At 66.0% G+C, this 115,343-nt stretch carries 84 protein-coding genes, 2 other RNA genes and 1 pseudogene (2 of these 87 running past the window's edge); 23 read left to right on the forward strand and 64 right to left on the reverse strand.

Features of this window, described 5'->3' with window-relative positions; translation table 11 throughout:
• Both ACZZ0O_RS04095 and mgtE read right to left on the reverse strand, forming a co-directional pair.
• On the reverse strand, positions 1–1,490 hold the 5' portion of the coding sequence (locus ACZZ0O_RS04095; RefSeq protein ID WP_055847053.1) for a bifunctional acetate--CoA ligase family protein/GNAT family N-acetyltransferase. 1,219 nt of this gene lie to the left of the window's left edge; 1,490 of the gene's 2,709 nt are visible here — the first part of the coding sequence; its start codon is at positions 1,488–1,490; its stop codon lies beyond the left edge, outside the window.
• Between the two features lie 290 nt (positions 1,491–1,780).
• The gene (mgtE, locus tag ACZZ0O_RS04100; RefSeq protein WP_055847050.1) at positions 1,781–3,148 is read right to left on the reverse strand and encodes a magnesium transporter; all 1,368 of its coding nucleotides are present in this window, start codon (positions 3,146–3,148) and stop codon (positions 1,781–1,783) included.
• Positions 3,149–3,721: 573 nt separating this feature from the next.
• Between mgtE and ACZZ0O_RS04105 the strand changes: the two genes are divergently transcribed.
• Complete coding sequence (locus ACZZ0O_RS04105; protein WP_463592288.1) at positions 3,722–4,549, forward strand: carbonic anhydrase; 828 nt, start codon at positions 3,722–3,724, stop codon at positions 4,547–4,549.
• A 409-nt stretch (positions 4,550–4,958) separates the two neighbouring features.
• Positions 4,959–6,770, forward strand: coding sequence for a monovalent cation:proton antiporter-2 (CPA2) family protein (locus ACZZ0O_RS04110; protein WP_463592289.1), 1,812 nt, complete (start codon positions 4,959–4,961; stop codon positions 6,768–6,770).
• 190 nt (positions 6,771–6,960) lie between these two features.
• Here the strand turns inward: ACZZ0O_RS04110 and zwf are convergent, their stop codons facing one another.
• The 5 genes from zwf to ACZZ0O_RS04135 form a co-directional block, all read right to left on the reverse strand.
• A complete protein-coding gene (zwf, locus tag ACZZ0O_RS04115) occupies positions 6,961–8,784 on the reverse strand; it encodes a glucose-6-phosphate dehydrogenase (RefSeq protein WP_463592290.1) in 1,824 nt (607 codons plus the stop codon).
• Positions 8,781–10,580 carry a glycoside hydrolase family 15 protein gene (locus ACZZ0O_RS04120; protein WP_115563315.1) on the reverse strand — a complete coding sequence of 600 codons (1,800 nt, stop codon included), beginning with the start codon at positions 10,578–10,580 and terminating at the stop codon, positions 8,781–8,783. Before ACZZ0O_RS04120 ends, zwf begins: the two co-directional genes overlap by 4 nt.
• Before the next feature lie 63 nt (positions 10,581–10,643).
• A complete protein-coding gene (locus ACZZ0O_RS04125; RefSeq protein ID WP_115514228.1) occupies positions 10,644–10,973 on the reverse strand; it encodes a low molecular weight protein tyrosine phosphatase family protein in 330 nt (109 codons plus the stop codon).
• Positions 10,974–10,999: 26 nt separating this feature from the next.
• Positions 11,000–14,320, reverse strand: coding sequence for an ankyrin repeat domain-containing protein (locus tag ACZZ0O_RS04130; protein WP_463592291.1), 3,321 nt, complete (start codon positions 14,318–14,320; stop codon positions 11,000–11,002).
• A complete protein-coding gene (locus tag ACZZ0O_RS04135; protein WP_323523171.1) occupies positions 14,313–14,573 on the reverse strand; it encodes a YcgL domain-containing protein in 261 nt (86 codons plus the stop codon). The genes ACZZ0O_RS04130 and ACZZ0O_RS04135 overlap by 8 nt, the downstream gene beginning before the upstream one ends.
• A gap of 217 nt (positions 14,574–14,790) precedes the next feature.
• Here ACZZ0O_RS04135 and ACZZ0O_RS04140 point away from each other — a divergent pair, with 217 nt between their 5' ends.
• From ACZZ0O_RS04140 to ACZZ0O_RS04160, 5 genes are read left to right on the forward strand one after another with little or no spacing between them, the layout of a single operon-like run.
• Positions 14,791–15,987, forward strand: a complete 1,197-nt coding sequence (locus tag ACZZ0O_RS04140; protein WP_463592292.1) for a beta-ketoacyl-[acyl-carrier-protein] synthase family protein — start codon at positions 14,791–14,793, stop codon at positions 15,985–15,987.
• Positions 15,987–16,760 (forward strand): beta-ketoacyl synthase chain length factor, encoded by a 774-nt coding sequence (locus ACZZ0O_RS04145; RefSeq protein WP_463592293.1) that lies wholly within the window; start codon positions 15,987–15,989, stop codon positions 16,758–16,760. The genes ACZZ0O_RS04140 and ACZZ0O_RS04145 overlap by 1 nt, the downstream gene beginning before the upstream one ends.
• Positions 16,757–17,578, forward strand: a complete 822-nt coding sequence (locus ACZZ0O_RS04150) for a glycosyltransferase family 2 protein (RefSeq protein ID WP_115529213.1) — start codon at positions 16,757–16,759, stop codon at positions 17,576–17,578. The genes ACZZ0O_RS04145 and ACZZ0O_RS04150 overlap by 4 nt, the downstream gene beginning before the upstream one ends.
• Positions 17,575–19,197: an NAD(P)/FAD-dependent oxidoreductase gene (locus tag ACZZ0O_RS04155; RefSeq protein ID WP_463592294.1), complete on the forward strand. Its 1,623-nt coding sequence runs from the start codon at positions 17,575–17,577 to the stop codon at positions 19,195–19,197. Before ACZZ0O_RS04150 ends, ACZZ0O_RS04155 begins: the two co-directional genes overlap by 4 nt.
• A gap of 26 nt (positions 19,198–19,223) precedes the next feature.
• On the forward strand, positions 19,224–19,685 hold the full coding sequence (locus ACZZ0O_RS04160) for a hypothetical protein (protein WP_463592295.1): 462 nt from the start codon (positions 19,224–19,226) through the stop codon (positions 19,683–19,685).
• Here ACZZ0O_RS04160 and fabG read toward each other — a convergent pair.
• The 9 genes from fabG to xanC form a co-directional block, all read right to left on the reverse strand.
• Positions 19,682–20,419 carry a 3-oxoacyl-ACP reductase FabG gene (gene fabG / locus ACZZ0O_RS04165; RefSeq protein WP_115514233.1) on the reverse strand — a complete coding sequence of 246 codons (738 nt, stop codon included), beginning with the start codon at positions 20,417–20,419 and terminating at the stop codon, positions 19,682–19,684. The genes ACZZ0O_RS04160 and fabG overlap by 4 nt on opposite strands.
• A gap of 309 nt (positions 20,420–20,728) precedes the next feature.
• Positions 20,729–21,166, reverse strand: coding sequence for a phosphotransferase (locus tag ACZZ0O_RS04170; protein WP_463592296.1), 438 nt, complete (start codon positions 21,164–21,166; stop codon positions 20,729–20,731).
• Positions 21,153–23,519 (reverse strand): MMPL family transporter, encoded by a 2,367-nt coding sequence (locus ACZZ0O_RS04175; RefSeq protein ID WP_463592297.1) that lies wholly within the window; start codon positions 23,517–23,519, stop codon positions 21,153–21,155. Before ACZZ0O_RS04175 ends, ACZZ0O_RS04170 begins: the two co-directional genes overlap by 14 nt.
• Before the next feature lie 130 nt (positions 23,520–23,649).
• Complete coding sequence (locus tag ACZZ0O_RS04180; RefSeq protein WP_463592298.1) at positions 23,650–24,297, reverse strand: LolA-related protein; 648 nt, start codon at positions 24,295–24,297, stop codon at positions 23,650–23,652.
• A complete protein-coding gene (locus ACZZ0O_RS04185) occupies positions 24,221–25,195 on the reverse strand; it encodes an LpxL/LpxP family acyltransferase (RefSeq protein WP_463592299.1) in 975 nt (324 codons plus the stop codon). The genes ACZZ0O_RS04180 and ACZZ0O_RS04185 overlap by 77 nt, the downstream gene beginning before the upstream one ends.
• Positions 25,192–25,419, reverse strand: coding sequence for a hypothetical protein (locus ACZZ0O_RS04190; RefSeq protein WP_236699212.1), 228 nt, complete (start codon positions 25,417–25,419; stop codon positions 25,192–25,194). Before ACZZ0O_RS04190 ends, ACZZ0O_RS04185 begins: the two co-directional genes overlap by 4 nt.
• A gap of 71 nt (positions 25,420–25,490) precedes the next feature.
• On the reverse strand, positions 25,491–26,240 hold the full coding sequence (locus tag ACZZ0O_RS04195; RefSeq protein ID WP_055846997.1) for a lysophospholipid acyltransferase family protein: 750 nt from the start codon (positions 26,238–26,240) through the stop codon (positions 25,491–25,493).
• A 53-nt stretch (positions 26,241–26,293) separates the two neighbouring features.
• On the reverse strand, positions 26,294–26,977 hold the full coding sequence (locus tag ACZZ0O_RS04200) for a COG4648 family protein (protein ID WP_082473429.1): 684 nt from the start codon (positions 26,975–26,977) through the stop codon (positions 26,294–26,296).
• Between the two features lie 37 nt (positions 26,978–27,014).
• Positions 27,015–27,284 carry a xanthomonadin biosynthesis acyl carrier protein XanC gene (gene xanC / locus ACZZ0O_RS04205; RefSeq protein ID WP_011260626.1) on the reverse strand — a complete coding sequence of 90 codons (270 nt, stop codon included), beginning with the start codon at positions 27,282–27,284 and terminating at the stop codon, positions 27,015–27,017.
• Between the two features lie 588 nt (positions 27,285–27,872).
• On the opposite strand from xanC, the gene ACZZ0O_RS04210 reads away from it, so the two are divergent.
• The gene (locus ACZZ0O_RS04210) at positions 27,873–28,880 is read left to right on the forward strand and encodes a chorismate transformation FkbO/Hyg5 family protein (protein ID WP_161963162.1); all 1,008 of its coding nucleotides are present in this window, start codon (positions 27,873–27,875) and stop codon (positions 28,878–28,880) included.
• 188 nt (positions 28,881–29,068) lie between these two features.
• Complete coding sequence (locus tag ACZZ0O_RS04215) at positions 29,069–29,419, forward strand: hypothetical protein (protein WP_463592300.1); 351 nt, start codon at positions 29,069–29,071, stop codon at positions 29,417–29,419.
• Positions 29,420–29,476: 57 nt separating this feature from the next.
• Here the strand turns inward: ACZZ0O_RS04215 and ACZZ0O_RS04220 are convergent, their stop codons facing one another.
• Complete coding sequence (locus ACZZ0O_RS04220) at positions 29,477–30,820, reverse strand: AMP-binding protein (RefSeq protein WP_463592301.1); 1,344 nt, start codon at positions 30,818–30,820, stop codon at positions 29,477–29,479.
• Between the two features lie 953 nt (positions 30,821–31,773).
• On the opposite strand from ACZZ0O_RS04220, the gene ACZZ0O_RS04225 reads away from it, so the two are divergent.
• From ACZZ0O_RS04225 to hemF, 4 genes are all read left to right on the forward strand, one after another.
• Positions 31,774–34,140 (forward strand): S9 family peptidase, encoded by a 2,367-nt coding sequence (locus ACZZ0O_RS04225; RefSeq protein WP_463602929.1) that lies wholly within the window; start codon positions 31,774–31,776, stop codon positions 34,138–34,140.
• Positions 34,141–34,542: 402 nt separating this feature from the next.
• A complete protein-coding gene (locus tag ACZZ0O_RS04230) occupies positions 34,543–35,259 on the forward strand; it encodes an SH3 domain-containing protein (RefSeq protein WP_115554904.1) in 717 nt (238 codons plus the stop codon).
• Entirely contained in the window at positions 35,256–35,816 is a 561-nt protein-coding gene (locus ACZZ0O_RS04235; protein ID WP_463592302.1) for a hypothetical protein, read from the forward strand. The genes ACZZ0O_RS04230 and ACZZ0O_RS04235 overlap by 4 nt, the downstream gene beginning before the upstream one ends.
• A 735-nt stretch (positions 35,817–36,551) precedes the next feature.
• Positions 36,552–37,451 carry an oxygen-dependent coproporphyrinogen oxidase gene (hemF, locus tag ACZZ0O_RS04240; RefSeq protein ID WP_463592303.1) on the forward strand — a complete coding sequence of 300 codons (900 nt, stop codon included), beginning with the start codon at positions 36,552–36,554 and terminating at the stop codon, positions 37,449–37,451.
• Between the two features lie 626 nt (positions 37,452–38,077).
• Here hemF and polA read toward each other — a convergent pair.
• On the reverse strand, positions 38,078–40,858 hold the full coding sequence (gene polA / locus ACZZ0O_RS04245; RefSeq protein WP_463592304.1) for a DNA polymerase I: 2,781 nt from the start codon (positions 40,856–40,858) through the stop codon (positions 38,078–38,080).
• Between the two features lie 78 nt (positions 40,859–40,936).
• Here polA and ACZZ0O_RS04250 point away from each other — a divergent pair, with 78 nt between their 5' ends.
• Positions 40,937–41,227: a DUF2782 domain-containing protein gene (locus ACZZ0O_RS04250; protein ID WP_055846968.1), complete on the forward strand. Its 291-nt coding sequence runs from the start codon at positions 40,937–40,939 to the stop codon at positions 41,225–41,227.
• Between the two features lie 316 nt (positions 41,228–41,543).
• Here ACZZ0O_RS04250 and tssA read toward each other — a convergent pair whose 3' ends face one another.
• From tssA to tssK, 10 genes are read right to left on the reverse strand one after another with little or no spacing between them, the layout of a single operon-like run.
• The gene (gene tssA / locus ACZZ0O_RS04255; RefSeq protein WP_463592305.1) at positions 41,544–42,587 is read right to left on the reverse strand and encodes a type VI secretion system protein TssA; all 1,044 of its coding nucleotides are present in this window, start codon (positions 42,585–42,587) and stop codon (positions 41,544–41,546) included.
• Between the two features lie 47 nt (positions 42,588–42,634).
• Positions 42,635–50,224 (reverse strand): two-partner secretion domain-containing protein, encoded by a 7,590-nt coding sequence (locus ACZZ0O_RS04260; RefSeq protein ID WP_463602863.1) that lies wholly within the window; start codon positions 50,222–50,224, stop codon positions 42,635–42,637.
• Positions 50,225–50,235: 11 nt separating this feature from the next.
• Positions 50,236–51,915, reverse strand: a complete 1,680-nt coding sequence (locus ACZZ0O_RS04265; protein WP_463592306.1) for a ShlB/FhaC/HecB family hemolysin secretion/activation protein — start codon at positions 51,913–51,915, stop codon at positions 50,236–50,238.
• Entirely contained in the window at positions 51,912–52,349 is a 438-nt protein-coding gene (locus ACZZ0O_RS04270) for a hypothetical protein (protein WP_463592307.1), read from the reverse strand. The genes ACZZ0O_RS04265 and ACZZ0O_RS04270 overlap by 4 nt, the downstream gene beginning before the upstream one ends.
• Positions 52,346–56,029, reverse strand: a complete 3,684-nt coding sequence (locus tag ACZZ0O_RS04275) for a protein kinase domain-containing protein (RefSeq protein ID WP_463592308.1) — start codon at positions 56,027–56,029, stop codon at positions 52,346–52,348. Before ACZZ0O_RS04275 ends, ACZZ0O_RS04270 begins: the two co-directional genes overlap by 4 nt.
• 4 nt (positions 56,030–56,033) lie before the next feature.
• Entirely contained in the window at positions 56,034–56,747 is a 714-nt protein-coding gene (locus tag ACZZ0O_RS04280) for a PP2C family protein-serine/threonine phosphatase (RefSeq protein WP_463592309.1), read from the reverse strand.
• Positions 56,744–57,319, reverse strand: a complete 576-nt coding sequence (tagF, locus tag ACZZ0O_RS04285) for a type VI secretion system-associated protein TagF (RefSeq protein ID WP_463602918.1) — start codon at positions 57,317–57,319, stop codon at positions 56,744–56,746. Before tagF ends, ACZZ0O_RS04280 begins: the two co-directional genes overlap by 4 nt.
• Positions 57,316–60,846 carry a type VI secretion system membrane subunit TssM gene (gene tssM, locus ACZZ0O_RS04290; RefSeq protein ID WP_463602864.1) on the reverse strand — a complete coding sequence of 1,177 codons (3,531 nt, stop codon included), beginning with the start codon at positions 60,844–60,846 and terminating at the stop codon, positions 57,316–57,318. The genes tagF and tssM overlap by 4 nt, the downstream gene beginning before the upstream one ends.
• Positions 60,843–62,093, reverse strand: coding sequence for a type IVB secretion system protein IcmH/DotU (gene icmH, locus ACZZ0O_RS04295; protein ID WP_463592310.1), 1,251 nt, complete (start codon positions 62,091–62,093; stop codon positions 60,843–60,845). The genes tssM and icmH overlap by 4 nt, the downstream gene beginning before the upstream one ends.
• Before the next feature lie 4 nt (positions 62,094–62,097).
• Positions 62,098–63,432, reverse strand: a complete 1,335-nt coding sequence (gene tssK / locus ACZZ0O_RS04300) for a type VI secretion system baseplate subunit TssK (RefSeq protein ID WP_055850177.1) — start codon at positions 63,430–63,432, stop codon at positions 62,098–62,100.
• A 286-nt stretch (positions 63,433–63,718) separates the two neighbouring features.
• On the opposite strand from tssK, the gene ACZZ0O_RS04305 reads away from it, so the two are divergent.
• Positions 63,719–64,576, forward strand: coding sequence for a hypothetical protein (locus tag ACZZ0O_RS04305; protein WP_463592311.1), 858 nt, complete (start codon positions 63,719–63,721; stop codon positions 64,574–64,576).
• Between the two features lie 121 nt (positions 64,577–64,697).
• On the opposite strand, the gene ACZZ0O_RS04310 is transcribed toward ACZZ0O_RS04305, so the two are convergent.
• Together ACZZ0O_RS04310 and ACZZ0O_RS04315 are read right to left on the reverse strand one after the other, a co-directional pair.
• Positions 64,698–64,773, reverse strand: a non-coding RNA gene (locus tag ACZZ0O_RS04310) — sX9 sRNA.
• Positions 64,774–64,983: 210 nt separating this feature from the next.
• Positions 64,984–65,880: an aldo/keto reductase family oxidoreductase gene (locus ACZZ0O_RS04315; RefSeq protein ID WP_463592312.1), complete on the reverse strand. Its 897-nt coding sequence runs from the start codon at positions 65,878–65,880 to the stop codon at positions 64,984–64,986.
• 226 nt (positions 65,881–66,106) lie between these two features.
• Here ACZZ0O_RS04315 and ACZZ0O_RS04320 point away from each other — a divergent pair, with 226 nt between their 5' ends.
• Positions 66,107–66,988: a LysR family transcriptional regulator gene (locus ACZZ0O_RS04320; RefSeq protein ID WP_463592544.1), complete on the forward strand. Its 882-nt coding sequence runs from the start codon at positions 66,107–66,109 to the stop codon at positions 66,986–66,988.
• Between the two features lie 130 nt (positions 66,989–67,118).
• Here ACZZ0O_RS04320 and tagH read toward each other — a convergent pair whose 3' ends face one another.
• The 11 genes from tagH to ACZZ0O_RS04375 all read right to left on the reverse strand — a co-directional run bounded on the left by tagH (position 67,119) and on the right by ACZZ0O_RS04375 (position 79,447).
• Entirely contained in the window at positions 67,119–68,444 is a 1,326-nt protein-coding gene (gene tagH, locus ACZZ0O_RS04325; protein WP_463592313.1) for a type VI secretion system-associated FHA domain protein TagH, read from the reverse strand.
• A 588-nt stretch (positions 68,445–69,032) separates the two neighbouring features.
• Positions 69,033–69,581, reverse strand: a complete 549-nt coding sequence (locus ACZZ0O_RS04330; RefSeq protein WP_463592314.1) for a DUF6931 family protein — start codon at positions 69,579–69,581, stop codon at positions 69,033–69,035.
• Positions 69,578–71,542 carry a type VI secretion system Vgr family protein gene (locus tag ACZZ0O_RS04335; protein ID WP_463592315.1) on the reverse strand — a complete coding sequence of 655 codons (1,965 nt, stop codon included), beginning with the start codon at positions 71,540–71,542 and terminating at the stop codon, positions 69,578–69,580. Before ACZZ0O_RS04335 ends, ACZZ0O_RS04330 begins: the two co-directional genes overlap by 4 nt.
• Before the next feature lie 150 nt (positions 71,543–71,692).
• On the reverse strand, positions 71,693–73,045 hold the full coding sequence (locus ACZZ0O_RS04340; protein WP_463592316.1) for a class I SAM-dependent DNA methyltransferase: 1,353 nt from the start codon (positions 73,043–73,045) through the stop codon (positions 71,693–71,695).
• A gap of 317 nt (positions 73,046–73,362) precedes the next feature.
• Complete coding sequence (locus tag ACZZ0O_RS04345; RefSeq protein WP_236699248.1) at positions 73,363–73,608, reverse strand: PAAR domain-containing protein; 246 nt, start codon at positions 73,606–73,608, stop codon at positions 73,363–73,365.
• Between the two features lie 111 nt (positions 73,609–73,719).
• Complete coding sequence (locus tag ACZZ0O_RS04350; RefSeq protein WP_463592317.1) at positions 73,720–76,233, reverse strand: serine/threonine-protein kinase; 2,514 nt, start codon at positions 76,231–76,233, stop codon at positions 73,720–73,722.
• A complete protein-coding gene (gene ecfK / locus ACZZ0O_RS04355; RefSeq protein WP_311239915.1) occupies positions 76,212–76,751 on the reverse strand; it encodes an ECF-type sigma factor EcfK in 540 nt (179 codons plus the stop codon). The genes ACZZ0O_RS04350 and ecfK overlap by 22 nt, the downstream gene beginning before the upstream one ends.
• An 81-nt stretch (positions 76,752–76,832) precedes the next feature.
• A non-coding RNA gene (locus tag ACZZ0O_RS04360) (sX9 sRNA) lies at positions 76,833–76,908 on the reverse strand.
• Between the two features lie 139 nt (positions 76,909–77,047).
• The gene (locus ACZZ0O_RS04365; protein ID WP_463592318.1) at positions 77,048–77,473 is read right to left on the reverse strand and encodes a DUF2147 domain-containing protein; all 426 of its coding nucleotides are present in this window, start codon (positions 77,471–77,473) and stop codon (positions 77,048–77,050) included.
• 289 nt (positions 77,474–77,762) lie between these two features.
• Positions 77,763–78,290, reverse strand: coding sequence for a hypothetical protein (locus ACZZ0O_RS04370; protein ID WP_463592319.1), 528 nt, complete (start codon positions 78,288–78,290; stop codon positions 77,763–77,765).
• Between the two features lie 833 nt (positions 78,291–79,123).
• The gene (locus tag ACZZ0O_RS04375) at positions 79,124–79,447 is read right to left on the reverse strand and encodes a hypothetical protein (protein WP_463592320.1); all 324 of its coding nucleotides are present in this window, start codon (positions 79,445–79,447) and stop codon (positions 79,124–79,126) included.
• 77 nt (positions 79,448–79,524) lie between these two features.
• Here ACZZ0O_RS04375 and ACZZ0O_RS04380 point away from each other — a divergent pair, with 77 nt between their 5' ends.
• Positions 79,525–80,217, forward strand: coding sequence for an amidase family protein (locus ACZZ0O_RS04380; RefSeq protein ID WP_463592321.1), 693 nt, complete (start codon positions 79,525–79,527; stop codon positions 80,215–80,217).
• 648 nt (positions 80,218–80,865) lie between these two features.
• Here ACZZ0O_RS04380 and ACZZ0O_RS04385 read toward each other — a convergent pair.
• The 9 genes from ACZZ0O_RS04385 to tssB form a co-directional block, all read right to left on the reverse strand.
• On the reverse strand, positions 80,866–81,075 hold the full coding sequence (locus ACZZ0O_RS04385; protein ID WP_463602938.1) for a hypothetical protein: 210 nt from the start codon (positions 81,073–81,075) through the stop codon (positions 80,866–80,868).
• Between the two features lie 912 nt (positions 81,076–81,987).
• Positions 81,988–84,732, reverse strand: coding sequence for a type VI secretion system ATPase TssH (gene tssH, locus ACZZ0O_RS04390; RefSeq protein WP_463592322.1), 2,745 nt, complete (start codon positions 84,730–84,732; stop codon positions 81,988–81,990).
• A gap of 67 nt (positions 84,733–84,799) precedes the next feature.
• Complete coding sequence (tssG, locus tag ACZZ0O_RS04395) at positions 84,800–85,840, reverse strand: type VI secretion system baseplate subunit TssG (RefSeq protein WP_463592323.1); 1,041 nt, start codon at positions 85,838–85,840, stop codon at positions 84,800–84,802.
• A complete protein-coding gene (gene tssF, locus ACZZ0O_RS04400) occupies positions 85,804–87,687 on the reverse strand; it encodes a type VI secretion system baseplate subunit TssF (RefSeq protein WP_463592324.1) in 1,884 nt (627 codons plus the stop codon). Before tssF ends, tssG begins: the two co-directional genes overlap by 37 nt.
• A gap of 4 nt (positions 87,688–87,691) precedes the next feature.
• Positions 87,692–88,195, reverse strand: a complete 504-nt coding sequence (gene tssE, locus ACZZ0O_RS04405; RefSeq protein WP_115514269.1) for a type VI secretion system baseplate subunit TssE — start codon at positions 88,193–88,195, stop codon at positions 87,692–87,694.
• A gap of 5 nt (positions 88,196–88,200) precedes the next feature.
• Entirely contained in the window at positions 88,201–88,995 is a 795-nt protein-coding gene (locus ACZZ0O_RS04410; RefSeq protein ID WP_055846862.1) for a type VI secretion system accessory protein TagJ, read from the reverse strand.
• A 65-nt stretch (positions 88,996–89,060) separates the two neighbouring features.
• Positions 89,061–89,564, reverse strand: coding sequence for an Hcp family type VI secretion system effector (locus tag ACZZ0O_RS04415; protein ID WP_055846859.1), 504 nt, complete (start codon positions 89,562–89,564; stop codon positions 89,061–89,063).
• An 83-nt stretch (positions 89,565–89,647) separates the two neighbouring features.
• On the reverse strand, positions 89,648–91,141 hold the full coding sequence (gene tssC, locus ACZZ0O_RS04420; protein WP_463592325.1) for a type VI secretion system contractile sheath large subunit: 1,494 nt from the start codon (positions 91,139–91,141) through the stop codon (positions 89,648–89,650).
• Between the two features lie 4 nt (positions 91,142–91,145).
• Positions 91,146–91,655 carry a type VI secretion system contractile sheath small subunit gene (gene tssB / locus ACZZ0O_RS04425; protein WP_008572540.1) on the reverse strand — a complete coding sequence of 170 codons (510 nt, stop codon included), beginning with the start codon at positions 91,653–91,655 and terminating at the stop codon, positions 91,146–91,148.
• Positions 91,656–91,944: 289 nt separating this feature from the next.
• Between tssB and tagK the strand changes: the two are divergent.
• Positions 91,945–92,603: pseudogene (gene tagK / locus ACZZ0O_RS04430) on the forward strand (transcriptional regulator TagK).
• Positions 92,604–92,882: 279 nt separating this feature from the next.
• Here tagK and ACZZ0O_RS04435 read toward each other — a convergent pair.
• The 4 genes from ACZZ0O_RS04435 to ACZZ0O_RS04450 all read right to left on the reverse strand — a co-directional run bounded on the left by ACZZ0O_RS04435 (position 92,883) and on the right by ACZZ0O_RS04450 (position 98,624).
• On the reverse strand, positions 92,883–93,329 hold the full coding sequence (locus ACZZ0O_RS04435; protein ID WP_055850174.1) for a universal stress protein: 447 nt from the start codon (positions 93,327–93,329) through the stop codon (positions 92,883–92,885).
• Positions 93,330–93,519: 190 nt separating this feature from the next.
• Entirely contained in the window at positions 93,520–94,101 is a 582-nt protein-coding gene (locus ACZZ0O_RS04440; RefSeq protein ID WP_463592545.1) for a sugar O-acetyltransferase, read from the reverse strand.
• Between the two features lie 204 nt (positions 94,102–94,305).
• On the reverse strand, positions 94,306–96,492 hold the full coding sequence (gene uvrD / locus ACZZ0O_RS04445) for a DNA helicase II (RefSeq protein WP_463592326.1): 2,187 nt from the start codon (positions 96,490–96,492) through the stop codon (positions 94,306–94,308).
• A 734-nt stretch (positions 96,493–97,226) separates the two neighbouring features.
• On the reverse strand, positions 97,227–98,624 hold the full coding sequence (locus tag ACZZ0O_RS04450) for an FAD/NAD(P)-binding protein (RefSeq protein WP_463592327.1): 1,398 nt from the start codon (positions 98,622–98,624) through the stop codon (positions 97,227–97,229).
• Positions 98,625–98,793: 169 nt separating this feature from the next.
• On the opposite strand from ACZZ0O_RS04450, the gene ACZZ0O_RS04455 reads away from it, so the two are divergent.
• The gene (locus ACZZ0O_RS04455; protein ID WP_463592328.1) at positions 98,794–99,186 is read left to right on the forward strand and encodes a VOC family protein; all 393 of its coding nucleotides are present in this window, start codon (positions 98,794–98,796) and stop codon (positions 99,184–99,186) included.
• Positions 99,187–99,196: 10 nt separating this feature from the next.
• Here ACZZ0O_RS04455 and cls read toward each other — a convergent pair whose 3' ends face one another.
• Entirely contained in the window at positions 99,197–100,615 is a 1,419-nt protein-coding gene (gene cls / locus ACZZ0O_RS04460; protein ID WP_323518709.1) for a cardiolipin synthase, read from the reverse strand.
• Positions 100,616–100,628: 13 nt separating this feature from the next.
• The gene (locus tag ACZZ0O_RS04465) at positions 100,629–101,939 is read right to left on the reverse strand and encodes a LysR family transcriptional regulator (protein ID WP_463592329.1); all 1,311 of its coding nucleotides are present in this window, start codon (positions 101,937–101,939) and stop codon (positions 100,629–100,631) included.
• 101 nt (positions 101,940–102,040) lie between these two features.
• Here ACZZ0O_RS04465 and ACZZ0O_RS04470 point away from each other — a divergent pair, with 101 nt between their 5' ends.
• From ACZZ0O_RS04470 to ACZZ0O_RS04480, 3 genes are all read left to right on the forward strand, one after another.
• Positions 102,041–102,712 (forward strand): 4-carboxy-4-hydroxy-2-oxoadipate aldolase/oxaloacetate decarboxylase, encoded by a 672-nt coding sequence (locus tag ACZZ0O_RS04470; protein ID WP_463592330.1) that lies wholly within the window; start codon positions 102,041–102,043, stop codon positions 102,710–102,712.
• Positions 102,705–103,760: a 4-oxalomesaconate tautomerase gene (locus tag ACZZ0O_RS04475; RefSeq protein ID WP_463592331.1), complete on the forward strand. Its 1,056-nt coding sequence runs from the start codon at positions 102,705–102,707 to the stop codon at positions 103,758–103,760. Before ACZZ0O_RS04470 ends, ACZZ0O_RS04475 begins: the two co-directional genes overlap by 8 nt.
• A 570-nt stretch (positions 103,761–104,330) precedes the next feature.
• Positions 104,331–105,353, forward strand: a complete 1,023-nt coding sequence (locus tag ACZZ0O_RS04480; protein ID WP_463592332.1) for an amidohydrolase family protein — start codon at positions 104,331–104,333, stop codon at positions 105,351–105,353.
• Between the two features lie 340 nt (positions 105,354–105,693).
• Here the strand turns inward: ACZZ0O_RS04480 and rpmG are convergent, their stop codons facing one another.
• From rpmG to ACZZ0O_RS04500, 4 genes are all read right to left on the reverse strand, one after another.
• Positions 105,694–105,861: a 50S ribosomal protein L33 gene (rpmG, locus tag ACZZ0O_RS04485; protein WP_002809462.1), complete on the reverse strand. Its 168-nt coding sequence runs from the start codon at positions 105,859–105,861 to the stop codon at positions 105,694–105,696.
• 13 nt (positions 105,862–105,874) lie between these two features.
• Complete coding sequence (gene rpmB, locus ACZZ0O_RS04490; RefSeq protein ID WP_002809459.1) at positions 105,875–106,111, reverse strand: 50S ribosomal protein L28; 237 nt, start codon at positions 106,109–106,111, stop codon at positions 105,875–105,877.
• A gap of 259 nt (positions 106,112–106,370) precedes the next feature.
• Entirely contained in the window at positions 106,371–107,018 is a 648-nt protein-coding gene (locus tag ACZZ0O_RS04495; protein ID WP_463592333.1) for a cation diffusion facilitator family transporter, read from the reverse strand.
• On the reverse strand, positions 107,015–110,230 hold the full coding sequence (locus tag ACZZ0O_RS04500; RefSeq protein ID WP_463602865.1) for an efflux RND transporter permease subunit: 3,216 nt from the start codon (positions 110,228–110,230) through the stop codon (positions 107,015–107,017). The genes ACZZ0O_RS04495 and ACZZ0O_RS04500 overlap by 4 nt, the downstream gene beginning before the upstream one ends.
• Positions 110,231–110,373: 143 nt before the next feature.
• Here ACZZ0O_RS04500 and ACZZ0O_RS04505 point away from each other — a divergent pair, with 143 nt between their 5' ends.
• The gene (locus ACZZ0O_RS04505; protein WP_463592564.1) at positions 110,374–110,652 is read left to right on the forward strand and encodes a hypothetical protein; all 279 of its coding nucleotides are present in this window, start codon (positions 110,374–110,376) and stop codon (positions 110,650–110,652) included.
• A gap of 286 nt (positions 110,653–110,938) precedes the next feature.
• Here ACZZ0O_RS04505 and ACZZ0O_RS04510 read toward each other — a convergent pair whose 3' ends face one another.
• The 4 genes from ACZZ0O_RS04510 to ACZZ0O_RS04525 all read right to left on the reverse strand — a co-directional run.
• Entirely contained in the window at positions 110,939–112,210 is a 1,272-nt protein-coding gene (locus tag ACZZ0O_RS04510; RefSeq protein WP_463592334.1) for an efflux RND transporter periplasmic adaptor subunit, read from the reverse strand.
• Positions 112,211–112,557: 347 nt separating this feature from the next.
• Complete coding sequence (locus ACZZ0O_RS04515) at positions 112,558–113,823, reverse strand: TolC family protein (protein ID WP_463592335.1); 1,266 nt, start codon at positions 113,821–113,823, stop codon at positions 112,558–112,560.
• 56 nt (positions 113,824–113,879) lie between these two features.
• Positions 113,880–114,263 (reverse strand): hypothetical protein, encoded by a 384-nt coding sequence (locus ACZZ0O_RS04520; RefSeq protein ID WP_161961720.1) that lies wholly within the window; start codon positions 114,261–114,263, stop codon positions 113,880–113,882.
• Between the two features lie 776 nt (positions 114,264–115,039).
• Positions 115,040–115,343, reverse strand: the end of a protein-coding gene (locus tag ACZZ0O_RS04525; RefSeq protein WP_463592336.1) for a DUF885 domain-containing protein. 1,508 nt of this gene lie beyond the right edge of the window; only the last 304 of its 1,812 coding nucleotides appear in the window; its start codon lies off the right edge, out of view; its stop codon occupies positions 115,040–115,042.

Consider the following 115,343-nt stretch of genomic DNA (forward strand, 5'->3'; position numbering starts at 1 on the left):
CGATTGGTCGCCACCGGGTCCAGCCAACGCCGGCCCGCAGCCAAGGCTTCATCGACCACCGCACGCGCGATGCCGGCATCCACCACGAAGTCTTCCGGCAGGCTGGGCGGGGTTTCCATCAACGCCGCCTGCGCCTCGCGATAGCGCACCAGGTGGGTGAAGCCGCGCACCGCATCCGATTCAGTGGCGTAGGTGGGCACGCGCGCGGCGTTGAGCGCGGCGATCGCCGCATCGTCCTGGCCCAGCCACACCGCGAACACCGGCTTGTCGCGCTGATAGCGGTTGCGTTGCTCCAGCGCGCGGGTCAGCGCCTTGGCCGCGTCGGCCGAGGACGTGAATGCGGTAGGCACGTTGACCACCAGCAAGGCGTCGTTCTCGGGGTCGTCCAGCAGCGCTTCGATCGCCGCGGCATAGCGCGCGCCATCGGCGTCGACAATGATGTCCACCGGATTGCTGCGCGACCAGCCTTCCGGCAACGACTGGTCCAGCCGCTCCAGGGTCTTGGCCGACAACTCGGCCAACGTGCCGCCACGCAGCACCAACTGGTCCACCGCCAGCTGCCCTACCCCGCCTCCATTGCTCAGGATGGCCAGACGCCGGCCCGGGAAGCTGCCAAGCCGGCCCAGCGTTTCGGCCGCGGCGAACAACTCGTCCAATGCGCCGACGCGCAGCAACCCGGCACGCGCGAACGCGGCGCCATACACCGCATCCGAGCCGGCCAGCGCCTGCGCGTGGGTATCGGCATTGGGATTGATGCGGAACTGCCGGCCGGACTTGACCACCACCACTGGTTTGGCGCGCGCGGCCGCACGCGCGGCCGACATGAACTTGCGCGCATCGCCGATGCGTTCGACGTAGAGCAGGATGGCGCGGGTGCGGTAGTCGGTGGCGAAGTAATCGAGCAGGTCGCCGAAGTCCACATCCAGCGTATCGCCCAGCGACACCACCGCCGAGAACCCCACCGAACGCGCCACGCCCCACTCCACTAAAGCAGCGGCAATGGCGCTGGATTCGGAGATCAGCGCCAGATCGCCGGCCTGTGGGCAGTGCGCGGCGATGCTGGCATTGAGCCGCGCATGCGGGGCGATCACGCCCAGGCAATGCGGGCCGAGGATGCGCATGCCCTTTGCCCGTGCGGCCGCTTCCATGCGTGCGGCCGGGGAGCCGGGGCCACGGCCCAAACCAGCGGTAAGGATGATCGCTGCTGCCACCCCGCGCCGCGCGGCGATGGAGACGATGCGCGGCACGATGCGCGCCGGCGCGGTGATCACTACCAGGTCCGGCACCCACGGCAGATCGGTCAAGCGCGCCACCGTGCGCACGCCATCGATCTCGCTATAGCGCGGGCTCACCCAACCGATCTGCCCAGGAAAGCCGGCCGCGCGCAAATTGCGCACCACCGCCCGCCCGGCCGAGCGATCGCGCGGACTGCCACCCACCACCGCAACGGTGCTGGGGCGGAAGACCTGTTGCAGGTGATAGGTACTCATTGTGCGGGGGAGAACACTGCCATCGCGCTACGGTACACGCACTGATGGATCCAGGCATGGGCGCGCTGTGCAGCACGCGTGTGCCAAGCCTAGGGAGCTACCGCAACCGGGGGCGCGCTACAGGCGTTGCCACATTCGGCGATCCGCCATGCTGCTGATCTGATGCGCCAGGGACGAAGTCATCGATATCCGTGCGCGCAGCGCGCAGACATCACCCTCTCGGTCAACCTAGACACGTCCCACATAGAGACAGGCCTGGCGACTGCTCGCCAGGCCTGTATCGCCCTGTCTTACAACAACGTGCCGCTCAAGATCGCCGCGGCAATGCTGAAATAGATCACCAGCCCGGTGACATCCACCAGCGTGGCCACGAACGGTGCCGAGGCGCTGGCCGGGTCGAAGCCGAAGCGTTGCAGCACGAATGGCAGCATCGAACCGGACAGCGAGCCGAAGGTGACGATGCCGATCAGCGCCGCACCGATGGTCAACGCCACCATCTGCCAGTGCGGGCCATAGTCGTACAGGCCGGCGGTTTGCCAGATGGCGATGCGCACGATCGCCAGCACGCCCAGAATCGCGCCCAGGGTCAGCCCGGTGGGCAGCTCGCGCAGCGCCACTTTCCACCAGTCACCCAGTCGGATTTCGCGCAGCGCCAGCGAACGGATCAGCAGCGAAGTGGCCTGCGAACCGGAGTTGCCGCCCGAGCTCATGATCAACGGAATGAACAAGGTCAGCACCACCGCCTTGGACAACTCGTCCTCGAAGTGCTGCATGGCGCTGGCGGTGAGCATTTCGCCCAGAAACAGCACGCTCAACCAACCGGCGCGCTTCTTGATCATCTGGCCAAACCCAATGTGCATGTAGGGCTTGTCCAGCGCCTCCATGCCGCCGAACTTGTGCACGTCTTCGGTGGATTCGGCGATCAATGCGTCGAGCACATCGTCCACGGTGACGATGCCCAGCACATGCCCGCGCGCATCCACCACCGGGATCGCGAGCAGGTCGTGGCGGCGGATCAGGCGCGCCACTTCTTCCTGGTCCAGTGCCGGGTCCACGGTGACCGGCGGATTGACCTGCGCCACCTCCAGGATCGGTGCCTCCGGCGCGCCGGTGATAAGCCGGCGCATGGTGACCACCTGCTGCAGCACGCGGGTCTGCGGGTCGAGCAGATAGATGGCGTAAACGGTCTCGCGGCTGCGCTCCACTTCGCGGATGTGCTGCAAGGTGCGGCCCACTGTCCAGTCGGACGACACCGCCACGAATTCGGTGGTCATCAGCGCACCGGCGGTGTTGGGCGGGTAGCGCATCAGCGCCTGGATCGACAGCCGCGCTTCGGCACTGAGCAACCACAGCAGCGGCTGGCGCTGCTCGGCATCCAGGCCGTGGAAGATATCGGTGGCGCGGTCGTCGGCCATCTGCCCGAGCAGCGATGCGGCCTGCTCGGCCGGCAGCAGGGCGACCAGTGCGCTGGCATCGCGCAGCTCCGGTTGTTCGAGCAACTTCACCGCACGCGGCGGCGGCAACGCGGCCAGCACGTGTGCCGCATCGTCGCGATCGAGCGTGTTGAGATATTCCACCGCATCGGCCGTGTTGAGCTCGGCCAGGGGTGCGATCAAGGCATCGACGCCTTGGGCAAGGCGCAGGGTTTCGTTGTACATGGTGGTTCGCCTGGTGACGACCGTCGTCGATGACAGCCGGCGAACCTGAGCCTCAGGCGCGCGCCAGCTGGGTCATCGACCCGGGTCTAGGGTGACTGTCGCTGGACATGAGTAAAGGCTCCGAAAGGTGCGCACCGACCGGTGATCCGGGCGGCGGCGCGGCGCAGTCTGCGCGCCTGCGCTCGCTTGGTCAATCCTTCGCAGCCGCCCCGCTTCACCGGGCGTCCAGCATGCCGAGCCTGCACTGCACGTCGCTGGCGCACGCCATGCCGCTCACCCCGTCGACAACGCGCGACTGACGCTGCGCAAGAGGCGAGTGCGCGGAGGTGCCATCGTCGTGGCACCTCCGCGCGGGGTGCCGGCATTCGCCTGCACATCTGTCGCCGCGATGCGCCCAGCCGCGCCAAGAGGTCGTGCTGGTCGGAGCGAATCCACCGGCCGTCGCAAACCTGTGGTGTCCAGCACAGCAATAGGTACAGTCCGCTTCTTGGCACAGCCAACCCACCGCACATCTTCGTGGAAGGGCGCGCGCCATCGCGTCCCTCCGCTCCCGTCGCTGCTCAGGAATCACCAATGCCGTCTTCTATGTCGTTTTTGTTACGCCGTCTCCGCCCGGTGTGCCTGTGTGCCGCCGCGAGCTGGGTCACGGTCGGCATGGCGCAAACCACCCTGCCTGCAACTCCCCCCGTGGAGGCGCACGAGACCCCCCAACACGTCGGACATGAGTGGGGCTATACCGGTCCGGAGGGCGCCGAGCATTGGGCCGAACTGGCCAAGGAAAACGTGCTGTGCGGCAACGGCCAACAGAACAGCCCGATCGATCTGAAAGGCGCGCTCGACGCCAACCTGGGCAAGCTGGAGCTGGACTACAGCGCCGTGCCGCTGGCGGTGCGCAACACCGGTCATTCCATCCAGCTGGAGTTGCATGACGGCGGCACCATGCTGATCGGCGGCAAGCAGTACACCGCGTTGCAGTTGCACTTCCATCACCCGAGCGAGCACCTGTTGAACGGCCGGCGCTTCCCGATGGAGGCGCACATCGTGCACCAGGGCCCGGATGGAACCCTGGGCGTGCTGGCGATCTTCTTCGAAACCGGCAAGGCCAATCCTGCCTTCCAGCGGGTGCTGGATGCCATGCCCAAAGACAAGAACCAGACCCGTCAGGTCGCCAACGCCTCGGTGCGGGCCAGCGATTTCCTTCCGCCCAAGCAGCAACGCCGCTTCTATCGCTACGAAGGCTCGCTGACCACCCCGCCGTGCAGCGAAACGGTGGACTGGGTGGTGCTCGAGCAGCCGGTGCAGGTGTCCGAGGAACAGATCAACGCCTTCGAGCGTGTCTACCCATTCAACGCCCGGCCGCTGCAGCCGCTGGATCGACGCTTCCTGCTCAAGAGCCACTGAGCGCGGCCAACCGAACGCAGCGCGCGGCTACACGGCGGGAATGCATGGCGCAATGAGATGCGTCGTGCATGCCGCACAGCGCACCGGCCGCGCGCCGCTGGCGGCTGCGCAGTGGCCCTGCGCAGGCTGCTTGGCGTCCTGCTATCGCAGGCGCAGTAGCGGGGGTCTTATTCGCTTCGAGAGTGCGATCTCAGCGCGTCCAGCACACCAGCTCCGCCTGACGGATGCTGGACGCTGCGGTCGCCGCTTGGCCGCGGGTACCGGCGTGGCCGGTTGCATGGCGCTGCCGCATGTCACAGCACCGCACCGTGCGTGACATGCGGTACGCATTGGTGGCGACTCCGGCACGTTGGTGCAAGCTGGCCGGCTGCTGCGGGCGGCATAATGCGCACCTCAACGGAGAACGTGCATGCATAGCGGTGGCCTGGAACTGGCTCTGGTCCTGATGCTGGCCGCCATCGTGGCGGTACCGGTGTTCAAGCGCTTTGGCCTTGGCGCGGTGCTGGCCTATCTGGTCGCCGGCGTGGTGCTGGGCCCGGATGGTGTGGGCGTAGTGCAGGATGCCGAGCGCATCAGCGGCGCGGCCGAGATCGGCGTGGTGATGCTGCTATTCGTGATCGGCCTGGAGCTGTCGCCGGCCCGCCTGAAGGTAATGCGCCATTCGGTGTTCGGCGCCGGCGCCACCCAGGTGGTGGTGACGGCCATGATCCTGGGCGGCCTGCTGATGCTGGGGAACCTGGGCTGGAAAACATCGCTCATCGTCGGCGTGGCGCTGGCGTTGTCGTCCACTGCGGTGGGCCTGCAGCTGCTGGCCGAACGCAAGGCGCTGGGCAGCGATTACGGGCGACTGGCCTTCGCCATCCTGCTGTTTCAGGATCTGATCGCGATCCCGTTGCTGGCCGCCATCCCGCTGCTCGGTGGCAGCAAGAACGCCACTCTCGCCTGGCCCGATGTGGCCAAGGCGATGGCCGCATTGGCGCTGGTGATCCTGTGCGGGCGCTTTGTATTGCGCTATCTGTTCAACGTAGTGGCGCGCACCCGCATGCCGGAGGTGTTTACCGCCAGCGCGTTGCTGGTGGTGCTGGGTACCGCCTGGATCATGCAGGAAGCCGGGCTGAGCGCCAGCCTGGGGGCCTTCATCGCCGGCGTGCTGCTGGCCGATTCGGAATTCCGCCACGAACTCGAATCGCAGATCGAACCGTTCGAAGGCTTGCTGCTGGGCTTGTTCTTCATTTCGGTGGGCATGGGCATCGACCTCAATCGCGTGGTCGCCGAACCGGGGTTGATCGCCGCCGGCGTGGCGATCTTGCTGGTGGTGAAGTTCTCGCTGCTGGTCGGTATCGGCAGCGTCGCCAAGCTGCCGCTACGTAGCAGCCTGATGCTGGGCAGCGTGTTGTGGCTGGGCGGCGAATTCGCGTTTGTGGTGTTCAACGAGGCCGATCGCGTCGGCCTGCTGGATCCGGCCAATCACGATCGCCTGGTGGCCATCGTCGGCGTCTCGATGGCCCTGACGCCGCTGTTGCTGCTCGGTATGCAGCGCCTGCTCAACGGACCATTGCGGGTGCAGGTGCCCAAGTCCGAGCGGCCCTTCGACACCATCGATGCGCAGTCGCCGCAGGTGCTGATCGCCGGCGTGGGCCGTTTTGGCCAGGTGGTGGCCCGCCTGCTTACCTCGCGCCATGTGCCGTTTGTGGCGCTGGAGCACAACCCCGACACGGTGGAGGATATCCGTCGCTTCGGCGGCGAACTGTATTACGGCGACCCGACCCGGCCGGACCTGCTACGCGCCGCCGGCGCCGACCGCATCAAGGTGTTCGTGATTGCGGTGGACGACCCGGAAACCAACATCAAGACGGTGCGGCTGATCCGCCGCCTGTACCCGCAGGCCACCGTGCTGGCGCGCGCGCGCAACCGCCAACACGCCTGGAAACTGATGGACCTGGGCGCCGAACCATTCCGCGAGGTATTCGCCTCCAGCCTGGAACTGGGTGGACGCGTGCTGACCTCGCTCGGCGTGGGCGATGCGCTCGCGCGCGAACACATCGAGCGCTTCCGCAAGCACGACGAAGACCTGATGCGTGCGCAACACCTGGTCTACGACGACGAAGCCAAAGTGCTGCAGACCTCGCGCGATGCGCGCGAAGACCTGATGCGCCTGTTCGAAGCCGACGTCAAGGCGGATGTGGATGCTGAGCCCGCACCGACGACGCCCGATCGTTGAGCTTGTGTAGGAGCGTGCCTGCGCGCGACGAGGCGTTACCGGCAATCCCGTAGCGCGCCTCGCGCGAGATCGTGTGGGCGTACTCCGCACACGACTGCGGCAATTCTTATGTTGCATGTTTCTTATGTTGCATGTTGACGACGCACACAGCCGCTGCATGACTGCAGCGGCTGTATGTCGATCGCTTTGCTCAGCCGCGCGGTTTGCGCGCTGCAGTTTTGCCAGCCGACTTCTTCGCTGCAACCTCACTGACCGCCGCCTTGCTGACGGTTTTCGCGGCCTTCGGCACCTGCTTGCTCACGCGCTTGGCTGGCATCTTCTTTGCAGGCTTGGCAGACGCTGCTTCGGTCGCCCGCACGGGTTTTGTTGAAGATGCAGATGCGCGTTTGGCTGGCGCCTTGCTCGTCTTTTTCGCGGCCTCCTTGGCGGCTTTCTTCACCGGCGTTGCAGCACCCGCACGCACTTCCGGCGGGCGGCGCGGCGGCGGTTTGCGGCCTGGGGTGAGTGCGCGCCAGGCGTGTCCGCCGTTCATGGCCAGTAGCGCGTCGGCGGCCGAGGGGCCGGCGCTGCCGGCGGCGTAGTTGGGGAAGTCGCTGGCCGGTTGTTTCCAGGCATCCAGGATCGGCTGCACGATGCGCCACGCACCTTCCACCATCGCCGCGTCCTGGAACAGACCGGCTTCGCCGTTCATGCAGTCCTGCAGCAGACGCTCGTAACCCACGGTGTATTCCTTGGGAAACCAGTCGCGGTAGCGAAAGTCCATGCGCACCGGCGCCAGTGCCACCTGCGCGCCCGGGCGCTTGACGTCGAACTGCAACGAAATGCCTTCATCAGGTTGGATATGCAGCACCAGCCAGTCGGGGCCATAGCCGCCGACCTCGGTGCTGCGAAACGGTGCCAGCGGCGCGGGTTTGAAGCGGATGGCGATCTCGGTGGTGCGCTCGCGCAGACGCTTGCCGGTGCGCAAATAAAACGGCACGCCGGCCCAGCGCCAGGTATCGACCTGCAGCTTCATCGCCACATAGGTTTCGGTTTCCGAGTCGTCCGGCACGGTGTCTTCTTCGCGATAGCCGGGCACGGCACTGCGATTGACCGCGCCGGACGCGTATTGGCCACGCACCACGTCTTCCGGCTTGATCGGGCGCACGGCTTCGATCACTTCGGCGCGGCGGCGATGCATTGCCTCGGTGGTGAATGCGGCCGGCGGTTCCATCGCAATCATCGCCAGCAACTGGAACAGGTGATTGGGCACCATGTCGCGCAAGCAGCCTGTGGGATCGTAGAAGCGCCCGCGCCCTTCCACACCGATGGTTTCGGCGGCGGTGATCTGCACGTGATCGATGCGGTCGCGGTTCCACACCGGCTCGAACAAACCATTAGCAAAACGGAACGCAAGAATGTTCTGCACGGTTTCCTTGCCCAGGAAATGATCGATGCGGAACACCTGATCCTCATGCAGCACCTTGGCCACGGTGGCATTGAGATGCTTGGCGCTGGGCAGATCGTGGCCGAACGGTTTTTCCACGATGACGCGGCGCCAGCCCTGATTCTCGCGCTGCTTGACCAGGCCGGCTTCGCCGAGATTCAACAACACCGGCTCGAAAAAGCGCGCGGCGGTGGCGAGATAGAACAGCACATTGCCTTGCGTGCCGTAGCGCTTGTGCAGTTTCTCCAGCACGCCGTCCAGCGCCTGATACGCGCCAAGGTCGGTAAAGTCGCCGCGCAGGTAATGCATGCGCTCGCGCAGCCAGTCCCAGGTGTCGGTGTCGAATTCGTCGGTCTGGAATTCGGCGTCGCGGCTGCTCAGCAGCTGCGTCATCGACTGCCCCATGTTGCTGCGCCACGCGCGTTCGCTGATGTCGCCATGGTCCATGCCGACGATGGCGAATTCCTCGCCCAATGCACCGGCGCGGCGCAGGTTGTACAGCGCCGGCATGACCAACCGCTTGGTCAGATCGCCGCGGGCGCCAAAGACCACGATGATGCACGGCGGGGTTGTGGCTTGTTCGTTCATGGATGTGTTTCCTTTTCGCCCATGCGTCCGTGCAGGCGCAATGCCGCATTGACCAGGGCCACGTGGGAATACCCTTGCGGGAAGTTGCCAAGCATGCGTTTGCCGCGCGGGTCGTATTCTTCTGCGAGCAGGCCCACGTCGTTGCACAGCCCGAGCAAACGCTCGAGCAATGCGCGCGCCTCATCGGTGCGACCGATCAACGCAAAGTTTTCCACCAGCCAGAAACTACAGGCCAGGAAGGTGCCCTCGCCCGCCGGCAGGCCATCGGCGCTGTCGTCGGCGCGATAGCGTTCGACCAGGCCATCGATGGTGAGCTCGCGCGCGATCGCATCGGCGGTTGCGGCGATGCGCGGATCGTCCGGCGGCAGAAAGCCGACGATAGGAATCAGCAACAGCGATGCATCCAGACGATCGGAGCCGTAGCTCTGCACGAAGTGGCCATCTGGATGCACGCCTTTTTCCAGTACTTCGGCGCGGATCTCTTCAGCGAGCCGGCCCCAGTGCGCGCGCTTGTCGGCATCGGCATTGGTAATGCCATCGCGGCTGCCGCAATCGAATGCCAGCCACGCCATCACTTTGGAATGCACGAAATGGCGGCGCTCATCGCGGATTTCCCAGATGCCTTCGTCCGGTTGGCGCCACAGGGTTTCCAGCGTGTCGAGAATCTTTTCCAGCAACGACGCCGACGACCCATCGTCATCGGCAGGCGGCGCCACGCCTTTTTCGCGTGCGTAATGAAAGGCGCCGATCAGCTCGCCGTACACATCGAGCTGAAATTGATCCACCGCACCGTTACCGATGCGCACCGGAACGGAATTTTCGTAGCCGGGCAGCCAGTGCGCTTCCCATTCCTGCAATCGGCGCTCGCCGCCGATGCCGTACAGCGCCTGCAACTGATCCGGCGACCCGGCGATGGTGCGTTGGACCCAGTCGCGAAACGCCGCGGCCTCATCGCGATAGCCGGCTTGCAGCAACGCGATCAGCGTAAACACCGAATCGCGCAACCAGCAGTAGCGGTAATCCCAGTTGCGCGTGCCGCCCAGATGCTCGGGCAACGAGGCGGTGGGCGCAGCCACAATACCGCCAGTGGGCAGATAGCTGAGCCCTTTCAACACCACCAGAGAGCGACGCACCTGCTTGGTCCACGGGCCGACATCGGTGCAGCGACGTGCCCAGCCATGCCAGAACGCGGTCGTGCGTTGCAGCGCCTGCTCCGGATCGATCGCCGGCGGCGTGGGCTGATGCGAGGCGCCGTGACTGAGCAAAAACCAGGTGCTTTCGCCTTCGCGCAACGTGAAGTCGGCTTCGGTGCCCAGGTCTTCGCCATGCAGTTCCTGCGGCGAGCGCAACGCGAGCTGGTCGGGGCCGGCGATCGCGCGAATGCCGCCGTCGATGCCGGTCACCCACGGCACCGTGCGGCCGTAGTTGAAACGGAACGTCAGGCGCATATGCATGGGCATCTCGCCCTGCACGCAGCGCACGATGCGCACCAGATGCTGGTGGCTGTCGTCTTTGTCGCTGGCGACCATGAAGTCGACCAGTTCCACCGTGCCGGTGTCGGTGCTCATGCGCGTGCACAGCACCAGACTGTCGTCTTCGTAAGCGCGTTCGCTGCGGAATGCGGCGGCGGGCGACAACGCCCATTGCCCGTGTTGCTCGTCGCCCAGCAGCGATGCGAAGACCGCATCGGAATCGAAGCGTGGCAGACACAGCCAGTCGATGGTGCCGCGATGGTCGACCAGGGCCGCGCTGTGGCAGTTGCCCAGCATGGCGTGGTCCTCGATACGCACGCTCATCGTGTGGGCGTTTCCTTCCAGCGAAAGAATCCGCAGTCTTACATGCGCGGTGTCGGGATCGGGTTACGAATACGCGGGCAAACGCAGCAACGGTGGCACCGTGTGTTCCAGCCGACGGATCAGTGCCGGATCCATATAGGTGTAGTCGTCGGGAATCTGCAACGACACCACGCGGCAATGGCGCAGATGCGCGGCGAAGCGTTTGCGCAGCAACTGCAGGTGGCGGCGCTCCATCACCAGCACCAGGTCGGACTCCTGCAGCAATTCGGGCGTGACCTGCACCTCGGCGTCCGCTGCCAGCCCGGCCGATTGGGTCTGCACGCCCGGCCAGTCGGCAAACACGCGCTCGGCGGTGGGGCTGCGCAGGCGGTTGCGGCTGCATACGAACAGCACCCGCAGCGGTGTGCCGCCGCGCTGGCTCAGCGGCCTTCGCGCAGGAAGCGCGCCATCGAAGAGACGCCCGGCAACGCGGGTTCGAACTGGCCGGCCACATCGATGAAGCCGCGCATGATGGCGATCTCGCGCGGGGTGCGGTTGAGCGCATCGCGACGGTCGGCATCGGCACCGGCGCGCAGCAGGCGCTGTACCAGCAGCGGCAAGCCATGCAGTGCGGCCAGATGCAGCGGGCCGAAGCCGCGTTGATCGGCCACATCCAGCGAGACGTCTTCGTCGAGCAGACGTTCGACCCCGGCCAGCACCACCTTTTCGTCGCAGGCGGTGCCCGGTTCGGCGCGCGCACCCAGCAGCAGCAGCAGCGGGCTGACCCGCCCACCGGCGAGCGCGTCCGGGTCGGCACCGGCCAGCAGCAAGGTGTCCAGCAGCGCCAGCAGGCGGGTGGTGTCGCGCGCGGTGAAACCGTACAGCGCCGCGCAATGCAGCGGTGCCAGCCCTTGATCGTCGGTGGCGTGCACGTTGGCTGCGGCCGTGAGCAGACGCGCCACGATGTCCGGCAAGCCGAGTGCGCAAGCCAGCATCAGCACGGTCACGCCACCGGGCAGGCGATGTTCGATCTGCGCACCGGCCTGCAGCAAAGCGGCGACGATATCGGTCTGGCGCATGCTCACCGCGGCCGACAACGGCGTGGCGCCGCTGTTGGCTGCGCGCTGCGGGTCAGCACCGCGGCCGAGCAGGTGTGCGACCACGCCAAGGTGGCCGCCACCGGCCGCACGCAGCAGCGCGGTGCAGCCTTGGGCATCGACAGCATCCACCGGCAGGCCGAGGTCGATCAGGCGTCGCACCGCATCGGTATCGCCAGTCATCGCGGCCGCGGGCACGTCCGCTTCGCGCAGCGTACGGCGTGGCAGCGACCAGATCCGCCAGTCCAGCCAGTCGGCCAGATCGCGCCGGCCGATCGACAGCGCCACGCCCAGCGGGGTCTGCCCGTCGGCAGCGCGTGCTTCCGGCGAGGCGCCCTGCTTGACCAGCAATTTCAGCGAGGCATCGCGGCCCAGCGCAGTGGCCAGATGCAGCGCGGTCATGCCGTGGCTGTCGCGCGCTTCGCGGTCCACGCCGTGTTCCAGCAACCACTGCTGCAGGCGCAGCCAGCCCAGCCGCACGGCCAGCGACAACGGCGGGTCGCCGGCTGCCGACGGCGCAAACGGGTCGGCGCCGCGTTCAAGCAATTCCACTGCGAACTGTTCCAGCCCGCGCGATGCCGCATCGTGCTGCACGCAGGCGCTGAGCAGCCGGGTCAGGCCACCTGCACCGGCCGGCGACACGCCGTGACGCAGCAGCACCTGCAGCGCCGGCACCGCCTCCACGCCACGCGAGAGCAGCGCAAACATCGGCACGTCGCCGCAGGCATCGCGCACTTCGGCATCGGCGCCGTGACGCAGCAGCCAGTCCACCGCATCGGCGTTGAGCGCCAGATGCGCGTCGTGCAGCAGGCCACCGAGTTCGTCCGGGCCGCACAGTCGCGCCAGCGCGTCCAGGCCATCGCGTTGGCCGAACTGCAGGCCCTCGCGCAGCAACACCAGCGGCGGGCGATCGGGCAGCACCGCCACGCCGGGGGTATCGCCATGCGCATCGCTGACGGCGGCCGGCAAGGGATAGTTGGGGTCGAGCAATTGCACGATCGCCCAACGCCCGGCTTCGGCTGCCACGTCCACGGCGCGACGGCCATGCACATCGACGCTGTCGGCAGGCACCTGCAGATCGAGCAGGCGGCGGATCAGCGCCGGCGACACGCTGTCGGCGGCGCAGGCCAGCATCACCGCGTTGCGGCCGTCGCCGTCGATGGCCAGCACATCGGCCTTGCGGGCGACCAGGCGTTCGAGCACCGCGCTGCGCGCCTGACGCGCGGCATCCAGCCACGGCGTGCGGCCGAGCAGATCGCGCGCTTCCAGATTGGCGCCGGCCGACAACAGCGCTTCGACGATGTCGCCGTGACCGGCCAGTGCGGCTTCGTGCAGGGCACTGCGCCGCTGGCGGTCGCGCGCATCCACGCGCGCCTTGTGCTTGAGCAGCAGCTGCACGCCGGCCGGGTCGTCTTCTTCGGTGCCGGCGGCGGCCAGCAACACCGGCGCGCCACCGTCCGGTTCGGAATGGGCGCCGCGTTCCAGCAGAAATTTCGCCAGCCGCCAATTGCCGACCTGGCACGCCATCGCCAGCGGCGAGTGACCTTCGTTATTGAGCGCGTCCAGGTCGGCGGCGGCATCGCGCAGCAATGCGGCCACGCCGGGGTCGGAACTGCGCACCGCGTGATGCAGCGGCGTATTGCCGTCGTTGTCGGTGGAGCGCGGGTCGGCACCGTTGGCCAGCAGCGTCATCACCGCATCCGGGCGGCCATGCCAGCTGTCGCGGGTGGCGGCCAGCAACGGCGTCATGCCGCGATGCGGCTGGTTGACGTCCACGCGGCGCACGATCAGTTCGCGCAGCAGACGCAGATCCGGCAGCACCGCTGCCAGCGCGGGCAGGCTGCGTTGGTCGCGCCACTCCGGCAGCGGCATCGCCTGCGGGTCGGCGCCGGCCTCCAGCAATTGCAGCGCGCGATCCACCCGGCCGCTACGTGCGGCTTCGAACAGTTCGGGCACCAGTTGATGCTGGGCGACCGGCTCCAGCGGGCGCGGTTCGGCGGCCGCCTCGGAGAAGAAATCGGCAGCCTGCCGGGCCACCGGCGCATCGCTGCGCGCCGGTGCGGCGGTGCGTTGCAACAGCAGATGGGCGGCGGGCAGCAGCGCGCTGGCGGCAATCGCCAGACCCCAGCGCAGACCGCCGGACAACCAACCCGGCCAGGCCAGCGCCACCACCAGGGTGCACACCGCCAACACCAATGCGGCGGCCAGCAGACCGCGCCAGGCATGCAGTTCCTGCGTGGCCAGGGCGTGCCAGCGTGGCGCCAGCGCGCCACCGTCGCGTTCCACTTCGCCCCACAACGGCCAGGTGCGCCACAGTCCCAGCAAGGCGGCGCTGACGGCCACGCTCAAGGCCAAGGCGGCGGCCAGACTGCCGCTATCGCGCAGCGCGGTCAGCGGCCAGCTGATCAATGCCGCCAAGGCGAGCAGGCCCACACCCCAGATCGCCAGCAACGGCGGCAGCGCCTGTGCGATGGCGCGCGGCTGCGTCGCCAGCGTGCGGGTGCCACGCGCCCACGACACTGCCAATGCAAAGGCCGGCTGCGCCAGCCACAGGCTCACTGCGGCAACGGCGCCGCCAAGGCCACCGAGCAGGGCCAACACCACGCCGGCTGCACCTGCCAGCGCTGCGGCGCGCAATCGCGCGGCACGCTGCGGCTCAGTCATAGTCGCACTCGCCCGCCAGCACCACCGTCTTGGGCAGTTGCAGGTAGAAGCCGTGCTTGGCGAGCGCTTCGCGCACGGTCACCACGTCGGCCTGCGCCAGGCGGCGCTCAGGCGTCAACACCACCTCCAGCACGAATGCGAATGGCGCCAACGGCGCGTGCACGGCAGCGGGAAGACCGGAGAAATCGTCACGCTTGGCGAGGTAGACGAAGGTGTCCTGCTTGCGTTGGCTTTTATAGACGTAGGCGTGCATGCGCGCGTGATCGCGCTCGTAGAGCGGTGGGTCGCAGGATTGTGTCCCAATTGCGGCGACGGCGAAAGCGCGGCCGCTGCGAAAAATCCCAGCCACGTCAGCGACATGACCGGCGCGTTCAGTTGCGCCATCGACGGGGCTGGCGTACGCCACCGATATACTGCGAGCACTTTTTGCCAGCCAGACCATCGTGAGCCAAGCGCAGCATTCGTCCCAGATGGCCCCGGTCGCCGTCACCGCCTACACCTCCACCACCGCGCTCGGCGCCGGGCTCGCGGCCCAGGCCGCCGCGCTGCAGTCGCGCCGCAGCGGCCTGCGTTACAACGATTTCGGGCCACAACCGCTGCCATGCTGGATCGGCCGCGTCGACGGCGTGGAAGAGGTGGTCCTGCCCGCTGCGCTGCAAGGCTGGGACTGTCGTAACAACCGGCTGGCCTGGCTGGCCCTGCAGCAGGACGGCATGGCCGACGCCGTGCAGGCCGCCGCGCAGCGCTACGGCGCCGAGCGCGTGGCGGTGATCATCGGCACCTCCACCTCCAGCATCGGCGCCAGCGAAGAGGCGTATACGCGATTGGTAGAGGACGCCGATGGCGCGCGGTTTCCGGACGATCTGGACCGCCCGATCGTGCACACCCCGCATTCGTTGGGCGACTTCGTCCAGCACGCCACCGGCCTGCGCGGCCCCAGCGTGACCGTGGCCACCGCCTGTTCGTCCAGTGCCAAGGTGTTTGCCCAGGCGGCGCGGCTGATCGAGGCCGGGGTGATCGACGCGGCCCTGGTGGGCGGCGTGGACACCTTGTGCGGCAGTGTGCTGTTCGGCTTCAACTCGCTACAGGTGGTCGCCCCCGAACCGTGCCAGCCGTTCGACGCGCGCCGGGTCGGTCTGAGCCTGGGCGAAGCCGGTGGCTTTGCGCTGGTCGAACGCACCGCCGCCGCTCCGGAGGCGACGTTGTGGCTGTACGGCTATGGCGAATCCAGCGATGCGCACCACATGTCCGCCCCGCATCCGCAGGGCCTGGGCGCGCAGCTGGCGATGCGCGGCGCGCTCGAACGCGCCGGCCTGGATGCGGCAGCGGTGGGCTATCTGAACCTGCATGGCACCGCCACGCCGGCCAATGACAGCGTGGAAGCGGCAGCGGTGGCGGCGATCTTCCCCGACACCTTGCACGCCAGCTCGACCAAGGCCTGGACCGGCCACACCCTGGGCGCGGCCGGCATCGTCGAATCGGTGATCGCCCTGCTGGCGCTGCGCGACGGCGTGCTGCCGGGCACGCTCAACAGCGAAGTACCCGACCCCGCCTGCGGCCCGCAGATCCGCTTCGACAACGCCCATTCCCGGATCGATTACGCAATGAACAACTCCTTCGGTTTTGGCGGCAACAACTGTTCGCTGCTGTTCGGGCGGGCACGCTGATGCTGACTGCCACCATCGAAGGGATCGGCTTCTGGACCCAAGGCTTGCCCAACTGGGAGGCCGCACATGCCTTCATGCAGGGCGGCCCGCTGCAGGAGACGCCCGCACGTCCGGCGCCGCAGCTGCTGGCTGCCAACGAGCGCCGCCGCGCGCCGGATACGGTGGCGGTGTCGCTCGAAGCCGCACTGGCGGCCTGCACCGCCGCCGGCCGCGACCCTGCCAGCTTGCCGTCGGTGTTCACCTCCACGCACGGCGATCTGGCCATCACCGATTACATGTGCACCACGCTGGCCAGCGACCCGCTGGCGATCTCGCCGACCAAGTTCCACAACTCGGTGCACAACGCCGCGGCCGGCTACTGGACCATCGGTGCCGGCGCGATGACCCCGGCCACGGCGATCAGCGCCCACGACGCCAGTTTCGCGCAAGGCCTGCTGGAAGCATTGGTGCAACTCACCGCCGGCGTCGATGCAGTGCTGCTGGCCGGCTACGACGCGCGCTCGGTGGGGCCGCTTGGGCGCATCTCGCCCAGCCAGGGCCTGCTTGGTGGCGCGCTGGTGCTGGGCAGCGCTGGCCAGGCCGGCAAGCCGCAGCTGCAGGCGTGGCTGGACGATGGCGCGCCGTCTCCCGCTGACGGCGCGTTGGCGCGCCATGTCGCCGCCAATGCGATGGCGCCGATGCTGCCGCTGTTCGTGCTGCTGGCCGGACACGGCGACAGCGCCGCCTTGTATGCCGGCCATGGCCGGGTGCTGCGTGTGGAGCTGCAGCGATGAGCCGGGTACCGCTGACCCGCGAGGACACCGCGATTCTGGTGCCGGCCTTGAACGAGGCATTGCGTATCCGCGAAGTGGTCACCGATGCGTTGACCTACTGCTCGCATGTGATCGTGATCGACGACGGTTCCGACGATGGCACCGCCGATTGCATCGCCGACCTGCCGGTGCGCCTGATCCGCCATCCGCAGCGCATGGGCAAGGGCGCCGCGTTGCGCAGCGGCTTTGCGCAGGCGCAGCAGATGGGCATGCGCGCGGTGATGACCATGGACGGCGATGGCCAACACAAGGCCGCCGATTTCCCGCGCCTGCTGGCCGCAGCCAACCGCCACCCCGGCTGCGTGATCGTCGGCGCGCGCATGCGCAAGCGCGCCACCCAGCCCACCATCCGCCGGATCGGCAACGACTTCGGCGACTGGGGCATCGCCTGGGCCTGCGGTTTTCAACTGGTGGACAGCCAGAGCGGCCAACGGCTGTATCCGGCCTCGGTGTTCACCCTGCCCAACGTGTCCGGCGAAGGCTTCGTGTTCGAGGCGCAGCTGCTGATTTCCGCCGCACGCCAGGCCGGCGCACGGGTGGTCGCGGTGCCGATCGAAACCCGCTACGCGGGCAGCGCGCCGGGCACCTTCCGCAAGAGCCATTTCCGGCTGGTGCGCGACCTGTGGAACATCACCTCGCACGTGGTCGTGCAGGCCTGGACCTACGGGCACATCTGGCGCGAGTACCGCAACGTACGCGCCAACCCGGTGATCATTGACGATGTCGACGGCGAATTTGCTACTGTGCCCGCGGCTACCAAGAGCAACCCGTCCCCATGAATGCACAGCGTCGCGATGTCGTCATCACCGGTGGTGGTCTGGCCGGCCTGAGCCTGGCCCTGCAATTGAAGCAACGCGATCCGGAGCTTGCGATCACCGTGCTGGAGCGCCGTGCGCACCCGGTGCGCGAGGCCGCGTTCAAGGTGGGTGAATCCACGGTGGAGATCGGCGCGCATTATTTTGCCGACGTGCTGGGCCTGCGCGAGCATCTGGAGACCGAGCAGATCCGCAAGTTCGGTTTTCGCTTTTTCTTCTCCGACAAACGCGAAGACATCGACCGCTGCACCGAGCTGGGCGTCAGCCAGATCCTGCCGACACCGTCGTGGCAGATCGACCGCGGCCGCTTCGAAAATTTCCTCGGTGAGCGCGCCCGCGCGCAGGGCATCGCGTTCCTGGACAACTGCAGCGTCAAGGGCGTGGATCTGTCCGAGGACGAGACCGACCATGCGGTGCGCTACGAGCATGCCGGCGAGCAGGGCACGCTGAGCGCGCGTTGGGTGGTCGATGCCAGTGGCCGCGCCGGGCTGCTCAAGCGCAAGCTGGGCCTGGCACAGGACAACGCGCACAATGCCAATGCGGTGTGGTGGCGCGTAGAAGGCCTGATCGACCCGAACGGCTGGTCGCAGGACAGCAGCTGGCTGCAGCGCTGCACGCCACCGGATCGCTGGCGTTCCACCAATCACATGTGTGGGCCCGGTTACTGGTTTTGGCTGATCCCGCTGTCGTCCGGCGCGCATTCGTTGGGCATCGTGTGCGATGCGCAGATGCACCCGCTGGAGACCATGAACACGCACGAAAAAGCCATGGACTGGCTGCGTCTGCATCAACCGCAGGTCGCCGCCTCATTGGACAAGGCCGACTACCGCTTGCAGGACTTTCTGTTCCTGCGCAATTTTTCGTATGGCTGCAAACAGGTGTTCTCGTCGCAGCGCTGGGCGCTCACCGGCGAGGCGGGGGTGTTCCTGGACCCGTTCTATTCGCCGGGCAGCGACTTCATCGCCATCTCCAATACCTATATCTGCGAACTGATCGGCCGCGATCGCGCCGGCAGGTCGCTCAGCCCGTATACCGAGCTGTATGAGCAACTGTATTTCTCGTTCTACGAAAACACCCTGACCCTGTATCAGGATCAGTACGCGCTGTTCGGCGACGAGCAGGTCATGCCGGTCAAGGTGATCTGGGATTACACCTACTACTGGTCGTTGCTGGCGCCGCTGTTCTGTTCCGGACGCATCGCCGACCTGAGCCTGTTGTCGCGCATGAAAGCCGACTTCTTTTATGCGCGCGACATGAACCTGGCCATGCAGCGCGTGCTGCACGACTGGGGCGTGCACAACACTGCTCAAGGCATCGCTACCAGCGATGGCCGTCTGCTGGACCAGTATCTGATCGGCTGGTTCAACGAGCTCAATGGCGCCTTGCACGACACCCTGGACGACGACGCGTTTGCCGCACGCATCCACACCAACGTGGCGCAGATGGCGGTGCTGGCACGCGAGATCCTGCAGCAGGCGCGCCACCGGCACCCCTACCTACCGGACCACGGGCTGGACGCACTGACCGCCAACGCCAGCGGCGACCCGATCCTGACGGCGACGTGGTACGCGGACGCGGCGTAAGTTTTACTACGTGTAGAGATGCGCGGATGAAAATTGCCTACTTCGTGACCCTGCTTGCACTTAGTGCGCCAACGCACGCGGAGGAAATTGCCGCGTGCTCAAATCCTTCAGGCAAGGGCTATTACGCCGAAACAGGCATCATCACGGCAAAAGACAGTGGCTGGAACGATGAAAAGATCACGGGGGGTCTGACGAAGCTGTCAAAGCACGGGGATGATTACGACCTGATCTATGTAGATGTACGCAAGGAGATAGTGTCAGCTCGTGAGGAAGGAGCACAGGTCATGCTTCTGAGTCGAGGCACTAGCTCGGTGTCCGTGCTGGTTGTTTATCCAGGCAAGACTGCCGAGGTCTACACATTCCTCAAGACTTCCTCAGGGCAATTGGAATACATCCATACGCTTAGTCGTGCCGGGGACGAGGTGCTTATTACCAAGGCATCCGTGATGCATGGCGAATGCCGCTACATCAACTTCGATGCGGTCTAGCCCATACCACCATTGATGCCGATGATCTGGCCATTGATGTAACCGGCAGATTCCGAGCACAGGAAGGCGACCAGCGCGGCGACCTCGTCGGGTTTGCCGACGCGCCCCGCAGGCACCAGTTGTTTGATCACCTCGGGCGCGAAATTTTCGCCGACCATGTCGCTTTCGATCACGCCCGGCGCCACCACATTCACGGCGATGCCGCGGCTGGCCATCTCGCGCGACAACGATTTGGTCGCGCCATGCAATGCCGCCTTGGCTGCGGCGTAATTGGTCTGCCCGCGATTGCCCAGCACTGCCGACACCGACGACACGCTGACGATGCGGCCCCAGCGCGTGCGCGCCATCGGCAACAACAAGGGTTGGGTGACATTGAAAAAACCGTGCAGCGACACATCGATCACCCGATGCCACTGCTCGGCGTTCATGCCCGCCATCGGCGCGTCGTCGTGGATGCCGGCGTTGTTGACCACGATCTGGATCGGGCCGGACGCCAATAAGTTCTCCAGCGCCGCGCCGCTGGCCTGCGCATCGGCCACATCGAAGGCCACCGCTTCGGCGCTACCGCCGTCGGCCACGATGGCGGCAACCACCTCTTGCGCACGCGCCAGATTGCGATTGGCATGCACGATCACGTGCCGCCCCTGCGCCGCCAGATGGCGACAGATCGCACCGCCAAGATCGCCGCTGCCGCCGGTGACCAACGCACGACGCTGTGGAATGGATGTGCTCATGGACGTCTCGTCAAAACCAGCTGGCAGCAGGAAGCCCCCATCCTAGCGATTCGCAGCCAGCGCAGGAACAACCTGCCGCGTCCATCGCCGCAGGCATCGCGCGCAATACGCATCATCGGGCCGCCGCAGCGCACGCATGTGCGCCGCTACCAAGGGCATGGCCGCCAAGCGCTGCGACAACACGTAGCGAGCAATCGTCAGATGACGACGACGCGCTCGGAACCGGAATGCACGCGTGCCACGCCGCACCGAGCACCGGCCGCGCCCGCATGGCGATGCGCGCAATCGATGGGTTGTCTGTCGGCCGCACTACGCCTGCGCGGCGCCCAGCATCACCGTGGCACGGCCTTCGGCGAGCAGCTGCGCCTGATGGGTCAGACGGAAACTGTATTGCTGGCTGTCCTCGCCCTGCATCAGCACCTGCGCTTCGCACTCGATGGCATCGCGCAGGGCCTCCAGATGCGTCACATGCAATTCCACCGCACGCAGCGCAACCAGCATGCCCGGGCGCACCGGCTTGCCGGACGCGCGCCCCAGCAGGCCGCCATGCACGGCCATGGCCTGCGCGCCGTATTCGCACAGATGCAGCGCGCGCAGACGTCCATCGGCACGCAGCGGATGCATGTCGCTGCAATGCGCATGACTGCGCACCACAATCCGCTGCGCATCCCAGGTCACCACCTCGTCCCACAGGCACATGCTGCCCTGATGCGGGATCAAGGCGGCGATTGCGTCACGTCCCTGCATGCGATTCTCCATTGCGTGTGCGCTCCAGTGCCGGTTCGCGCGACACCAGCAACGCGAGGATGAAATTGAACAACACGCCCAGTGCCACCGTGCTGCCGATCGCGCGCAGCACCGGGATGCTGGAGGCGGCCAGTAGCGCGAACACCAGCAATGTCATCAGGCTGCAGACGATCAATGCATGCAGCGTGCGCAGCTGATCGGCGTGATCGTCGCCGGCGTGATCGAAGAACAAGGCGTAATCCAGGCCCAAGCCTGCGGCAAGAATCAGCGCGATCAAGTGGAACAGATTGAGCTCCACCCCGATGCCGCGCAGGATCGCCAGAATCAACACGGTGGTCAGCGCCATCGGCAACAGCACACGCACGATACGGCGCGGGCTGCGCAACGCGATCGCCACCGTCACCGCAAGCAACAACGCCGCCACACCCAGGGCGCCCAGCACGCGGCCGCGGTAGGCGGCCACCAGCGATTCGGACGCGTCCTTCAGATCCAGCAACTGCGCGCCGCTGCCCTGCACCGCCGCAGCCAACACCGCCGGGTCGTGCAAGCCGGTCAGCGACACCAGGGCGGTCGTGCGATCGCCGCGGCCCAGCATCAAGCCGCCCACCGAGGTGGCCAGCGGCGAGCCGGTCAGATCCTTTGGCAGCAGCGGCGGCGCGCGCTTGGCGGCATCCAGATCCTGCAGGAATGGCGCGAACGCATCGCTGCGGAATGGTGTGGCCGCCACCGCGCGCTCGGTCAGCGCGCGCGCCTGCGCTGCATCCGGCAACCCCGCCTGACGCGCCTGCTGGGTCTTGGCACTGGGCAGATAACGCGCGGCCATGTCGTAGCCGGCCAGGGCGCCGTCGCGTACCAGCGCATCCAGCCGCGGCCGCAGGGATTCGCTGGCCTGCAGCGCCGCTTCATCGTTGGCGGCAGGCAGCGCGAGCACATACCGCACATCGGGCGCGCCCAGCTCCTGACGCAAGTGGGTGTCCTGCGCCAACGCCTTGGGCGGCACCGGGGTGAGTTTGGATAGATCGTTCTGCCAGAACTGGCCGGGCGCGAACACGATCACTGCAATGCCGATCACCGCGATCACCGCCAGGCTGATGCGTGGCCGCGGCAGCCGCGCGATGCCGCGCCACAGCGTTGCCAACAGGCGCGAGTCGGCATAGTCGCGCGGGGCCGGGTCGATCAGCCACGGCAACAGCCAACGCGTGGTCACCGCCGCAGTGGCCAGACCGGCGATGGTGAACACCGCCAGCTGGCGCAGACCATCCACACCGGAGAACAGGAAGGTCACATACGCGATGCAGGTGGACACCACGCCGGTCGCCAGCGTCGGCCACAAATGCCGCGCGTTGTCGCGCGGATCCAGGCCGGGGCGTTGATGACTGAACAAGTGGATCGGGTAATCCTGCACCACGCCGATCAAGGTGAAGCCGAATGCCACGGTGATGCCATGCACGCCGTCGAACACCAGCGCCACCGCGCCCAGGCCGGCCAGCCCCGCGCTCGCCAGCGGCAACACGCCCAGCACCGGGATCTTCCAGCTGCGGTAGGCAATCATCAGCAACAGCACCAGACCCACCGTATCCAGCGTGCCGATCCACTGCGATTCGCCCTGGGTGCGTGCGGTGATCTCCACCGCGAATGCGCCCGGGCCGGTCAAGGTCAGCTGCGTCGTGGTGCCCTTACTGACTGTGGCGAACGCCGCCTGCACGGCGTCGTAGGCCAGCTGCTGGCCGGTGGGATCGAAGCCGGCCGCATGCGTCTGCACGATCAACAGCGCCGAAGTGCCGGCGCGATCGAACCACACGCCGTTGCGGGTTTGCGGTGCGGCCGCCGGCTGCAGGGTCTCGGCCAGATGCAGTACTTCCAGCGTCGGGTCGCGCGGCAGCAGCGGCTCCACCATCGCCGCTGCCGGCGAACCCAGATCCTGCACGCGTGACTGCAGCGCCGCTTCAAGCGTCGCCGCGTCCAGCGGTGCGGTATCGAAGCTATCGCTAAGCAGATAGCGATACGGCAACAAGCGCTCCGGAATCGCCTCCAACCCCGCAGTGCCGCCGTTGCCGACCAGCTCGAACAGCGCCGGCTGCGCGGCCAATGCCTGGTGCAGTTGCTGCGATTGCTCGGCCAGGGTAGCCGGGTCGCTATTGGACAAAGCCATCAGCAACAGCCGCGAGCCCGGGCCTTCGCCGAGTTCTTCGATCAGCAGTTTTTGCGCAGGCGTACGCGGGGCGGGCATGAACTTTCGAAGATCGCCAGTGACCTTGAGCGTCTCGCTCAACCAGAATCCGGCTACTACCAGCAAGGCCAGCCACAGCAAGGCAAGCCCAATGCGGCGGTTTGCGTTCAATTCAAACGACATGCGACCGCCTCACTGCAACGGATGAGGTCCGAGCCACGCACGGCATCGGGTCGCAGTGACTCGGCAATCCGGTTGAGCGCACCCGCTCTGGCGTTTCTGACAACGACCAGCAAGACCTGCCCGCGCGTGGTCACGCGCCCGGGCCGTGGCAGAGCGTGGTCAGCGCAGCAGCGTCGTTGACGCTGGCAGCCGCACGTGCCGCGCCGGCCAGCAGCGTGCGTTGTGCATCGCCCTTGGCCGGAATGCTTTCGATGCAGCGCAGCTCATCGTTGCTGCCGTACAGACGCAGCTCGCGTACCTGCTTGGCTACTGGGGCGTCCTTGGGCTGCAAGGTCAGTTGCCATGCCTGCGCTGTGCCCTGCCCGCTGAGGCGATACTGCTGCTCCAGCAGCGCGCGATCGCCCGACAGCAGCGCGCCGAAGCCGGACTTCAGCCCGGCCAGTTCGGGCACGCGGCTCAAGGCGAACTTGCGCGGCGCTTTGCCCTCGCGTTCGAGCACGCCTTCGTCGCCGCGCAAGGTGGTGGTTTCGCGATACGGCGCACTCACCTCGCGCACCAACGTCTGCGCATCCGGGCGACGGTAATGGCCCTGCACGCGCAGCGGCGTTTTCAGTAGCGCGGAGCCGCGCAGTTCGACGAACTCGGTGCTGGCAGGGACCGGGCGTGCCAGGCGCTGCAGCACCTGGCCGACATCCAGGGCCTCAGGCGGTGCGGCGCATAGCGGTGCGGCGCTGAACAGCAGTATCAGCATCCACGGCAGGGTGCGGCGCATCGGCATGGTGGGTGTTCCAGAAATCGTAGAAGTTGAACCAGTTGTACGGCGCGTAGCGTGTGTAATGTTCCAGCCTGGCCGCGTAATCGCGCATGAGCACCGCCAGCACCGGCGCACGTTGCCTGCGCGGCACATCCAGTCCTTCGCTGAAGGTCTCGAATGCCAGCTCGTAGTGATTGCCGCCGCGATACAGGCCGAACGCCAGCACCACCGGCACCTTGAGCGCGGCGGCGATCAACCACGGCGAGGTCGGAAACATCGCATTGCGGCCAAGGAACATCGCCGGCAACGCCGGGTCGCCTTCGCGCGGGCGATCGATCAGCAGCGCCACCAGCGCGCCGGCATCGGTGGCGTCCTTGATCGCCATGACGATCGAGGTCGCGTCCATGCCGGCATCGATGATGTTGGCGGCCAGCTGCGGGTTCAGTGCGCCCAGCAGGTCGGTCATCGCGCGGTTGTGGGCCTTGTCCAGCACCACCTTGACCTGCACGTCCGGGCGCTCGGTCGCCAGTACGCGCAGCGCATCGAAACTGCCCAGGTGGGAGCCGAAGATCAGCACGCCGCGGCCGCGGTCCATCTGCGTGTGCAGTTGATCCAGTCCGGTGATGTCGACGCGGAAGCGCTGCATCTGCCCGCACAACATGTACACGCGGTCCAGGATGGTCGATGCAAACGTATGGATATGCCGCGCCACATCGCGCAGCTTGGCCGGACGCCCCAGCACGCGTGCCAGATAAGCGCGCGAGGCGACGCGCTCGGGCGCGCGCACCAGCAGGAAGTACAGCGTGATGGGGTACAGCAGCGCGCGCCCCACCGAGCGCCCGGCATGCCGTGCGATCCCGCGGATCAGCCACAACGCGAAGCGCCCGCCACCTTCTGGACGCTGTTTCCAATGCTTATTCATGCCGCGGCCTCCGCCACCAGTTCGCCGCTGACCAGCACTTCGCCGGCACGCTGCACGCGGAAGCGCCAGCGCGGGCCGTCGCCTTCCAGCATGACCGACGCGGTCTGGCCGGGCAGCAACGGCTGCACAAACTTCACCTGCGGCAGCCGTGCTGCGGCACGCGGGCCATGCAGCGCTTCCACGGCCTGCAGCACATGGTCGAGCACGACCACGCCAGGCACCACGGGGCGACCCGGAAAGTGCCCGGGCAGGCAGGGATGATCATGCGGCACGACGAAATCCATAAGCGCGGAACTCAGATCCTGGGTTGAAGCATTGCAGCCACGGCCTTGTGTGCCTGCTCGGTCAATTGTTGGCGATCCGGTGCATCCGGCCCGGTGACCGCGATCGGCTCGCCGATGCGCACGCGGATGATGCCGGGACGCACCCTGAACACACCATCCACCGGCAGCACCTTGCCGCAACCGTCCAGCGCCACCGGGACAACCTGGACACCAGCATCGATAGCGGCCTGCAGTAGCCCGGCCTTGAATGGCAATAATTCGCCGCTGCGGCTACGGGTGCCTTCGGGAAACAGACACAACTGTTTGCCCTCGCGCAACAGCGCGGCCGCCTGCCGACGGACCAGCGCCCCGGCGCGGCGGCTGTCGCGGTCCAGGAACAGCATGCCGGTGGCGCGCGCATACCAGTTCACGAACGGCACCTTGAGCATTTCTTCCTTGAGCAGGAACCGCAGCGGCACCGGCAAGGCGTAGAACAAGGCGCAGATATCGATGATGGACTGGTGGTTGCTGACGAACAGATAGTTCTTGGACCAGTCGACCCGCTCGCGCCCTTCCACGATCACCTTGGCGCCCGCGCCGCGGAACAGCACCGGCGACCACATCCAGCCGCCCATGCGCAGCAGGCGATCGGCATCGCGGGTGATCGCCAGCAGCACCAACGCATACACGATCCCGCCGGCGGTAAACGTCAGCGTGAAGGCCAATTGCAGCAGATTGAATACACCCCACGCCAGGCGCGACGGCATCCTTGCCAACGGCATTTTTGTTTTGTCCCCGAAACTGTGCACGTACGTCGCTGCCCCTGGCCACGCACTCAGCGCAGCAGATCGCGCCAGAAGTCCGGCCCGAGCCGCGCCATCTGGCGCAAGAAGTCTGGCAGGTTACGATAGGGACGCTGCGGAAACCAGCGCCCGCGCAATAGATATTCCCCAACAAAGAACCCGCCAACCACGCCGTACACCAGCAAATTGGCGAACAACGAGGCGCGTTCGTCGCTGATCGGCAGCGGCGAGGCATAACCCAATTGCGCCAGCACGCCACTGGGTTCGGCGCACAGGCCCAGTACCAGGTTGAGCAGGGTCAGCCCGCACAACAGCAGCGCCCAGGCCAGCGTCAGCCCACGCGTGTAGCGCAATTGCGCCGGCGTCACTGCCATGCCGGCCCGGCCGTACAGGCCTTCCACGATGCGGGTGATCAACGGAGTGCGCCCGCGCCGCAGGCTGCGCCCGAAGAACCAGGCGACCCATCCGGTGAACACCACCGGCGGCGCCGCAAGCACCAGCATGGCGTGCGGCGAATGCCACAACGCGCCCAGGCCGGCCAGGCTCACCAGCGCCAGCGCCCAGGCCCACGCGCGCCGCGCGACCATCGGTTCGATCAACACCATCAGCACCAGCATGACGCCGGCGATCACGGCCAGGTCGGAGCGATGGCTGGCGTTGGCCCAGTGGGCAAGCGGCGAGTACGCCACCGCCAGCAGCACGCCCAGCCCCAGCACCCACGGCGGGACATCGCTGGGCGCGGCGGTCGGAACCTCAGACGGTCTTGTTGGCTTCGACATGCGCCGACAATGCGCGCAGCGACGCGAAGATGCGACGGTTCTCGTCGTTGTCCGAGCGCAGCTGGAAGCCATAGCGCTTGCTGATCGCCAGCGCCAGTTCCAGCGCATCGATCGAATCCAGCCCCAGCCCGGTGTTGAACAACGGCGCCTCCGGATCGATGTCGGCGGGTTGGACGTCTTCCAGGTTCAGACTTTCGACCAGGAGTTCGGCCAGTTCACGTTCGGCAGCGGTTTGCGAGGACATCCAGAAGTTCCAGGGTAAGGGTCGGTCAAAGTCGGAGCAGGCCACCGACAGCGTGCTGCAGGTGGCGGACGGCGCGTCGAGCCGGCAGTGTACGTGGCGTACCTGTCGATTCCGAGCGCCGGGCCCGCGTCGCGGCCGGCGATCGCCCTGTCATTGCGTTGGTCGGCATGCGTGGATCTCGGCGGCCGCACAGATGTCCGGGCCGCCGGTCAGGCTATCATGACTGCATGACGCTCGCCCGCTGCAGGTTCGTTTCAGGATGACTTCCACCGTTGTGCGCCCCACCCCGACCGCCAAGCCGGCAGCCGGGCCGGCTCCCGGACCGCAGTGTCCGGCTATTCTGATCAGGGGCGGCGGCCCGACTGGCTGTACAGCAGCGCTGACGCCTGCCTGCCTCGGTAGGGCGATGCTGCGGCACGTACAGGTGCTGCACCCTCGCCTGCCTAACGGCGAGTCTCTGCGCGCAGTCCACGCCATCCCAGCACTCACATTCCTATCGACGATGCCGTACGTGCGGCAGGTGTGGCGCCCACGTCGGCGCCTGTCCACGCACGGCTTCGACGGCACCACCTTGCAACGAGAGACTCAATGACTGTTTCCCCGGCCCAGACCGCGCAGCCGCTGCGCCATCCCCGCCTGCAAGTCGATTATGTCGACCGGACCGACCCCGCGGCGCTGCTGACCGATCCGCAGGTGCTGGCGGTGTTCGGGTTCGGCGATGCCGCGCCGCGCCTGGACGACCCGCGCTATCTGCGCGTGCCGCTGCAGCCGTATCAGGCCGATGTGCTGGAGGTGTGGCGGACCGATGCGCTGGTGCGCAGTGGCCGCGACGGCAACATCGCCTGGTCCAGCGATGGGCATTTGCAGTTCGGCGTGATCGAAATCGACGAGCAGGATGTCGATATCGAAGACGCCGCCGCCAAGGCCTATGCAGAGCTGACCGCATTCGTCAGCGGCAGCGCCACACCGCGCCTGCTGCGCATCTGGAACTACCTGGATGCCATCACCCTGGGCAGTGGCGACCGTGAGCGCTATCGCCAGTTTTGCGTGGGCCGCGCGCGTGGCCTGGGCGCTTTCGACGTCGCGCAGTTGCCGGCTGCCACTGCGGTGGGCCGCTGCGATGCCGAACGCATCATCCAGATCTACTGGCTGGCCGCCGCCGATGCCGGCACGCCGCTGGAAAATCCGCGCCAGGTCAGCGCCTACAACTACCCGCGGCAATACGGCCCGCAGCCGCCGAGTTTTGCGCGCGCCATGCTGCCGCCCGCCGGCAGCGACATGCCGCTGCTGCTGTCAGGCACCGCCGCAGTGGTGGGCCATGCCTCGATGCATACCGGCCAGTTGCTGGCGCAGTTGGAAGAAACCTTCGCCAACTTCGATGCCCTGCTCGGCGCCGCACGCACGCACGCACCGGCGCTGCCCGCGCAGTTCGGTGCCGGCACCCGCCTGAAGGTGTATGTCCGCGAGCAGGACGATCTGGCCAAGGTCGCGCAGGCCCTGGACACCCGCTTTGGCGACGCGGTACCGCGCCTGCTGCTGCACGCAGTGATCTGCCGCGATGAGCTGGCGGTGGAGATCGATGGTGTGCATGGCTGAGTGATGCCGTGGCCGCCGGTAGTTCCGTGAAAGCCGGGTGCGGCATGTATCGCGCAGATACCGCATTGCTCGCGGCCAGGCTGTTACCCATCTCGCCACTGACCATGCGGCGCATAGCCGCTGGCAGACCGTCGACATCGGTGAGATCGTGCGCTTAGTCGAGCAGACGACGCTCTCGCGGAGACAGCATGCTTGTTCTCGCAATTCTCCTGGCGGCCGCAAGCCCTGCCGGAACGCAGAAATACGCAGGACAAGCGGCGTTTCAAGCGCTGGCAGATCAGGCAGATCGGCGCTGCCCAGCCCGACGGATCAGATCGATCACGCCAGGTGATCTGGATTTTGCGCAGGACGAGTTTCAGGCACAGCTGACGCAGCGTGATCGCATGCGTTTGAGTGCGGTCAACACGGCAGATGCGCGCTGTGCTGATCAGAACGGATTGGCCTGCCAAGTGCATGCGACCCTGGAGGCGATGCAGAAAACTCAGCTACTGACGCGTTTCTCGGCCTACCTCTGCGCTCATCCAGTACCCGGCCAGTGAGCAATCCGCTCAAGCAGCCGTTGGCATCGGCCTGCAGAGGGCATTGCCCAAACCTGCTCAGCCGTTGAGCAACCCCAACACCACATCGCGCGGCAGTTTGCCGGTTTCGTTGCGTGGCAACACAGCGAGCTTGCGCAGGCGGCGCGGCAGGAATACCGGGTCGACGCTGACGCGCAATCCGGCAAGGATCTGCGCGTCGTCCAGGGTCGGGGCGACCACCAATGCGGCGATGCGGCCCACCGACTGACCTGCCTCCGGCGCCAGCTGCACGATGATGCCGTCGATCACGCCGGGGATGGCGAGCAGACGGCGGGTGAGGTCGGCCAGCGATGCGCGTTTGCCGGCGATTTCCAACAGATCGGCCTGGCGTCCGCGCACCTGGAAGGTGCCGTCGTCGGCGACGTCCATCATGTCGGCCAGCAACACCGGCGTGGCCAGATGCGGCGCATGCACCAAGGTGCCTGCGGCCTGTGTTTCAAGACGCACGCCGGGCAGCGGGGTCCATGCGGCTTCCAGTGCGGTGCGGCGCACGGCGAAGACGCAGGTTTCGGTGGAGCCGAACATCTCGCGCACTTCTCCGCCAAACCGCGCTTCGGCTGCGGCGGCAACCTCCTGTGCCAGCGGTGCAGTGGCCGAGACGATGCCGGCCAGCGGCGGCAATGCCACCCCGGATTCGACCAGAGCACGCAGATGCACGGGCGTAGTCACCAGCACGCGCGGGGCGGGAATATCGGCCAGCGCGCGTGCCACATCGTCCGGGAAGAACGGGCGGCCCGCGTGCACTGCCAACTCGGTCACCATCGGCAGCAACACCGACAATTCCATGCCGTACATGTGCTGCGGCGGCACCGTGGCCACCACGTGCGGCACTGCGTCGGTGTGCGCCCACAGGCTTTGCAGCGCGACCAGATCCTGCCGCGTGCTGGTCAGAAAACTGCCCCAGGTCTTGGGATTGGGTTGCGGGCGACCGGTACTGCCGGAGGTGAAGCCGATCGCCACCAGTGCATCGTCGGCCAGCTGCGGAATCGGGCCGTCCGCCTGCGGCAGCGTGTCCGGCAGTTGCCAGTAGCGCGGCGGCGCCAGCTCCAACGCCAGATCGCCCAGGCAGTAGGCATCGGCGTGACCGGCCTGCACTTCGCCCACCACCGCCGGCGCGCGCGACGACGGCAGCAGCGACACCTGACCGCGCAGCGCGCAGGCATAGAACGCCACCATGAAGCGGTAGCGGTCTTCGCACAGATTGACCGCATGGCGGCCCTCCGGCAGCTGCTGCGCCAGGCCATGCACATGCGCGACGAAGGTCGCCAGATCCACCGACTGCCCCGCGCGCCACGCCAACGGCCGGCCAGGCGCGCCGACGGCCATGGGATGGGACACAACGGGAGCAGGCAGGCTGGACATGTGCATCGACAATCGCAAAAGCGCGCTAGCTTGGCCGCCCCCCGGGCTGCTGGCAAGTCGGGAGGTTTCCGGCCGCTGTCCAGGGCCGCGACGCGTAGCTGGCGCAGATGGCAGGCGGGCAACCGCGGGACCTGGATGGCTGCGCCGGTAAATCCTGCAATGGGTCCGCGCCGTCTGACGTGCGCGCGCTCACGTCGGAGGTCGTACGTCGTAGATCGCAGGCTTCGATACTGATCACCAGAACCGCCACTGCATTGTTGTGTTAGCTCAATCGCGCGCCAAGCACCTTTCAACAATCGGGCGCTGAGGTGCGCAGAATCTCCGTCTAGTGTTGGCGGCCATGCATGTGTGGCCAAGCATTGCATGCGACGGTAAAGCCGCCTTCTGGCACCAGGCCCACCGCGGGTCTTCGGCTTATGCGCATGGGGACGACGCGTTCGCTCACTGCGCTCGGAACATGCCTCCGTGACAACCGCGACGCCAATTGGCGGGGCATACGCGCAGCTGTAGCGCCGTCATCGGCAACGTGCAACGTGCAACGTCCGCATCCACAACATCCACGCGCGCTTATCCGCCAGTGACCTTTCAGCCTCTCGCAACGCCTGCTGCAGACAGAGGCGGTAGACAGAGAGAACGCGTCATGACGCAACGCAGCGTACGCAGTGACCGCCGACGATGACGCTGAAGCATTTAACCCGACACAAGCGCACAGTGATGCGCGTATGCGACGCCGTGCATGCCGCAGCGTCATTCGGCGCAACGCAGCAGTGCCACGCACTACGGTTGCAATGACGTGCAGCAACACATAACAGTCGCGTCCGTCTGGCACCACCGCCATGCAACCACCCCTGCGTTACGCCGTCCGCGCATGACCTGTGGCCCAAGCCTGCCGCAGATGCGAACTGCTAGGCTTGCGCGCTCTCCTTTGCGTCCAGTTGTTTCCGATGCCCAGATTGCTGCCGTTGACCCTTCTGCTGCTGACTGCCACCGCGCATGCGCAGTCCGCCGCACCGCTCACCATCGAACAGGTGATGGCCGATCCGGACTGGATCGGGCCCTCGGTCGATCAGGCGTGGTGGCAGTGGGATGGCAAGCAGGTGCAGTACCTGCTCAAGCGCGATGGCAGCCCGGTGCGCGATACCTATCGCCAGGGCATCGACGGCGCAGCGGCAGACCGCGTGGCCGACACGGCGCGCGCCGGCCTGGATGCGGCCGACCCCAGCTACGACGCCACCCGTCAGCGCATGTTGTTCGCACGCAATGGCGATATTTTCCTGCGTGATCTGCGCTCGGGCGCGCTGACCCAGCTGACCCGCAGCAACGAGGTCGAATCGCGTCCGCAATTCGCCAGCGATGGCGGTGCGATCTGGCGCGCAGGCAACAACTGGTACCACTGGCGGGCCGATGGCGGCACCGCGCAGGTGGCGGTGGTCAAGGCCGAGCGCGATCCCAATGCCGCGCCCAAGGCCGATGTGCTGCGCGAGCAGCAACTGGCCACGCTGGCCACGCTGCGTCGCGATCGCGAACAGCGCGATGCGCTGCGCACGCAGGAAGATGCCTGGCGGCGCGCAGACGTCACGCGCGCAGCAGCGCCGGTGTATCTGGGCGATGAGGTGGAGATCGTCGACAGCGCATTGTCGCCGGACGGCCGCCACCTGCTGGTGGTGACACAGGCCAAGAACGCCGACGAAGGCCAGACCGGCAAGATGCCCAAGTACGTGACCGAATCCGGTTACGAAGAATTCCAGGAAACCCGCTCCCGCGTCGGTCGCAATGCCCCGGTGGCGCATGCGCTGTGGCTGGTCGATGTGGCCGCAGGCAGCGCGCGCCAGCTGTCCTTCGATGCGCTGCCCGGTATCGCCACCGACCCGCTGGCTGCACTGCGCAAGGCCGCCAAGCGCGACGCGCTCAAGGGCAACCGCGCGGTGCGCGTGGAAAGCGATGGCGACGGCAGCGGCCCGGCGGTGCATTGGAGCGACGATGGCCGCAACGTGGCGGTGGAAATCCGCGCGGTGGACGACAAGGACCGCTGGATCGCCAGCGTGGATCTGGACAGCGCCAAGCTGCAACCGCGTCATCGGCTGAGCGACAGCGCGTGGATCAACTGGGACTTCAACGATTTCGGCTGGTTAGCCGATAACCGCACGCTGTGGCTGCTCTCCGAAGAATCCGGCCATTCGCAGCTGTACACGGTGGAAGGCAACGGCAAGCCGCGTCAGCGCACCCGCGGCAATTGGGAAGTGTCGATGCCGGTGCCCAGCGCCGATGGCAGTGGCATGTATTTCCTGTGCAACCAGAAATGGCCGGGCGATTACGAGGTGTGCAAGCTGGATCTACGCACCGACCAGCTCACCGAAGTGACGGCCTTGAACGGCGTGGAAGGCTTCAGCCTGTCGCCGAATGGGCAGCAGTTGCTGGTGCGCTACTCCGGCGCCTATCTGCCGCCGCAACTGGCGGTGGTGCCGGCGGCGGGCGGTCAGGCCACGGTGCTCACCGACACGCGCACGCCGGCCTTCAAGGCGCAGACGTGGATCGCACCGCAGTACGTGCAGGTGCCGTCCAAACACGGCGCCGGCACGGTCTGGGGCAAGTATTACGGGCCGCAGACTCCCGAGCCGGGCAAGCAGTATCCGATCGTGATGTTCGTGCATGGCGCCGGCTACCTGCAAAACGTGTCGCAGCGCTACACGCCGTATTTCCGCGAGCAGATGTTCCACAACCTGTTGGTGCAGCAGGGCTACATCGTGCTGGATCTGGACTACCGCGCATCGGAAGGCTACGGCCGCGACTGGCGCACCGCGATCTACCGCAACATGGGGCACCCGGAGCTGGAGGATTATCTGGATGGCCTGGACTGGCTGGTCGCCACCAAACAGGGCGACCGCGCACGCGCCGGCATCTATGGCGGGTCGTACGGCGGCTTCATGACGTACATGGCGTTGTTCCGCAGCCCCGGCACCTTCAAGGCCGGCGCGGCGCTGCGGCCGGTGGGCGACTGGATGCAGTACAACCACGAGTACACCTCCAACATCCTCAACACGCCCGAGCTCGATCCACAGGCCTACAAGACCTCTTCGTCGATCAACTACGCCGACGGGCTGCAGGACCATCTGCTGATCGCGCACGGCATGATCGACGACAACGTGTTCTTCAAAGACTCGGTGGACATGACGCAGAAGTTGATCGAGTTGCACAAGGACAACTGGCAGGTAGCGCCGTATCCGCTGGAACGCCATGGATTTACCCGGGCCGATGCATGGCTGGACGAGTACAAGCGCATCCTCAAGCTGTTCAACGAGCAGGTGAAGCCACAGCGCTGACCGACGCGCTGCGCCCGTTGCAAGGCGGGCGTTGCCGGCACCGGCACCCACAGCTGGTTGCAGTGCCGGGTGCAGCGTTTCCAGGCGCCACATCGCTGGCAACGTCACAGATGCGCATTTGAAGCTTGTGGTGGGCGAAAAATGCTCGCCGCCTTGTCAGGAAGCGATCGCCGCAGCCTGCAGACGCCTGCGGCAATCGGGCCGACTGCAACGCGTCGCTCAGCCAGCACGCACGCCGGTTGCGTTGCACTCACCTCTCCCTACGCAAGTGGCTCTAAGCTTGGCGCAGGACCGGCAGAGGGTTCGTGCGTTCGCCCTCTGCGCCGGTCTGCCGCAGAACCGGTGCGCCGCCGGCGTCGCGGCAACTTCCCACTCATTGCTGGCGCACACAAGGTAGACGCGATGGGCCTGTGGGACCGTTTGTTTGGACGCAAGACCGCCGTGGCGAAGCCGCCGCGGGCAGAACCCACCGCAGCGACGGCGCCTGGCGACGATGCCGGCGAGGCAGCTGCCGAGATCGACCCCGCATTGCAGCCGGCGCTGACGGCGTTTCAGCGCGGCGATCACGTGGGCGCCTACAACGCGGCGCAAGCGCAGTTGCAGGCCGGTGCGGATGCGCAGCGCCTGTGCGCGCTGGCATTGAGCGCGCTGGACCGCTACCACGAGGCGTATCCGTATTGGCTGGCGCTGTACGAGCTGGAGCCGACCGCGCACAACGCGCTGCAGCTGGCCACCACCTCGGTGATGTGCAACGAGGTCGAGCGCGGCGAGCAATGGCTGCTGACCTTCGACGATCTGAACGCCCAGGAGCGCTCCACCTCGCCAGCCACGGCGCGGACCGGCTTCCTGACCGCACTGACCCGCGCCGGTCACGGTGCGCATGCCCTGCCGCATCTGGAGTGGCTGCGCGAAGCCTATGCCGGCATGTCGATCACCGACAGCCACTTTTTGTATGTCCGCGGCCTGCCGTTCTTCGAGGAATTTCTTGAGCGCAGCACCCCGTTGCTGCGCGCGTGTCTGCCAGCCGATGCCCTGCCCGGCTGGTACGCACAGCTGCAACCCGCGCTGGACCCACCCGGGCAGGCGGCAGTCGCGGCGCATATCGCGTCGCTGCAATGAACGCAGCGCCGCGCACATCGCCCCAATCGAACGGCGGCTTTGTCTCGCCGCTGGCATGGGTCTCGTTGTTGCTGGGCGCGGTCAGCGCACTGGCCAACCTGTTTCAGATCGTGGTGCTGTTGGCGGTACCCGACGCCACCACGCTCGCCCTGCCCCTGGGCATGACCTTGCCGCCATCGTGGCAATGGGTGATCGACCACGGCATGGCGTTGTCGGTAATCGGGGTGGTGCTGTCGGTGGCGTTTGCATGGCTGAGCTGGGCGCTGCTGCAGCGACGCGAGTGGGCGCGCATCGGGTTTGTGGCGGTGCTGATCGTCACCGGGCTGCTCAATTTTGCCGGGCTGGCGTTGATCGGGCCGTTGTTCGACGGCGTGCAGGCCATGCTGCCGGCCGATGTACTGCACAGCCCGGAGTGGCCGCAACTGCAGGCACGCCTGCAGGCCACGCAACAGATGGCGCTGGTGCTCACCGGCGCGGGCGCTCTGGCCATCGGCTGCGTGCATGCAGCACTGGCCTGGCGACTGTGCAAGCCAGCTGTTCGCGCGGAGTTTGCCTAGGTCTAGTGACTTTGGCGCAGGCAAGGGCCATGCAGTCCGCGCGCAGATCGGCTGCCTTGCAACCAATGATCCGCGCTAGTCAATCACGTTGAGAAGACTGACAGCTTGCATGTTGCGGTTGCCTGGCGATCTTCGAACCTGGTGAGTCGAGGGCGCGGTGCCCTCACCGCACCAGACCGTTTGCTGGTGGTTTTGCTGAAGAACCAAACCGCCGCGTCGCGCGATGTCGGGGGGTGCTGGTTGCTGTGCCGAAACCCTGGGCACCGATCAACGCGACTGGTCCTTGCCCGCTCACCGTCGCGGGACCCTTGGCGGCATGGATGCCGCCACGGAGCTTACATGGACGTACTTGCAGCGTGTCCTGCGATGGTTCGCGGGTAAGGGCCCTTCAGCAAACGCGAAGACATCGAGTGCGCAACGCCCTCACCGCTCGCGGGACACACCGTCAACCCGTCCCTGCGGGCTCGATGGCGGCATCCATGTCGACAACGGTCCCGCAAGCGGCGAGGACACCGCACCAGACAGTGTGTCGGTGGTTTTGTTCAAGAACGGAAACCACCGTGTCGTGCGGTTTAGTGGTTGCTGTGCTGTGCTGAAACGTTACACACAGACCAACTCGACTGACCCTGACACGCTAACCGCTGCGGGACCTTCTCCACCTTCCGCATCGCCCTGCGACAAACGGCCACGTTCGGGTGAGCGCACCGGCCGCGATGCACGGCTTAGAATTGGGCCATGAACGAATTCGACCGTGTACGCGATTATCTGACCGGCCTGCAGGACCGTATCTGCGCCGCTGTGGAGGCCACCGATGGGCGAGCGCGGTTCTCCGAGGATCTGTGGCAGCGCGAGGAAGGCGGTGGCGGGCGTACCCGCATCCTGCGCGACGGCGCGGTGTTCGAGCAGGCCGGCATCGGCTTTTCGGATGTGTCCGGCACGCGCTTGCCGCCCTCGGCCAGTGCCCACCGGCCTGAGCTGGCGGGCGCGACCTGGCGGGCCTGCGGCGTGTCGCTGGTGTTTCATCCGAACAACCCGCACGTGCCGACCACGCATATGAACGTGCGTTACTTCCGCGCCGAGCGCGATGGCGAGGTGGTTGCCGCGTGGTTCGGCGGCGGCTTCGATCTGACGCCGTTCTACCCGGTGGATGAAGACGTGCAGCACTGGCACCGCACCGCGCAGACGCTATGCGCGCCGTTCGGCGAGGAGCGCTATGCCGCGCACAAGCGTTGGTGCGACGAGTACTTCTTCCTGCGCCACCGCAACGAAACGCGCGGCGTCGGCGGGCTGTTCTTCGACGACCTGGGCCAGGACTTCGAGCGCGACTTTGCCTACCAGCAGGCGGTGGGCAATGGCTTCCTGGATGCCTACATGCCGCTCGTGCAGCGCCGCAAGGACACGCCGTTTGGCGAGCGCGAGCGCGAGTTCCAGCTGTACCGCCGCGGGCGCTATGTGGAGTTCAACCTGGTCTACGACCGCGGCACCCTGTTCGGGCTGCAGAGCGGCGGGCGCGCCGAGAGCATCCTGATGAGCCTGCCGCCGCGGGTGCGCTGGGAATACGGCTACACCGCCGAGCCCGGCAGCGCCGAGGCGCGGTTGCTGGACTACCTGGTGCCGCGCGACTGGCTGGGCTGACTTTGACGTTGCCGTGATCGGAGCGGGCCGGAGTGAAGCGGCCGCCAGCGCTGCTGCCGTCCGAAGGCAGTGCGCCACGCCCGATGCATCCGAGGGCGCTGAAATCTTCCCCGTGCAGGGATTGGTTTCAGCGCCTTTATCCGTTGGGTCATCCACACAGATTCACGCATTCAGAGTCGCTCACAGTTAAACCTGAATTGCGCAAATGAAACGCTGTGTTGATTGAGCGAGTTAATCGTCCCCATTTAAATTTGTGATTGCTCACGCAGCCATTGCGCAATCTGCGGATGCTGTCCAGCAGCGCAGCGTCTTTCCGGCTACTCTGAACGCTGGAAATAAAAAAGCCCCGCAGACCAGGGGGAGGTCGGCGGGGCCAGGGAACGGAAACTTGGGGAGGAGTTTCCGCTCCGAGATCTGCTCCAGGGGATGGGAGAGATCTGCCGACAGGCGTTGCGCCCGTCGAGGGATATAACACCATTTTCCACATTGATGGATCGTGAAGATAACTGTTAAAAAAATGTAGAATTTAACGGTTATTCATTCCTCGAATCCTGCTGCGCGCGCATTATCTTTTGACCAACTTATGTCTGGTCTGCGCATTCAGCATATCAGCGTGATGTGCTGCGTCAGTGCGCCTCGTCCCAGTTATCGCCCACACCCGAATCCACCACCAGCGGCACGCGTAATTCAGCAGCGGACGACATCCGCGCGGTGACTTCGCTCAGCAACGTGTCGACGAAATCGGTGTCGGCTTCGAACACCAGTTCGTCGTGCACCTGCAGGATCATCAGTGCGCGCTGCGCGTGGTCGGCGATCCAGCCATCCACGCTGACCATGGCGCGCTTGATGATGTCGGCGGCGGTGCCCTGCATGGGCGCGTTGATCGCGGCGCGCTCGGCACCGGCGCGCTGGCCCTGGGTGCCGGCATTGATGAAGTCCAGATACAGCCGGCGGCCGAACACCGTCTCCACGTAGCCCTTGTCGCGGGCCTGCTGGCGGGTGGTTTCCATGAAGTCGCGCACGCCCGGGTAGCGGCTGAAGTACAGCGCGATGTAGTCCTGCGCCTCGCCACGGCCGATGCCGAGCTGGCGGGCCAGGCCGAACGCGCTCATGCCGTACATCAGGCCGAAGTTGATCGCCTTGGCGGCGCGGCGTTCGTCGTTGCTGACGGTGTCGATGGTGCGGCCGAACACCTCCGCTGCGGTGGCGCGGTGCACGTCGGCGCCGGAGTCGAACGCGCCCACCAGGCCGGGGTCGCCGGACAGGTGGGCCATTATGCGCAGTTCGATCTGCGAGTAGTCGCAGGCAATCAGCTTGCGCCCGGGCGGGGCGACAAAGGCGCGGCGGATGCGGCGGCCGTCTTCGGTGCGGATCGGGATGTTCTGCAGGTTAGGGTCGGACGAGGACAGCCGCCCGGTGGCGGCGCCGGCCTGGTGGTAGCTGGTGTGCACGCGCCCGGACTGCGGGTGGATCATCTCCGGCAGCTTGTCGGTGTAGGTGCTGCGCAGCTTGGCCAGGCCGCGGTATTCCAGGATCACCCGCGGCAACTCGTGCTGGTCGGCGATGGCTTCCAGCGCTTCTTCGTTGGTCGAGGGCTGGCCCTTGGGCGTCTTGACCACGGCGGGCAGCTTGAGCTCGTCGAACAGCAGCGCCTGCAGCTGCTTGGGCGAATCCAGGTTGAAGGTACGCCCGGCCAGCTCGGTGGCCTTTTGCTGGGCGGCGAGCATGCGCTTGGACAGGTCCGCGCTCTGGCGGCGCAGTTCGGCCGCGTCCACGCACACGCCGTTGGCCTCGATGCGGGCGAGCACTTCCACCAGCGGCATCTCGATCTCGCGGTAGACGCGTTCTAGCCCCGGCTCGGCGGCCAGCTTGGGGCCGAGCACGTGGTGCAGGCGCAGGGTGATGTCGGCGTCTTCGGCGGCGTAACGGGTGGCATCTTCCAGGCTGACCTGGGCGAACTTGATCTGCTTGGCGCCCTTGCCGCACACGTCTTCGTACTTGACCGTGTCGTAGCCCAGATAGCGCTTGGCCAGGCTGTCCATGTCGTGGCGGGCGCTGCCGGAATTGAGCACGAAGCTCTCCAGCAAGGTGTCGTCGCTGTAGCCGGCCAGCTCCACGCCATGCCGGCGCATCACGTGCAGGTCGTACTTGCCGTGCTGGCCGAGCTTGCGCAGCGCAGGGTCGGTGAGCAGCGGCGCCAGCTGGGCCAGCGCCTGGGCGCGGTCGAGCTGGGCCGGCGCGCCGGGGAAGTCGTGGCCGAACGGCAGGTACGCCGCCTGGCCGGGCTCGGCGGCGACGCTGAGGCCGATCAGGTTGGCCTGCAGCGGGTCCAGGCTGTCGGTTTCGGTATCGAAGGCGAACTGGCCGGCTGCGCGCAGGCGGGCGATCCAGCTGTCCAGCTGTTGCTGGGTGAGAATCGTCTCGTACTGACCGGGCGCGGCCAGGGCCGGGTCCAGATCCACCGGCGCGCTGGCCGGGCCGGAGACGAAGCCGGTGCCGCGGGCGCGGCCGGGTTCGGTACGGGCCACGGCCATGGCTTCGGTCTGCGCGCCAGCGGCCGCTGCGCCGCCCAGCTCACGCAGGGCCTGACTGAAGCCGTAGCGGGCGTACAGCACGGCCAGCGTTTCGGCATTGGGCTCGCGCAGCTCCAGCGCGCGCGGGCCGCAGGCCAGCGCCACGTCGGTCTTGATGGTAACCAACGCGCGGTTGAGCGGCAGCCGCGGCAGTGCGGCGCGCAGGTTCTCGCCGATCTTGCCCTTGATCTTGTCGGCGTTGGCGATGACGCCGTCGAGCGAGTCGTATTCGGCCAGCCATTTGGCGGCGGTCTTGGGGCCGCACTTGTCCACGCCGGGCACGTTGTCGATGGCATCGCCCATCAGCGCCAGCAGGTCGACGATCTGGTCGGCCCGCACGCCGAACTTGGCGATCACCGCCTCGTCCGAATCCATGCGGCTGCCGCTCATGGTGTTGACCAGTTCGATGCCCGGACGCACCAGCTGCGCGAAGTCCTTGTCGCCGGTAGAGATGGTGACGCTCAATCCATCTGCGGCGGCCTGCAGCGCCAGCGTGCCGATCACATCGTCCGCTTCCACGCCGTCGATGCGCAGGATGTCGATGCCCAGCGCATGCACGATGTCGCACATCGGCTGCACCTGTGCGCGCAACTCGTCGGGCATCGAGGGACGGTTGGCCTTGTAGTCGGCATACAAGTCATCACGAAATGTCTTGCCCGGCGCATCCACCACGAACGCGACGTAGGCGGGGCGTTCCTTCAAGGTGGCGCGCAACATGTTGACCACGCCGAACAACGCGCCGGTGGGCTCGCCCTCGGCATTGGTCAGCGGCGGAAGCGCGTGGAACGCGCGATACAGGTAACTGGACCCGTCGATCAGGACTAATTTGCTCATCGGACAATTCTAACGCTGCACGCCCGCGCCACACCGCGCCAGCGCATACTGACCGACGACCTAAAACGGATGACGACGATGAAGAGAGCATGTCTTTTGCTGCTGCCGTTGCTGCTGCTTGGCGGCTGTGCCACGAGCGGCGGTGGCCGCGCGGGTGGCGATGTTCCGGCCGGCGCAGATGTCACCAGCAAGACTATGGGGAATGGCGACAAGGTCGACGAATACCGCGTCAATGGTCAGCTGGAAATGGTGCGCGTGACGCCGGCCCGCGGTGCGCCCTACTTCCTGTACGACCGCGACCACGACGGGCATACCGATGCCGAGAAGGACAAGGTCAACAAGGTGTATTGGCAGCTGTATCGTTGGTGATTGGGGAGTTGGGATTCGGGATTCGCAACAGCGCGGTATGACTGCGTTTTGTTCGGAGGTGGGCGGCGGGCTGGTTGAGCTGCCGCCGTAGGGCAGTCGGTGAGATTGCGGGCACGCCTTGTGCGGCTGCCTGTTGGGCTGAGCGGGTGGATGGGGCCGCTCACAGAACGCTGGCGCTTATCGCTTATCGCTTATCGCTCATCGCCCAGCGGGTGCGACCGGCGTTCGGTACAGCATGTCCCCCGCGGGCACTTGGTCTCTGAGCGCGTTGTCCACATTCACCTGATCACTGCTCGCCAGGTGTCGTTCGCCGCGCTCAGCCGTTTTCCAGCGGGCCGGTGACGCGTTGCAGGTCGTCGATGCCGGCCGGGGCCAGTTCCTTCATCAAGGCCAGGAAGTCGCAGCCCACCAGGCGCTGCGCACGCCGCAGCAGCATCGGCACCGGGCTGGAAGGTTCGCAGCGCGCGTAATAAGCACAGATTTCATCCAGACGGCGCAGCACATCGTCCGGGCCGGCAATGGCGCCGGCCGGGCGGGCGCTGGTGGTCGCGCCATCACTGCCCTCGCCGGCCGGCGCAGCGTCGGCGTCCGGCGCGGCGGGGTTGGCGCTGCTGTCGCGCGCCTGCCAGTGCGGCAGCACGAAACGTTCCAGCTCGCGCAGGTCGGTCAGCAGCGGGCGCAGGTCCGGCGCGGCGGTGCCGACGTGTTCGGTGAGCAAGGCATCGATGGCGCGCGCATGCGCCGACGCAGCGCCGATGGCCTGGGCGGAGGCGGCCAGCGTTTCCGGGGTGCAGTCCTGGCAACAGGCTTCGATCTCGGCCAGGCTGGGGCCGGTCTGGCCCTCGGGCAGTTTGAGGGTGCCGTTGGCCACGCGCAGGTCGCGCAGGCTGAAGCGGCCTAGCCGCGGCGATTGCACGAACGGTGCGGTGCGCAGCGCGCCAAGCAGGCCCATCGGGTCGCTCAAGCCGACCAGGGCGTTGATGCGCGAGGTCGGGTCGTTGTCGTCGTCGGCATCCAGCTGCGGGTGCACGCTGTCCCAGTGCTGTTCCAGCAGGCCGTGGATCAGCGCCAGGGTGTCGGCCCAGCCCGGCAGGCCGCGCAGGCGCAGCCAGGCCGCGCCCAGCTTGCTGGCGATGCGCAGGTCGCGGCTGCGGCGGCTGAGTTCCAGCGCCAGCGCCTGCACCTTGTCCCAGTCGGGTTCTTCGGCGGCGATGACGCTCTCGCCCAGGGTGCGCTCGGCGCGGACGGCCGAGTCGCGCTCCAGGCGCAGGAAGTCCGGGTCGTATTCCAGGTCCGGGCCGGCCGGGGCATCGTCGCTGATCGGTGCCAGCAAGGTCTGCAGGGAAGTGTCGTCGTGCATGACAGGCTCCATCGGGAGAGCCGCCGCGGTGGGCGGCGGCGAGGCGATTATTGCGGGGTGCAGACCGCGTCCGGGTCGCCGGCGTCGCAGGCCGGTTGCTGGTCGTCGGGCAGACGCAGGCCGGGACGGACCAGGCCGAAGGCGCGATACGGCGTCCCGCTAGCGGACAGATCGACGAAGGCGATGGTGCGGCTGGCCGAGCTCTGCGCGCGGCCGGCAAACGCCGAGGCAGGCACGTTGAAGCTGGAACCGCCGCTCAACTCGAGCAGCCCGCCCTCGGCGGTGGTCGCGTTGAAGTACGCCGGTGGCGCGCCCACCGCGCCGATCACCTGGGCGCCGGTGCCGATCAGGTAGATCGGGTCCTGCTGGGTGCCGATGCGGCCGGTCGCGGAGAAATTGCCGGTGCCATCGCGCAGGGTGGCGCGGCCTTCCTGCAGCAGATCGCCGCGCACCGACAGCAACAACGCGCTGTTGCCGGCATCCACGCTGTAACTGCTGCCGTTGGCCAGCACCAGCGTGAGGTCGCCGGCATTGGTGAGGCTGAAGCCATTGCTGGCGGTGAAATCGCCCAGCCGCACCACGCGGTTGTCGATGAAGGTGGTGGCATCGCCCAGCACCACCGGGCCACCGGCGCTGCCGCTGAGCAGGTTGGTGCTGATGGCGCTGCCGGCGCGCTGGCGAATGCCGGCAACCGCCTGCAGCCAGGTGGTCGCAGCGCTGAGCTGACCATCCAGCAGCAAGGCATCACCGCTGCGCAGCCGCAACAGGTTGCCGCCATCCACGCGCCCGCTCACTTGCAATGCGCCGGCACTGAACAGGTCCAGGCTTTGCGCACGGAAGTCGCCGAGCGTGCCGATGGCATTGCCGGCGCCGGTCAGCGTGGCCGCACCCGCGGCGCTGCCGCTGAGGTGCGCTGCGCGCAGGCTGCCGCCGCTTTGGGTGATGGCACCGCCGCTGCGCACGCTGAGGTTGCCGGCGCTGCTGATGTCGTGCCCCAGCTGCATGCCGCCACCGCTGCTCAACGCAACCGCGTTGCCGGCAATCGCACCGCTGGTAGAGAGCTGGCCGCCGGCCTGCAGCGCGACCGCACCGCTCGCCTGCGCCGCCACGGCCAGGTCGTTGCGATCGACCAACGCGATGCTGCCGCCACTGGCCTGCACGCTGCCCTGGAAATCGTTGCCGGCATCGGTAAGCACGATGGCGCCGCTGCCCGCATCGAGCACGCTGTTGCCGACGACGGTCAACGCGCCCTGCTGGGTGATGCCGGCATCGGTTGCCGCCGGCGTGGGCAGCGCTTGCGCGCGAATGCGTGCGGCCGGTGCAACGCCACTGCGCGCGACCAGCGTGCCGCCGATGCGGCCCTGACCCAGATTCAATGCCTGGCCACTGCTTGCCTCCAGCGCGGCGACATCCACGTTGCCGAGCGTCAGCGCATTGCGGTCGCGTACGCGGGTATCGCCACCGCGCAGGCTCACTGCCGACTGGAAATCGTTGCCGGCATCGGTAAGCGCGATGGAAGCGCCGGCACTGTCGATGCGGGTGACACCGGTGACGGTCAGCGCAGCGGTCTGCGATAGCGCACCGCCGTTGCTGGCAGCGTCCAGATCGCCATTGACCAGGCCGAAGCCCAGATTGAGCGCCCCGTTGCTGGCGACGTCGAGCGCGCCGGTGTTCAGCGCACCCAGCGTCAGCGCAGTGGCACCACGCACACGCGTGGCACCGCCGCTGAGCGCGAGCAGGCCCTGGAAGTCGTTGCCGGCGGCATCGAGCACGATCGCGCCGCTGCCGGCATCGACCACGCTATTGCCTGCCACCTGCAACGTGCCCGCGCGTTGGGTAATCGCCGCGTTGGTGCTACGCACTGCCAGATCGCGCGACGCAGCGATGGTATTGCCAAGCACGATGCCGTTGGCGCCGGTCAGCTGCACATCGCCGCCACGCAGCGCACCGACCGTGGTGAGGGTACCGCCGCGCGCGATCAAACTGAGCGCACCGGTACCGGTGTCGATCGTGCTAGCCGGCAGCAGCAGCGCACCGCCGGCATCCAGCGTTACCGCGCCAGTGCCGGTGCTTTGCACGCTGGCGAGCTGCAGGTCGTTACCGTCGACCAAGGCGATGCCGTCGCCGGTGGCGGCGACTGCACCGACAAAATCGTTGTTGGCATTGGTCAACGCAATCGATCCGTTGCCGGCATCGAGCGTGCTGGCGCCGGTAATGCTGAGCGCGTTGGTTTGCGTGATGACACCGCCGTTGCTGATGGCGGTCAGTGCGCCATTGACGCTGCCCTGGCCCAGATTCAATGCGCCGGTGTTGGTGACGGTTAGCGCGCCGGTGTTGAGCGCGCCCAGGGTCAGTGCGTCGCTATCGTTGAGCTGTACGACGCCTCCAGTGAGGTTCACTGCACCTTGGAAATCATTGGCGCCATTCAAGGCAATGGCGGCAGTGCCGGCGTTGACGGTGGTGAGGCCGCCGACCAGCAATTGGCCGCCGGCCTGGTTGATTGCCGCATTGGTGGTGCGCAGCGTCAGCGCGTTGCCGGCGCTGATGGTGTGCGCCAGGGTCAGGCCATCGCGTGCAGTGAGCACGACGTTGCCGCCGCTCAGCGCGCCACTGGTGCTGAACGCGCTGCCGGTGGAGGTGAGCGTCAAGCTACCGGTGCCGGCGGAGATCGCCGATGCAGGCAGGTTGAGCGTTTGCGCAGTGAGCGCGATGTCGCCGTTGCTATTGCCGTTGATCGAGGAGACGTTCAGCACGCTGCGATCGGTCACGGCGATGCCGTTGCCGGTCAGGCCGACGGCACCCTGGAAATCGTTGTTGGCATCGGTCAGTGCGATCGTGCCGCTGCCGGCGTTGATGGTGCTTGCGCCGGTGACGGTGAGTGCACCGGCCTGGGTGATGGCGCCGTTGTTGCTGGTGGCGGTCAAGCTGCCGGTGGAGCCGGTGCCCAGGTTCAACGCACCGTTGCTGGTGACGGTGAGTGCGCCGGTGTTGAGGCTGCCGAGGGTGAGGGTGTTGGCATCGACGATCTGCGCCGCGCCGCCGGTGAGGGCGACCGCGCCGGTGAAGTCGTTGGCATTGGCCAGTGCGATGGCGCCGGAGCCGGCGTTGACGGTGGTAATACCGCCAACCAGCAATTGGCCGCCGGTCTGGTTGATGGCGGCATTGGTGGTGCGCAGCGTCAGCGCGTTGCCGGCGCTGATGGTGTGCGCAAGGGTCAGGCCATCGCGTGCAGTGAGCACGACGTTGCCGCCGCTCAGCGCGCCGCCGGTGCTGAACGCGCTGCCGGTGGAGGTGAGCGTCAAGCTGCCGGTACCGGCGGAGATCGCCGATGCAGGCAGGTTCAGCGTTTGCGCAGTGAGCGCGATGTCGCCGTTGCTATTGCCATTGATCGAGGAGACGTTCAGCACGCTGCGATCGGTCACGGCGATGCCGTTGCCGGTCAGGCCGACGGCGCCCTGGAAATCGTTGTTGGCATCGGTCAGTGCGATCGCGCCGCTGCCGGCGTTGATGGTGCTTGCGCCGGTGACGGTGAGCGCACCGGCCTGGGTGATGGCGCCGTTGTTGCTGGTGGCGGTCAGCGCGCCATTGACGCTGCCCTGACCAAGATTCAACACACCGTTACTGGTGGCGGTGAGCGCGCCGGTATTGAGGCTGCCCAGGGTGAGTGTGTTGGCATCGACGATCTGCGCCGCGCCGCCCCTGAGATTCACCGTGTTGCTGAAATCATTGCCGATGTCGGTCAGTGCAATCGTGCCGCTGCCGGCGTTGATGCTGCCAACCCCATTAACGCTGAGCGCACCGGTCTGGCTGATGGCGCCGTTGTTGCTGGTGGCGGTCAAGGCGCCGGTGCTGCCGGTGCCAAGATTCAACGCACCCGTGCTGGTGACGGTGAGTGCGCCGGTGTTGAGCGTGCCCAGGGTGAGCGTATTGGCATCGACCACCTGCACGGCGCCGCCGGCCAGATTCACCGCGCCGGTGAAATTGTTGGCGCTGTCGGCCAATGTGATGCTGCCGCTGCCGGCATCGAAGCGGCTGCTGCCGCTGACGGTCAGCGCGCCTTGCTGGTCGATGTCGGTGTTGCTGCTGTCGACCAGCAGGCTGCCGACGCTGCTGTTGCCCAGGGTGAGCCGATCGCTATCGACCACCTGCACGGCGTTGCCGCTCAGGCCCACTACACCGCGAAAGTCGTTGTCGCTCGCAGTCAGGGTGATGTTGTCGGTGCCGGCCGTGAATTGCGCCGCGCCACCCACCTCAAGCCCGCCGGTCTGGGTGATGCCGCCTCTGGCGCTGGTGGCGGTCAGCGAGGTGGCCACGCTGCCCTGCCCCAGATCCAATGCGCTACCGCTGCTGACCGTGAGCGCGTTGGCGCTGAAGCTGCCCAGGGTCAACGCGCTGAGCGCGTTGATCTGCACCGCGCCACCGGTCACCGACAGCGCGCCGGTGAAGGCGTTGGACGCGCCGTTCAACGCCACAGCGCCGCTGCCGGTATTGACCGTGGTGGTGCCATCGATGGCGAGCCTGCCGGCAAGCTGGGTGAGCGCAGCGTTGGTGGTGCGCAGCTGCAGGTTGCCGCTGCTGGTGATGTCATGCGACAGCGTGATGCCCGTGCGCGCGTTGAGGCTGACATTGCCGCCGCGCAATGCGCCATTGGTGGCCAAGCTGCTGTTGTCCGAACGCAGTTGCAGCGTGGCGCTGCCGGTGTCGATCGATTGCGCCGGCAGGCTCAGCATGCCGCCTGCGGTGAGCGTGACCGCGCTGTTGGCGGCGCTGACCAGCGAGACGATGGACAGGTCGTTGCGATCGTAGATGCCGATGGCGCCGCCGGTCACGTCGAGTCCGGCGGTGAAATCGTTGCCCGGACCGAGCAAAGAGATCGCACCGGTTCCGGCGTTGACGGTGCCTAGTGCGCCAGCGCTGATCGCCCCACCGCCCTGGGTGATGGCGGCGTTGGTGGTGGTCAACGCCAGCGTGCTGGTGGCATCGATGTCGTGGTTCAGGGTCAGCCCGTCGCGAGCAGACAGGTTGATCTGGTTGGCACTGAGCGCGCCCTTGGTCGCCAGCGTGCCGCCCTGCGCGCTTAGCCGCAGATTGCCCGCGCCGAGGTCGATGGTCTGCGCTGGCAACACCAGGTCGGCGCCAGCGGTGAGGGTGACATCCCCGCCGCTACCGGCGGTGAGCGAGGTCACGCTGAGCGTGTCGAGATCGCTGACCGCGATGCCGGTGCCGACCAGGCTCAGCGCGCCCTGAAAGTCGTTGCCGCCGTTGCCCAGCGAAATCGCGCCGCTGCCTGCATTGAGCGTTGCCGGGCCGGTCAGGGTCAGTGCGCCGTTCTGGGTGATCGCGCCACCGTTGCTGCTGGCAGTGACGATGCCGCCGATGCTGCCCTGGCCCAGGTTCAAGCTGCCGTGGCTGGTGGCGGTGAGCGTGTTGGTGGCGATGGCGCCCAGGGTGAGTGCGTTGCTGTCGTTGATCATCACCGTGCTGCCGGTGAGCGAGACCGCGCCGCCGAAATCGTTGCCGGCACCGCCCAGGCTGATGGCGCCGGTGCCCGCTGCCGCCGTGGCGTTGGTGGTGCCGGTGACAGCGAGCAGGCCGGCGGTCTGGGTGATGGCCCCGGTGTCGCTGGTCAGTAGCAGGTTGCCACCGGCCTGGACGCTGTGGCCAAGGTTCAACGCATCGCGCGCGCGCAGGCTCACCTGGTTGCCGGACAGTGCGCCCCCGGTGCTGAGCGCGCCACCAAGCGCGCTCAGCGACAGCGCGCCGGTGCCGGTGGCAATGGCCTGCGCGGGCAAGTTGAGCGCACCGCCTGCGGTGAGCGTAATGGCGCCGTTGCTGCCGTTGGTGAGCCCGACGATGGTGAGAGCGTTGGCATCGCGTACGGCGATACCGTTACCGGTCAGCGTGAGCGCGCCAACGAAGTCGTTGCCGCTATCGCTGAGCGCAGTGCCCCCGTTGCCGGAATCGAGCGTGCTGGTGCCGTTCACCGTCAACGCGCCTGTCTGGCTGATCTGCCCACCATTGCTGGTGGCGCTGAGCGCCCCGGTCACCGCACCACTGCCGAGATTCAACGCACCGCTGCTGGTGGCGGAGAGGTTGCCGGTGGCCAGCGTGCCCAGGGTCAGTGCGCCGCTGTCGCTGATCTGGGTGGTGCCCCCGCGCAGGCTGACCGCCTGCTGGAAATCGTTACCTGCAGTGGTCAGCGAGATGGCTCCCGTGCCAGCCTGCAGATCGCTGGTGCCGGTGACGGTGAGGCCGGCGTTGCCAGCCTGTTGGATCGCGCCATTGTTGCTGGTGGCACTGAGCGCGCCGGTCACCGTGCCGCTGCCAAGATTCAGCGTGCCGGTGCTGGTGGCGGTGAGGTTGCCGGTGGTCAGCGTGCTCAGCGTCAATGCACCGCTGTCGGTGATCTGGGTGGCGCCACTGGTGAGGCCGACACTGCCGCCAAAATGATTGCCGCCATCGCTCAGCGTCAGCGCCTGGTTGCCCAGCGAAAAGGTGCTGATGCCGCCGACCGTCAGCGCGCCCTGTTGCGCCAGGCCGATGGTGTTGGTCAGGCCCAGGTTGCCGGCCACCTGCAGGAAGCCGAGGTTGGCGATCTTGTTGGCGCCGCTGAAGCTGGCATTGCCGCCGATGCTGCCGGACACGTTGCCGGCGGTGAGCACGCCGCCCTGCTGTACGGCAACGTCAGAGACATAGCTGATGGCACCGCTGCCGACATCGATACTGCCATTGCCGACGATGCCGTTACTGCCGGCGCCGTTGGCCACCAGCGAGACACTGCCGTCGCTGCCGCCGGCAAGTGCTGCAGCGCGGACGACGCCGCTGTTGTTGACCAGCGCGTCGAACACGCCCTGTGCTGCGCGTGCGCTCAGGGAGATGGTGCCGCCGGGTGCGATCAGGCTGCCGGAGTTATTCACCGCGAACGTGCCTTGCGCGAATTCCAGCGATTTGTCGATGACCACGCCAAACCCACCGCTCTCGAAACTGAGGGTGACCTTGTCGGCGCCGGCCAGGGTGATGTTGCCGGCGTTGGCGGTGATGGTGCCGCTGTTGAGCACTTCGGCGCCGATCAGATTGACCGCGCCGGCGGCGGCGGTAATGGTGCCGGCATTGGACACCCGGGCGATCCCACCGTTTGCATCAAAGACGTCGTTGCCGTTGATGAAGTTGATGTCCTGGGCCCCCAGGGTGGTGGCGACCAGGCCGCCGACATTTACCTGCGCGGTATTGCCGAAGAGGATGCCGTTGGAATTGAGCAGGAACACCTGACCATTGGCGGTGATGTTGCCGAAGATCTGCGTGGGATTGCCGCCGATGACGCGATTGAGGATCACCGAGCTCGCAGATGGCTGGTTGAAGCGCACCGTGGCGGCCGAACCGATATCGAAGCTCGTCCAGTTCAACGCCATGCGCGAGCCGGTCTGGTCGATCACCTGCGTTGTGCCGTTGGGCGCATTGATCGTGCCGGTGCCGCCCACGATGCTGCCGCCGGTGGGCAGCTGGGTGCTGGCGACCTGCGCCATCGCCGGCGCGCTGAGCATGAGTGCGGCGGCCAGCGCCAGCGCAAGCGGCGATCGACGCAGCAGGCGTTCGGAGGGGCGGGCTGCAACGGTGGAAGCGGTGTGGTTGGCGTGCATGCGCAGATCCCTCAGAAAGTGAAGCCGAAACGCGTGTAGATGCGGGCGTCGTCGCGTCCATCGGACGCATTGCGGCGTCCGGTCGGCAGGGCGGCCGTGAGGCGCCATTCGAAATTGGCGTACTGCGGCAAGCGGAAGGTGAAGCCGACACCGGCGGCGTCGAAGCTGGTCGGCGCAGCGACGCCATTGGCCGCAAACACGCGGGCGTGATCGGCGAACACGTCCAGCTCCAGCAGCTCGCGCCACGGCCGGCCATTGAACGGCGAGGCAGCATCGGCAAAACCGGGCGCATCGACGTGATATTCCAGCGCGGTGTAATAGCCGAGATCGCCCAGTGCATCGGACACCGGATAGGCGCGCACGCTGTCCGGCCCGCCCACCGCAAATTGTTCCAGCGGCGCCAGCGTGTCGCTGCTGTATTGGCCGCTGAACTTGAAATACAGGCGTTGGGTGCGGGTGAGGTATTGCAGGCGCGTGTACGACAACCGCGTCAGGGTGAAGTGGCTGTCGCGGTCGGGGCTGACCAGATCCGGGTCGGCCGAGCCATCGCGCAAGGCCTGGCGCACGCTGAGCTGCAGCAGGTCCACCCCGCGCCAGCGCAGATCGGTACGGCGCAGCGAGACGCCGAGTTCGGCCACGTCGAAGGATTGGTCCGACAGCGTGATGCCGGCGGCATCCAGCCGCGATTTTTCGCGCAGGTAGCGTGCCGAGCCTTGCAGCTGCAGCAGATCGTGATTGATGAATTTCCAGTCGGCGCCGGCATATACCACCGAGGTGGGGCCCTTGAGGCCGAGCCGGGCGAACACGCCGTTGCGCACCTCCAGCTCGCTGCGGCTGGCGCCAACCACCGCGCTCAGGCCGGACACCTGCCCCACCGGCAACGCATACGACAACGCGCCGATCTGGCTCTGCCGCGGCGACAGCGAGTAGGCGTAGTTGGCGGCGAACACATCGCCCAAGCCCAACGGGCTGTTCCAGGTGATGCCGGCCTGGGCACGATAGCGGCCGGTGAGTTCGGTGCCGTAATTGTTGCCGCCCAGGCTGATCACATACGGGCGCGCAGCTTCGCTGGCGACCAGTACCACATCGGTTTCGCCGGCGTTCTGGCCCGGCTGCAACACCGACGACAGCGACACGCCCGGCAGATCACGCGCGTACAACAGCGCGGTGTCCACGTCCTGCTTGCGCAGCGGGCGGCCCTGCAACTGGCGCAGCGGCGCCGACAAGGTGGTGCCGCGATAGCGCGCGGCGCCTTGCACGGTGACCTGGCCGATGCGGCCTTCGAGCACGCGGATCTCGATCAGTTGGTCCGGGCCGGGCGTCTGCGCCGGCAGGTAGGCGGTGCTGACGATGAAGCCGGCTTCGCGATAGGCGCGGGTGACGGTGTCGGCCACCGCCTGCAGCTGGTCGAAGCGCAGCGCCACCACCGGCTGGCCCTGCGCCAACGCGGCGAACGCGGCATCGGCCACCGCCTGCACGCGCGCCGGGTCGATGCCGGCCTCCGGATAGTTACCCACATCGCGCACGCGGAATCCGCGCACCGGCAAGGTGACAACGGCATCGCCGCGGTCCTTCATCGCCGGCAGCGTGGCGCCGCCTGCGGGCGCGCCATCGGAGGCGCTGTGGTCCTGCGCCCACGCAGGTGCGGCCAGCAACAGGCACGCAGACACCGCCGCGGCCAGACACGTCATACGCATACGTCACTTACCCCTGAAAACATCCGTTGTTGCGCATGCCCGACGTGCCGTGCTGCGCATGCGGACGTGTGCACGCTCGCATGGCGATCGGCATGGTTGCGCTCGCCCCTGACTGAACGCCGGTCAAACCCGGACGTACATTTATGGAATGTTAGCAACATTAATGCGACGACGGTCACTGTTACGACAATTGCCGTGGCGCGCCTGCGCAATCGGCTGGCGCGATCCCGCGGCAGCGGCGGGCTGGAGCGGTCGTCGAGCGACCGCGGCTGCGGGTTGCGCAAGGTCGCACCCTGCGCCTGGCGGGCGGCGTCCAGCACGCTGCGCCGCCGGGCGCGGTACTGCGCGCGATCGATCTGGCCAAGCTGGTGCGCCTGGGCCAGCGCATGCAGCTGGGCGTTGGCCGGGTGCTGCGTGCTGCCGCTCATGGCAGCTCCCGCAGCACGCGAAAGCCCACGTCCGGCTGCGCCGAGCCGTTGTCGGCGCGACTGGCCTGCACGGTGCAATCGGACCAGTAACTGGCAAAGCTGCCGCCGCGCGCCTGCACGCCGGCGCCACTGGAGACCCATTCCCACACATTGCCGGTGAGGTTGATCAGCCCCCACGGGTTGGCATCGCGGCCGCGCGCCGACACCGGTGCGCGCACCGCATCGGTGGCGCTGGCGGTGGGCGGTACGCAGTTGCTGTCTTCGGCTTGTCGCCAATTACTGGCGGCCTGCGCGGCATGCAGCCATTCGGCATCGCTGGGCAGGCGGTAGCGCCAACCGCCGCTGCCGATGGTCAGCCAGCGCAGATAGGCGCGGGCCTGGGTCAGGCTGATGTTGCGCACCGGCGCGCGCGCCAGCTCGGGCGTGCTGGCGGCCTGCGCGGTGCAGCGGCCGGTGGCCTGGCAGAACAGGTTGAAATCGGCCACCGCCACTTCGCCGCGCGACAACGCATACGGCGTGCCGCCGTTGATGCCGGGCACCACCACCAGCATCGGGCCGCGGGTGTCGCCCAGCGTGTCGAAACAGGCCGCGCCACGGCCGGGCAGGCCGGCACCGCCGCATGGGTCCGGGCCGGTCGGCACCGGCGGTAGGGCGTCGTCATCCACGCTGGTGGGCAACGCGGCTGTGGCCGTGGTGCTGCGGGCCGCACCGGTGGTGGCCGTGGTGGGCTTGGCGGTGGATCTGCCGCGGGTCGATTTTGGTGGCGACGCGGCAGCCGGTGCGTCGGTAGCGCTGCCGGCGGGCACGCTGTCGGATGCGGGCGCATCGACGCCAGGCGCACGTTGCAGCCGCGCGGACAACGTGCCTTCGGGCAGTTGCCCGGCGGCTTTCATCTGCGCTTCCAGTTGCGCCATCGCGGTGGCATCGCTGCGATACAGCGCCTGCAGGCGCTGGCCCAGTTGCTGGCGCTCGGCGGCCGGCAAGGTGCCTGCAGCCATTACCGCGGCGGCGGCGGCATAACGCGCCTGCGCACTGCGTAGCTCGGCGCGTTGGCCCAGCGTCTGCAACCCCTGGGCAAGCAGGTCGGCGGCCTGCACATAGCGGCCTTGCGCGAAGGCATCGCTAGCGTTGTTGCGATACACCTGCGACAGCAGTTGCGGGCCCTCGCTGCGCAGCAGCGGATGGTTGGGCTGCAGCACGCGGATACGTGCCAACGCATCGCCGGTCTTGCCCAGATCGTTGGCGGCGGCGGCACGCCGCAGCGACTCCACCCGACCGGCCAGTTCGGCCTCGGCACTTTCGCGGGCGAGCGCCTGCTGCAGCTGTTGCTCCAGGGTGTGCAGGCGCGTGCGTTGCGCCAGTAGCGCGCTGGACTGCGGTGCCAGCTGCAGACCGAAGCTGACCAGTGCCTGCGCGCCCGCCAGTTGCGCCGGGTCGGACTGGGCGGCGACCAGGCCCGCGATGGTCTCGGCCACTGCGCCCTCTTGCGTGCTGCGCTCGGCCGCCGGCAGGGCGGCCAACGCCGCAGTCACGCGGTCGCGCCACGCCGCATCGGTGCCGGGCTGGGCCAGCGCGGCGGCCAGCGTTTGACGTGCGCCAGCGGCATCGCGCGGCGCCGCAGCCACCGGCGTGCGGCGGGCTTGCTGTTCGGCCACTGCAACCTCGGCGCTGCGCAACTGCAGCCGCAGCGAATCGGGAAAGGCCGCACGTGCCTGATCGCTCTCGGTCCGCGCGGTGCTGAGCTGGCCTGCCGCAACCGCCTGTGCAATGGCTGCATCCAGCCGCACTTCCAGCGCGGCGTGATGCAACAGACTGCTGCCCGGGTCGATGCTGCGCACCTGGTCGAGCGTGGCCAGCGCGTTGTCGGCCTGATTGCGGAACAGCAGACCGGCGTCGAGTTGGCGATTGAGCGTGGTGTCGAGCGCGTTGAGGCGCTCGTTCTTTTCGCGCTCGATGGTCTGCCGGCGCGCATCCAGCGACGGCGAATACAGCCGCAGCCGGTCGCGCAGCGCAAACACCTGCAACGCGCCGCGGTAATCGTCGCGGCCGTTGGCCGGATTCCACACTGCATCCAGACGACGCAGCAGGAAATCTTCGATCAGATCGCTGCGGTCGGTGAGCAGGCGGCGGCGGTCGTCCGGCTCCAGGCTGGACAGCGCCTGCATGGCCTGGGTTTCATCGCGATAGCGCTGCGGATCCTGCGCACCGAAACGTGCGACCACCTCGGCCAGATGCTGCTGATGCAGGTAGCGCTGCACGCCCCACCCGCCCGTGCCCAGCACCGCCAGCGCGGCGGCGCCGTAACCGAGCATGGGCAGTGCGCGCTCGCGCAGCGGCACCTGGCGCAGGCCATCGAGCAACTGATCCACGCGCTTGAGACGCTGGCCGGCGGGGAACGCGACGGCGGCGCACAGCGTGGCGTATTGGCGCCGGGTCAGACCGGGCACCGGCGGCGGGCGGCGGCCATCGCGCAGCGCCACTTCGGCGCTGAGTTTGTCGAACGGGTGCTTGCCGGTGAGCAGTTCGAAACACACGCAACCCAGCGCATACAGATCGTCGGCCGGGGTAGGCGCCTGCCCGCGGATCATTTCCAGGCTGGCATAGGCCGGCGTCAACGCACCGAGCGTGGCGGCATCGAACACGGTCTGTTCGCCGGACACATCGGCGGCGTGTTTGCCGGCGCGTGCGATGCCGAAGTCGAACACCTTGGCCACGCCTTCGCGAGTGACCATGACGTTGCCGGGTTTGAAGTCCGAGTGCACCACACCGGCGGCATGCGCGCGGATCAGCGCGCGGCCCATGCCATCGATCAGCGGCCACGCCTGCTTGAGCGGCATGCCGTTGTAGGCCTGCTCGCGGATCAAGGTTTTCAGGTCGCTGCCGTCGATGTACTCCATGGTCATGAAGACCAGGGTGCGGTCCTTGTCGAAGTCGTACACCCGCACGATGTTGTCGTGTGCGAGCTTCTGCGAGCGGCGCGCTTCGCGCTGCAACGCGACCAGCGAATCGGGATGACGGCGGAATTCGTCGCTGAGCACCTTGATGGCCAGCCATGGGTCGCGGTCGCGCGCTTCCACCTTGCGCTCGTCGCGTGCCAGATACACCACGCCCATGCCGCCGCGCCCGAGTTCGCGTTCCAGCAAGAACCGTCCTTTGAGCAAGCTGCCGACGCTGGCATGATCGCCGCCGGCCGCCTCGGCCAGGTGTTGCCAACTGGACAGGCTGGCGGTGCCTGCGGTGCCGGTGCCGGTTTGCGTGCCCACACCGGTCTGGGTGCCCAGGCCCAGGCTGGTGAGGCTGGGCACATCGCCGGGCAGCGGCTGCGCCGGTTGCACACGGGTGATGTCGTCTTCGACCGGCGCCGCAGCGCGGCGCGGCATCACCACGGTGGCATCGTCGTCCGCTGGTGGCGCGGCGATTGCAGCGATTGGCGAAGTTGCTGGCGGCGCTGGCGATGCGACAGCGTGCAAGGCATCCAACCGATGCATCAACGTGGTGACGGTGACATCGTCCAGTAATTGCTGGCGCTGCAGTTGCGACAGCGTTTCCACACCGTCGCGGTATTCGGCATCCGGCACGGCCGCGCGCTTGCCCAGCGCGGCCAGCACGGCCTCCAGATTCAATGCGCCGGTGCGCATGGCGGTGACCAGTTCGGTCACGGTGGCAGTGTCTTGGTGCATGCGCTCACTCCTGCAGGCGGACGACGACAGCGGTGACGTTGTCGCGCGCCGCCCTGCCCATCGCCAGTTCGAACAACCGCGCCAGCAACGCGCGGGGATCGCCGAAGCGATGGCATTCGGCATCCAGCTCCGGGTCGGGGATTTCCTTGTTGATGCCGTCGCTGCACAGCAAAAATTGCGTGCCCGGCAGACTCGGCAGCAGCACCCAATCGACAAACAACGGCTCCTGCGCGCCCACTGCACGCGTGAGCACGCCGGCCGCGGCGGCGGCCTGGGCACTGCCGAACTGGGTGACGTCCTCGCGCACGCCGTGCACGTGATCGCGGGTGAGCTGGCGTAGCGGGCCGCCGTGTTGCGCATAGATACGGCTGTCGCCGACCCAGCCGCACAGCATGAAATCCGGGTCGTGCACCAGCACCACCACGGTGGTGGCGATCATGTCCACGCGGCGTTGCCGCGCAACCTGCAGCAGCTCGGCGTTGATCTGCGCCAGGGTGTCGTCGATGGCGTCGAGAAAGTCGCACAGGTCCGGTGGGCGCACCAATGCGCCCAGCCGCTGCACCAGCAACTGGCTGGCGTAATCGCCGGCGCTGTGGCCGCCCAGGCCGTCGGCCACCACCCACAACCCGGCGTCGTCGCGCAGCAGCAGCGCGTCTTCGTTGAGCCGGCGCACCTTGCCGGTTTCGGTGTGCCCGGCCGATTGATAGAACGCGCTCATCGGGTCACCTCGGTGATGTCCGCATCGGCCAGCAGCCAGTCCAGATAGCGTTCGGCTGCGGGCAGGCCGTCCAGCGCCTGCACAGCGCCGCCCAGTGGCCACCACAGCGACTGGCCGTGCACCGGTGCATGCGTGGTGGATGACGTGGCAGGCACCGCGAGCGCGCGCACGGCGGCGTCGAAGCTCACCGCATCGGCGCGTGCTCGCAGTGCACGGCCCAGGCATGCCGCCAACGCACCAAACCAGGCGTGTGTGGGCAGGCAGGCATGCGGCAACGGCATCGCCACGACCAGCGGGAAGCAACGCCCCACGCGGTCTTCGCCTGGGCCAAGCACGCCGGCCCAGGCCTGCGGGCCGCACACGCCCGGCCCCAGTGCGAACGCGCGCAAGCCGCTGCTGCGATACGCACCGGGCCAGCGCTCGCCGAGCTGCTGGCGCACTGTGTCCAGGCAGCTGGCAAAGTGCGCGTCCCACGGCTGCACGAAGCTGGCCGGCAAGCGCCGCTGCACGAAGTCGCCCACGCCGGGCAACTTGCCATGGAAGCCAATCTGATCGGTCGCCGGCATGTTCATCCGCCGCACGCAAACTGCTGGACGTCGCTGTCCAGAAATGGATGGCGCAAGTTGCCCGCGCGCAGCGGCACCTGTACGTCGTGGCCACCGAGCGCGAAGCTGGCGACGAAGCGCAGATCGGATGGATTTTCCAGATGCCCGGCCTGCAGCGCGCGAAACAGCGCCCAGTCGCCTTGATAGTCGAGCGTGCCCAGCGCCACGCCATCGGCGCCGAAGGCGGCAATCGAGACATGCCCCGGTACTGGCCCGGGCCAGATCATCGGCATGCTCTGCGCCGCACCGGGTTGGTAGTCGTAGCGCTGGCCTTCGATATCCAACGTCAGCCGGGTGACGCCCTCGCCCAGCGTGGGCGCCAGCACGGTGAAGCCGATCTGCGGGGTGGGCCCGCCGCGAAAATATTTCTGCCGGATGCGCTGTGCCAGCTGCAGCTGTACGGGCAGGCCAGGCGCGCCGACCACCGCATCCGGGCCTTGTTTCCAGCGCCATTGCGGCGTCTGTGTGTCCAGCAGCGGTTGCACGGTGCCGGTGTAGAGCGCATCCAGGCGCCCGCCGGTACCGAACAGTTCGCCAAAATTCTGCAGCGGGATATCGACCTGCGCCGTTGGGTCGAAGGGGTAGCGGCCGCGCACGAAATCGCTGCACACCTCGCCCACCGATTGGCGCACCTGCGCATCCAGCGCGGCGCGTGCGCCCTGCGTCATCAAGGTGGCGCTACTGCCGGCCAGGGTTTGCAACCAGTCGGTCACCGGCGGTGGCAGCTGCGCCATTTCCTGCCGGGCCACTGCCAGCTGCGCGTTGGCAGCCGCCGCATCGCCGCCGCCTTGCGACACCACCAGCAACTGCTTGCCCAGTTGATCGAGCACGCTCAGCAGATGATCCAGCGGCGTGGCGCCAGGTGCGCCGGCAGTCAGCGCGTTGAGCGCCAGAAAGTGCTCGCTGATCGCCGCGCCCGGCACCGGTGCGTTGGCGGCGGCAGGGTCGGCCGGGGTGGCCAATGCCGCGCTCATCGCAGCGCCGCCCGGCAGCTTTGCCGCTGCCGCGTTGGCCTTGGCAGCCGCCTTGCCGGCCGCTGCAGCCACGGCGCGCTGCGCCGGGTCTGCCGGCGGTGCGCGGTCCATCGCCTGGGTGTGTTCACCGACCACACCGAGCAACAGGCGCAGCGGCGAGCTGGGGCCGGCCAGTTTGGCGGCGGTTGCGCTGGCAGCGGCCAGATCGGCGGCCGGGCGCAATTGCAGATCGGCCAGCAGCGCATCCCAGTAGCGGATGTAGTCGGCCGCGTAGCGCTGGCCCACCTCACGCACCAACGCGGCCTTGGCGGCTGCATCCAGCGGCGCGCCGCCGAACACCCAATCGTCGTGTCCGAAGCGCTCCACCGCCTGGCCGATGCCATCGCGCTGCAGGCCGGCAAACACCGGCTGGGTGTATAGCGCCGGCACCGCGGTGGACAGCGCGGTACCGCTGCGCCGCACGAAGGTATCGGCAAGCAACCCCAACGCCTTGTCCAACCGCAGCGGCGTACCAGCCGGCGGCGTGAGCAGCAGGTTGCCGTAGATCAACGTAGACAGATCGGCCGCACGCAGGCTGGCGCGCGCCTGTGCGATGCGCTCGCCGTCCAGCGACAGCGCACGCACGCGCTCGGGCGCATCGAGCAAGGCCTGCAACTGCGTGCTCAGCGCTTGTTGCTGCGCCACATCGTGCGGAAACAGTTTGCCGGCCTCGATGGCCGCCAGCGCGCTGAGTTGTGCCGCATCCAGATGCTGCGGCTGGCCGAGCATAAGGTAGCCCTTGAGCGTGTAGTACAACGCCTGCGGCGCCTGCGCGTTGTCGACCAGACCGTTGCGAAAGCGCACCGCCAGCGCCGGCAACAAGGTGGCATTGAGCTGGCGCAGATAGCCGGCCTGCACTTCATCGCCAAGCGCGGCGCCCTGAAACAATCCCATCCGCAGCGACCACGGCGTGTGCGCGTGATACTGCCGTGCCACCCGTACCACCGCCTGCGTGGCCGCGGCCTGCTGCAGCGTGCGCGTCACGTACTCGGGCATGGCGGTGGCGGCATTGGGGTCGGGCACTGCCGGGCGTGCATCCAGCGCCTGACCTACCTGTTCGAGATAGGCGCGATTGCCCAGATAACTGACGCTCAACCCGGCCAGCAGCGCACCACTCAACAACGCAACGCCCACATAGGCGGCCGCCTGCAACCACGCCATGCGGCGTTGCTGTTTGGGCGGGGTATTGGCCAGCCCGGATTCGCGCAGCACCACCTCGCGCAGCAATCGCTCGACAAAGAACGTGCGGCGTTGCGCGCCGGGAGCATGCACCCGCGCATCGTCCACACCGAAGGTGCGTGCCACCGCGCCCATCATGCGATCGATCGGCGTGCCTTCCTGCGTGCCGGAGGTGAAGTACACCCCGCGCAGCAGCGGTGCCGGCCCGTAGGCGTTGCCGGCGAAAGTGCCTTCGACAAACTGCCGTGCACGCTCGCCAAGCGCGGCGACCTGCTGCGGAAACGACAGGATCGCCGCGCGCCGCAAACGGTCGCGCTCCAGATTCAGACGCTCGAACAGGCGTGCGCTCAACTGCTGCTGCAGCAGGTTGAATTCGTCGGCAAAACCACGCGCGGCGCGGCCATCGAGCGTGTGCGCCAGCGGAAACGACATGCCCCAGACCTGGCTGCGCTGCGCAGGCGTGAGATCGTCGAAGAACTCGCCAAAGCCACCGACCAGATCGCACTTGGTAAAGATCAGGTACACCGGCACGCTGGCCTGCAACTGCTCGGCCAGCTCGTCCAGGCGGCGACGGATAGCCTGCATGTGCGTGTCGCGTTCACCATCGTCCAGCAGCAACAGGTCGGACATGCTCATGGTCACCAGCACGCCATTGAGCGGCCGGCGTGGGCGATGGCGCCGCAGCAGGCGCAGGAAATCGCGCCAGGCGCCGGCATCGACGGCTTGATCGGAATCCTGCGTGGTGTAGCGCCCGGCGGTGTCCAGAAACACCGCTTCGTCGGTGAACCACCATTCGCAATCGCGGGTGCCGCCCACTCCGCGCAGCGCGGCATCGCCCATGCGCGCGGCCAGCGGAAACTGCAGGCCGGAATGCTGCAGCAAGGTGCTTTTGCCCGAGCCGGGCGGGCCGATCAGCGCATACCAAGGCAGCGTGTACAGATCGCTGCCGCCGCGTCGCTTGCGCAACAGTTGAATGGCTTGCTGAAAGCGCGCCTGCAACTGCGCGCGCTCCTGCCCGCTGCGCAGTTCGCGGTCGTCATCGCGCCCCGGGGCGGCCAATGCGCTGGACAAACTGCCGGCGCGCCGCTGCGCGCGCCAACGCCGCCATGCCAACACCCCCAGCCACACCGCAATCATCATCACGATTGCCAACAGCCGCGCCGCCACACCGGTCAGCGGGCTCCAGCCATCGATGGCGATATACGGCCCGCCCACCCACAGCAGCAACGACAGCAGGCACAGCGCCAATACGCTCACCACCAACGTGGCACTCAGCTTGGACAACAGCGTTTTCATCGTCATTCCCCAGGCTGAAACAGAATCTCGACGCGGCGATTGCGCGCGCGATTGGCAGGCAATTGCAGTGGCTGCGCCACCGGTTGCGAGTCGCCGGCGCCCAGCGCTTCCACCCGCCCCGGCGTGCGCAGATGCATGCGCAACAGCTGCGCCACCGCGTCGGCACGCGCCCCCGACAAGGCATAGTTGTCGGCAAAGCGCAGCGAGCGCACCGGCACGTCGTCGGTATGCCCGACCACGATCACCCGGCCCGGCAATTGATCGATTGCCGCGGCGATCTGTGCGATCAGGCCACGTTGGTCCGGCTCCACCTCGACGCCGCCGGAGGCGAACATCGCCGCGCTACTCAAGCGCACGCGCGTCTGCCCATCGGCCTGCTCATCCACGCTCAGCAGACCGGCGCGCTCCTGGGTCGACAGCAATTGTTTGAGGCGCACCTGCGGCGGCGGCAACGGGGTTGCATCCGGTGGCGTGGCCGGCGCCAGCCCCCATTGCGCGACCTGCGCATTGATCGGCGCCGACAAGGCGTTCAAGCGCGTCTGCATCCACACGAAGGCCACCACCAGCACGCTCAGCCCCAGCAGCGCAGCGGCCCACAGCGGCAAGAAGCGACCCAGCCGGCGACGGTCTTCCACCCCGCGCCAATGCGGCGCCAGACTGTCCGGCGCCGCACCGCGCGCGGCGCGGATACGGCGGAACAGGTCGTCCTGAATCTCGCCGAGCTTGGCCAGCCCGCCGACTTCGATCTGATAGCGGCCAACGAAGCCCAGCGCCAGGCACAGATACATCAGCTCGATCAGGTCCAGATGACGCGGCACATCAGCGCAGAGCCGCTCCAGGATCTGGAAGAACTTGGCGCCGCCGTACGATTCGCTATGAAAGACCACCAGCAAGGTCTTCTGCGACCAGCCGCTGCGCTCGCCCCACGGTGCATTGAGCACCGCCTCGTCGAGCAAGGCGCACAACACATAACGCGCGGCGGTGACCGCTTCAACCGGCGCGCCGCCATCGCGGGCACGTTGCTCGAAGCGGCGGATCTGCGCCATCACCTGCTCGCGCAGGCGGGCCACGTCGGGCAGTTGCGCGCTGTGGCGCAATTGCACCGCCAGCAGCAACAGCGGCGTGGCCGCCTGCACCAACGGGTTGACGCTGCGGCCCAGCAGCTCGCTGATGTCGGCGTCTTCGGCAGCGACCGGGTTGGCCATTGGCGGCGCGACCAACGCAGCATCGAAGTCGGTAACGGGACGGCTCATGCGTTCAACTCCGGATCGCCCACAGTTGCAGGTCCAGCCCGGCAAATTCGCTGCCGAAGTGGAATGCGATGCCGCCAGAGGTCTTCAGCGTTCGCCACAACGCGGCGCTCTTGTCGAACTCGAAATACAGATAGCCAGCGTGATACGGAATCTGCCGCGGGGCCACCGCCATCGGCGTTGCGACGATGCCGGGCAACTGCAGATTGACCAGATCGCGGATCTGCTCCACCGGCCCGATCTTGGCGTGCGCAGGCAACTGCCGGCGCAACTCTTCGCTGGGCATGTCGGCTTTTGCGGCAAGCACGAACGCGGCGCTGTCCAGCAAGGTCGGGTCGGGCACCATCGCCACCCACACCCCGAATTTGCGTGCCTGCATCGGCAACGGGGTGGCGGTCTGTTCGAGTACCGCGCTCAGACTGGAGCGCAGTGCGCCGATCACCGGCTCGAAGCTGTCCTGCTGCGCCTCGTGCCGATAGGCCGGCCATGCCGGCGGGCGCTTGCCCGGTGCGGTAAATGTGCTGAGTTCGCCGGCCAGCGCCACCAGCGCACGGAACAGTTCTTCCGGGTGCGCCAGTGGTGCAGCAGCCCAATGCGCAATCTGCGGCTGCCAGCGGTTGACCACTTGCAGCAGCAGGAAATCGGCGATGTCGGCAGCGCCGCCGCGATCGGTGAGCGTGACCCGCGCCGCCAACGCCTCGCCGCGCTGATGCAACAAGCCAAGTAGTTCGGTCAGAAACGTGGTCAGCCTTGAGGCGGCCTGGCACACCATCGCGCTGGGAATAAAGTGCGGGTCGAGAATCACCTGACGGTCCGAGCGCGATTCGATGATGCGTGCCACTGCGATGCGGTCCAACCCGTCCAGTGGCTGCGATTGCGGCAGCAGGCGCGTACTCAGCCCGCCGACTTCCATCAGCACCGCCTCGCTGGTGCTGCCCGACGCGTCGCCGCTTTCGGTTTCACGTACGCGGTAGCGGAACAACTGATCGGCCGGCGATTCCGGGCGCCCCAGTTCCGGCTGCGCAGGCACCCGCAACGGCAGCGTGAGATACACGATCTGATCGCGACAGTTGGGGTCTACCTCCAGCGCCATCGGCAGCGGGTCGTCGCCGGGCATCGCAAACGGCGTGCCGTCGGCAAACACCCCGCGCGCACGCCGCAAGCCCAGCTTGCCCACCGCCAACAGATCGGTTTCCCATTCCAGCTCGCTCAATCCCCAGGCGTACGGCCGCAACCGTGCCGCACGCAGATCGACGTAGCGCTCCAGGTACCGCTCCTGCTGCTGCAGATGCTGAGGGCGCAGAAACAGCCCCTCGCTCCACACGACCTTGTTGTTCTGCATGATCCACTCGCTAGGGAAACGCCGCGCGCCACCGCACGGCGTGCCATGCGCGATCGTCATGTTGTTGGTCGGTTGCATGCCGCTGGCGATCGCGATGGCTGCAGTCGCCAGGCCCCGATGGATCGCGTTCGATGGAGCGATTCTGCGGCGCACCTGCCAGGCGCACCCGTCAAAATGTCTCAGGCAATCGACTGCCATCCAAGACATCGGTACGCTCTGTCGCACCCGCACAGCAGACACCACCAGAGGTGCCATGCGCTGCGGATTCGTCGCTGGGGAGAGCGCCTTGATCGTGGTGTTTGTTGTCGAAAAGCGTCCCGTCACGCAAGGCTGCGGCTTTATTGCGGACTTCTGCTTGATCTGCCGCACCGCCCGGGTATTCGAGGTCCAGCGCGTCGGCCTGGCATGGTCGATGTTTGGTCTGCGTCTTGGCGCGGCGACGTACACGCATGAACATCAGGTGTGCCAACACTGCCGGCAAGCACTCCCGCACGATCCAGCGTGGTTCACCCAACGCGCGTCAACGCCAGAGACCGTCGACAGATTGATCGACATCACGCAGCCGGCGCTCGCCGTACGCCATGCGCGCCGGCTGAAGATCGAAGAGCAGATGCGCGACTCGACCGCGTCGCTGGATCCGGCGATACGGGCCGACCTGTTGCACGCCCCTTTCGTACTGCTGTCCCCGCAGCTTCATCAGCGCTTTGCGACCACCCAACTCGATTGGCGGCAACTGGCGGCACTGGTATTTGGCCTGCCGTGCGCGATCCTGCTCCTGCTGCCCATCGAGTTCCTGCTCGAACGCGTCGGCGTCCCCATTGCACAGACTGGCCCGTGGATCGCGTTTGCCGCGTTCACTGCCTATGTGGGGCTGGTGCTGTGGGTATCTCGACGGGCACGCAGACAGTTTTTTGAGCGCGAGATTCTTCCGGCGTTCGCACTTGCCGTTGCCGGGCTTTCCCCAAGCCGCGAAGAACTGATGCTGGCGCTGGCACACCATCGCAGCGGCCCGCTGCGTCATTGGCGTCGCCTCAGGCCTGCCTGGCTGGATAAGATTGCCCGGCTGCCTGCACCCGCCAGATGGCCTGCGCAACTTCAGGCGTCGTCGGCCGACGCGGATGCGCGCTGGCGGCGGCCGGCGTGATGGCGCGCTGTTGCCCGACCTGATTGCGACAGCTGCGGGTGGCGCAACAGCGCGGCTGGCGATTCGATGCGTGTCGCGGTGAGCTTGCCCCCTGCGTTTGAATGGCGCTGCGACTGAGAGCGGCTAACACTACGTCGCGAACAGTCGGCAGGTGGGTGTGGGCGGCGCGGACGAAGCCGAGTGGACGCGTGGACCATGCCGCACCGAGCACCGGCCGCGCCCGCCTGGCGGTGAGCACAGTCGTTTTGCTAGCCGCTCTTGGCAAGACCACCGTTGGCCCGCAACGCACTGACACCGTCATGATCGTCAGCGCGGCAGGCGTTTGCCACGCACGCCACCAGGACGCGCCTGGCGCCTCATCTTGCAGTCTCTGAAACCGCTACTTGAGACGGCGCATCCGGTTTTTCTTAAGGGGATCCGCTGGCCTCGGCCTCGTTCGCAATACCGTCGAGCATTGCCACCTGCTCTGCGGACAAGCTCAGCTCGGAAGCGGCGAAGTTCTCCCACAGATGAGGCACGGAAGAGGTGCCGGCGATCACCAGGATGTTCGGCGAGCGTTGCAGCAGCCAGGCAAGCGCCACCTGCTTGGGGCTTGCGCCGACCTGCTTGGCGACGGCCGACAGTCGGTCGGACTGCAGCGGTGAAAAACCGCCCAGCGGAAAAAATGGAACGTAGGCAATGCCCTGTTGCGCAAGCGAATCGATCAAGGCGTCATCGTCACGCTTGACCAGGTTGTAGTGGTTCTGCACACACACGATCTTGGCCAGCGACTGCGCCTGTGCGATTTGCCCTGCAGTGACGTTGCTCAGACCGATATGCCGAACCAGGCCCTCGCGCTGAAGCTCGGCCAGGCATGCAACCGGCTCGGCGATGGAGCCCTCGTCGGTCTGCGTCGGTGCGCCCAGCCGCAAGTTGACGACATCCAGTGCCTCCAGGCCGAGACTGGCGAGGTTGTCGTGCACCTGCCGCTTCAGGCTTTCGGGCGAGAGATCGATGTTCCAGGAGGCATCGCTTCCCCGGCTGATGCCGATCTTGGTGACGATCACCAATTCGTCGCTGTAAGGATGCAGCGCCTCGCGGATCAGTGCGTTGGCGATATGCGGCCCGTAGAACGCGGCCGTATCGATGTGATTGGCACCTGACGCAACGGCCTGGCGTAAAACCGACAGGGCTGCAGCCTTGTCGCGCGGCGGCCCCCAGACGTGCGGGCCAGGCAACTGCATGGTGCCGTACCCCATCCGTTTGAGGCTAAGGATCGTGCCGGGCAGGGTGAAGCTGCCACCAAGACGCGTTGTGCTGTGCATGGAATGTCCTTGACTTGCGTGAGCGGAATGGCTGTGCCGGATCTCCCCGGGAGCGGGGCTGCAACGCGCTGCGAAACCTAGCCACTGCGGCGCGTTGACTGCGGCGATGAAAGACCTCGGCTGCGAGGTACATGGCTAATTTACGGGCGCCGCGCCTGTGCGACAATCGGGTACAAACTGGACAGCCTGTACGGAAATTCGAACAATGAGCAGCCGCCTGGCAGAGATGGACGCCTTTGTGCGCGTTGCGCGAGCGGGCGGTTTTCGCCAGGCCGCCAAGAGCGCAGGCGGCAGCGCCTCCAACCTCAGCGATGCGATCAAGCGCCTGGAATCCTGGCTCGGCGTGCGGCTGTTCAACCGCACCACGCGCAGCGTCGTGCTGACCGACGCGGGCAAGGCATTGCTGGCACGCGTCGAGCCTGCCTTGATCGAACTGGATGGCGCCAAGGACGTGATGAGCGCGTTCCGCAACACGCCCACGGGAACGCTTCGGCTCAACGTGCCGATCAGTGCCGCCAACCTGGTAATGCCGCGGATCATTCCACCATTCATGGCGGCGCATCCGGATATCAGCGTGGAGATCCTGACCGAAGAAAGTTTTGTCGACGTTGTTGCTGCCGGATGCGATGCGGGTATTCGCTACGGCGAGCGGCTGCAGCAGGACATGGTTGCCATCCCGATCGGCCCACGTGTGCAGCGCAGCGCCACCGCCGCAGCGCCCGGCTATCTGACGCGACGCGGCCGGCCGACGCATCCCCGCGCGCTGGTCGACCACGACTGCATCCGTGCCCGCTTTCCAAGCGGTGCGATCGCCGATTGGGAGTTCGAGCGCAACGGTGAAGTGATCACCATTGTGCCGCGCGGGCAATTACTGGTGGAAATCGGCGGAGGGATCGAGCTTGCCATTCAATCGGCGATCGCAGGCAGCGGGATCATCTATCTGTTCGAGCAATGGTTACAGCCGCATCTGGATTCCGGCGCGCTCGAACCGGTACTCCGCCCGTGGTGGCAGCCGTTTCCGGGACCGTACCTGTATTACCCCAATCGCACTCTCACCCCGCCGCCGCTCAGAGCGTTCATCGAGTTCGTCAAGACACTGCCCGACTGAGCGTGCGCGAGGCGCGGGCGAACTAGTCGCCGAACAGGCGGCGTTTCGTAGGAGCGTGCCTGAGCGCGACGGGGCGTTACCGGGATGGCTCGGTCGCGCTCAGGCACGCTCCTACCGCTGCTGGATCGGGTTACCGCTCGCGCGCCGGCTGCCGCCGCGCCGATTTCAACCGCGCCAACTGCGCTTCGTACGCACGTGCGAATTCGTCGCCGAACAGACGGCGGAAGCAGTCGTCCGGGTCGCCGCGCAGTTGCTCGAAATTGTCGCGATAACGCTCCCAATAACGACCCTTGCCGCCGAAGCTCAGGCGCTTGCCGCCGGCGTCGACTTCCTGTTCCAGTCGGTCGGGACTGAAGTGGAACAGCATCGCGTCGAAGGCGGCGCGCATGCCGGCCAGCATCGCCATCTGGTGACAGCGGATGTCGTCGAAAGCGTCCTCGAATGCAGGCACACCAGACAAGAACGAAGCGCTTGGCGGAGCCAGCAATTTCTGCAGCGCGTCCTCGGCGGTGGCGGCGAACTTGAGCGGGTTGTTCTCCGAGCGCTGGATCACCGTCACCGGCAAGCGGAAGGTGTTCTTGATCTCGGCGCGTGCGCGCAGCACATCCATGACGCCATCGACGACGATGGTGAAGATGCGGTCCAGCTCCGGTGGCACTGCCAGCGTGGAGACGGGCGCACCGGCGGATGCCTGCGGCGCGGGCGCTGCAACGGGTGACGCAGGCGTGGGCGCGGGCACCGCCGACGATGGCGGTGCAAAGTCGCCCATCGTCATGTCCCAGTTTTCCGGCAACGTGGCGCGCGTGTCGCCATTGCTCGGCGGGCGGAAGTGATCGTGGCTGGCGTTGCTGTGATTCCATGCGCTGGGCACCACGCTTGGCGGTGGGGCCGGCAACGGATCGAGCAGACGCAATGGATCGAGCTCGCGTGGCGTGCTGCCGAGCAGCAGGCCGTCCAACGAGTCGTCGGTGACAGCATGCGCCGCAAGCGTGGCACCGAAGTCCAGCAGGTCGAATACGTGCGCGTTGGCAGGCGTGGCGGTGCGTATCGGCTGTGGCGGCGGCGCGACCTGGGTACGGTCGTCCATGGCGTCGAGCAACGGATCGAACGCAGGTGCCAGATCGGGCGCGGCGGTCAGGGAGTGCACCTGCACCTGGATCTCGAAGCTGTCCAGTTGCAAGCGGTCGCCATCGCTCAACGCGCAAGGGTCGGCACGCGTCAACGCCACGCCATTGAGCGACATGCCATTGGTGCTGCGGTCTTCGATGAAATACATGCCATTGAGAAAACGCACCACCGCATGCGTGCGCGAGATGCCCGGCGCCGCCAGCACCCAATCGCTTTCATCGGAGCGGCCAATGCTGCCGCCGCTGCCGGCAAAACGCTTCTGCGCGCTGGCCCCGAATTGCGCGGCATGCGCGCCGCCGACGGTGAGGATCAACTGCGAACTGGACACGACACAGGCTCCTGCAAATGGTGATCGATATCAGGGGAAAACGTGGTGCGGTTGATGGAACGTCGCGAGCGGCCGCGCAGTGATTGTTTAGCCATTCTCAACGTCACCCAGGTGGTCCTGAGCGGGGTTGGTCGAGCGCGCGGTGCCCTCATCGCTCGCCGGACACGCCGTGGATCCATCCATGCAGGCTCGGTGGCGGCATCCATGCCGCCACACGTTCCCGCAAGCGGTGAGGGCACCGCGCCAGGGAGTAAGTCGGCCGCGTTGAGAAGATCTACGCACACCGACCGTCTTGACTGGTCATTGCCCGCCCACCGTCGCGGGACCTTACGCGGCACGGATACCGCGTAAGAGCCTACGAGGACATCCGTGCGGCATGTCCTGCGATGGTGGGCGGGCAAGGGCTCTGCAGCGGCGTCGCAGATCATCCGCTCTGCCACCGCCGCAGTCATCGCCTTAAACCCAATCGACATCTCAAGATGTTCAAGTGGCTGGAAAACGTTGCGAACAATGGATAGGTAGAGGTGGCCGGCGTATTCAAGGACGGCATGTCTGCCTGGCACAGGCCGCAATGACCAATGGGCGATGTCATGGCGCGCGCGCACTGGTCAGCAACTCCAGCGCATGTGCGGCATACCCGTTGCGGCGCGCCTGTAGCTGCGCCGGCTCACGTGCCGCAAGCAAGGTGATTGCGGCGGCCACCGCGCGCGCGGTCAGGTGCTCGGGCGGTGGCACCGGCGTGGCCTGCTGCGGTGGCGCCAGGCTGCCGCCGGACCAGGCCACGGCCGCCGCCAGCCAGGCACCCAACGAGACGTAGCCGCCTGCATGCGCAAACGCCTGCGCGGCGCGGCGATGCGCTTCGCTGGGGTCGCGTACCCACTTCTCGGCCAGCGCGGCGCCGACACGGTCTTCCTCGTCCAGCGTTTCGCCGCGCGCGCATTGGCACAGCCAGGCCACCGCGTAGCGCTTGGGCAACAGACGCGCGAGCAGCTTGATCGCATCCTCGCCATACCCCTGCGCCAGCAACGCACGCACCGCGGCCTGCGGTGACATCGGCGCACCCAGCTGCGCACGTGCAGGTGCGGACAGCTGCATGTCCGCACACGCCTGCGCCAGCGAGAGATCGGGCGCGCTCATCCGATCATGATCAGGCCGCCGGCAACCTGCACCAGCGCGTCGGCCTTGATGTTGACCAGCGGGCCTTTGACGGTGGCCGACGCGCCGGCTTCGGCGCTGAGCATGCCGCCGGACGACAGTTTGAGCGTGCCATCGCCCACTACCTCGGTGGCCGGCGAGGTGGCCTGCAGCTGCGCATCGGCAATCAACTTGATCGCCATCGAGGTGGTCTTGGCTTCGGTCGTCGCGTCGATCAGGATCTTGATGCCGCTGAGCACGATGTCGCCGTTGCGCTTCATCACCAGGCGCGAACTGCCGGTGACCAGCTCGATCTCTTCGCCGGCCTTGAGCAACAGTTTCTTGCCCACGTCCACGCTGTCGTTGTTGTCGATGCGTGCGCTGCGATCGTGGTTGACCGTGAGCATCTGGTCGTTGGTCACCGTGGCGGTGTGGTCGTTCTGCACTTCTTCGCGCAGATCGCGTTGCGCGCGCAGATAGACTTCTTCTTTGCCGGCCTTGTCGTCGAAACGCAGCTCGTTGAAATCCGCGCTACCGCCGAGCAGGCTGCGGCTACGCATGCCGCTTTGGGTCTTGTTTTCCGGCAAGGCGAACGGCACGGCGTGATCGGCGTTGTAGACGCTGCCCACGATCAACGGGCGGTCCGGGTCGCCTTCCAGAAAGCTCACCACCACTTCCTGCCCCACCCGCGGCAGGCTCATCGCGCCCCAGCCCTTGCCCGCCCACATCGAGGCCACGCGCACCCAGCAGGATGGCGCCGCGTGCGGGCGTGCAGCGTTGGCCCAATGGAAGGTCACCTGCACACGGCCATGTGCATCCACCACGATGTCTTCGTCGGTCTCGCCGGTCACCACGGCCGTCTGCAGACCGGCGATGCTGGGCGTGGGCGTGCGCCGCAGGCTACGGAAAGGCAGCCGGCTTTCCATCACCTGCACGGTGCTGGAAAACGGCGCCTCATCGCCGTGCTCCGGTGCGGCCAGCGTGGTGTGTGCCGACAGCACCAGATATTCCTGGTTGAGCGGAGCGCACGGATGCTCGCGCAAGGTGAACAGCGCACCGACCATCAGCCCGCAGGCATTGGTGGTGGCGTGGTGGCTGGCGCGTTGCACGTTGACCGCCTCGTTGCGCACTTGCGCGTAGCGGCTGGCATCGGCTTGCAACGCATGCGGGCCTGGATAATCGAAGACATCCAACCCGTCGGCCCCGTGTAAATCGTCGCCACTGGCGGCGACCTGTGCCGCCAGGGAGGCGCGTGGTTGCTGCGGGTCGTAGTCGGCGAGTGCGTGGCGTGTGGAATGCAGCGCACGGGCGCTGCGCCACTGGCTCACCACCGAGCGCAAGATACGCCGGTGCTGCATGTCCGGTGGTACGTACGGCAAGGTGTCCACCCCGTTGCGTACCGCATGCGCGCCAAGCGCATCGCACAGCACCAGCGTGTGCGCGTTGCGCGCATGCGTGAAGTAGTAATAGATGCCTTCCTGCTCCAGCAGCCGGCTGATAAAGCTGAAGTCGTCTTCGCGGTACTGCACGCAATACACCCGCTTGGGGTATTGCGCGCTGAGCCGCTGCTGGATGTCGCTGTAGCCGCTCTCGCCCAGCACGCTGGTGACGATCTCCGGCACGCTCATGTCCTGATAGATGCGGCAATCGCGGCGTTGGGTGAGCAACCACGGCCGCGGAACCACGTGCAGCTCGAGCACGGTGTAAGGGAGCGCATCGATCACGGTGGAGCCGGCATGCGTGCACGTGGCCACCATGCCGTGGTACCAGCGTTGCTCGCCGTTGTCGTCGGCCAGCTGGACGGCGACCGGTGTGGCCAGCAGCGCGCGCAGGTTAGGGTTTGCATCCGTACACAACGCTTCGATGCGGAACTCGAACAGCTGCCCCAACGCTTCGCTGGCCTGCATGCGGTGCAGCAGCAGGCGCTCGCCAAGGTCGGAGTGCAGCGTGATGGTGCGCGGCATCGAAGCATCCACAGGTGAGTGAGCAACGCACAACGCGCTGACCGGCAGCCCCGGAGTACCGGCCTGCAAAGACCACCGCGGGCCGGCAACGGACCACTGCTGCCAGGGTCATGCTCACACGCGTGCAGCCGGCAAAGCCGACATTTCGTCTCAGGTCTGTGCAGCTGTGCGTGCGGTCACGACCCAGCCATGCACCGGCTGGCCACGCTCGCTGCGCAGCACATCCAACGCGATGGCAATCGGCTGCAGACCTGCGCTATGCAGCGCAGCCAGCACATGCGCATGGCTATGCCGATAGCGGCCGCTGGCATCGAGTTCCACCGCATCGGCGTCGCTCTCCAGGGCCTCGACGGTAAAGCCCAGCACCCCGCCCGGCCGCAGCGCAGCGGCTGCAGCGCCGAGCACCGGTTGCAGCGCACCGAAGTACACCAGCGTGTCTGCCGATGCGATGACATCCCAATGCGCATGCCGGCCCTGCAGGTAGGCGGTGAGTTCGGCAACCTCCAGCACGTCGTAACCGCCGCGCTGCCGCGCCTTGGCGACCATGCCCGGCGACAGATCCACCCCGACCAGTTGCTGCGCATACGGGCCTAGCAGCGGTGCGCACAGCCCGGTGCCGCAGCCGGCATCCAACATGGTGAGCGCAGCCTGCGGCGCAGGCAGACACGCGGCCAGCGCCTCGGTCAGCCGCTGCGGCGCGCGGTACTCCAGGTTATGCAGCAGTTGCTCGTCGAAGCTGTCGGCAAAGCCGTCGAACAACTCGCGCACATAGGTGTCGCCCGCACGTGGCGGTGGTGCGGCGCCACCGCAGGCCGCCAGCATGTGCGCGGCCACGGCATTGCCCGGGTCGCGCGCCAGCCATGCACGGTAGACCGCCTGCGCCTGGGTATGTTCGCCCAGCAGATACAAACCCGTGCCCAATGCCTCGCGTGCGTGCAAATGCTCCGGTGACAGGCTGCAAGCCTGTTGCAGGCACTCTACGGATTGCTGCAGGTGCTCGGCGGCTTGCGCGTTGTTGCGTAGAAACAAGCCGAGCAGGTAGTGCGCATGCGCCGATTCGGGATAGATATGCAGCAACGCGGCGTAGGTCAGGAAGGCCTCCTCGAGGCGACGCTGCGCTTCAAGCACGGCGGCCAGGTTGGCCAGCGCATCGGCATGCGCAGGTTCCAGTGCAAGCGCACGCCGATAGCACTGCTCGGCATCGCTCAGCCGGCCGCATTCGCGATGCACATTGCCCAGGTTGTTGCAGGCATCCGGTTGCGCAGGCGCCAGCTGCAGTGCCTGGCTGATGGCCTCCACCGCTGCTGCGCTATTGCCTTGCTGATGCAGCAGTACGCCCTGGTAATGCAGTGCCTGCGCATGGCCGGGCTGCGCCTCCAGCAGCTGGGCATACGCGTGCGCGGCTTGGTCGAGCTTGCCGGCGCGATGCGCCTGCATCGCGGTCTGCAGCACGGCATCCAGATCGGCGCGCATCTTGGCGGTCGCGTGACGGGCAGGCTGCATGTGACATCTCCTAGGAGGATTGGACGCAGGGGCTGCGTCGAATGACGGCGGAACGGAACGGTGGCGCGCAATCTCTGGCGATGCATCTGCGCATCGGTATCTGCAATCGCCGCGCTTGGCTGCTTCTAGCGGCGTTTTGAACCACTCTCACGCTGTGCATTGGCCACTGCATTGCAGTCATTCATCTGCATGTGCACGCAACCGGGCAGTGCAATGGCAGCGCTGGGTACGCATCTAAGATCACTGACGTGTCGCGTGCAATGACCTCGCGTGACGCCCATGCAAGCCATCGCCGCGCGCATCCCCCAGCCACGTCATCAGCCGATCAACACCGTAAAGCAGCCCAAGGCGATCACCCCGCCATGCGCAGTGCTGTCGCCCAGGCGGGCGGCTGGTTGGCCGCTGATGATCACGGTGGGCGCGCCCATCACGATGCTGTCCGGCGGGCCGACGCACACCGCCGAATCGCCGATGCGCGCGGCCGGCAGGCCACCAATCAACACCGTCGGTGCGCCGGGCCCGATGATCGGCCCACCCACATGCGGCACCACACCGGTGACCATCGGGCAGACATGCAGATCGGTCAGGCGTGCGGCAGGTTGCACAGGTGCGCTCCGGCGCTTGCAGTGCGGGCACTATCGCGCCGCGTGGCGCGGCTTACCCGACGATTCGTCTCAGCGCCGCGCCACCGACGTTGTCGTCTCCACGCTGGAGGCGGCCGGCTCCGCCAACGCCAGGGTCTGCCGCGCCGCACGTAGCGGCTCTTCGGCATCGCCAAAGATGCCGGTAAGCACCTGCACCGCCTGCTGGGCATGCGCGCGCGCGGCGGCGGCCTGGCCGAGCACGCGCTCGGCTTCGGACATACCGCGCAGGATCTCGGCCGTCTGCGGATGCGCGCGGCCCAGCACCCGCAGGCTGGTAGCGAGCGCGGCACGCTGCTCGGCCAGCGATGCCGCCGCTTGCCCGGCGTCGAGCAGCCAGAACGCGTGATTGCTGCGCATGCTGATGGTGGCGGGCGCATCGTCTCCAAACACGGCGCGCGTGCGCTCCAGCGCCCCCCGATAATGCGGGCCGGCTTCGGCCACCTTGCCCTGCTGGCGCAGCGCGCCGGCCAGATTGCCTTCCACCATCAAGGTATCCATGGCGTTATTCCCGTAGAGCCTGCGATTGATTTGCAGCAGCGGCGCAAGTTCGGCCTCGGCGCCGGCAAAATCGCGTTGCATCAACAGATACACCGACAGGCTGTTGCGCATCGCCAGCACCAGCGGATGCTCGGCCCCATGCAGGGCGCTGCGCTCACGCAGCAGGCTGCGTTGCAAGGCGATCGCCGGGAGCAGTTGCCCGCTATCGGCCAGCAGCGCGGCATAGACATTGCCGGCATCGATGCGTTGATCTGCGCTGCTCGCCGGATTGGCCAGCGCTGCCACATAAGCGCGCCGGCTCTCGGTCATGGCCTCGGCCATGCGGCCCTGATCGCGCAGCGTCCAGCCCAGCCAGGCGCGCATTTCATTGCCAATGGCTTGCTGTTGCAAATCGCCACGCTCGGCCTGCGCAATGCCCTGACGCAGCACCTGCACCGCTTCGTCGCGCTTGCCTGCACCGCGCAGCGCCTGGCCCAGCATGGAGGCCGTCTTCAACGCCGGCCTGCTGCCCGCGCCCATGCTCTGTTGCGCCAGTGCGTGGGCGGTGCGCAGATGCAGCACCGCCTGCGGAAAATCGGCCAGCGCGATCAAGGTACCGCCCAGCGTCTTTTCCACATCGGTGCGCGCATCGGGCTGGCTGGCCAGTTCGCGCGCGGCGCGCTGCGAGGCTTGCTCCAGCACACGCAGCATCAGCGTCTTGTCCAGGTCCTTGGCAATCGCCGGGTCCACGCTGGACAGTACCGAGGCCATGAAATCGCCAGTGACGCGCGCACGTTGCGCGTCGCGTGCGGCCTGCTGCAGCGACCACAGCGTGGCGCCCAGGCCGGTCACCACCGCCATCGCCACCAAGCCACCGGCCAGCACGCCACTGCGATGGCGCTGGGTGAACTTGCGCAACCGCAATAACCGGCCAGCGCGTAGCGCGCGCGGCGGGTAGCCATCGAGCCAGCGATGCAGATCGTCCAGCAGCGCCGACACCGAGGCGTAGCGCTCCACCGGCTCCGGCGACAACGCGCGCAGCACGATCGCATCCAGGCCATCGCGCAGTTGCTGCTGCAGACGCGTATGGGTGGTCGCACGCGCCGCGCAGATGCGCGCACGCGCATCGGGCGGTACCGCTGCCACGCGCTGCGATGGCGGCTGCGGCAACCCGTCGCGCCCGGCCACGGGCACCAGCCCGCAGCTAAGTTCGTAGAACATCGCCCCCAAGGCGTAGATGTCGCTGCGCGCGTCCACCTCCTGCGCGCCGCGTGCCTGCTCCGGGCTCATGTAACCGGGTGTGCCGCGCCCATGCGCCGAGGTCACGCCCGGGTTGGCGGCATCGATGGCGATGCCGAAGTCGATCACTCCCGGCATCGGCCGCCCATCGATCTCGCTGACCAGCACGTTGCTGGGCTTGAGGTCGCGATGGATCACGCCTTTCTGATGCGCGTGCTGCACCGCCTCGCTCACCCGCAACATCAGCAACACGCGCGCATGCAACGACAGCCGATGCGCATCGCACCACCAGGTGATCGGCTCGCCGCGCAGGTACTCCATCACCAGGTAGGGACGGTCGTGCGCATCGGTGCCCACATCGTGAATCTGCGCGATCGCCGGGTGCACCATCTGCGCGAGCAGCCGGCATTCGAACTCGAACAATGCACGGCCCTGCACATCCAGCGCGTCGGCAGCCACCAGCTTGATCGCGACCTCGCGCTCGTAGGCACCGTCGGCGCGATGGCCCAGATACACCTGGCCCATGCCGCCGGCACCGATCAGGCGGTCGATCGCCCACGCACCAAAGCGCGTGCCGGCCGGCAGCTCCGGCAACGGCGCGCGCAATGCGGCGGCGGCCTGTTTCAGTGGCCCGCGCACGCGCAGCGTGGCCTGCGATTCCACTGCCAGCATCGCCAGCAATTCATCGCGCAACACCGCATCGTCGCTTGCCTGGGCATGCGCAAAGGCCTCGCGCTCGCGCACCGGCAACTGACAGGCCTGATGGAACAGCGCCTCCAGCCGCTGCCAGGCAGTGGCCGCCACGCTCACAGCTGCGCCGCCAACCACACCCGCGCAAACCGCAGATCGCGCTCCAGCGTGGGGACCGACACCTCCAGCTGCTCGGCCGCTTCGGCCACACTCAAGCCCACCAGCTCGGTCAACGCAAACGCCTTGGCCTTGCGCTCATCCACCCGCGCCAGCTTGTCGAAGGCATCGGCGACCACCATCAACGCTTCCGGCCGCGCTGCGCCGTCGGACAAGCTGATCGTCAGCGTCACCGCCTGCCCAAGCCGCTTGGCGCTGGCCTGCTGCCGTGCCAGATCCACCAACAGATGACGCATCTGCAGCGCCGCCACCGCATAGAAATGCGCGCGCGAACGAAACCCTTGCTGGCCCTGCTCCAGCCGCATCCACGCCTCGTGCACCAGCTCGGTTGCCTGCAGCCCGCCGCGCGCATCGCGGCGCAACTCGCGCAGTGCGGTGCTGCGCAACACCTCGTAGACCTGCCGCGCCAAGGCGTCGCCCGCCCCGGGCGCGTCGTGCTGCCAGGCCTGCAACAACTCGGTGATCGGCAGCTCGGACATCGGGGCCCATCTCGCCTGCGTGGGAGCGCAGTATCCCGCATTGGCGGCTGGGTGGGCGGCTGAATACGTAACGATTTAGACGGCTCACAACGCCGTGCGGACAGGCATCAGGTGAGCGTGGACGGCGCGCAGGAACCGTAGTGTCCGAGTTGGGCCGGCCGAGGTCGAACATCGGCTGCGCCTGCCGGGCGGCTCCCCAGTCGTTTCGTTAGCCGCGCTTGGATGCCCGGCCCAGGTTGCAACGGGCTGGCTGTATCGAGCTGGCTAGCTTCCCCGACCGTGCGTCTGCGCGGCGATCAGTTGGCAAGCTGCCAGGTTGGGCCCTTGCAGATGAAGGCCACACATCCCTCCACCTTCAACGAGCCATCGGCATCGCGTTTGACCTTGGCGTTATAGCGCTTGCCCGACTCAGGGTTGTAGATCTTGCCTTTCCACAGATCCCCCGCATCCACCAGCTCGCTCAGAATCACTGTTCCTTCCATCGGGTTGTGGCGCTTGGACGGATCAGGATTGAACACATCGGTCTTTGCGCTACCCGGCTTGACACGCAGCACCTTGACGATGGTGCCGCACAGCGATGTACCGCACGACTGGATGTCCACCAGTGCCTGTTGGTTATCGGTGAACCACTTCCCGGTGATTGGTTCGGCGGCGAATGCGGTTGCGCTCAATGCAACCAATGCGAGGACGAAACAGCGTGCGGCAGAGATTGGCGGGTGCATGATTCGTTCAACCTTCAACAAGACGGGAAAACCAAAGCGGCTTGCCGCAGTGGCCGATGACCGGCGATTGATTCATGAAAGAATCAGAGCCGGCTAATCCGATCTTATTGGCGCAATCTTGGGACATGGTTAGCCACGACTTGGTCGACAAGGCACCATCTTCATCCTCAGCGTCTTCTGCGCTACATAATCTCCAGTCCCTCCCCACTGACGGGAGAAGGACTGGAGAGCTACTGATCATGGCCAATCTTGGGCCACATCAGCGCAACGCACTTTGCTCAGAAACCGGCTAACTCAGGTTCAATGTCGAGCCTTCTGCACAGGCACGAAACTGCTGCGCGCCGCCGCCTACAGCCGTGTAAACGATGGCAAAGTTCTTTTTGACATTGGGATCGGGATCCCCGCCGAACGTTGCGTTGCTCACCGTGATCGCGGTACCACCGTTGTTGATCAGCCATTGGCATGTGGCAGTGACGTCGTACCCGTTGTTACCGGTGCCGTACAGTGCACGCACGACTGTAAAACTGGGTTTACCCGGCACTGGAACGGGCGTCGTGGCAGTAGGCGGATTGGGAACCAGATCGATCTGGCCATTTTCCGCGCAACCGAGCGCGATGGGATTGCCGTTGTTCAACGCGGGATTCTTGTACAGAAGCGCAAAGCTCTTGACCGTACCCGGGTCGGGGTCCGTTCCAAAGAAGGCATTGCTTGCGGTGATATCGTCGTCGCCTGTGTCGACGATGTTCTGGCACACCTGGGTGACATCGATTCCTGCGTTGCTGGTGCCGTACACAGCGGAAAGGATCGTGATAGCCATGATAATTACCCTCTTGGGGGCTGGGAAGGCCGCCCCGAGTCGCCTCTCGCCATGGATGACCGATCAACCGGCACCCTGGCACAACATTGGACGCAGCGTGCGTGACACCTGGTTATCAAGCGCAATATTTCTTGATGTCTCTAATTTCCAATATCCTTCCGAAGCAGTTGGCCAGCGCCATGCCGAAGCTCTGATACCGGAAACTCAACACCACCGTCTTATCCATGCCTACAGCGTCAGGGACATTGATTGATGCTTCCAGAGTCACGATAAAACGTGACCGGAGAGCATCGACAGGAACTTGATGTAGCGACAGGGCTCATGCTGTCCTCAAGCACCGGTAGGGCTCAAGCCAACCTTAGCGAGCGGAAGAACACACACCCGACACAACGTCTCAATCATCTGCCGGGATGCAGACGTGTGACATGCGACGCTTTGTTGGATGAAAATTCGACTGGGCGCGCTGGCTAACGGTGAGAATGGACCACCCTTCCAACAGGGTCCGCTTCACCTGACTTGTTTCTAGCGACGGCGACAGCACGGGCTCTGACATTCCTGGCATCGCACGCGTAGCGCGCTAGTTGACGACTGCTCCATGCCCCGCTTCTGTGAAGCCTGCGATGCGTACCGCTGTGTGGTGACCTATGACGCTGCGTGTGGCCAAGGCCACTGACTCCAGACTTATCCGTTCACAACAGTCGCATGCACCCGTTAGTGAAAATCCGCAGCCAAGGTGCGATGGCACACGTAGTCAACCGCTCCAACTCTTCACCGCTTCGCAAGTGTCTTCAAGTCGAAGCAACGCCATTCGCCGCATGGCGATGTATGCGTCATCACTTCGGCAACAACCCGCTTGCCTGGTAACTGTCGATCAACGCATCGAAGAGCTTGATGTCCGCTCGACCACGTGCCATCAACTGCGCACCGCCGATTGCGGCAAAGATGGCGCGTGCACGCTTCTTGGAGTCCTTGGCGTTGACCGCGTCGGCCGCGTCGGCCGCCACCAGCATCTTGGAAAGCCATCCACTGTTCATATCGTTGAAAACGTGAACCTCGCTCTTCACCACGTCCGGCAGATTATCGTATCGATCAAGGCAACCCTCGACCGCTTCCCCATGACCGGCATCTGGACGCGCGCGCCGCACCGCTTCTGGCATGTCGGGCAGATGGCCCGCTCGATCCGCTACATCGCGCTCGCCTTCGCACAGCTGGCCGACCCGATGGCCAGGATGCCTTGTCGAACAGCACCGTACCGTTCGACGCCAGCATCGGCCGCCAGTCCTACTGCAGGCTGCGGATTGGCTGGATGGTTGGCCCCGGCTACGGGCCGGTCGATCCCAATATTCAAGCGACGGTGCCCGCGGTGACCATGGCATTGAAGCACATCGGCCTCTTTGTCGAACAAGTCCGCATCACGGCGATAGAGCGTGATTTCATACTCGATGTATTCAACAAGCTGCGCGTCATGGAGATGAAGCCTGCGTCCGCGCGAGCGACGGTTGGCCATGAAGACCTTGTGTTCAAGATGTCCAAGACAATGCCGGCGATCGCCGACACCTCGCTGCAGGACTACATCGAGGCAGAGCAGGCCGTCGAACGCATCCGTGATAGCTATGCCGACTACTTCAGCCGCTACAATGCACCGATCACCCATGTGTTGCCGATTGCCGCGCACGGGCACTGCGTCGCCGAATTCACCATCAACGGTCAGACCGTGGACGCCGCCTACCTTCAGCGCGTAACAATGCCGCTCAGTGTCGCCAACCTGCCTGGTGCTGCGATGCGGTTCGGCACAAGCAAGGAAGGCTTGCTGATCAAAGTACAAATCGTCGGCAATTGGCAGGAAAAATCCATCATCCTTCATGTCGCTGCACTACTGGAAAGCATCAGCGCCGTACCCAACCTGCATCCGGCACTGAGTCAGTAATGGCGCTTGAGAGCTAAAAAATCCTCAGCGCTATCATTTCGATCCTGGTCCTCAGGTATCGGTTTTAAGTATAGATACTCGGTCAATAGGTTCAGAGCCAACTTCGCTCAACACCGAAAAAATGCTTTTAATTCAACAGCACGCTAAAAAATTGGATGAGATGTCCGAAAACTGCGCCTGATTCTCTTCCATACCAAGCGCGGTCATCACACCCTGTCTTGTCGATCCGAACGCTACGTCCCGGCCTGCTACCGATACCTCAAACTCAACCTATGTGGGTAGCAGTGGTCGCGACCCTCGCACTTACGGGAGCAAGCCATTGATACGATCCCCATGGCATTGATGGAGCATTGATCACCCAGCACAAAACGCATCCGGCGTCAGATGCACCTTTGTCAAGACGTCAGGCGATTTACGGTGCTATTCGCAAAGACCCTGGACCACCAGAGCCTTACCAAATTAGCAGCTACCCTAATCAATAACTGACACTGGGACACCGCACTTCTGAGCGTAGAGCGAAGCAAGGCTGAGTCGCTGCGAGACAACTCAACCGCCCAGTAGGTCTATAAGTGCATCCAAATAATTTTGGCAACCACTCTGGTCGCTTTGTTAAAACATTTATTTCAAATTTCCTGCGGATCGTGAGACTTATTTGGCTCTTGAGTAGTAGTAATCCGCAATCAAGTTATTTATTTCACCTGCTTGGGTTCCGGTGAGGCGCCCCAAAGATGCATGCCCGTTGACAACCTGAATAACTTGCATAGCAACCTCAGCACTCAAATTGCCATTGACGTAATGCGCATTTAGCTGATCAATAACGGCGAGTCGTAGCGCGCCGGGGAAATCATTCTGAGCCAAGGTTCCTAAATGGCTAGACCATCCGCTTGCGGTCCCGCTACTTCCAGTAGAAGAGACTCCTCCTCCAGCTCCACTCTGGCCGCCTCGATGGACGTCATACGGTATACTTAAAGTAGGCTCTGTTTGATAGCTATAATTTATACCCGATAATTTAAGCGCTGCATGTGGGAAAAGATGCTCACTCTCGAACTGACCTCTCTTTGAAGACTTCTTTGTTTCTTTATGCTGACCTGCGGCCTTCGGTGAGAAAGCGTCGCCATTGCAGGAAAAAATTCCACGATGGCAAATTGATCCCATATTACAAAGGGCATCTAGACAGTGAGGGCACATACTTCCTCCTTTGAAATCATTCCACCAATTGATATTTTTTTAGATTAATATTCCAAGTAAGCCAGAGAGGTAACGAGCTTATCTATGTCAATCCATAGACCCGCGTCCAAACGACTCCAGTCACCTGGACTATGTGTGCGCACGGTAGGTGAATTTGGTAGCTTCTCAACCTCCCATGTTTCGTTATCATCGCAGGAAAAAAAATACTGATTTAGGTACGGACCGCTTTCTATCTTCAAATGCCCCTCCTTGAAAGTTCCCTCCCGAGTGTCATCGGGTGGAAATGATAAGTGGGCTCGCAGCCATTGACCTTTTACTTTCACTTCGATCCCTTGAAGCAATACCATTCCAGCACCGGACCTTGAGTTAGCTACACTAAGCTTTCCGCTGCATCGCAACGAGGTAAATCTCCAGCTGTTGAACTCAAACGTAGGCCAGTGCTTCTCAAGATAAGTGAGGGTTTGATTTGACATGAAATTACACCTCTTATAAGCAGAAATTCATAACTTAACTAGACATCGATAGACTAAGGATCCGCTCGCCACATCAAATTTCTTTGATGCGACGCTGCGAAGAAATTAATTACGCGATATCGAAATTATAAATAAAATTATTGCCGTCTGAATCGACACTAATAGATCTATTCCCACTACCTTCCAACGTTCGATTTAAGAAATCCCACGAAATCTCCGGCAACATAGAATTAGTCAAAATCGCATCGATCATCCGCCCACCCGATTCGCTTTCGGTGCACCGGCTTACCACCAGCTCCACCACTGAGTCGTCGTACTCGAACGGAATCTTGTAGCGCTCTTCGATCCGCTTCTTGATCCGGTTCAACTGCAATCGCACGATCTGCCCGAGCATGTCGTTGCTCAGCGGGTAGTACGGAATCGCGACCAAGCGCCCGAGCAATGCCGGCGGAAACACCTTCAACAACGGTTCGCGGATGGCCTTGGCCATGCCCTCCGGATCCGGCATCAACTCCGGGTCCTTGCACAGGCTGGCGATGAGGTCGGTGCCGGCGTTGCTGGTGAGGATGATCAAGGTGTTGCGGAAGTCGATGCGGCGGCCTTCGCCGTCTTCCATCCAGCCTTTGTCGAAGACCTGGAAGAACAGTTCGTGTACGTCGGGGTGGGCTTTTTCCACTTCGTCGAGTAGCACCACCGAGTAGGGTTTGCGGCGCACTGCCTCGGTGAGGACGCCGCCTTCGCCGTAACCGACGTAGCCGGGCGGTGCGCCCTTGAGCGAGGAGACGGTGTGCGCTTCCTGGTACTCGCTCATGTTGATGGTGATCAGGTTTTGTTCGCCGCCGTACAGCGTCTCTGCCAGGGCGAGTGCGGTTTCGGTCTTGCCGACGCCGGAGGTGCCGGCGAGCAGGAACACGCCGATCGGTTTGTCCGGGTTGTCCAGGCCGGCGCGGCTGGTCTGGATGCGCTTGGCGATCATCTCCATGGCGTGGTTCTGGCCGATGACGCGCTTGGCCAGCAGTTCGGGCAAGCGCAGCACGGTATCGATCTCGTTGCGCGCCATGCGCCCGACCGGGATCCCGGTCCAGTCGGCGACTACGGCAGCGACGGCTTGATAATCGACGGTGGGCAGGATCAGTGGCGATTCGCCTTGCATTGCGACTAGTTCGGCCTGCACCAGTTGCAGGCGTGCTAGCAGCGTGTCGCGATCCACTTGCACTGGTGCGTCGAGCACGGCTGTATCACCGGAGGCGTGCTGTTCTGCCTCGGCTTCCAACGCACTGCCGGTGCCTTCGACCGGGGCGTTGCCGCTGCGTAATTGCGCGCGCAACGACAGCAATTCGTCGACCAATGTTTTCTCGGACACCCAGCGCTGTTCCAGGTCATGCAAACGGCGACGCTCGCCATCGAGCAAACCCGTGCACGCAGCCGCGCGCTCATCCACCACGATGCCGATGGCGCGCTCGCGCTCGATGATGGCGTGTTCGGTGTCCAGCGATTCGATGCGGCGGCGGCTGTCGTCCACTTCCGCCGGCGTGGCGTGCAGGCTCACTGCAACGCGCGCGCACGCGGTGTCGAGCAGGCTCACCGATTTATCCGGCAACTGGCGCGCGGGGATATAGCGGTGGCTGAGCTTGACGGCGGCTTCCAGCGCCTCATCCAGGATCTGCACGCTGTGGTGCTGCTCCATCATCGAAGCGACGCCGCGCATCATGCGCACCGCCTTGGCTTCGTCCGGCTCGTCCACCTGCACGGCCTGGAAACGGCGGCTCAGTGCAGGATCTTTTTCGATGTACTTCTTGTACTCGGCGAATGTGGTTGCGCCCACAGTGCGCAAGGTACCGCGCGCCAGTGCCGGCTTGAGCAGGTTGGCGGCATCGCCGGTGCCAGCCGCGCCACCGGCGCCGACCAAGGTGTGGGTTTCATCCACGAACAGGATGATCGGCTTGGGGCTGGCCTGCACTTCGTCGATGACCGCGCGCAGGCGCTGCTCGAACTCGCCCTTCATGCTGGCGCCGGCCTGCAACAGGCCGACGTCCAGCGTGCGCAGTTGTACGTCTTTCAATGCGGGCGGCACGTCGCCGCGTGCGATGCGTTGCGCGAAGCCTTCCACCACCGCGGTCTTGCCCACGCCAGCCTCGCCGACCAGGATGGGGTTGTTCTGGCGGCGACGCATCAGGATGTCGACCACCTGGCGAATCTCGTCGTCGCGGCCAATGATCGGGTCCAGCTTGCCCTCGCGCGCTTGCGCGGTGAGATCGGTGGTGAATTTCTTCAGCGCTTCCTGCTTGCCCATCGCGGCCGGGGCGATGGCACCGCTGGCTTCGCCCGGCGCCGCACTTTGACCGAGCGAAAACCCATCACTGGGCAGCAGGCCATCTTCCGGCGAGCCGGCCACGATCTGTGCAAAGTGCTCGTTGAGCACAGCGGGCTTGAGCTTGTCGAACTCCTTGGAGATCGCCAGCAGCGCGTTGCGTAGACCGCGCACGCTCAAGATGCCGACGACCAAGTAACCGGTGCGCACCTGCGCCTCGCCGAAGCTCAGCGAGGCATACACCCAACCGCGCTCCACCGCTTCTTCGACATTGGCCGATAGATCGGTGACGGCGGTGGAGCCGCGCGGCAGGCCGTCCAGCGCGGCGGTGACATCGCGCGCCAGCGTGGAAGGATTGAGTTGAAAGTGCTTGATGATGCGGTGCAGGTCCGAGTCCTGCAGCTGCAGCAGCTGATGCAACCAGTGCACCAACTCCACATACGGGTTACCGCGCAGCTTGCAGAACACCGTGGCACTTTCGATGCCGCGATAGGCGAGTGGATTGAGCTTGCCGAACAGGGCACTGCGGGAGATCTCGGCCATGATGCGTCCTTCAAAGTCGTTACGTTGCGTGTAAGCGTGTGTGTGAGCGGCAGTGGTAGCGGTGCGGTCAGCCAGAGGGGCGCAACACCACCTCGTCGGCGTCGGCAACGCTCCAGGCGCGCCGGCCCAGCCAGGTATCCAGACCCAAGCGGCTATTGCGTGCCAGGTGCGGGGTGGGGACTTCGTCGGCCTTGAGCAGCAACTGCAGCTCCCAGCCGAATTCGTCGCCCAGATAGCTGCGTACCGCCGCGGTGAGCTGGCGTAGCGCGTGGCCACCGGGCAGGAAGCGTTGAAACGCGATGCGCGGCAGCGGCCCCAGCCGAATTCGCACACGCTGCTGTGCGCCGCGTACCTGGGCGCCGACCACGCTGTCCAGACCGAGCCGTGCATTGCGCGGACCAAGGCCCAATTGCAACTGCGCATCGGCGGGGAGCCGCATCCATTCGGCAATGAATTCCTGCACCTGCACCGGCCAGTCGAACAGCTGCTGCAGCACGGCGCGCAAGCCTTCCGGTGTGCGCGTGGCCGCGCCAAACCGGCCGGCGTGATAGCGGCGCGCATCGTCGGGCAATGCATCGCGCTCGCGCAGGTGCGGGCTGGCGATACCGACCAGCGCATCCAGCCACGCACGGAACTGATCGCAGGCCGGTCGCTCGGCCTGCACGGTGGGCTGCGCCTGCGCCCAGGCGCGATAGAACAGGCTGAGCATGCGGTGATGGAACACATCGGCAAACGCGGCGAAGGTGCCATCCTTGGCTTGCAGCGCACGCTCGATGGCGTATTCGGTCAGGTGCAGCGGCAACGGCGCGTTGGGGCCAAACAGGCCAAGAAACAGCCCGTACAGCGCCGCGGGTTGCGCGTCGTGCGCCGGTGTGTAGCGGTCCAGGGCGTGCGGCGCGAATGCCAGCGACGGGGTGTGCCGCAGGCGCACCACGTCGTCCACCGCACGGGCGGATTCGCCCAGGCGCGGCTGCAACGGATGGCAACGCTCGATCGCGCGCAACGCCGCAAACGGGGTGAAGTCCTGGGGCCGGGTCTGCAGCGCCTGTTCCAGCGCGGCAGCACCGGCGCTTACAGGCGCGGTCGGGAGCCGGGCTGGGCGGGCCATCGGGCCACCTCATTGCGTTCGGTGGTGCGCAGCACGGTTTCGGTAAAGGAATTCACCGAGACATAGCGCGCAAAGAAGTGCCGCAGCACCGAGGTCAGCAGAAACGCGCCGGTGCCTTCGAAGGCGGCGTCTTCGCAAGTGAGCGTGATCTCCAAACCACGGCCGAACGTGATCGGGCCAGGCACCGGAATGCGTCGTACGATCGGCGTGCCGGTGACCTGCTTGACCCCTTCGATCTGCCGCTGTGCCGAGGCATCGAACGGGTCGCAATACAGGGTGAGGATCTCGCGCAGCGCCGCCGCACCGTTGGGGCCATCTTCGAACAGCGAGAGATAATTGAGCTGCAATTGGCTGAGCAAGCGCCACGCGGTTTGCCCGTCGGACACAGCCGGGCGCGGCTTGGTCGGCCCGGCCACGCAGCGCACGCTCTGTACCGGCACACCGCTGTCCATGCTGAAGTCGGTGGTGCCCTTGCCCACCGGCATGTGCAACGGCAGGTCGCGATTGCTGCACCACAACTGCAGCCCGAGCTGACGCAAGTTACTGGCGTGCGCCTGATCGTTTGCGTCGACCAGGCTGACGAACACCTCGCTGCCCACATAACTGGAGCGCGCGCCATCGCGGCGTTGCCGCGCCGACAGCAGCCGTGGCTCGCGGCGCATGGTGTAGAACGCGCCATGCCGCGCATGCCAGGTGTGTGCGTCGCCACCATAGAACGCGGTGAAGCGTTGTTCCGGTTCCTGGCGGTCGCCGAAGCCTTCCACCTCGCCCAGATGATGGATCTCGAAATCCATCGGCCGGGTGCGATCGGCCAGCACGTGATATTCGTGCTGGCCGGTCTGCAGATGGATGCGGTCGGCGCGGCGTTCGAACAGATTGATCGCCGGCGTACAGAACAGCTTGAAGTGTTCGGCACTCACTGCGGCCGCTAGGCTGGGCACGCTGCGTTCCAGCAAGATCACCACCTCGAAACTGGTGCCGTGCAGGCGACGCAATGCAGTGCGCAAACCGGTGAGTTCTGCGAACAGGAAGCGCTCCGGGCAGGCGAAATATTCCTGCAACAACCGGTAGCCACTGAACGAGCGACCGTCATACGGGATCAAGCTGTCTTCGTCGGCGTACCCGCGCATCTGCAACGCATCGGCGCCTTGCAGCGTCTGCACGGTGGCGCCCTGCGCATCGCTGCCACGTAGCAGGACGGCGCTGGTGTCGGCATGCAGTTGTTCGTACAGCCGCTTGGGCAGGCCATCGGCGCCGGCCAGGAACAGTGGCAGCCGATCCAATGCCAGGCCTTGGGTTTGCCCACCGCCCACCAGCTCGAAGCGCAAGCGGATGCCGGCGCGCACGCTGCGCCCGGCGGGCAATGCGATACCGGCTGCCGCCAGCGCAGCCGGCGATTCCAGATACTTGGCCTCGGCCAACTGCAGCGGCCACAGCGTCACCGCATGCGCGGTGCGAAATTCGCAGGCGGTGCGCTCACCGGCGCCGATCAGGCTGCGCAGCGCGCTATGGCGCGGTACATCGACACCGGCGCTCAGGCCGCTGTCTTTCAGATCCGGCTGCAACTGCACCACTGCCATCGAGGGCAGTGGCGCCAGATAATGCGGGTAGACCATTTCCAGCAAGTGCTGGGTAAAGACCGGGTACTGCGCGTCCAGCTTGAGTTGCACGCGCGCGGCCAGAAACGCGAACCCTTCGAGCAGCCGCTCCACATACGGGTCGGCGCATTCGAACGCATCCAGCCCCAGCCGCCCGGCGATCTTGGGGTACTCGCGCGCAAACTCGGCGCCCATGTCGCGCACGTGCTGCAATTCGCGGGTGTAGTACGGGAGCAGGCGCGGGTCCATGGGATTAGCCGTGGCCCTCCATCACTTCGAGCCGGCCGGTTTCCAGATCCAGCGCGGTCTTCAGATACAGGTTCAACGGCAGCGGCTGCGCCCACATCTCCGATTGGATGGTGAACAGCAGCGAGCGCTTGTCCATGCGCGCAGCGTCGGCGTGCACGCTGACGCGCAAGGTGTCAGCGATCAGGCGTGGTTCGAAGGCGAGGATAGCGTCGCGAATGCGCTGCTGCAGCGCGGCCGCATCGATGCCGGCCACGGCTGCGCCGGCCAGATCGGGGATGCCGAAGTTGAGCACCGAGCGACGGATCTGCGGATGCGCGTCCAGCGGCCGGCTGGTTTCCAGATTCACTGCATTCAACAGCCACGATAGATCGCGGATCACGCATTCGCGCAGGCGCGTTGCGGAAATCACGCGTTGGTCGCGGCTCTCTTCGCGTTGGCTGGGCGCGGCATCGGTGAGCCGGTCCAGCAGCGAGGGCTGCAAGCGTTCGGTGGTGGTGAGCTCGGCCATGACGATCAGGACGCGTCGAACTGCAGCTCGCGCACCTCGAGCAGCGCAACCTCGCGCGACTCGGTGCTGAGCATGCGTTGGCCCAGGCCGATTTCGCCCTGCGCACCTTCGGTCCATTCGGTGCGACGCGCCAGTTGCAGCTCGCCCGCATCCAGGTGTTCGCTGCCGGGATAGCGCACCGGCATGTACGCAAACGCCTGTCCACCATTGCGCCACAGCACGCTCACCGGCGCCCACACGGTATCGCGTAGATCGCTGGGCGCTTCGAAGCGAAGCTGCTGCACCTGATGCAGCGGTGCCCACGCATAGCCGGTGTCCAGGATCAGTTCGATGCACGGGCCGAAGCGTGCATCCGCATCGGCCAGCCATTCGAACCGCACGCCATCCAGCGTGCCGCCGATGGCCGGTGCCTGCGCAAACGCCTGCTCGCGCAATGCGGCCGCCTGCGCTGCATTGCCACGTAGCGATAACTGCAAGGCCTGCAGGTGCAGCGCCATCCAGGCATCGGGTGCGCCGATCACGGTAGGCAGGCAGTCGCCGGCAAATACCGCAGCGCGCGTCTGTTCTGCCTGCAACACGCGCTGGTAGGTGTGCACCATCGGCGCACTGCCGCCATCCAGCTCCAGGCAGGCGCGTAGCTGGTCGGCCGCGCGCGACCACTGGCCCAGAACGGCCAGCAGCTGAAACAAAAACACGCGCTGCGCGGCATCGGCCGGTTGCCGACGCACCTGCTGCACCAATTGCTGCAACGCCTGCGCCGGCTCTCCACGGGCGAGCAGGGTCTGTGCGGTGGCATCCATCGCGCGTGTCCTTATCGAAGAAGGTGGCGGTGCCGGTTATGGCACCGCCGTTGGTGTTGCCGGCATTACGCCTTGGCGACAGCCTGGATGTCGTAGGTGAATTCCTTCGCGCCGCCCTGCGCCGTGCCCTTGTCGTCCTGCGGCTGGAAGCCGTACTTGAACTTGCCGAAGTGCAGCGTCACGTTTTCAGTCAGACGGTCTTCGCCGCCGGAACCGCCGGTGGACAGCGAGGTGATCAGCACGCCTTCGCTCAACTCGATGGTGAGAAAGTCGCTCTGCTCGCCGGTGGCGTTGGTGACGTACAACCAGGCGTTTTCGACGCGGGCGCCGGTGCACACTGCATCGAGCAATGCGTTGGAACAACCGTCGACGTACTTGGTGATGGAAATGTCCTGGATATGCGCCTTGCCGCCACTGGCAGAACCGCCACCGGTGTGCAGGTCGCCGGAATTGCTCGCGCCCCACGACCACGCCAGGATCGGAATCTCGCCCTTGTGCTTCTTGTGGTTGGACGCGCCTTCGATCTTGACCTTGCCGCTGCCGAACTTGATATGCATGTCGAACGCCATGGAACTGCTCCTTCGCTAAGTGGGAAACACAGGTGGCGCGACGTACAGAGCGCACGTCGTCGCCGTGACGCAAAGACGCTGGATCAGGCCTTGGAGGCCGAGGGCAAGCGCGAGACCAGGCGCAACGAGACGGTCAGGCCTTCCAGCTGGTAATGCGGCTTGAGGAAGAACTTGGAGCTGTAATAGCCCGGTGCGCCCTCCACTTCTTCCACCACCACTTCGGCGGCGGCCAAGGGCTTGCGCGCCTTGGTTTCTTCGCTGGAATTGGACGGATCGCCATCGATGTACTGGGTCACCCAGCGCGTCAGCCAGCTCTGCATCTGCTCGCGATCGGAGAACGAACCGATCTTGTCGCGCACGATGCACTTGAGGTAATGCGCAAAGCGGCAGCACGCAAACATGTACGGCAGACGCGCGCCCAATGCGGCATTGGCGGTGGCATCCGGGTCGTCGTATTCGTCGGGCTTGTTCAAGGACTGCGCGCTGATGAAGGCGGCCATGTCCGAGTTCTTGCGGTGCACCAGCGGCATCAGGCCCATCTTGTCCAGCTCGGCCGAACGGCGGTCGGTGATCGCCACTTCGGTGGGGCACTTCATGTCCACGCCGCCGTCGTCGGTGGGGAAGGTGTGCGTCGGCAGCCCTTCCACCGCGCCGCCGGATTCGATGCCACGAATCCGCGAGCACCAGCCGTACTGTTTGAACGAGCGGTTGATGTTGACCGCCATCGCATACGCCGCGTTTTGCCAGGTGTATTTATTGGAATCGGCGCCGGCGGTCTCTTCTTCGAAATCGAATTCGTCCACCGGGCTGGTGGCCGCGCCATACGGCAGGCGCGACAGCGTGCGCGGCATCGCCAGACCGATGTACTTGGAATCTTCCGACTCGCGCAGCGAGCGCCATGCGGCGTAATCGGGCGTGGAAAAGATCTTGGCCAGATCGCGCGGGTTGGACAGCTCGTTCCAGTTGTCCATGCCCATCAACTTCGGCGCGGCCGCGGCAATGAACGGCGCGTGCGCAGCCGCAGCAACCTGTGCAATACCGTTGAGCAGCTCCACATCCGGCGGGCTCTGGTCGAAGTAGTAATCGCCGACCAGGCAGCCATACGGCTCGCCGCCGAGCTGGCCGTATTCCTGCTCGTAGACCTTCTTGAAGATGGGACTCTGATCCCACGCGGTGCCCTTGTAGCGCTTGAGCACCTTGCCCAGTTCTTTCTTGCTGATGTTCAGCACACGGATCTTGAGCTGCTGATCGGTCTCGGTGTTGTTGACCAGGTAATGCAGGCCGCGCCAGGCACCTTCGAGCTGCTGCAGATCGGCGTGATGCAGGATCTGGTTGAGCTGTTCGGTGAGCGTGCGATCGATCTCGGCGATATAGGCCTTGATGGTTTGCGAGACGTCTTCGCTGACCACATCGCTGCGGTTGAGCACCTGCTCGGCGAGCGTGCGTACCGCCGCTTCCACTTCTTCCTTGGCGCGTTCGCTCTTGGGGCGGAACTCGCGATTGAGCAGCGCGGCAAAATCGCCCTGCTCGCTGGTTTCGGTACTGCTGCTGGCCAGTGCGGCTTCGGTGGCGGACATGGCGTCAGGCTCCTTCCGGCTCGGAGGCAGGCTTGGCCGCCGATACCAGCGACTGCAGCAACGCCGGGTCGCGGATGGCATTGGCAATCAGCTGCTCGGCGCCGGCCTTGCCGTCCATATAGGTGTCCAGGTTGGCCAACTGCGTGCGTGCTTCGAGCAACTTGGCCAGCGGCGCGACCTTGCGTGCGATGGCGGCCGGGGAAAAGTCGTCCATGCTTTCGAAGGTGATATCCACCGCCAGCTCGCCTTCGCCGGTGAGCGTGTTGGGCACCTTGAACTGCGCACGCGGGCGCATCGACTGCAGCCGGCTGTCGAAGTTGTCGACGTCGATCTCCAATGCCTTGCGCTCGTCCAGCGAAGGCAGTTCGCCGGCGTTGGCACCGGACAGGTCCGACATCACCCCCATTACGAACGGAATCTGCACTTTCTTCTGCGCGCCGTAGACCTCTACGTCGTATTCGATCTGCACGCGTGGCGCCCGATTGCGGGCGATGAACTTCTGACTGCTGGCCATGCCTGATCTCCGATTGAGCTTGCCCGTTGCGCCAACGTGCGGGGCACGTGCGCTGCCTTGTGGCCTGGATATCGCCGGCCCGGCCGATCGCCTGGAGCCTGCGTGCGACGCCGGTGCTGCGAGCTTCCCCGCAACTGCCGCACCACGCGGACCAAAGCAACAGGCCGTGCGATGACGCTCTTCAGCGTTGCGGCGAGTCTAGGAATGGCCCTGCGCGCTCACCCGACAAATCGTCTCAATCGTTCCGATGCGTGATGCGCGGCCGACTTCGTGAAAGAGGCGTGATGGGTTGGCGATGCTTTTTTCGGTTGATCAAAGGACAGGCCCCGGGGAGTGGGCCGCAGGCAATACCGCATGAGCATCAGCTACTACAGCGCCATCGTGCCGCAAGCGTCCTCGACCATGGAGGCGCATGCGCCGCTGATGATCGATCTGCTTGCCTATATCGAGCAGCACATCAGTGAGGCCGAGCTCGGCACCGAGTCGTTGCAACAGGCGTTCGCGCTGTCGCGGGCGTCGTTGTATCGGCTGTTCCAGTCGCGTGGCGGCGTCGCCAGTTATATCCGCGAGCAGCGCCTATGCACCGCACACCGCTATCTGCAGGCGTATCCGGAGTGCAGCCTGACCTGGTTGCTGTACGAAATGGGGTTTGCCTCGGAGCGGCAGTTCCAGCGCGCCTTCCAGCAGCGCTTCGGCATGCCACCGATGCAGTGGCGCCGCCAATGCCGCGCCACGCCGCACGCACCGGCACCGCGCCGTGGCCACTACATGCCGATGTGGCGCTTCATGCGCGAGTTAGGCCAGGACGCGCAGCAGCACACGCACGCCACGCCACGCACGGCTGCGCCTCTCACCCATAACGCACCGCTGATGCACGCCGAAGCACTGCGCCGGCTCGCCCGACCGTCGCCACGCTTTGTGTCGCAACTGGAGCCGATGAAGGGCTAATGCGTAGGAGCGCGCCTGGGCGCGATGGCATTACCGGGAACGCCCCATCGCGCCCGGGGGCGCTCCTACGACGAGGTACATGCATCAGACTGCACGTCCATTCATCGTGTTCTTGTCTGCCTCGTGCACACAGGAAACTATAAGCACTACGTAGGAGCGCACCTGGGCGCGACTGGCATTATCGGGAACGCCAGTCGCGCCCAGGTGCGCTCCTACGTGTAACAACCCGATGGGCCGTCTGCATGCCTGCTCATCAACAACTTGATATCGGCATCGGCCTCAACGAATCACCAGCACCGGGATCGTGCTGTGCGTGAGCACTTCCACGGTCTGGCTGCCGAGCAGCATGCGGCGCACGCCACGTCGCCCGTGCGAGGTCATGATGATGAGATCGCTTCTGCATTCTTCTGCGATCTGCACGATGCCCTCGGCGGCGAAACGGTCCAGCACATGCCGCGAGGTCGCCTTGATGTTTGCAGCTATCGCCAGCTCCAGTGCAGGACGCAGAATCTTTTCGGCAGCGGCTTCGCGCTCATTACGATATTCCGGGCTCGCCTCGTAGCCCACGCTCCAGCCCATCGCGTCGTACATGCCCATCGCCCACGGCTCGGACACGGTGACGATGTCGACCTTGGCACCGGTCGCCTTGGCTAATTCCAGCCCCTGAAACAAGCCGCGATGCGACAGCTCGGATGCATCGATGGCGATGAGAATACGTTTGTACATGGTGACCTCCTGCAAGGGTGGCAGTGCTGCCAAAGGGTAGTGCCGGACTCACGGTGACAGGCGCTGGTGGTGGCTGCCTTGATGTGGATCAATGCTGCAATTGCTGGTGTGGCGACTCATGATGTTTTTGCTACTACGTGCAACGCATGCAAGATAGATCACATCGCACGCAACGCGTCTTTCACTGCGCTCAGTCCGTCGCTACGGCATCCGGATCAGGCCGCATCTCGCGCACGCGCGCCGGATTGCCCACTGCCGTCGCACCCGCGGGGACATCGCGGGTGACCACCGCGCCTGCGCCGATCAACGCATCGTCGCCAATGCTCACGCCCGGCAGGATGATCGCCCCGCCGCCAATCCATACGTTGCGCCCGATGCAGATCGGGCGTCCAAATTCCAGACCGCTGGCACGGCCGGCCGCATCGCGCGGATGATCGGCAGCGTAAAGCTGGACGCCAGGGCCGATCTGCGTTCCATCGCCAATGCTGACTTCGCAGATATCCAAAATCACGCAATTGAAGTTGAGGAACACACCCGCACCCAGACGGATGTTGTACCCGTAGTCGCAATGAAACGGCGCACGGATCACCGCGCCCGCGCCCACGTCCGCCAACCGCTCGCGCAAGAGCGCGTGCCGCTGCTCAGCCGTCTGCAGGGCAGCGGCGTTGTAACGCACCATCCACTCAGCAGCGGCCGCCTGATCGGCCTGCAGCGCTTCATCGGCAGCGTTGTACAGCTCGCCTGCGAGCATTTTCTGTTTTTCGGTGCGCATCGGGCCGTGTGTCTTCATGCGGTCGGTTCGACCGCAGCGTGTCACGAATGCTGTGGCCAATGCATCGGGCAGCGCACAACGGCGCGATACGGTGCTGGAACGGCCTGGACACGAAGATGACGCTCTGTCACCGCGACCCACCCTCATCCGGAACTGCGCGCCACACCTGCCTGCAGGAAGAGGAGAAAGCGCGCCATCGCCCAACTAAATCACCGTCAGATTCGCGTACGCCATCACCAACCATTTGGCGCCGACCTCGTCGAACTGCACCTGCACGCGCGCATGCGCACCGTTGCCTTCGTAATCGACGACCACGCCGCCGCCGAAGGTGGGGTGCTCGACGTTGGCGCCGAGTTTGATCGGCGCGGTCTCCACGATTCCGTGCACCGGGCCGCCACGCGCTGCGCCCAACGAGGCGGTGCGCGAGACCTGCACTTTGGGGCGCACTTCGTTCAACAGCTCGCGCGGGATTTCGCGCAAGAACCGCGACGGCACGTTGTAATTGTCCTGGCCGTGGATGCGGCGCGATTCGGCGTAGCACAGCACCAGCTTCTGCCGTGCGCGAGTGATGCCTACATACGCCAGACGCCGTTCTTCCTCCAACCGGCCGCTTTCTTCCAGCGACCGCGCACTCGGAAACAAGCCATCTTCCAGGCCGACCAGAAACACGATCGGAAACTCCAGACCCTTGGCCGAATGCAGCGTCATCAACTGCACGCCTTCTTCGCCGGCCTGCGCCTGGCCTTCGCCGGCTTCCAGCGAGGCATACGCCAGAAACGCAACCAGCTCGGTCATGCCCTGGCTGTCTTCGTCGTCCGGCCGGGTGAAGCGCGAGGCCACCGACACCAGTTCGTCCAGGTTCTCGGTGCGCGATTCCGAATCCAGCCCGCTGCGGCTTTCCTTGGCCCAATGCTCGCGCAGGCCCGAGCGCATCAGCACGTGGTCGATGCGTTCGGCCAGTTCCATCTCGCCGGTTTCGGCATGCAACTGGCCGACCAGGCTCAGGAAGGTCGCCAAGGCATTGCGCGCACGCGCGGCCAGGCTGTTTTCCTGCGTGGCCAGCATTGCCGCTTCCCACAACGACAATGCATTGGCGCGTGCCAGCCGGCGCACTTCGTCCAGCGTGCGGTCGCCGATGCCGCGCGTGGGCGTATTGACCGCGCGTTCGAAGGCAGCATCGTCGCTGCGGTTGGTGAGCAGGCGCAGGTAAGCCAGCGCATCCTTGATTTCGGCGCGCTCGAAAAAGCGCATGCCGCCATACACGCGGTACGGCAATTGCTCGGAAATCAGCGCTTCTTCCAGCGCGCGCGATTGCGCATTACTGCGATACAGCACCGCCACTTCGCCGTAGCTGCCGCCATCGCGCACCCACTGGCGCGCGCGCTCCACCGCATAGCGCGCCTCGTCCACTTCGTTATAGGCCGCGTACAGATCGATCGGGTCGCCATCGCCGGAATCGGTCCACAGCTGCTTGCCGATGCGGTCCGGGTTATGCGCGATCACCGCATTGGCCGCGCCCAGGATATTGGCGCTGGAACGGTAGTTCTGCTCCAGCCGCACCGTCTGCGCGCCGGGGAAATCCTTCAAGAACCGCTGCACGTTCTCGACCTTGGCACCGCGCCAGCCATAGATGGCCTGATCGTCGTCGCCGACCACAAACACATGCCCGGTCTCGCCGGCCAGCACGCGCACGAAGGCGTACTGGATGGCGTTGGTGTCCTGGAACTCGTCCACCAGAATTTCGCGAAAGCGTGCGCGGTAATGCGCAAGCAATGCCGGGGTGTCGCGCAGCAGTTCGTGCGCGCGCAGCAGCAACTCGGCGAAATCCAGCAGCCCGGAGCGATCGCAACGTTCCTGATAGGCCGCATACACCTGCCGGCGCACCTCGGTCCAATCGTCGTTGGGCTCGGGCTGGATATGCTGCGGACGGCGGCCTTCGTCCTTCTGCTCGTTGATCCACCAGCTCATCTGCTTGGGCGGATACTTGCTCTCGTCCAGCTCCAGCGACTGCACCACGCGCTTGACCAGCCGCAGCTGGTCGTCGCTGTCCATGACCTGGAAGCCTTCAGGCAGCCGCGCGTCCTGCCAATGCAGGCGCAATAGCCGATGCGCCAGCCCATGGAAGGTGCCGATCCACATCCCGCGGCTGCCGTTACGCAGCTGCAGGTCGGTGCGGTGACGCATCTCGCCGGCGGCCTTGTTGGTGAAGGTCACCGCAAAGATGCCGTGGTTGGGCACGCCCTGGACTTCGTTGAGCCAGGCAATGCGATGGATCAGCACGCGCGTCTTGCCGGAGCCGGCGCCGGCCAGCACGAGGTAATGCCCCGGCGGCGCGGAAACGGCCTCGCGCTGGGCGGGGTTTAAATGATCGAGCAAATGAGAGACATCCACCGGCGCATTTTACCGGTTGTGGCGTCGCTGCGGCTGAGATTGCGATGAAGCGGTTTGGGATTGCTGCCCCCATCCGCCCTTCGGGCACCTTCCCCCGCAGGCGGGAGAAGGCAGGATGCTGGCTTCTCTGCCGCCTGCCAGAGAAGCTTGGGACGTTGATTCCTCTGCGGCCTGCCTGAGAAGGCAGGATGTTGGTTGCTCTGATGCCTGCCTGAGAAGCGAGGACGTTGGTTGCTCTGCGGCCTGCCTGGGAAGCTAGGACGTCGATTGCTCTGACGCCTACCTGAGAAGCTTAGGACGTCGATTGCTCTGACGCCTACCTGAGAAGCCAGGACGTTGATTGCTCTGACGCCTACCTGAGAAGCTAGGACGTTGATTCCTCTGACACCGGCAAGATGAAGGCAGCAGGTTGATTGTTTTCCCGCCTACAAGAGATCAGGCAGTGCTCGCCATGGCAGAGCCCCTCTCCCGGCTGCGGGGCGAGAAGGCACGGCTTGCGCGCCGCGGGCGCGCGTGCCTTGGAGCGCCCGCGCCGCAAGCGCGGGCCAGGGCGCGGAGCCGGAGCCGGAGCCGGTGTTGGGGTGAGGGCACCAAGCGCAGCCACGACGCTTTGCGGGTCACCCGAGGCTTCGCTCGCACGCTCGTCCGGCGCTATGCGTCGCCTTCGCCCCTCGAAGAGGCCAATGTCGCGGCCGGAGAAGGCGGCCAAGCTCCCTTTTCCGGTCCCGACACGCCTATCGGCGCTCCAGCTGCACCAACACATCCCGCGCAATCGCCGCTGCCTGTTCGCGCAACTCCGGCACTGCCAGGCTTTCCCACAACGAACCGATCCGCAGACTGCCAATCACCCGCAGCCGCGGGTTGGCGCGCCCGTCGGCATCGAGCAGGCTGCCGTCGGCGGCGGTGTCCACGCCGATCCCATGCGGGCCGGCCGTCGCAATGCCCTGCCCCAGCAACTGCTGCAACAACGGGTTACGCATCGCCTGTACGCGCATTTCAACGCCCGTGGCATTGACCAGCGTCTGCACATCCAGCTGCAACGCATGCCCGGCACTGGCGGCGCCGGCACTCACACGCACGCATGCACCTACCTCGAAGGCCACATCCAGCCGTGCACGATGCAACTGCAGTTGCCCACGCGCCTGCATCGCCTGCAACTGCGCATGCACAGGCGCGGCAATGCGATGCCGATGCACATCCCAGTAGCGCACCACATGCCGCAGGAAACGGCGTTGATCGGCCACCGACAAGGTTTGCCACAAGGCCTGACTCAATGGTCGGATGCGTTCCATCACGCTCTGCCACGGCAGCCCCTGTGCCAGCGCCGCGCGCGCGTGCTGGCGCAACGCGCGCATGCGTGCGCGCAAGGACAAGGCAAGCAATGGTTGTGGATCGAAGTCGGCGGCAGCGCCATGCGCATGCGGCAAGGGCAGCAGACCATGCCGCGACACCACATGCACCGCGCCGCGGTGGGCCTGCGCAGCCAGCGTCACAACGGTGTCGGCCATGCTCAGCCCCGAGCCGACGATGCACACGGCGGCGTCTTGCGGTAGTGCGGCCACCGCCTCGGTATCCCAGGCTTCCACCCGTTGCGCCGCTGACAGGCCGGTGGCACCACGCAACGGCAACGGGCGCAGCGCATTACCGACCGCCAGCACCACGGCGGTGGCCTGCATGGTGTGTCCGTCGTCCAGCTGCAACAGTGCGCCGTCTGCGTTGGGCTGCAGGGTCTGCACGCGTGCGGTGTGCACGCGCAAGGTCGCAGGACTGGTTGCACGCGCAGCCTGCAGGCGCTCGCGCAGGTACGGGGCGTAATGCTTGCGCCCAACATACTGTTGCGGCAGCTGCGCGTCGCCCAGCTCCGGGCAGCATGCGTGCATGCGCAGGTAGTCGACAAAATCCTGCGGCGCATCGGCCAGCGCGCTCATGCGCGCGGCAGGCACGTTCAATAGATGCTCGGGCCGCGCAGTGGAATAGGCCACGCCTTCGCCCAGCACCGGGTGCGGCTCGATCAACACGATCTGCAGCGGCGTGGTCGCCTGATGCAGCAGCTGCAATGCCACCAGCACGCCGGAAGCGCCGCCTCCGACGATGGCGATCGCTGCAACGCCGGGATCACGCAATGTGTTCATTGCCGCATTGTAGGCGATGGCTGCACCGGACCCTTCAGTCACCGCACCACTCGCTGCGAAGGCGCGTCGCCGCTGCCGCACGGGTGGGAGAGGTTGGCATGCGTCCTGACATCAGAAGCACGTACGATCAGCCGCGCACGCTCGGTAAACGCCGCGGGAGGCCCACAGGATGTCCATCGCACTGGTCAGGCTCATCATCTATGTCCGCGACGTCGCTGCGGCCAAGGTGTTCTACCAGACCCACTTCGCGCTTCCCGTCATCGAGGAGATCGCCGATCAGTGGGTCGTCCTGGCGGCGGGCCAGATTGAACTGGCGTTGCACCTGATGGGCGATAGTTACCGACAGCAGCCGTCATCGCCCGCATCCGACGCGGCACCGGCGGCAGGCTCGACCACCAAGCTGGTGTTCGCCATCACCTCCGATCTGGCCGCCCATCGCGAGCAACTGCGCAGCGCAGGCGTGCGTGTGGATGAACTCAAACGCTATGCGGGCTTCGCTTACCAGATGTACGACGGCCGCGACCCGGAGGGAAACGTGTTCCAGGTGATGCGCCCGGACTGAGCGCAGGCCACTACATCAATGCATCCGCCAGCCGCGCGATGCCCTCGCGACTGCGTCGCCAGGCCGGGCGCCGCCGCCACTGTTGCAGATCCAGCTGACGCGCGTTGGCCAGATAGTCCTGTTCGATCGCGCGCAACCGCTGCACCACGCCGGTGTCGTAGCACACCATGCCGATCTCGGCGTTGAGCGCGAACGAGCGGATATCCAGATTGATCGAGCCCACCAGCGCGATGTTTTCATCCATGCTCAGGTGCTTGGCATGCAGGAAGTGCGGCCGGTACAGCGCAATCTTCACCCCACAGCGCAGCAGCTCGTCGAAATACGCTTCCTGTGCCCACGCCGCCAGACGCTGATTGTTGCGCTCGGACAGGATCAGCTGCACATCCACGCCCGAGACCGCGGCGATGCGCAAGGCGCTCAGCAAGGCCTCGTCCGGCACGAAGTATGGCGTCACCAGTACCACTTTTCGTCGCGCCAGATGGATCACCGCATTGATCGCATCGCGCGCGTTCTCGAAGGGATACGCCGGCCCGCTAGGCAGTAACTGGGTGGCGATATTGGCCTCGCAGACCGGCGCATCCGGCCAGACATCCAGGCGTTGCCCGGTTTCGGTGAACCAGTCGCTGGCGAACACCGCTTCCAGATGATTGACCACCGGCCCGCGCACGCGCGCCACCAGCTCGCGATTGGGCACGCCGTCGATGAAGCCGGCGTCGGCCAGATTCTGCGAGCCGACAAAGCCCACCTGGTTGTCGATCACCGCAATCTTGCGGTGATTGCGCAGATCCATGCGCCCGCTGCGGCGCCAGCGCAACCCGCCGGGTAGCACCGCCAGCACCTCGATGCCGTCGGCCTGCAGCCGCTTGCGATAGCGCCGCAGGCCGCGCTTGGCGCCCACCGCATCGAGCAGCACGCGGCAGCGCACGCCGCGCGCGCTTGCCCGCTGCAGCGCTGCCACCACCGCATCGCCCACCGCATCGTCGAACATCAGGTAATACAGCAGATGCACGCGCTTTTCGGCCGCATCGATCGCGACGATCAACGCCTGCAGCGAGTACGCGTAGTCGTCGAGCAATTCCACCGCATTGCCCAACGTGGGCATGAAGTCGCCCTGCCGTTCGATCAGCGGCACCACCTCGGCGCTGCTGGTATCGGGCGGCGGCGTCCAGCGCAGTGCATGCAACGGCAGCTGCTGTTCGCGGATCACCTGCGAGGCGGTAGCCTGCCGCTCCACGCGCAGCCGCGACAACCACGGGTGGCCGAGCAACAGATACAGCGGCAGGCCGACCACCGGCACAAAGCCGATCAGCAGCAACCAGCTGCGCGCCGCGCCAGGCGTGGTGCGGGTGGGAATCCATAGCAGCGCGGCCAGGCGGATCACCCAGTCCAGCGCCAACAGCCAGGTCCCTTGCAACCAGTCGGGCAGCATCAGCGCTCCGTTCTCATGAGGAAGCCGATTCTGACCCGGCCGCGTGTAAACGCAACGACGCGGTCCCCACCGGTTGGATGCAATGGCGAAAGGGGCCGGCATCTGCCGCTGCCGGATGCACGCGCTCGGCGCACACCTGCCGCAGTGTCTGCACGAAGGCGGTCTGCGCGCGCGTGGGGTGCCAGTCGCTGCGCGTGGTCATGCCGATCTGCCGACGCAAGCGCGGCCCGGCGCTGCCGATCTCGCGCAGCAGGCCGGCGCGGCGCTCGAACAGGAACTGGTCGCGCGACATCAGGGTCAACCAATCGTCTTCCAGCAACAGGCCGCGCACGGTCAGCTCGGCGCCGCATTCGATGCGCAACGGCGGCGGCTCCAACTGCCGATCGCGGAACATACGTTCCCAGCGCTCGCGCACCGGCGTGCCCGCAGCGGCCATCACCCACGGGTAGTCGAGCAGCTGCGCGAACGCATACGCCGTTCCGGCCAACGGGTGCCCGCTACGCGCCACGATCACCGGCTCGTCGTCGAACAGCGGCTCCTGCAGTACGTCGCGCACCGGCAAGGGCTCGCGCAGCGCACCGATCAACAGATCCAGTTCGCCATCGCGCAGATGCGCCAGCAATTCGGCATACGGCCCTTCGACCACGTTGACGCTGGCACCGGGATGCGCGCGCACAAACCGCGCCAGCACCTGCGGCAGCAGGATCGCCCGCGCCAACGGCATCACCCCCAGCGTGAGCCGGCCGGCGTGCTGCGAGCGCAGCGCAGCCACTTCGTCCAGCCCGGCGCGCAGCTCGGCCAGCGCCAGGCGCACCTGCCGCAACAGCCGCTCCGCCACCGGCGTGGGCTGCATTGCCTTGCCGCGGCGCATGGTCAGCGGCACCTCGATCACATCGGCCAGCGCCTGCACCGCGCGGTAGACCGCCGGCTGCGACACGCCCAGCTGCACCCCCGCCAGCGAATAGCTGCCCGCCACATCCACCGCCACCAGCGCCTGCAGCTGGCCCAACGACACCCGTCGCTCCAGACCGGGGCGCGCCGGCAGCCGCAGCGCACGCCGCGCCACCAGGATGCCCCGGCCCAGATGCGCCAAGGCGCGCTCGATTCGCGGTACCACCAGCTGGGTGGCCTCGGTGGCGGCCATGCCGCCGGGCTGACGCTCGAACAGCCGCACGCCCAGTTGTTGTTCCAGGCGCGCCACCGCCTGGGTCAAGGCCGGCTGCGACAGATTCACCTGCGGCGCGGCCGCGCTGATGCTGCCCAGCCGGTGCACCACGACCAGGGCATACAGATGACGCAGGTTCGGCTCGGGCATCGGCGGCATGCTCTAACTATAAGCAAAATCAATACGCATACCTCAAATGAATCTTGAGCTGATTGACTCTCGCCGCTCAGACTCGGCGCAGTACTAACGAGGATGGATGGATGAGCCAGGTCGTCACCCAGGTTGCACGCACCCCGATCGCCCTCGTTGACGGGCTGGCACAAGCCGGCGTGGCCACCGTGCACGAGGCGCAGGGGCGCAGCGGCCTGCTGCATCACCGCCTGCGCCCGATCTACGCCGGCTGCCGTGTTGCCGGCACTGCGGTCACGGTGTCGATTCCGCCCGGCGACAATTGGATGATGCATGTGGCCATCGAGCAACTGCAGCTCGGCGACGTGCTGGTGGTGGCGCCGACCAGCGACTGCTGCGACGGCTATTTCGGCGACCTGCTCGCCACCTCGGCGCAGGCGCGCGGCTGCCGCGGGCTGATCATCGATGCCGGCGTGCGCGACGTGCGCGATCTCACTGCCATGCAGTTCCCCGCCTGGAGCCGTGCCATCTGCGCGCAAGGCACCATCAAGGAGACGCTGGGCTCGGTCAACGTGCCGCTGGTCTGCGCCGGTGCGCTGGTGCAGCCGGGCGATGTGGTGGTGGCCGACGACGACGGTGTCTGCGTGGTGCCGCGCGCCACTGCTGCGCAGGTGCTGGCCGAAGCGCAGGCACGCGAAGCGCGCGAGCTGATCAAACGCGACCGTCTTGCCAGCGGCGAACTGGGCCTGGACATCTACGCCATGCGCGAACGCCTGGCGGCCAAAGGCCTGCGCTATGTCTGAGCACGTACGCGCGATGTGGATGCGCGGCGGCACCTCCAAGGGCGGCTTTTTTCTGGCCGACGAGTTGCCCGGCGATCGCGCCACACGCGATGCCTTGCTGCTGCGCGCCTACGGTTCGCCGGATCTGCGCCAGATCGACGGCATGGGCGGCGCCGACCCGCTCACCTCTAAGGTGGCGGTGGTGTCGCGCTCCACACGCGCCGATGCCGATGTGGACTATTTGTTTTTGCAGGTGGCAGTCGAACAGGCGCAGGTCAGCGATGCGCAGAACTGCGGCAACATGCTGGCCGGCGTGGCGCCCTTCGCGCTGGAGCGCGGCCTGCTGCCCACGCACGATGGGCAGACCGACGTACGCATCTTCATGCGCAACACCGGCACCCTGGCAACGGCCACCGTGCGCACGCCCGGCGGCCGGGTCACGTATGCGGGCGACGCGCGCATCGACGGCGTGCCGGGCACTGCCGCACCCATTGCGTTGGCATTCGCCGAGATCGCAGGTTCCTCCTGCGGCGCGCTGTTGCCCACCGGGCGCGCCGTGGACACGCTCGATGGCGTGGCGGTGACGCTGATCGACAACGGCATGCCGTGCGTGGTGCTGCGCGCCAACGACGTCGGGATCAGCGGCTATGAAGACCGTGCCACGCTGGATGCGGATGACGCACTCAAAGCGCGGCTGGAATCCATTCGCCTGCAGGCCGGCCCCTTGATGCAGTTGGGCGATGTCAGTGCAGCGACAGTGCCGAAGATGATGCTGGTGGCCGCACCGCGCAACGGTGGCGCAATCAGCGTGCGTTCGTTTATCCCGCACCGCTGCCATGCGTCGATCGGCGTGCTCGGCGCTGTCACCGTCGCCACCGCCTGCCTGCTGCTGGAGTCACCCGCGCACGCGCTGGCGCAGCTGCCCGGCGGCAGCATCCAGCAGGTGGACGTGGAGCACCCCAGCGGCATGACCGGCTGCGTCATCGAACGCGATGCACATGGCGCGGTGGTGCACGCCGCGGTGGTCAGGACGGCACGTAAGTTATTCGATGGGGTGTTGTTTGGGTAAGCACTGCCAGTTTCGCGCTGTGTTGCCAGCGCCAGGCTGGTTTGAGCAGAGGGATTGTGGCGTGCGCACTGCACTTGTCCGATCGTCGATGCGCTGCACAGTGTCGTCTGCGTCGTCATGCGAGAGCGTGTGCTTGTGCCATTGCGGATCGAACATCGGCGCAACGTCCCGTTGCGTATCTGCAACGCCTTGCCGGCCAGGAATATGCCAGGCAGGTGCGTGGCAAATGGGGAGCAGCATCTCATGCAGCGGATCGAGTGCCGGTCGCGCCCGGGTGCGCTCCTACGTGGTGGGCGCGTCGGGCGGCCTGGGGTGCAGCTTGAAGCAGGAAACGATGCACCTGCAGTGGCATGCACGTACTGATGCAGTGCCGTCGGTTCGCCGCGCACCGCGAGAAACGCATTCCGGAGATGCCCTGGTGGATGGCGATCGCGATGGCACACCCGCTCAGCGACTGCGTGCGACTGGCGGCTGGGCAGACGCGGACGCAGCAGTGGCCGCTGTCACACGCTGCACGCCTTCACCCGAACACGTCCGACGGATCCGACCAGTACTTCAACGAGCATCGCCATGATCATCGACTGCCACGGCCATTACACCACCGCACCCGCTGCACACGATGCGTTTCGCAAGGCGCAGATTGCGCATTACACCGACGCAAACCTGCCGGCACCGGTGTATCCGCACATTTCCGATGACCAACTGCGCGACAGCATCGAGCAGCATCAATTGCGCCTGCTGCGCGAGCGCGGTGCGGACATGACGATTTTTTCGCCACGTGCCAGCACCATGGCGCACCACATCGGCGACGAAGCCGTGAGCCAGGTCTGGACGCGGCATTGCAATGACCTCATCGGCCGCGTGGTGCAGCTGTATCCGCACACCTTTATCGGCGTGTGCCAGCTGCCGCAGTCGCCGGGTGTGTCGATCGCGCACTCGATCCAGGAGCTGGACCGTTGTGTCACCGAGCTCGGGTTTGTCGGCTGCAATCTCAATCCAGACCCATCCGGTGGCCACTGGACCGGCCTGCCGTTGACCGATCGCGCCTGGTACCCGTTCTTCGAAAAAATGGTCGAGCTGGATGTGCCGGCGATGGTGCACGTGTCGGGCAGTTGCAACGCCAATTTCCACGCCACCGGCGCGCACTACCTCAATGCCGATACCACCGCCTTTATGCAGTTTCTGGAAGGCGACCTGTTCGCCGATTTTCCGCAGCTGCGCTTCATCATCCCGCACGGCGGTGGCGCCGTTCCGTATCACTGGGGTCGCTTCCGCGGCCTGGCCGACATGTTGGGCAAACCGCCGTTATCCACGCACGTGATGCGCAACGTGTTCTTCGACACCTGCGTGTATCACCAACCCGGGATCGACCTGCTGTTCGAGGTGATCGACATCGACAACATTCTGTTCGGCTCGGAAATGGTCGGCGCGGTGCGTGGCATCGACCCTCAGACAGGGCAGTATTTCGACGACACCAAACGCTATATCGATGCACTGGCAATCTCCGATGCAGACAAGCGCAAGGTCTTCGAAGGCAATGCACGGCGCGTGTATCCACGCCTGGACGCGCAATTGCGCGCACGTGGGCTATAGCTCTTCCTTCTCCCAGCGGGAGAAGATGCCCCGACGGGGCGGATGAGGGGGCGCCTCAGAGAGTGGTCACCGCCTGCGATATCAAACGCGTCGCCACGCGCCTTCAGCAATGAAACGCCAACTGCTTCGCCCTTCACCCTCTGCCGCAGGGAGAAACGAATGCAGCCAGCCAAGCTGCATCGCAAGTTTTGCACGGCGCTACACAATCCCGTGCATCAACGTGTGCCGATCAAACGCACTAACGCGCTGCGGCAGTCCCGACGTCGCGATCGATTCCCCAAACGCAAACACCCGCCTTTCGGCGGGTGTTTGCTTGGATACAGATCATGTAATCGGTGGATTACTTGATCTTGCCTTCCTTGTACATCACGTGCTTACGCACGACGGGGTCGTATTTCATCATTTCCATCTTCCCCGGAGTGTTTTTCTTGTTCTTATCCGTGGTGTAGAAGTGGCCGGTAGCGGCCGAGGAAATCATACGAATCTTGTCACGCTTGCCTTTTGCCATGACTGCTTACTCCTCAGACCTTTTCGCCGCGCGCACGCAGCTCTTTCAGAACGGCATCAATCCCGTTCTTGTCGATGGTGCGCAATGCATGCGCGGAGACACGGAGCTTCACCCAGCGGTTTTCGCTGGCGACCCAGAAACGGCGCTCGTGCAGGTTAGGCAGGAAGCGACGACGGGTTCTGTTGTTTGCGTGGGAGACGTTGTTACCCGTCTGCACACGCTTGCCGGACACTTGGCATACGCGGGACATTACGCACCTCGATAAATGAATTGCCACCCATAGCCTGGGGAGCGGCGGCCCCGACAGCATCAAGCTGCCACGCAACGTTGGGAATCAAGAACTTACGCTGGGAACGAGCCGGCAACCCCATCGCGCTGGGTGCCGCCATCCGGAGCGATCCGGGCACAGCGAGCCGCGCATTATGCACGGCAATTCCTTGTATCGCAAGCACTTACGGCGAGCCCGCTGACGCGGGCAACGCCGTTACCCGCGCGTGAGCAGGCGTCGATCAGCCGCCCCCGGCATGCGCCATTGCAGTGACCTGGCGTAACTCCGCCAGGGCTGCATGCGCCACCTGCCAGGCCGAGCGCAGGAACAGCAGCAGCAACGCCACCGCGATCACCAGGTCGGGCCAACCGCTGCCGAACGCCCACACCGCCGCACTGGCCGCCAGCACCGCAATGCCCTCGTAGACATCGTTGCGCGAGCAGGCCCAGGCCGACGCCAGATTGATGTCGCCGTTGCGGTACGGCCACAGCAGGCGCAGGCTTGCCAGATTGGCGGCAAAGTTCAGCGCCGCCACCACGCCCATGCTCTGGAACAACGGCAGCTGCGGGTGAGCCAGTTTCCAGCCGATCTCCGCCGCCACCGCCAGTGCTGCCAGCAGGATCAACCCGGCCTTGAGCAAGGCCACCCGCGCCTTGGCCGCCAGGCTGGCGCCCACCACCGCCAGGCTCAGTGCGTACGTGAGCGCATCGCCCAGATTATCCAGGCTGCCGGACAACAGCGAGGCGGCGCCACTGTGCAGCGCACCTGCCAGCATCAGCGCAAAGGCGCCGACATTGATCGCCAACACCCACCAAAGCACGCGCCGCTGACGGGCCTGCATCGCTGCCACATCCAGTGTCTTGCCACAGCCGCAACAGGACTTGCTCATGCGCCGTCTCCGCGTGGCGTTGCCGCGACAACAGCTCTGGATCGCCCCGATCGCTCCCGATGCAGCCACCGATACAACACCGGCAACACCAGCAAAGTGAGCAAGGTGGACGAGACGATGCCGCCGATCACCACTGTCGCCAGCGGACGCTGCACCTCTGCACCGGCGCCGACGTTGAAAGCCATCGGCACGAAGCCCAGCGCGGCGACCAATGCGGTCATCAACACCGGCCGCAGGCGCGACAATGCGCCTTCGCGCAGGGCCTGCTCCAACGGCATGCCGTCGGCGCGCAAGCCACGGATGAAGGCGATCATTACCAGGCCGTTGAGCACCGCCACGCCGGACAACGCGATGAAGCCGACACCGGCCGAGATCGACAACGCCAACCCACGCATGGCCAATGCCACCACGCCACCGGTCAGCGCCAACGGCACGCCGCTGAACACCACCACAGCATCGCGCAACGAACCGAACGACCAGTACAACAGCGCGAAGATCAGCAACAAGGTGCCCGGCACCACCCAGGCCAGGCGCTGACCTGCAGAGATGAGTTGCTCGAAGGTGCCGCCGTAGCCGATCCAGTAACCAGTGGGCAAGGCGACCTCCGCCTGCACACGCTGCTGCACCTCCGCCACGAAACCGCCCAGATCGCGGTCGCGCACGTTGGCGGTGATGACGATGCGGCGCTTGCCGTCTTCGCGATTGATCTGGTTCGGGCCAAGCACGGTCTCGATCTTGGCGACCTCACGTAGCGGCACGGTGGTCGGCTCGCCGCTGCGCCAGCCGGCCGCGCGGCTGGATTCGTCGGCATCGCCACGCTCGCCATCGCCGCGCAGCGGGATCGGCAGATCCGCCAAGGCGGCCGGGTCCTGACGCAAGCCCTCCGGCAGCCGTACCACGATGTCGAAACGACGGTCGCCTTCGAACAATTGCCCGGCCTCCTGCCCGCCCACCGCAGCGGCCACGGTGTCCTGCACCACACCGGGATTGAGTCCGTAGCCAGCCAGTGCAGCGCGATCGGGCACCACCGCCAGCATCGGCAGGCCGGTGGCCTGTTCCAGGCTGACGTCGGCTGCGCCGGGCACGCTGCTGGCGATCTCCTGCACGCGCTGCCCCACTTTCACCAGCGTGGCCAGATCGTCGCCGTAGACCTTGATCGCCACATCCGCACGCACGCCGGAAATCAGCTCGTTCATGCGCATCTGGATCGGCTGGGTGAACTCGTAATTGTTGCCCGGCAGTTGTTTCACCGCCGCTTCGATCTCGGCCACCAACTGCGCCTTGGGCTTGCGCGGGTCCGGCCATTGCGCACGCGGATGCATGATCAAGAACGTGTCGGCCACCGATGGCGGCATCGGGTCGGTGGCCACTTCGGCGGTGCCGAGCTTGCCGAACACATGCGCCACTTCCGGAAATTGCTTGATGCGTTTTTCCAGGGTGGATTGCATGGTGATGGCTTGTTCCAGACTGGTGCCGGGAATGCGCAATGCATGCAGGGCGACATCGCCTTCATCCAGATTGGGGATGAATTCGCTGCCCAACCGTGTGGATAGCACCGCACACAGCGCCACCGTGACCAGCGCCGCAATGCCGACCCAGCGCCCGTGCCGCAGCGCGCGATCCAGCAAGGGCGCATACACACCGCGCGCCCAGCGCATTGCGCGGTTTTCATGCTCGGCCACCTTGCCGCCGAGCAGCAAGGCGATCGCCGCCGGCACGAAGGTCAGCGACAACACCATCGCACCACTCAGCGCCAGCACCACGGTGATGGCCATCGGGTGGAACATCTTGCCTTCGATGCCGGTGAGCGCGAACACCGGCAGATACACCGCGGTGATGATGCCCAGGCCGAACAGGCTGGGACGGATCACCTCGGCGGTGGCCTCGGCGGTGAGTGCGAAGCGTTCGTCGCGATCGAGCACACGTCCAAGTCGCAGTTGCGCTTCGCCGAAGCGGCGCAGGCAGTTCTCCACGATGATCACCGCACCATCGACGATCAAGCCGAAATCCAGCGCGCCCAGGCTCATCAGATTGCCGGACACGCCGCCGCGCACCATGCCGGTGAGCGTGAACAACATCGCCAACGGAATCACCGCCGCGGTGATCAACGCCGCGCGCACATTGCCCATCAGCAGGAACAACACCACGACCACCAGCAAGGCGCCTTCGATCAGGTTCTTGGCGACGGTGACGATGGTGCGGTCGACCAACGCGGTGCGGTCGTACACCGGTACCGCCTGCACACCGGCCGGCAAGCTGGCGTTGGCCACTTTCAGGCGCTCGGCAGCGGCTTGCGACACGGTGCGGCTATTGGCACCGACCAGCATGAACACCGTGCCGAGCACCACTTCGGTGCCGTCCTGCGTAGCGGCCCCGGTGCGTAACTCGCGGCCTTCGCCGACCTGCGCCACATCGCGCACCCGGATCGGCACGCCTTCGCGGCGATCCAGCACGATTGCGCCGATCTGCGCGATGTCATCCACCTGCCCCGGTACGCGCACCAGAAACTGTTGCCCGTTGCGTTCGATATAACCGGCACCGATATTGCGATTATTCGCCTCTACCGCCTGCGCCACGTCATCCAGCGTAAAGCCCAACGCGACCAGGCGCGCAGGATCGGGCGTGATATGGATCTGCCGCGCGTAGCCGCCGATGGTGTTGACCTCGGTGACGCCGGGCACATTGCGCAACTGCGGCCGCACCACCCAATCCTGCAGGGTGCGCAGATCGGTCGCCGTCCACGCCGTGCCATCGGGTTTGCGCGCGTTAGGCTTGGCCTCCACGGTGTACATGAAGATCTCGCCCAGGCCGGTGGCGATCGGCCCCAGTTGCGGCTCAAGCTCGGCCGGCAACTGCGATTTGACCTGCTGCAAACGCTCGGCCACCTGCTGCCGCGCAAAGTACAGATCGGTGCCATCGGCAAACACGGCGGTCACCTGCGACAAGCCATAGCGCGACAGCGAGCGCGTCGACTCCAGGCCCGGCAATCCCGCCAGCACCGTCTCCAACGGAAACGTCACCCGCTGCTCCGACTCCAGCGGCGAATACCCCGGTGCTGCAGTATTGACCTGCACCTGCACATTGGTGATGTCCGGCGTGGCATCGATCGGCAACCGCGAAAAACTCCACGCCCCGATCGCGATCAACACTCCCGTCAACGCCAGCATCAACCAGCGCTGTGCGATCGCAAACCGAATGATGTTGGTCAGCATGACACGCCCCTCCGTGCATTCCTGGCACCGCACTGCGCCGCGCGCCACCCTCGTGGTGCCACCGACCGACAGCGCGGCCTCCCTATCGCGGTGCGACGCAGCACGCCAAACAAACGCCCATCCGCACGCCAGCACCAAGGCTGGTGCTGGTGCTGGTGCTGGTGCTGTTGCTGGTGCTGGTGCTGGTGCTGGTGCTGTTGCTGGTGCTGGTGCTGGTGCTGGTGCTGGTGCTGTTGCTGTTGCTGTTGCTGTTGCTGTTGCTGGTGCTGGTGCTGGTGCTGTTGCTGGTGCTGTTGCTGTTGCTGGTGCTGGTGCTGGTGCTGTTGCTGGTGCTGTTTGCGTTTGGGCCCCCATACCGCAGCGGCAAGGCCGGCAGATACAACCCGCAGGGCGTCGCGCAGGGGTGCGCGACGTTTTTGTAAGGGACATGGATGTCCCTTACAAAAATTTCTGCCGGACTTGCGGACCCGCAGCGCCGCAGGCGCGGAGGGCGCGAGGACGGGGTGTGCTTTCTTTTGGTTACTTTGGTCAGCCTGCGGCTGCCGTAAAGCGCTTCTTGCACAAGCAACGAAAAGTAACTCGCGCCCGACAGGGCGTGAAAGCCTTCGCTCTAACCTGAAAGGGCGCGAAAGCCTTGAATCTGGCATGCATCCGCGTCTCCGACACACGCTCCCACTCGACGACGCAATGCCGCCCACCGCAACGCGATCAATGATCATGCGATGCCCCCGACTTCTCGATGTCGGCCTTCACCAGATAACTCTGCTCCACCACCACCGTGTCGCCCGGCGACACGCCCGCGACCAGCTCCACCTGCTGCGCGTCGCGCGCGCCCAACGTCACCGGCCGCGCCTCGTACACATCGCCCACGCGCACGAACACCACATTCCAGTCGCGAAACTGCTGCAACGCTCCCACCGGCACCACCATCGCTGCCGGCTGCTGCGCGACCGTCACCCTCGCCTTCACTGCCGAGCCTGGTCGCCATGAGCCATCGGTATTTCGCAACACCGCGCGCGCCACCGTGCTCTGGCTGGCCGTGGCCGTGCCCGGCAACACGCGCTCCAGGACGGTTTGTGCAACCACGCCATCGCTGATGCGCGTCACCGTCACCGGCGCGCCGGCGGCGATATGCCCGGCGTCGGCGCCGAAGATGTGCAGATCCACCCACAGGCTCGACAGATCCGCGATCTCGAACAGCGATTGGCCCTCACCCGCGTTGCTGCCCAGGCTGGCGTTACGCGCCAGCACGGTGCCGCTGATCGGCGCGGTGACCGAGTAGGTGGTCAGGCTGAGATTGCTCTCCACCGTGGCCAGCACCTGGCCCGCACGCACCTGATCGCCGACGTTGACGCGCAGGCTGCGCACAGGCCCGGGAAAGCGCGCGGTCGCCTGCGCCTGCGCACCTTCTGCCGGCGTCAGCAGGCCTTGCACTTCGTGCTGATCGGCGATGCTACCGGCACCCACCGGAGCCATGCGGATACCGGCGTCCTGCGCAATCTTGGCGGCGATCGTGGTGCGGCCTTCGTAGCTGGAATAGGTCCAGCGATGGGTCTTGCCCTGCACGCTGGCGCGCACTTCCACATCGAACGAATGCGGCTCGCCTACTTCGCTGACGGCCAGCAGACTTCCGTCGGCCTGCGCACGCAGCGGATAGGTGTCGACCTTGCCCCCCAACCGCGTGGTCTTGACCTCCACGCTGCCGGCGCTGGCCGGCACTGGTTTGCCATCGCGATACAGCCAGGCCTGGAACGTCGGCGGGCGGCCATCTTCGGCAATCGCAAGCTCCACGCTGTCGCCGTCCTGGCTGAGCAGCCGGCCGCCGTGTTTGCCTTTGGCCTCGTCGGCGTGCTCGCCACCGCCGCCCTCTTCGGCATGGCCAGCCTCGCTGCCTGCATGGCCGTGTGCGTCTTCATCGGCGCGGCCGCAACCGCCGAGCAACAGCGCCAGCAGCAGCGGCGCAAAAATGTATGGCGTCATCGAACGAGATCCTTTGGAATGCCGGCGCACTGCGCCGAGCGGTGCAGCGAGTGAGATGCGGCACGGCGTGCGCTGCGGCTGCGTGCACGTAGCACTGCCCGCGTGAAGTGCGCCGAGTGATGCAGCGAGTGAGGCGCGGCGCGGCGTGCGCGGCGGCTCCGTGTACTTAACAGTGCCCACGTGAGTGGCGTCTGCGGCGTCTGCGGCGTCTGCGGCGTCTGCGGCGTCTGCGGCGTCTGCGGCGTCTGCGGCGTCTGCGGCGTCTGCGGTGCAGGTTGCGGCTAGCGGTGTGGGCGAGATGGCGTGCAACGGTGTGTGCAACCGCGCGTACATCTGGATGGTCGTCGTCATGGAGTCGTCTCCGCCGTGACCACAAACGGTTGCCCGGTCAGCCGCTGGATTTCGATCAATGCGCTCTGCGCTTCCACTGCGGCAGCGAGTTGCTGCTGCCGTGCATCGCTGCGCTGCGCCTGCAGCTGCGCCCAATCCAGATAACTGGTGGCACCGGCGCGGTAAGCGCGCTCTGCAGCGGTATCGGCGCGTGCCAGCGCGGGCAGCACCTCCTCGCGCATGCGCGCCACTTCCAGCTGGCCGGCGCGGTAACGCCCATGCGCATCGGCCAAGGTGGCGTACAGCTGCAAGGCCTGCGATTGGCGTTCGATATCCAGCAGCGACAGCTCGGCCTGCGCGGCGCGGATGTCCGGCTGCGCGCGACCGGCGCTGCCCAGTGCGAGCGACACACTGCCGACCAGCGCGGTGGCGTTGTTGCCTTCGAGCCGGCGCACGCCCACTTGCCAGTCCAGGTCCGGGCTGGCCTGGCTGCGGGCCAGCTGCAGCCGCGCATCACGCAGGCGCTGCTCGTTGTTCAGGCGTGCCAGCTCCGGCGTGCTGTCGAGTAACTGCGCCAGCACCTCGAACTCGGGAATAGCCGGCAGTTGCAAGGCATCGCCGCTGATCTGGTCGGCCTCGATGCTGCGCGCGCCCCATAGCAGCGCCAGTTGCCGACGTGCCGCGGCCAGTTCCAGCTGCGCGCGGTCGCGGTCCAGTTCCGCACGCGCCTGCAGGGCCTGTGCGGTGAGCAGGACCGATTCGGGCGATGCGCCGGCCTGCAACCGCTGGCGGGCGGCGGATACGGTGCGTTGGCGCTGCGCCAGGGTTTCCAGCGCGATGGTGTGGCGCTCGCTGGCGGCGGTGATGGCCAGATAGCGCCGCGCCACGTCGGCCAGCACGTCCAACCGCGCGATGGCACGTTGCGGAGCCAGCGCATCGATGCGCGCCTGCGCCAGGGTGCGGCGCGCATCCAGCTTGCCGCCGCGCTCCAGCACGCTGGCCAGGGTGACGGTGAGTTCGGCCTGGTCCAGCGCGCGGGTCGGCCCGCTGCCGAATACGTTTTCGATCTCCGCGCCAACGCGCAGCGGTGGGCGTAACGCATCGCGCTGCGCCTCGGCGGTGAGCACGGCCTGCTGGCCGTCGGCCAGACGTAGATCGGGGTGCTTGGCTGCGACGCGCGCGATGGCGTCGTCCAACGTAAGCACAGTTTGGGGCGGTACGTCCTGCGCCATGGCGCACGGCACGACCGCGAGGGCGGCAAGTGCCGCCAGTCGCAACCACATGAGGGTATCTCCGCGAATCGGGATCGATGGACAGGCCGGCAGCCGCCGGCAAGGCATCAGGCCGCGATCGGGGGCCGCAGCAAGGTATCGATCAGATGCGAACGGTAATCGGAGGTCAGCGCGGCCGGCTGCGCGTGTGCGCGCATCGGCAGTGGACCCCAGGAGATGGCAGGCAGCATCGCCGGGCTATGCCCATGGCAATAACCGCTGTGCATCAAGGCATGCAGCAGGCCGGCACCATCGCGCTCGCCGGCATCGTCTTCATCGGCGCCGTCGTGACCGTGCGGCGCGCTGTCGTCCAGATGCGCCTGGTCGTGCGCCAGCGCATGCACATCGCCCAATGCACAGGCCACCGGGGCGACCAGCACGCCCATGACCAGCACTGCCAGCGCCATCAGGCGCAACAGAGGGTGCAATAAGCGGGCGCGTCGAAACAGCATGGCACGCAGCGTATCGGGGCCAGGGCAGTTACACAATCGCATCCGGGAGCGCAGTGGCCGGTCCGGATCGCAAGGCGCTCACCGGCAACCGTCGTAGGAGCGGACCTGGCCGCGACGCGGTCCCGACCAATTCACAGCCACCGGAAGGAGGCGGATAGACCGCCGATGCGGGCATCTGCTGTGCCAAATGGCCGATCAAGCGTTGCGGCGTTGAGGAAGTCGGGACGGCATCGCGGCCGGAGCCGCTCCTACGACAGCTTGGCTTTGGCACAATCGGCTGGTCCTGCTGACTTGTAGGAGCGGACCTGGCCGCGACGCGGTCCCGACCAATTCACAGCCACCGGAAGGAGGCGGATGGACCGTCGAGGCGGTGTCTGGTGTGCCAAATGGCCGATCACGCGTCGCGGTGTTGAGGAAGTCGGGACGGCATCGCGGCCGGGGCCGCTCCTACGACAGCTTGGCTTCGGCAAAATCGGCTGGTCCTGCTGACTTGTAGGAGCGGACCTGGCCGCGACGCGGTCCCGACCAATTCACAGCCACCGGAAGGAGGCGGATGGACCGCCGATGCGGTGTATCTGGTGTGCCAAATGGCCGATCACGCGTTGCGTTGAGGGTGTCGGGACGGCATCGCGGCCGGGACCGCTCCTACGACAGCTTGGCTTTGGCACAATCAGCCGGCTTCGTCGCCTTGTAGGAGCGGACCTGGCCGCGATGCGGTCACAACCCGGTCGACGCGGTCGACGTAGGCGCGGCCTTGGCCGCATCGCCGGCATCGCTCAGGGCGCGGCGACAGCGGTTGACTTGGGCTTGGCCGGGCGCGCCTTGCTCTCGGCGATAAACGCACGCACCTGCTGCTCCAGCACCGGCAGGGTGACCGAGCCCTGCTTCAGCACCACGTCGTGGAAGGCCTTGATGTCGAAGCGCTCGCCCAGCTCCTTTTCGGCTTCGGCGCGCAGCTTGACGATGGTGATCTCGCCCAGCTTGTAGCTCAGCGCCTGGCCGGGCCAGGAGATGTAGCGGTCCACTTCGGTGGTGACTTCATGCTCGCTCAGCGCGGTGCGGTCGCGCAGATAGGCCAGC

The organism is Xanthomonas sp. AC360 (assembly GCF_979258225.1).

Bases quoted from the DNA above. Each gene is read 5' to 3' on its own strand.
- mgtE (WP_055847050.1), bottom strand. From the start codon at position 3,148: ATGTACAACGAAACCCTGCGCCTTGCCCAAGGCGTCGATGCCTTGATC.
- ACZZ0O_RS04105 (WP_463592288.1), top strand. From the start codon at position 3,722: ATGCCGTCTTCTATGTCGTTTTTGTTACGCCGTCTCCGCCCGGTGTGC.
- ACZZ0O_RS04110 (WP_463592289.1), top strand. From the start codon at position 4,959: ATGCATAGCGGTGGCCTGGAACTGGCTCTGGTCCTGATGCTGGCCGCC.
- zwf (WP_463592290.1), bottom strand. From the start codon at position 8,784: ATGAACGAACAAGCCACAACCCCGCCGTGCATCATCGTGGTCTTTGGC.
- ACZZ0O_RS04120 (WP_115563315.1), bottom strand. From the start codon at position 10,580: ATGAGCGTGCGTATCGAGGACCACGCCATGCTGGGCAACTGCCACAGC.
- ACZZ0O_RS04130 (WP_463592291.1), bottom strand. From the start codon at position 14,320: ATGACTGAGCCGCAGCGTGCCGCGCGATTGCGCGCCGCAGCGCTGGCA.
- ACZZ0O_RS04135 (WP_323523171.1), bottom strand. From the start codon at position 14,573: ATGCACGCCTACGTCTATAAAAGCCAACGCAAGCAGGACACCTTCGTC.
- ACZZ0O_RS04140 (WP_463592292.1), top strand. From the start codon at position 14,791: ATGGCCCCGGTCGCCGTCACCGCCTACACCTCCACCACCGCGCTCGGC.
- ACZZ0O_RS04145 (WP_463592293.1), top strand. From the start codon at position 15,987: ATGCTGACTGCCACCATCGAAGGGATCGGCTTCTGGACCCAAGGCTTG.
- ACZZ0O_RS04150 (WP_115529213.1), top strand. From the start codon at position 16,757: ATGAGCCGGGTACCGCTGACCCGCGAGGACACCGCGATTCTGGTGCCG.
- ACZZ0O_RS04155 (WP_463592294.1), top strand. From the start codon at position 17,575: ATGAATGCACAGCGTCGCGATGTCGTCATCACCGGTGGTGGTCTGGCC.
- ACZZ0O_RS04160 (WP_463592295.1), top strand. From the start codon at position 19,224: ATGAAAATTGCCTACTTCGTGACCCTGCTTGCACTTAGTGCGCCAACG.
- fabG (WP_115514233.1), bottom strand. From the start codon at position 20,419: ATGAGCACATCCATTCCACAGCGTCGTGCGTTGGTCACCGGCGGCAGC.
- ACZZ0O_RS04170 (WP_463592296.1), bottom strand. From the start codon at position 21,166: ATGCAGGGACGTGACGCAATCGCCGCCTTGATCCCGCATCAGGGCAGC.
- ACZZ0O_RS04175 (WP_463592297.1), bottom strand. From the start codon at position 23,519: ATGTCGTTTGAATTGAACGCAAACCGCCGCATTGGGCTTGCCTTGCTG.
- ACZZ0O_RS04180 (WP_463592298.1), bottom strand. From the start codon at position 24,297: ATGCCGATGCGCCGCACCCTGCCGTGGATGCTGATACTGCTGTTCAGC.
- ACZZ0O_RS04185 (WP_463592299.1), bottom strand. From the start codon at position 25,195: ATGAATAAGCATTGGAAACAGCGTCCAGAAGGTGGCGGGCGCTTCGCG.
- ACZZ0O_RS04195 (WP_055846997.1), bottom strand. From the start codon at position 26,240: ATGCCGTTGGCAAGGATGCCGTCGCGCCTGGCGTGGGGTGTATTCAAT.
- xanC (WP_011260626.1), bottom strand. From the start codon at position 27,284: ATGTCCTCGCAAACCGCTGCCGAACGTGAACTGGCCGAACTCCTGGTC.
- ACZZ0O_RS04210 (WP_161963162.1), top strand. From the start codon at position 27,873: ATGACTGTTTCCCCGGCCCAGACCGCGCAGCCGCTGCGCCATCCCCGC.
- ACZZ0O_RS04215 (WP_463592300.1), top strand. From the start codon at position 29,069: ATGCTTGTTCTCGCAATTCTCCTGGCGGCCGCAAGCCCTGCCGGAACG.
- ACZZ0O_RS04220 (WP_463592301.1), bottom strand. From the start codon at position 30,820: ATGTCCAGCCTGCCTGCTCCCGTTGTGTCCCATCCCATGGCCGTCGGC.
- ACZZ0O_RS04230 (WP_115554904.1), top strand. From the start codon at position 34,543: ATGGGCCTGTGGGACCGTTTGTTTGGACGCAAGACCGCCGTGGCGAAG.
- ACZZ0O_RS04235 (WP_463592302.1), top strand. From the start codon at position 35,256: ATGAACGCAGCGCCGCGCACATCGCCCCAATCGAACGGCGGCTTTGTC.
- hemF (WP_463592303.1), top strand. From the start codon at position 36,552: ATGAACGAATTCGACCGTGTACGCGATTATCTGACCGGCCTGCAGGAC.
- polA (WP_463592304.1), bottom strand. From the start codon at position 40,858: ATGAGCAAATTAGTCCTGATCGACGGGTCCAGTTACCTGTATCGCGCG.
- ACZZ0O_RS04250 (WP_055846968.1), top strand. From the start codon at position 40,937: ATGAAGAGAGCATGTCTTTTGCTGCTGCCGTTGCTGCTGCTTGGCGGC.
- tssA (WP_463592305.1), bottom strand. From the start codon at position 42,587: ATGCACGACGACACTTCCCTGCAGACCTTGCTGGCACCGATCAGCGAC.
- ACZZ0O_RS04260 (WP_463602863.1), bottom strand. From the start codon at position 50,224: ATGCACGCCAACCACACCGCTTCCACCGTTGCAGCCCGCCCCTCCGAA.
- ACZZ0O_RS04265 (WP_463592306.1), bottom strand. From the start codon at position 51,915: ATGACGTGTCTGGCCGCGGCGGTGTCTGCGTGCCTGTTGCTGGCCGCA.
- ACZZ0O_RS04270 (WP_463592307.1), bottom strand. From the start codon at position 52,349: ATGAGCGGCAGCACGCAGCACCCGGCCAACGCCCAGCTGCATGCGCTG.
- ACZZ0O_RS04275 (WP_463592308.1), bottom strand. From the start codon at position 56,029: ATGCACCAAGACACTGCCACCGTGACCGAACTGGTCACCGCCATGCGC.
- ACZZ0O_RS04280 (WP_463592309.1), bottom strand. From the start codon at position 56,747: ATGAGCGCGTTCTATCAATCGGCCGGGCACACCGAAACCGGCAAGGTG.
- tagF (WP_463602918.1), bottom strand. From the start codon at position 57,319: ATGAACATGCCGGCGACCGATCAGATTGGCTTCCATGGCAAGTTGCCC.
- tssM (WP_463602864.1), bottom strand. From the start codon at position 60,846: ATGACGATGAAAACGCTGTTGTCCAAGCTGAGTGCCACGTTGGTGGTG.
- icmH (WP_463592310.1), bottom strand. From the start codon at position 62,093: ATGAGCCGTCCCGTTACCGACTTCGATGCTGCGTTGGTCGCGCCGCCA.
- tssK (WP_055850177.1), bottom strand. From the start codon at position 63,432: ATGCAGAACAACAAGGTCGTGTGGAGCGAGGGGCTGTTTCTGCGCCCT.
- ACZZ0O_RS04315 (WP_463592312.1), bottom strand. From the start codon at position 65,880: ATGCACAGCACAACGCGTCTTGGTGGCAGCTTCACCCTGCCCGGCACG.
- ACZZ0O_RS04320 (WP_463592544.1), top strand. From the start codon at position 66,107: ATGGACGCCTTTGTGCGCGTTGCGCGAGCGGGCGGTTTTCGCCAGGCC.
- ACZZ0O_RS04330 (WP_463592314.1), bottom strand. From the start codon at position 69,581: ATGAGCGCGCCCGATCTCTCGCTGGCGCAGGCGTGTGCGGACATGCAG.
- ACZZ0O_RS04335 (WP_463592315.1), bottom strand. From the start codon at position 71,542: ATGCCGCGCACCATCACGCTGCACTCCGACCTTGGCGAGCGCCTGCTG.
- ACZZ0O_RS04340 (WP_463592316.1), bottom strand. From the start codon at position 73,045: ATGCAGCCTGCCCGTCACGCGACCGCCAAGATGCGCGCCGATCTGGAT.
- ACZZ0O_RS04345 (WP_236699248.1), bottom strand. From the start codon at position 73,608: ATGGTCACCGGTGTGGTGCCGCATGTGGGTGGGCCGATCATCGGGCCC.
- ecfK (WP_311239915.1), bottom strand. From the start codon at position 76,751: ATGTCCGAGCTGCCGATCACCGAGTTGTTGCAGGCCTGGCAGCACGAC.
- ACZZ0O_RS04365 (WP_463592318.1), bottom strand. From the start codon at position 77,473: ATGCACCCGCCAATCTCTGCCGCACGCTGTTTCGTCCTCGCATTGGTT.
- ACZZ0O_RS04370 (WP_463592319.1), bottom strand. From the start codon at position 78,290: ATGGCTATCACGATCCTTTCCGCTGTGTACGGCACCAGCAACGCAGGA.
- ACZZ0O_RS04375 (WP_463592320.1), bottom strand. From the start codon at position 79,447: ATGCCAGAAGCGGTGCGGCGCGCGCGTCCAGATGCCGGTCATGGGGAA.
- tssH (WP_463592322.1), bottom strand. From the start codon at position 84,732: ATGGCCGAGATCTCCCGCAGTGCCCTGTTCGGCAAGCTCAATCCACTC.
- tssG (WP_463592323.1), bottom strand. From the start codon at position 85,840: ATGGCCCGCCCAGCCCGGCTCCCGACCGCGCCTGTAAGCGCCGGTGCT.
- tssF (WP_463592324.1), bottom strand. From the start codon at position 87,687: ATGGACCCGCGCCTGCTCCCGTACTACACCCGCGAATTGCAGCACGTG.
- tssE (WP_115514269.1), bottom strand. From the start codon at position 88,195: ATGGCCGAGCTCACCACCACCGAACGCTTGCAGCCCTCGCTGCTGGAC.
- ACZZ0O_RS04410 (WP_055846862.1), bottom strand. From the start codon at position 88,995: ATGGATGCCACCGCACAGACCCTGCTCGCCCGTGGAGAGCCGGCGCAG.
- ACZZ0O_RS04415 (WP_055846859.1), bottom strand. From the start codon at position 89,564: ATGGCGTTCGACATGCATATCAAGTTCGGCAGCGGCAAGGTCAAGATC.
- tssC (WP_463592325.1), bottom strand. From the start codon at position 91,141: ATGTCCGCCACCGAAGCCGCACTGGCCAGCAGCAGTACCGAAACCAGC.
- tssB (WP_008572540.1), bottom strand. From the start codon at position 91,655: ATGGCCAGCAGTCAGAAGTTCATCGCCCGCAATCGGGCGCCACGCGTG.
- ACZZ0O_RS04435 (WP_055850174.1), bottom strand. From the start codon at position 93,329: ATGTACAAACGTATTCTCATCGCCATCGATGCATCCGAGCTGTCGCAT.
- ACZZ0O_RS04440 (WP_463592545.1), bottom strand. From the start codon at position 94,101: ATGCGCACCGAAAAACAGAAAATGCTCGCAGGCGAGCTGTACAACGCT.
- ACZZ0O_RS04450 (WP_463592327.1), bottom strand. From the start codon at position 98,624: ATGAACACATTGCGTGATCCCGGCGTTGCAGCGATCGCCATCGTCGGA.
- ACZZ0O_RS04455 (WP_463592328.1), top strand. From the start codon at position 98,794: ATGTCCATCGCACTGGTCAGGCTCATCATCTATGTCCGCGACGTCGCT.
- cls (WP_323518709.1), bottom strand. From the start codon at position 100,615: ATGCTGCCCGACTGGTTGCAAGGGACCTGGCTGTTGGCGCTGGACTGG.
- ACZZ0O_RS04465 (WP_463592329.1), bottom strand. From the start codon at position 101,939: ATGCCGCCGATGCCCGAGCCGAACCTGCGTCATCTGTATGCCCTGGTC.
- ACZZ0O_RS04470 (WP_463592330.1), top strand. From the start codon at position 102,041: ATGAGCCAGGTCGTCACCCAGGTTGCACGCACCCCGATCGCCCTCGTT.
- ACZZ0O_RS04475 (WP_463592331.1), top strand. From the start codon at position 102,705: ATGTCTGAGCACGTACGCGCGATGTGGATGCGCGGCGGCACCTCCAAG.
- ACZZ0O_RS04480 (WP_463592332.1), top strand. From the start codon at position 104,331: ATGATCATCGACTGCCACGGCCATTACACCACCGCACCCGCTGCACAC.
- rpmG (WP_002809462.1), bottom strand. From the start codon at position 105,861: ATGGCAAAAGGCAAGCGTGACAAGATTCGTATGATTTCCTCGGCCGCT.
- rpmB (WP_002809459.1), bottom strand. From the start codon at position 106,111: ATGTCCCGCGTATGCCAAGTGTCCGGCAAGCGTGTGCAGACGGGTAAC.
- ACZZ0O_RS04495 (WP_463592333.1), bottom strand. From the start codon at position 107,018: ATGAGCAAGTCCTGTTGCGGCTGTGGCAAGACACTGGATGTGGCAGCG.
- ACZZ0O_RS04500 (WP_463602865.1), bottom strand. From the start codon at position 110,230: ATGCTGACCAACATCATTCGGTTTGCGATCGCACAGCGCTGGTTGATG.
- ACZZ0O_RS04510 (WP_463592334.1), bottom strand. From the start codon at position 112,210: ATGACGCCATACATTTTTGCGCCGCTGCTGCTGGCGCTGTTGCTCGGC.
- ACZZ0O_RS04515 (WP_463592335.1), bottom strand. From the start codon at position 113,823: ATGTGGTTGCGACTGGCGGCACTTGCCGCCCTCGCGGTCGTGCCGTGC.
- ACZZ0O_RS04520 (WP_161961720.1), bottom strand. From the start codon at position 114,263: ATGCTGTTTCGACGCGCCCGCTTATTGCACCCTCTGTTGCGCCTGATG.